This is a genomic window from Haladaptatus pallidirubidus (assembly GCF_020700235.1).
GTDB lineage: Archaea > Halobacteriota > Halobacteria > Halobacteriales > Haladaptataceae > Haladaptatus > Haladaptatus pallidirubidus.
Window position 1 is genome coordinate 1 of the sequence record NZ_CP085303.1, and the last position, 115,343, is coordinate 115,343.

A 115,343-nucleotide genomic window follows, 5' to 3' on the forward strand; every position below is an offset into this window, starting at 1 on the left:
AGCAATGTTGACGCCGATGGGCTTGGACGTCAGTAAGTTAATTTAGACTCATTGAGTTTGTCATACATCGGTGTAACTTTCTACCGTTCAAAACATTCCTTACTGTATCGACCGAACACATATATTGGTGTAGTTTTAACGATAAGCTGATAGCAATTGCACACATCACTAAGTATAATATGATAGAAAATCAATTGATTATGAAAGGTAAAGAAGCCTTCCAAGCAGCATTTGATGACGATCCTAAGTGTGTTTCTGCAGCCCCTGGACGTGTGAATCTCATCGGTGGGCATACAGATTATAACAGAGGATATGTCCTTCCTGTTGCAATTGACCGACATACTGTTGTCGCTGGGCGCCGCCGAACAGATCAGGAAATCGTCGTTCACTCACAGACATTAGCAGAAACAATACGGGTCGATCTCTCTACCGTTGAGCAACAACAAAACACTTCGTGGATCGAGTATGTTATCGGCGTTGTTAGCGCTCTCGTCGGTGAAACTCTCCCTAGTGGCATGGAGCTAGTGATTACAGGTGACATTCCATTGGGTGCGGGGTTGTCTTCATCAGCGTCGCTTGAACTCGCTGTCGGTGCCACCGTCCGAGACCTCTTTGACCTTCAATTAGATGACCGTTCATTAGCCAGTCGGTGTTGGACAGCCGAAACAGAATTCGTCGGGGTTGAATGTGGTATCATGGATCAGTACGCCGCAACATTTGGAGAAGAAAACCATGCGCTGTTTCTCGACTGCCATAACAAAACACATGAGACTATTAAATTGACAGATGATCTTCGCATTATCGTAGTTGACACTAATGTGAAACATGAACTCGCTGCGTCAGCATACAACGATCGAGTTTCGGAGTGTCAAGAAGGCGTTGAAGAGTTCAATAAATTGCTTTCACATGAGGTGAGTTCGCTTCGAGATGTTTCAGTCGAGGAGTTCGAGAGCTATGCCGAGTCTATTCGGCAGCCTGTTCGAGATCGATGTGAACATGTAATCAGAGAAAACAGGCGTGTCCAGGTGGCTGCTCAGGCTCTTAAGAGCAATGATCTTGAGCAGTGTGGCAATCTCATGTTCTCTTCTCATGAGAGTCTAAGAGATCTGTACGAGGTAAGTTGTCCTGAATTAGATATGGTTGTTGATTGGGCACACGAGACTGAAGGTCTCATGGGGGCTCGGATGATAGGAGGTGGCTTTGGAGGATCCGTTATCGCACTCGCTACTTCTGATATGTTGAATTCATTTAAAAAAGTGGTTGAGAAATCATATTTCACAGAAACTGGTATCGAACCGGAAATCTATACCAGTCAAACGTCAGATGGTGTTACATCTATAAAATATAAAGATATTCGTTAAATCGTACGAGATAACCTAAGTCAACCACTCTAGTTCGGCTCGGAGCATGAGCCAGATAATAAAGTTGACTCACACATGGATAGTTTCGCTGGCATGCTTCGAGTACTTGATGAACTTCCTGATAATACGTCGAGAGTAGCCCATATTTCGTTGGCTGTGAGTCACGAAGGATCCGGATACGTTTACTGAGAAGATCTGGCATGGCACACCAATACTATTCATGAGATTATATCTTATTTTTTCTATATGAAATAAAATATGATGGAATGGTACACGATTGTATCGGTGAATATTTTGTTTCTTAACCTCACCACAAAGCTTATGTTCTTCACTCCGAAGATTCTTGATGTGGCGAGAAAACCTCTGACAGTAGTGTGATAAGCCGTCTGAGGGTCTGGCGCCATCACTCCAGATCCATTGTCCCCACCCCGCCACATCCCCATCCTCCCCACTCACACGTATGCTATAGCGAAATCGATGTATCTTTTGTTCACACCCGTAGAGAGCTAATCGGAGATTAAGTGGGATAAACGTGAGCAAACACGACTCTCCTCAGATTTATATGATAGAGTGTTATCACTACATCTACAATTACACACCTACCATTGTAACAGGGGTTGTAATTTACTTCACCCCCTGAAACTCTTGCAGGGGTTGTTCATCTACGAACACTCTAAGATTGGAGTTATTGTTTTCTGAAACAGCGGCATTCTTACTGGATTAGAAACACATTACAAAATCTGAGAAATTTTTGATATCTTTCTGCGAGAGCAAGAAAGAAGTCAGATATCAAGACCGCCAGCTATCCGGATTCAGGCAGCACCACATTTGGGATGAAATCGGTGAAGTATCTACCTTTTATGAGAAAGCAATACATCTTGCCGGTTATGACTCCCCGTAAATACGTGAACTTTCTCGCAAACTCCCCTGTACGATACCAAATACTGCAAGAAGTGGCAGAGCGTCCAACTGATCCAGGAACATTGGCATGCGAGTGTTCGTGTTCGCGACCGACAATCCATCGATCACTTACAACGTTCCAGGAATATGACTGGGTTGATGAAATAGAAGGAAAATATAAAATTACACCGGTTGGAAAGCAGATTATTCACCAATACGACTTATTTCTTGAAACGCTTTCAACTGTAATGGAGTACCCACAGTTTTTCAATCATCTAGGAGAGGAAGAAATGGACATCCCGCTTGACGCAGTCAATAACAGCACAGTTATCGCAGCAACTCCACGGAACCCGCATGCACCACTCACGTATTTCACGACAGCGGTTCGGGAGATCTCAAGTGAGCAGTGTTTAGTGGTTGCACCAATTATCAGTCCAGAATTTATTGAGGCGAGTCAACCACTTCTTGAAGCAGGAACTACACTTGAACTCATCTATGATAAGGCTGTTTTTGAAATGGTCCGAACCAAGTACGAAGACGAGTTGATGAGTGCGTTTGATATGAAAAAGATAGCACTCTACATCTATCCAGAAGAGCTCTCCTTTGGGCTTGTGATTTTCGATGAGCAGGTCTTCGTTCACGCTTACGAAACGAGTGGGCAGTTTTCTGCCTGCCTCAAAAGTACTGACCCAATGTTATATGAGTGGGCGAAGGACAAATATGCGGAATATCGAGATTCTGCACGACAGATTAAGGATCCCTCAGAACTCCCCTAAATAGAACTGACGCCCATTTATTCAAGGCTTCATGATGCATATACAACCGAATTATTTATCATAGTTACCTCTGTGATCAGTGATAACACAGGATATGAACACGGGCTAACACAGCCAGTACAATCAAGAGTTACCATGACAGAGTATTCCACCCCCGACTCAACGCATAGTAATAACATCTCATCGCGACCACCCACACATCAATCAGATTCACTAAGTAAGCGAGTTGTTGAGGCAGTTGCCCATGTAGTTAATTGCTCAAGTAGTGAGCTTGAACCGCTTTACAACGTTGTCGACCCAGATGCATTAGATTCCCTATTCGCACCCATGGACGGGAAGATGCGAACTGATGTAAAACTCGAGTTTGAGTACGCTGGGTGTGACGTCGTTGTTTATAGTTCCGGTGCCATCGATGTTGTCGAGTTAAACGTCTCAGAGGAACCAAGGACTGAGTGAGTAGGTACGAGTACAGTTGGATACTCGTATTTCAGTTCACATTCGATGCACAAAGCACATTCCTATAGACTGCTCAAGATTCCAGTGTAGCGGTACATTCGTGCTTCTCCGTGTCTCAGACATCTCGAATTAACACATCAATTCTGGTTTCTCAGTTATGTCTCAATGGCCACCAGCTATCCAAGTCCAACACATCATTGTATTCAGGACGAAAGATGGGAATATACTGATTAAAATCTAAAAGGGGCAAGAATGCACCACGACGGTTGGAAGATTCCAGATTATAGGCGACGATCAATAGCCGAACTCGGCTCGGTACTTCCACAAGCGACCTTGGTTTTGAAGAAGCTAATAAATGGAAGAAACGCTCTACCGCTGCGACGCTACTAAAGAGCTTATCGACAACTTTCACAATATGGTGGCCGTCGATATCAAACGCGGTCAGCAATCTCATAGTTTGGGTTTTGGCTCTGCCGCCTACCTTTGCTGGGACGTCCACCATGACCAGTTTCGAGCGCTAAAAGACACTGTTCAACGTCGAGGACACGCTCGAACTGAGCCTCAGCCAGCAAATTTATAAGTTTCTCGACTTTATCAGACCCCATACGCATTCCAGCGTGCCGCCGAACTTGTCTTCACGGAGCAGCCCGCATGCTTCGGGGCTTGACCTCTCGGCGGTTCACCTCGAAGAGTGGTTTATGCTAGTCGCACTCTGTGCATGGCTCAACATCCCCTTTGTGCTCAGCTGCCTGTCGTTCGACCATACATACCCTGGATGAGCGTGGTGTCGTTTGTCAGGGTAATTTTAAACGGATGAAACATCAATTGGAGGTTATGGCCGCTATCCAAACGAAGTCTCTGACCAAGCGATTCGGTGATGTTGTTGCCGTCTCTGACCTCGACCTGACCGTCGAGGAAGGGGAAATCTTCGGTTTCCTCGGCCCGAACGGGTCAGGTAAGTCGACGACTATCAATATGCTGTTGGACTACGTCCGACCGACCGACGGGAGTGCGACGGTTCTCGGCTACAACGCCCAAATGGAAACGCAGGCGGTTCATGAGCGCATTGGCATCCTCCCCGACGCATTCGACCTCTATGGACGTCTTTCCGGGCGTAAACACGTCCAGTTCGCCATCGACTCAAAAGGCGCCGATGAGGACGCAGACGACATCTTGGAGCGAGTCGGCCTCTCCTCCGAGGACGCAGACCGTCCTGCAGGCGACTACTCGAAAGGAATGCGTCAGCGAGTTACCCTTGGAATGGCGCTGGTCGGCGATCCTGACCTGCTCATTCTGGACGAGCCCTCCTCGGGACTTGACCCGCATGGCGTCCGCGAGATGCGCGAAATCATCATCGCGGAAGCGAACCGCGGTACAGCCGTGTTCTTCTCCAGTCATATCCTCTCACAGGTCGAGGCGGTCTGCGACCGCGTCGCCATCATGAACAAGGGCGAACTCGTCACCGTGGACACCATCGCTGGGCTTCGAGAGGCGACCGGTTCAGGCGCGACGATGGAGCTCACCGTCGATTCCGTACCTGACGTGTCGTTCGCCGATATCAACGGCGTGACGAACGTTGCCATCGACGGCGACAGAATCTCCGTATCATATACGGAGTCAAGCGTGAAAGCGAAGGTCATTAACCGCGTCGAGGAGACAGGGACGACTGTCACCGACATCACGATGAAAGAGTCGTCACTCGAGGATCTTTTTGAAACCTACACCACCCACTCCGACAGTCAGCGCACCGAAACGGAGGTGCGAACATGAGCTGGGCGGTGGTCGCGCGCAAGGACTTCGAGGACGCCGCACGATCGAAGATGCTCTGGGCGATCACGGCGCTGTTCGTGTTGGCGACTGCCGGTGGGATGTACGCCGTGAGTATGGTGAACGATAATTACACCGCGAAACAAACGGTCGGATTCCTCAGTTCCCCAGCGACACTCATCGTCCCGCTTGCAGCGCTTGTCGTCGCGTACCTCGCTATTGCGGGTGAGCGAGAGTCGGGAAGTATCAAATTGCTACTCGGTCTGCCACACACTCGCCGCGACGTGGTTCTCGGCAAACTCATTGGTCGGTCGGCTGTCGTCGGGGTTGCAACCATTATCGCATTCGTCGCGGGTGCAATCGTTCTTCTCGTTCGGTACGGTTCGTTCCCGGTAACGGAGCTCCTCGTTCAGGGAATTGTTACGCTCCTGTTTGGACTCGTGTTCGTCGGCATCGCAATCGGTTTTTCGTCGATGACCGCCACCCGTTCGCGGGCGATGGCGGGTGCCATTGGCCTGTATTTTCTCTTCCAACTCGGCTGGAGCATAATTCCGATGGGTGCCTATTACCTGCTCGAAGGGGGTATTCCGAATCCGATGGACGGATTCCCCCCATGGTATCTCTTGCTTCAAATACTCAATCCAGCCAACGCGTACGTGGTCGTAGCGAATTTCTTGACGAACCCGGGCGGTCAGAACATGTATCAGTCCCTCGTCACTGGGGATGCACCATTCTATCTCGAAGGGTGGTTCGCGCTAGTCATCCTCTTCGTCTGGCTCCTTCTCCCAGTCTCGTTGGGCTACTTGCGGTTCCGTAGTGTCGATCTGAGCTAAAATCCTCGATTCTCTTTATCACTGGCCAAGATTTGGACGTAAGGTGACCCCGTCCGCCCCGCCGCTTCATGATTATGGTGAAGTCTGCAAACCGAACTTTCAGGATGACCGCAGCACACGTGAGCGCAGTGAGATACGGCTTAATCGCATCATAGCTCGACCAGCAGAGGTTGGAGCCGGCGCTCTCGAAAATTTGAATCGTGCGATTTCGATCGGTTCACAGGTTGTAGGCTATTCTGGTTGCACGTTTATTGATAAACATACAAAACAAGGACCGCCGTGTAGGTTCGATTTTTCACGTATCAAGCTTTGATGATGGAGAGCGAAGGTGGGATATGAGTATTTCACCCGACGCAGAAGAATTCATCAGGGATGCGAAGCTCATGGCCCACTTGGCAACCTCGATCCATGATCGTCCACATGTTGCTCCCGTCTGGTACACCTACGACGATGGAGCACTCTTCGTCCTTACTGGTGGGAAGAAGTTAGCGAATATCGAGCAGAACCCTCGAGTTGCAATCTCAATTGAGAAGAACACCGATGGAGACGCAGAGTGGATGATAACGCTGTTAGGAAGGGCAACAATACATACTGAATCTGAACGCATCAATGACGCAGCACGCAAGATATTCGTGAAATATCTGGGCTCGGATAAGGAGGCATGGCCGGAGTACTATCGCCAATCGCTCACCGATGAACCGCCAAATACACTGATCGAAATTGAGATTGCATCGGCGACCACAATGCAGTTCTAGAGGATCATCACCCCCCCTACGCAAAGTAATCGGCATAATATGCTCTTGGTCATTTCAAGTGGAGTGCCCCCCACTATGAGGGTATGGAGCAGAGATAGGGATCCTGCTGATTAGAGAGCGTAGATTGAGCGGTACAGAGACAGACATAGCAAATATTACAATCGCTTTACCATCTCAACGACCTGTTCTTCCACGCTAACACTGTTCAACGCCTTTGATGAGCGCCGTCACGTGGGTGTTCGCAGGGACAGCGATGTCTGCGGTCTCTGCCATATCGATAATTGCTCCGTTCAGCTCGTCAATCTCTGTTCGCCGTCCATGCTCAATGTCCTGCGCCATACTCACGCGGTGATCTGCGTGTGAGTCGGCCATCGACGTAATCGTTTGCTGTATTGTCGTTACGTCAATGTCGATCCCTTGGCTGCTGGCGACGCAGGCTGCTTCCCTCAGGAGTTGTGTTACAATCCTATCCAGCGAGTCGGTTGTCAACTGTGTGACTGGACAACCTGTCAGTGTCAGAACTGGTGCCGTTGCCACCACGAGGGAACCTTTCTCCCAGATAACCGACCGAGGATTGGTGACTGACTCAACATTGAATCCAGCCTCCGCAAGCGTCTCCTCAATCGTCGCGCAGGCACCTGCGTTGCCACCGCCGAACGTCGTCAGTCCGGTGGATGTCTGGGTAATGGTACCCGGTTCCTCCACAATTGCTGCTTCGTAGGTGACCCCACAAAATGCCCGGTCACGACCGACCTGATCAAGTAAATAGTCGTAATTGCGGAGACCATTCTGCAACGACAGCACCCACGTTTCTGGCCCAATACACGCTGCATGCTCGGTCAGTGCCGTTTGTGTTTGGTGCGCCCGAACGAGGACGAGTACCAAGTCAGCGGTCCCCACGTCACTGGCAGTCGTCGTTGCGTTAATACCGACCGTCAGCGGTGAATTTCCGTTTTGGTGGATCGAAATCCCCGCTGTTGAGAGAATATTGGCAGTCTGTTCCCGCCGATGGAGAAGCCACACATCGTGATTGGCGGCAGCGAGGTATCCGCCGAACAGACATCCGAGCGCACCGGCGCCGATGACCGCGATCTTCATGCAGTCTCTTTTCCGCCACTATGGAAATACGTTTGCACTACAGATTTCACAGAGATTAGTTCGGAGATCTCGGGGGCGGATGCACTTTCGCTTGACATTTTAGGACATGTTCGCTTCAGGGTACCTGTACTCCTAGTCGATGATATCGATCGAGGAACCCGACTCGCGGCAACCTCAAATAGCCATACCCTGTCACTGGCATTCTGAGCAAGCGATTTTACGATTCAAAAAGATCGATTCAACTATTACTCGTCCCGAAAGTATACGTTGATATGCTGATTCCGTTAGAGGTTCGAGCATGGAGTATTACGCTCGGACTCCTAACAATCACGCTGTTCGCGATTACAGCCATCGTTCGGACAGGGGCCCCACTTCCTGTCGTCAGTATTGCTCTATTCGTATTTGGCGTTATCGCGTATGCATCCTATCGAGCAGGCGGTCGCTATGCATTCGACCATAGACATGCCAGACCATTCGAACCCGGAGAATTACCAGAGGTTCACCGAACAGTCCTCGAAATTTGTGAAACTGCCAACCGACCCACTCCCACAATAGTCCTAATGGAGATGGATGCACCGGGTGCAGTCGTCGGCTACGACGACGGATCACCGATTGTAGCTCTCGATCCGCTCCTCCCACAAATTGTTGGTCGTGAGGGAGTAGGTGCTCTCTTTGCGCACGAACTCGGGCATCTGGGGACGGATCTTCATACTGACGCACTTCGTGCATATCTCCCACAAATTCTCGGATTTTGCGTGTTCTGGCTTCTCTTTCTCGTTGGCCGCGGGCCTGAAGTCGCCGGTATCGGATCACTCTTGTTTGGCGCACTTGCGTTCGCTGATGATAGACGGATTCACGTTGTTCGATATGTGCTCAGTCTCGGTATCGAACCACTTGCACTCGCAGTGAGTCGGTATGCAAATCGATTGGAGGAATACCGGGCGGATGCGTATGCTGCTTGCGTTGTTGACCCTGAGACGATTGCTGAGGCACTGTACCGAGTGGCTGCGGTTGCGACCGGTGAGAATATCGAGGATATTACAGGGCCGATTCCGTGGAACGAAGATCGATCGCTCCGCTTTGCGCTGTTTGCCACTCATCCATCGATCGAAAATCGTGTCGCACGATTGGGCTGTGACATTCCCCTGTGGGCTAGACCATACCACCCTCAGTCAAATAGAAAGCACCAATTAAAATATATTTCTGACCCTCGACGCCATGGAGATGGTATCAAAGATGAAGAATCTGAGGTAGAGTACTCACGATAGTACTCACAGACAGAAATGAGGGAGTCCGGCCTGTGGAAAGCGGTGGGATGGAAGAGCTACGAATTTTGATTGTTCCTATTGTCCTCCTTATTCCCATCACCAGCGATCGGTTCTGATTGTAGCAGTGCCTCAACACGTGACTCTTCAATATACGAAATAAGTTGGAGTGAGGTATTGTACTCAATGAGGCCATAGTCCGCTAGCTTTGGAAGTTGGAGATGATGAAGCTGAATCAAGAGGCGGTCTCGATCAGTGGCTTGCATTGTTTCAGATGTCACATTACAGGCAGATATGTAAATATGCTCCATGAGTGCTTCAATCGGAACAGGCTGGTCAGCATTCGCGATAAGATACCGGAGAATTTGTCGTCGTTGTGTATCAGCGAGAAGCACAAATAACCAGCACCTGATTTCCAAACTATAACAAATCGCCACCGTGCTGAATCTCATCGAGCCCGCGTTCGTCGGGATCGACCATAAGGAGAAAAGCGAGGCGAAATGTATAATCAGAATGACTACAAGCGAAGCTCTTCTAACACTGAATCCGCCCATTGGGTAGCGTATTCAGCATATTCCTCTTTATCCGGTGACGCCAAAACGAGGTCCATAACCGTCACAGGCCACGACGTCGTTTGAGATCGAGGAAGTGGATCGCACGGTTGTCGTTGTACTCGCGTTTCACCATCGAACTTCTGTCGCATCCGACGGCGGCAGTCCGAAATTGGGACATCGTTGTGAAGGTTATCGGATAAAGCTGATCGGAGCGCCGCGAATGCCTCTTGTGAATACCCCATTGATTCCGGATGCTGAAGAATGTAGGCCGAAACGGCACGATAGTGCACCGTCTCTCCGACGCCGTCTGGAAAGCTCCATTCAATCGCTTGCAACGTGTCGAAATTGTCACGACATGTTCCGGTAGGAGGAATGGAGGCACCACATTCAGGACATTCGTCATCCATCCCATTCGCCCTCCAGCACCGCATACATGAGCAGATTCATGTACATTCTTTGATGGTAGGCGGCCTCCTTCAATCTGCCTTCTTGTCGAAAGCCGAGTTTCTTCCAGAAGCGACACGAACCGATATTCTTATCGACAGCCATTTTTCCATCGGTGAATCCGGCATTCTTCGAATGCGTACGTCGTGAGCAACCGACTCGCCTCGGTACCGTATCCTTCCTCCCAAAATTCGGTGCAAGTACATTACCGATTTCCGTCAATTCATCGACGGGGGTAGCCTGATCCAATCCAATAGTTCCTGCCGGCTTTTTCCCGTTAATGTTCTATTTTCTATAGTTATGTGGGTGCCCAATCTAAACACGAGTCAATGGCACTCAATCATTAAGCTTGTCTAGACTGATAACACAATCATGCGTGAATACGTTTTTCTGCTCAAATACGATCGTGGTGTCCATCCAATTCGAGATGTATTTATCGATCACCCTACGGTTGTAGCAACAGCACTCGACATTTCTACGGCACTGGACGGCGGCTGGCGAATTGAGCACCTCTCTGGCCCGGAAGACGCTCTCAACGCAATCGAATCCGTCTATTTCAATGAACAATGTAATGACTGTCTCTATCCGACTTCGAACTGTGATACAGTGTTCGAATATCAAGTTCTTGAGCACGAACCTACTGCCCGGACGATTTACCGATTCGAAACAGACCAGAGTTATTGTCACGCTATCTCCTATCTCGCACTGAAAACGCTCGGTAACGGGTTGGTCTTCGACGCGGTTCAACGTGGACCCTTCTACGAGTGGCGGCTACTCGTCCCTACTGAGAAAAATATCGAAGTCTTTCACGAAGTACTTCGTGAAGATATTCCAGATGGCATCTCGCTCGAAGTGCGTCGGGTCAGTGCACCCGAACACTGGCTCCATACACGACGACCGCAATGGGAAACTGATCTTCCGTACAAACAGCGGGAAGCACTAGAAACGGCAATGGTAATGGGGTACTATGACTATCCGCGCGAAGCAACGCTCAAGGACATCGCCATCGAACTCGATCTTCCACTAACAACACTCCGATACCGCCTTCGTCGGGCCGAAGCGTGGGCGACTACAACCGCTCTCAAAGGGATTCCACCTAACACTATCGATACCAGCGAGATGGTTGGTTTCCCTACCAACGGAAAACGGTCGTGAGCTCCCCCACTTAACGCGCAAAATGCGTTGAGGATTGGGACTTTCTGTTTCTACAGGCGGAGCAGGCCGAGTGCCTCGGGGCTTGACCCCGAGGCGGTTCACGACGTGCGTTGCAGACACAAGCAGTACTCGGTTGGCCGAGATTTGCATTATTACAAACACGGTGCTATCGACCTTCGGCTCATACCTATAGAAATGACATCGCGATCAAACCTGCTAACATCGACCGATGAGAGGGGACGATGAGCGCTCAAAAGGATGCATTCGCAGGTGCACGTGCTATGGTTCCTATTCTTCTGGGAATTATCCCATGGGCACTCATTACTGGTGTAACTGCTGTGAATGCAGGACTGTCACCGTTGCAAGCAATTAGTATGTCGCTTATTGTCTTCTCAGGAACCGCTCAGCTCGTTATGATCGATTTAATTGGGCAAACAGCATCAGTTATAGTAATTGTTGGGACAGCGTTCATCATTCTCCTCCGATTTTTGATGTATAGTGCGTCGATCGCACCTCACTTTCGACACTTCAGCCTTTTTTGGAAGGTGATTTGCGCACATGTTCTTTCTGATGAAGGATATGTGATCTCACTTGCGGAATTCCGAGCAAGAAATCCCAAAGAGTGCAATCAAAAGTGGTTCTATCTCGGAAGTTCAGTCACGCTCTGGGCTACATGGCAAATAGGAACGATTATTGGGGTTATCGTTGGTGTACAGATTCCCGCTGGTCTCTCACTGGATTTCGTGATTCCACTTACGTTCACGGCTCTATTGTTCTCATTTCTTGATGACCAGCCAGCGATACTCACAGCAATTGTCGCTGGTGGAGTTGGAATCACTACGAGTGTTATCCCAAACAATCTTGGGCTAGTGATCGCCACATTTGTTGGTGTTACTACTGGTGTCTTTGTCGAATACCGACAAGGGGTATTCCCGACCATGAGTGATCCAAAGGCTGAGCTGGATAGTGAGGTTGATTCTGTCGATGAGAGAGAGAGTCTATGACGACAGAATATAGTTCAACTACAATTTGGATGGTGTTCTTTGCCACTGGAATCGGAGCATTCGTGCTCCGGTCGTCGTTTATTTTCCTCATTGGAAAGTTGGATGACATCCCTCCATGGGTCGAGGGTGCATTGCGGTTTGTTCCACCAGCTGTATTAGCCGCTATCGTTATCCCAGCAGTGTTATTACTTTCTCTGGAGCCATCACTCAGGTTGGTATTCGAGACTGAGAAACTGCTTGCATTAGCGCTTGCAGGGGTCGTTGCATGGCAAACCGATAACTTTCTCGCAACTATTGGGATTGGGATGGTTATACTGTGGGGATTCCAAACTATAATGTGAATTATGTATATTTGGTATTTGATTTGATATACACCAAATAAGAGTAAGTACCCTGACTAAGAACAGTTTTGAGAGCAAAATACTGTGTCTACAAAACAGGGTACGATAGGACGGAGCGGTTGACGTAGTGTGAACCGCATCGAGGTCAAGCCCCGGGGCACTCGGCCTGCCTGTAGACTCGTGCAGACCATTGTCTCTTCGGTCACGTCGTCGAGTGAGTAACAGTGTTTTCGTGCATTCACAAATGAAATGTGTGAGTTAACCAGCTCTTCGTCTTCAAGTCCGTTTAATGCGGAGAGAACCGAGCGTAGTGGAAGATCCGTGGCAAGCCCGATTGGATAGTTACGTCTCGATTAGTTCGATGAGGTTTCCATCGGGATCCCGGAAGAACAGGATCCGCGAGCCGCTTTCTGTTGTTTGTGGTTTACTCAGCGTTTCAACATCCCTTGGAAGAGTCTCGAAAAATGTGTCAATGTCGTCGACTTCCAGACCAAGATGCTTCGCTCCTGGCTCGTTGATCGTACTTTCTGTCCTCTTTTCTCCTGCTGGCTCATATTCTATTAGTTCGATTCGTGCGCCTCCAGTGCCTAAATGCACAAATCTCCCAGTTGCTCCCTCGACATCAACGGCTGTTGAGAACGACGTTCCAGAGACGGTAAATTGGTCAAGAACGGTTAGATCGAGGACATTACAATAGAACTCCACAGCACGGTCGAGCTCTGTCACAGTCAGACCAATGTGATGTGTCCTTAAATTTGCCATATATTGATATCAGGTAGAACACGGGTAAAACCGCTTCGGCCAGATGCTAAGTGGATAATTGTTACGATGTTGAAACTACATATCGGTGGCGATATCAATTAAGGTCGTTAGAGTCGTGGCCATCAAACTCATCATCGGGTTTCGTCTGTGTCCGAAGCGAAGGCCTTAACGTCGCGTTTTCGACAGCAGCCATATGCTTGCAGAAAGCGATGCACTGGATGTGGTACGGACACGTGTAAGGGATTGCATCGATTGCAAGCTACGGTGAGAAAATACTTTTGAAGTCAGCTCTCGGCTAAATAAGGGCGTATTCACTGAATACAGGTGCTAAGTCCTCTTTCTCAAAGAGCGAGCAACGCGAGCGAGCAGGGTAGGGTAGTTCACGTTCGCCGGAACTTTCGCCCCCCGGATGAGCAGGAGACGCGGTTTATGACGGCGACGTCAGCGACCGCTGATAGGAGTCACTCATCGTTTTCCTTCTCAAGGACACGGGCGTAGAGTCCTTCATTTTCCCATATTTTGAGCATTGCCCCGTCGATTTCAAGCACAACGGAATGGATTGTGTCCGGTCGGTGGGTGAACAGATTGTCGAGGGCATCGGGGTCGACGTAATCATAGAGTCTGAATTCTGGCGAGCTCAGATCAGTGCCGTCGTGATCGGCCAGTGCCTTGAGTGCGATTTTACATGCTTTGACGTTGCCCTGACCGCCTGCTACCCCGGGACTGTCGTCCGAATTTGAAGGTTTCATGCTTTTTCACTGGGTCCCAACTCAAGCGATACGACTCTGTAAGCAATAATAAAAACACTGGCTAAAATGATGACTGTCGTGAATACCAGATTCCATCGATATAGATTATGATCTAGATCCCGGACATAATAATTTGTATCTTAAGAGTAGTCACCAACCACAATCGCAATCAGGACAATAGCTTGTGCGGCACTGATGTCACCGTTTGTGGTGGGGACGACGAGATATAATTACTACCCGTCACCCTCCTCAACACGGAGCGACCCACCGCACTTGCTATATCTGTACCGTTCGGGATTGCGAACGATCTTCGAGCGCCGATACCGGACAATCCGACCGCTGCAATCCTCGCACAGCAGCTACGTTGGCGCAGTGAATCATTCAATGCAGTGTCTGTGACATCCAGAAAAAGCTGTACTAATCAACTGGCTGCAGGAACATCACATTCACACGGCCAACAGCGTCAAAATCACGCAACTGATAAACAAGTTCTCGAATCCGGTGAGTTGACCCACCACAGAATACTGTCTCCAAACACCATTCACCGTGATGAAGGTGTTGTGTTGTATGGATAACATCCTCAAACTCATGTTGCAATGTATGCAATTCCCCAATCACGAGCGTGTGTTCATAATCGAACGCAATTGCGGCAATGGCTTCACCTTCGATCGTTTCTAACTGGGTATGTCGTTCGATATATTCCTGAATGGCTTCCCGAGCAGCTCGAGAGCGCGATTCTAGTCCTTCTGCTTGCCAGGTATCGTCAAATGCGTCGAGTATTTCTTGAGGGATATTGAGGCTGGTTCGCATACTGCTAGCGAGGTGACCGTCTTATTTATTCACTCGTTATTACGATTTCTCCGAATTGATCATAACAACTGCTAAACACGCCACCTGCTACTGATTCAATTATAATGGCCCCAACTGACGCGATTGGCCTCTTCGCTGGTGCAATTGCTCTCGGAGCAGTGCACGGGATAGAACCAGGACACGGGTGGCCGATTGCAGCCTCCTATGCACTGGATAAGGCGAATAAGTGGGTTTATGGATTTGCAGCGAGTTTTATCCTGGGTGTCGGCCATCTCATTAGTAGTATTGCGATGGTTGGCGTGTTTTTCTTCGCAAAATCGTATTTCGAGTTGGCAGAGGTGAACCAGCCAATTCAGGTCGATGTGTTCTCTCAGACCCTTGTCTTGGGTGGGCCAGTAAGTCTCGTCGCTGGGGTATTCTTGATCCTGCTTGGCATTCGCGAGTATACGCACGGGGGACACTCACATGTTGATCACGAACACAGCCATGCCGATCACGATCATTCACAGGGCTATACTCACGGCCACCACGTCCATGAGGAACATCACGGTCACTCTGACCACTCACATACCCATGATGAGGGGCATACCCATTCCAAGCATGAGCACAGCCACTTTGACGATGCGGGAATTCTTGTTCGAGTACGAGGATATCTCCCGTTCGTAGGTGAGCATTCGCATTCACATTCTCATTCGCAGGAGTCAGTCGATCGAAGCCTATTCGGAATCGCGTGGTTTGCATTTCTTCTTGGGTTTGCTCACGAAGAGGAGTTTGAAATCATTGCACTCTGTGCGGGGTCGAACTACTGCCTTGAGCTTATGAGCGTGTATGCAATCACTGTTATTGTTGGAATTGTTGGACTGACGCTCCTGCTCATCGCCGGGTATCATTATTTTGAGGAGAAAGTCGAGCAGTACACACCTTACCTGCCAGCCTTTTCCGCCGCTGTTCTCATCATCATGGGCATCGGATTCATTGCGCATCTCTTCTGACCACCAGCCCACTCTAAGTATGCAGGAGTCACAAAGTAGGACTCTACGACGTACGCGGTTACACCCACGCTTAATCGAACGAATTGTAACCAAAGCGTATCCTGGCGGGTTGCTCGAATTTGAGGACGTGTTCTAGTTTTCAAATCAGATCAATGTCTCGGTGAACATCTATGACTTAGCATACTTCTCTTTGTATTTCTCCTATATGAATAAATGCTGACCATCTTCAAATTATTTTCAATATTTTATTAATTATCCACTTATTTTGCCTATAGATGTAATTCGAAACGTTAAAAATGGGCATTCATCAATAAGGAGTACTCTGGAATGTCGAATTCGCTCCGCAATCAAATTCAAGTTCTCTATGAGACTTCTCCATCACAGTATGGAATGCTACGGTCATACGCTGAAGAACTCGAAGCACTTCTAACTGGATCTTCGCATAATTACCCGACAGTCAAACAATTATTAGCATCATCTGATACGCCAGCCATTCCACCACAAGTAGTGGGAAATCTCCTTACACTTTGTGACCAATTCGGTATTCTTGTAACCCACAGCAAGCGAAATACGAGCAATCGATATGATCTCACCCAGTTCAACCAGAAGCGAATGCAGAAGTTAATTCATCTGCTGGATCAGGAGCCCTTCGACTGAACTCCTTGTCGATCTTGCATTCGCGCTCAAAATGGGCAATCTGTGACACCATCGCAGACGCAGTTTCACCACATTGCGAGCTGCTCCCTACCACGCTCGTGTACTCCCTTGTTTGGAGTAAACTTATGCGATAACGAGGCGTACTATAGCCTATGTCCGATGTGACAATTGTCGGTGGCGGTCCAGCTGGACTCAGTGCAGCACTCTTCACGGCAAAGAATGGACTTGAGACTACTGTGTTCGATACCGATAAGACGTGGATGCACAAAGCACACCTTTTCAACTACCTGGGGATCGAGAGTATCGATGGAACTGAGTACATGGAGAAGGCACGTGACCAAGCTGACGAGTATGATGTGACCCAACACATGAACACAGCAGTAACGGGCATCGAAACAGACAATGATGGGTTCCAGATCACAACTGACGACGGAGAGCATCACACAACGTACGTTGTCTTAGCGACCGGAACAAATCGTGATATAGCCGAGCAACTCGGTTGTGAGCTTACTGATTCGGGGACAGTCTCGGTGAATTTGAGTATGGAGACTAGTATCAATGACGCTTACGCAACTGGTGCAATGGTTCGTGACCAGGAATGGCAAGCAGTCATCTCCGCTGGTGATGGTGGTGCAGCAGCACTCGACATTTTGAGCAAAGAGAAGGGAGAACACTTCCACGACTTCGATACGCCGGCAGACGCAGAATAAGTGAGCAATATCGGAGGTTACAGTGCCTATTTCACGTCAGATTTATGGATGATATGCCGTTTCGGTGGCCAACTTTCTTGTTTTAGTTGTTGAAATCCAATCAAACATAGGGCTTGACCAAGAAACAGCATGCCCAATAAATCAGTTGGCACGTTATACTTTGTCTGCATATGAGTAACAGACATTGCTATGAATATACTACCAATTATAATCCAGGCACCTTTTTTCAGCATTGGTCCGGAAGATATAAATTCAGTAAATCGAATCGCATTTGAGCGAACAACTGAATCCTCCCAGTCCTGTTGATCAACATTTTGGGCTGGCATACCATCTTTGCTAGAGGATAGCACAATATATGTATTCCCTTGATCATTCATTTGATAATATTTTTGTACTAATTATTTCCTTCGCCAAATTAGTTGATACAGAAGACCATTTTGACATCCTCTCCGCGCTAAAGCGCGAGGATTCCTCCGTTGGGGGTTCGGCTACCGACCCACGGGGGCAACTTGCGGGTTCGTGCGCACTTCTTTGGGACTGTCGTGAGGGTGTGGTTTCCCCTGTTGACTGTGCGTGAAGACAAGTCAAAAGGAACTGCCGAACGAACCACCGTTTCAGCCCTTTTTTATTCGGGACATACCAAGTGACGGCTTGAGACCCGAGGAAACGCGCAACCTGAATATCCACTTCGTGGATTCCCGCATCTTTAGGCGCGGGAGGATGTAACCACCCATGGAAAGCCGCTTGTTATTCCAATATCTATGAGTACGGACCCCAATGCGACTGTCGCTTGGAGCAGTAATGTGTCACCCACCTCGAAGCAAGACCTCAATCTCAAGAGTTTCTTTGGACGCTCCTCCGGAGAAACGTATCAGCTTCACTTCGCCGAGGAAGGTGAATTCGTTATCATTCAGCCGTAAGAAGAACTGCAGCCTCAGCAGTAAGACGGATGACGGCGCTGTATCCCCGCCATAAACGACGGGGTTTTAACGCCTCCCATTCAGATAATTTCGGTACACTCTTGTGACGTCACTGTCTTCAAATGTGACGCATGGCACGCATTGTAGAATTATCACATCAGACCGGGATATACCGCCCTAATAGCACCTCCCAACACCGATCCATTAGAAGTGATTGCTGATGGTTCTTGCATCGCTTCTCCAGTGGATCGTTAATCAATTCCCGGGTTCGGAAGGCCAATTTTTCCTATCTCTTATTGTTGGTATTGGCCTCATCCTTTCTGAATGGACACTTTGGAAACTCTCGCGGGTTGCAAAGCGTGACTATCCATCTCGCGTGGTAAATGTTGGTCTGCTCGTTGCCAGCTTGATCCTCATTGGGTTGAGTGGTAGTCTCTTAGTCGTTATCTGGGACCAGACGCAACAAGCAGTAGAGAGTGCAAAAGCACTTAGTGCAGTCAGAAGGATCAGTTTCCAGCTCGTGCTGACACTTGGCGTGTGTGCAGCAGCGTATGTGAGTGCTGGAATGGCTGATCGGGTCATTGACCGACTCTTGCAACAGACCAAAGAGATCACACGCCACCAGGGAAAGGTCGTCTCGCGATTGTCTATTATCGGAGTCTATGTTGTTGGTCTTCTCGCTATATTGAGTGTTTGGAAAATAAACCTCCAAGGATTATTTGTAGGTGCTGGACTGCTTGGCGCCGTAATTGGGTTGGCAGCGAATGAAACGCTTGGTTCGCTTCTTGCGGGCTTTCAACTCATGTTCTCTCGACCGTTCGAGATCGGAGATTGGGTCCAAATTGATGAGCATGAAGGGATCGTGACTGACATCACGATTTTCACGACTCGTATCGAGACGTTTGAAGGAAAATACATCATGCTCCCAAATGACGTCGTAAGTAGTAACACAATCATCAATATCGGGCGGAAGGGACGACTTCGACTCGGTGTTGAGGTAGGGGTGGACTATGAAGCCGACCCCGATCATGCAATGGCTGTTGCAAAAGAAGCCATGAAAGACATCGACAAAATTTTGACAGTGCCTAGTCCCGACGTCGTTTTAAAGCAATTAGGTGATTCTGCAGTACTCCTCGAGCTGCGGTTCTGGATTGAGAAACCAAGCAGCCGACGGAAGTGGCGTGCAGTGACAGCTGTTGTCCGAGCAGTGAAACTCGCCTACGATCGCGAAGGAATCAAAATCCCATATCCACAGCAAGAAGTATCTGCCCGCGAGGAGACTGGTGGATTTCGGGTGGTCGATGGCGAATCAACTGTTACACTCCCCGAACAAGATTGAGGGTTAAGAGCAATGACGTCCTCGCCCGCCGTAAACAGTTGCATTTCCTTGCTGTTTAAAGATAGACAAATACTGTCCCATTGTTGAGTTTGCGCAGACATCCTCAATCTAGGAGAGAGGTATCTGATGACAAATACACTATTGTCCAACAAAGTGCTCTCTGACAACTCCATAACGGTGGGAACGCTTACTGTTGCACGTGTTACTGAGGAGATAGTTTAAGTCATAAAATCTTCCCTTCGGAGAAGGCGACAGAATTAAGGCGGTTATAATTCTTTTATTATATATGCCGCGTATCGATTGGAAGCAGTATATACTACTTCATAAAGAGCAGCTTCTCGTTCTTTTTGCTGCCTTGCAGGTTGTTGCTGCAATGTTCGTCGTTCCAGTAGCAGCAGAGTCACCGTCAGAAGATAGAAATAGTACATGCGATTTGATCAAACTATTAGATTGGATTGTGACGGAAGATACTCTACGAATAGTCTCAATTTCGAGTTCAAGAAATACGACAGTCAATGAGTCTTCTCGAGATGAAGATGGACTTTCGATCGACGAAGAACAACAGCTTGGAACGGATCCAAATAGTGTCGACACGGACTGTGATGGCATTACGGATTATGAAGAGACAAATGGTGGCCAGCCAGTTGATACGGATCAAGATGGGACCATCGATGCCCTTGATAGCGATTCAGATAATGATGGTAGATCGGATACAGTAGAACGCGCTAACGGAACTAACCCACTGGAGAAAGATAGCTCTTCAGATACCATAACAGATCCAAATAATACTAGTAGACCTGATTCCCCTGAGGCTCCTTCTAACGGTTCGAACACGGGCAAGGACGACAATCATACCAGCTCTTCTGGCGAGCACGGCGGTTCTACACCTACCACCAACGAAAATCCTACAAATACACCCACTACTACGTCGGTTACTGATAGTTCTGAGACTACACGTACGTCTGTCGAGACAACTGAAACGAGTGCTCACTCTACGACTGGAACAACTAGCTCCACTTCTACTGAAACTAGCAAAGTAACAGCAAAACGCACCAGTTCACAGGACGTCCCTGGATCAGACACGCTTCCTGATATCAATTCACCATTCATCGCACTCATTGGATTGCTCTGTGTGCTTAGCGGTTTGGTAGCTATTACTCGTCGTAGAAACTGAGTATTAATTATCTGAGCACAGGCGCTAAAACCCCGTTGTTTACGGCGGGGAGGTTGTCATGCCTCGATGAATTTCGAAAACCAGGTTTCCAGAAGACCGATCAAAACACTAGTAAACCCAGTGCCATCGCTCCAGAAGGCGACTTCGTTCTGGATCCCGTTTTGCTGGGCAGGGACAAGGACGCTCATAAGGACAACATCTGAATCGATCGCCAGAACCCGGCCACTCCGATCGTCAGTATCATCTTCTGGCGTGATCGAGGTGTGATGCGCTTCAAGACTTCGGTCTTCAAAAAGCTCACAAACAGATGGGTTTTCACTCGTAATGAGAATGTCAACATCTGCAGCTTTCGCGCTTACAAACGCGTCAATCACATTCTCAGTCACCATTGATGGATCGCGAGCGGCAAAAATAACTCGCTGATTCGCGTTGCTAATGAGTTGGGCGACACGATCGCTGATCGTCTTCTGACCTTTGATCGTCCAAATGTCTTCCTGAGTTTCAGTTTCATCGATCGGCTGTTGTTGCAGGGAACTAAGTGCATTAAACGCACGATCTTGCTCGCGTTCGAGTTGGGCCTGTAAATGTGCACGTGCCTCATCAAGTCCAACCGCCCGGAACTGCTGTGGGCTGGATTGCTGAACATCCACGAGCCCCAATTCTTCCAATCCCTCAGCAGCACCATAGACTTGTGAGCGAGGCACATCACTATTATTCGCGATTTCACTTGCGGTCGCCTTTTCGATCGGCTGCAAGGCACAGAAGACCAATGCCTCATACTTTGAGAGTCCGAGCTGCTGGAGTGCGGCAGCCGCATCAGCCCGAGTTGCCTTAGTCATTTGTTGTACCTACATCATCGATGGTGGATTTATCTGCCGATTCAGAAGTCGTTGTCCCACCAGGACCCAAATACCGTGTCCAGAGGGCAAGGAGACTGGGAAGCACAAAGACACTCGCAAGGAACGAGTAGATGATTGTGAGCCCCGTAATGATGCCAAACTGCTGGAGCGGTGGGAGGATGGCGAACACAAGGACACCAAAGCCACCCACAGTTGTCGCCGCACTCCCGAGGAGTGCCCCACCAGTTCCAGTCACACTTTGACGCATCGCAATCCACACGGACGCTTGCTCGTCGAGCTCGTGGATGTAGCGCTCACTGAGGTGAATACTGTAGGCAATGCCCAGTCCCACCGTCAAACTGGTAATTAGTCCAGTAATCACGTTGAACGGAATCCCAAGGATATACATCGTGCCAAGGATCCAGGACACACTGAATGCCACTGGGAGCAGCGTAATGAACCCAAGCGTCGCACTCCCGTGCAAGAAGTAGTACGTGAGCATTAGGAAGATAAACGTTGCACCAAGCGTGATTAGGAGACTCTCGATAACGGAGTTGAGCAGCTGATCCTGGACGATTTTGAAGACGATCGGTTGACCAGTTGCGACCGCGCTAAGACTATTGTTCTGTTCGATAGTCCCTGCAACGGCTTTCATCTGCTTGCTAACCGCATCATCGCTTGCACCTCCTTTGACCGAGATCGTCATACGGATGGCTTTGTACTGTCCCTCGTCTGTTCGGTAGAGAACACCTTTCGCTTGGTCTGGTGCAACCGTGTATAGTTTGTCATAGACCGCTTTCAGATTGCGATCGGGGACGCCATCGCCGTTGGAATCTGCATTTTCAAACGTTGTTTTGAATGAGTCATTCTCCTTTGCGACCGACTGCATGACCGAAAGCGGACTATCGATATCCGGCTCATCACTCGACAAGATGACTGTCGAGTCTTTCTTCGCCGCTTCGCTCTCTGTTTTTTCTATTGTTTCGAGTGTAGTTGACTGTGTTATATCCCCACGTATCAGTATTTCTGCATTGGAATCCTGACGCAGGAAATTGTTATTCACGTACTCCAGCGAGGATTTCATTGTATACTCACCAGGAGCGAAGGGCTCTGGTAACTCGGTCATGAGACCGGACGGATCGCTTGCCAGGAAATCCTCTTGAGAGAAGCTTGTGTCGACCTGAGATGCACCAACTCCGCCGAGCAAGGTGAGTATCACAGCGATGGCAAGGACGATACGTGGCGCCTTGCGGGCTGCCGTTGCACCGCTAGCAAGTACTGCGCCAAGCCGTCCACCACCAGTTCCAAAGGCCCGCTTTTGCCGATCCCAACCACGAGTTTCTAAGAGTGAATCGAGCTCGGTCTTGATAGCCGGAATCAGCACGCCGAAGATGATCAGTGCAGCCGTAATCCCGACCGAGCTGACGATACCGAACTGCCGAATGGGGGGTACGTCACTAACAAGATTCGAGAGGAACCCGATCACCGCAGTAACCGTCACGAGAATCAACGCGATACCAAGACTCGATAGTGTGACTTTCATCGACGTTTCGACGCCCTCGGTGCGATTCCGCTCTTCGCGGTGACGCATAAAGACGTGAATCGCATAGTCAATTGAGAGCCCGATGAGCAATACCGGGACTGCGATGAAAATCTGATTGAAGTTGATGTCAGCCCAGCCCATGAACCCGAACGTCCACATAAGGACCAGGGCAATACCGAAGAGTCCTAAAATAATATCGAGAAGATCCCGATAGGCGAATATCAGCACACCAAGAACGAAGATAATCGCCAGGGGCCCGACGATAAGGACACTGTCACTCATCGAGCGTTGGGTTTCATCTGCGATGATACCGCTTCCGAAGACAAGTACGCTCGATTGCTTTGTATCAATATTTTTGTGTGCGATCGTCTGCATGGCCTTCTGCGAGTTCATGATTCGATCGCTCGCCGTCTGACTACTGGTAGCGTCTCCTTTCGTCTGTTGGGCGACGATGATCATCGTCGCATTCGCATCCGTGCTCCCAGCTTCATAGCTGGTTGGCATGAATGAAAATGCACCATTCCCATCAGCACTGGAACCATCCTGGCTAGCGTTTTCGCCGAGAACTGTCGTGGTTGCATTGTCGATTTCCGACTGATTGTGTGACTCCAGAATCGACAGTTGTTCAGAAAGTGTAAAATTAGTCCCATTCTGAAGAGTTTGCTGGCTGTTCTCTAGCTCCTCACCATCCTCTTTGAGCGTTTCTTGTGCGTTTTCGAATTCCTCAAATTGTTTTTGAAGCTGTTTGCCCTCTTCTTCGAGCTGTTCGGAATCGTTCTCCAATTCCTTCTGTGCCGCTTGTAGTTCTTCAGAATCCGCTTGGAGCTGCTGTGAATCTTTCTTGAGTTGTTCGCCACGCTCTTTGAGCTGTTGAGAATCTGCTTCGAGATTAGCCTGTTTTTTCTGCAGTTCCTTTTTGTCCTGTTGGAGCTCGCCAAAGGCTTCCTGTAGTTCTTTTCCTTCTTGTTTCAGTTCTGCAGATTGCTCTTTGAGCTCAGCCTGGTCTGCTTGCAGTTGTTTACCCTTCTCATTGAGTTGCTCGGATTGCTTTTTGAGTTCCGCCTGGTCTGATTTGAGGTCGGCTGCCTCCTGTTCGAGCTGTTGAGCATCTTCGATGAGTTCTTGTCGATCCTGTTGGAGAGCAGCTGATTCATTCTTGAGCTGAGCTTGGTCAGCTTCTAATTGAGATTGTTCCTCGCGAAGGGAAGCAAGCTGTTGCTGGTATTCCGTATCGTTGAGGGTTCCATTTTGATAGGCTTCCTCGATTGCCGCTTGCCGTCCTTGCAACTCTTGGCCTCGTGCGACCAATTCTTGCTGTGTCTGGTTCAGTTCGTCGGCACGCTCTTCCAACTCTACTCTGCGTTGTTTGAGTTCAGTCTGGCTTTGATTGAGTTCTTGTGCGCGCTGTTGGAGTTCTTGGCCACGTTCCTGAAGCTCTGCTTTGCTCTCGTTGAGCTGTTGGGCTTGTTCTTGGAGCTGCTGACCCTTTGTTTGCAGCTGTGCTTTGCTCTCGTTGAGATCATCAGATCGCTGCTGGAGCTGTTGTGCACGCTGTTGGAGATCTTCACCTGCTGCTTCGAGTTTCTCACCGCGCTGTTGGAGCTCCTGCTTACTCTCGTTGAGTTCGTCAGACCGTTGTTGGATCTTCTCGCTACGCGCGTTCAACTCGTTACCGCGTTCTTCCAGGCGTTCGCCCCGTTGCTGGAGTTCTTTCTTGCTCTCATTGAGTTGTTCAGACCGATTCTGAAGTTGCTTGCCCCATTCTGTGATGTTTTCTCGCCGTTGCTGGAGATCGTTACCTCTCGATTTGAGTTCTTCGGCTTTATCTAGCTGGAAGACCGTTGTTGCGAGAATATTCGCGATACCAACTGTTGGTGACTCATCTGTGAGCGTTTCGTTGATTGTACTGTTATTCCTCAGTTTTTGTTGTAACTTGATCTGATTTTGGAGGGATGTTTTAGAAAGTGTATTGTTATCTCGAACGATTACTTGGACACTTGTTGTGTTGTTTGAATATGTTGAAAAATTTTCATTAATATAATTCTGGGCCTTCGCTGCTTGACTACTTTCGCTTTGAAACGAATCCAGAGAAGATGATTGTCCAACCATCGATGCACCCGATCCGAGAATCAACGAAAAGATAAGCAGCACTACGATGAGTAGGCGACTGTGTTTGATGATTCCCGCACCCAGGCGCTCAGAGAACGACATCTCTGACACCTCTGTTAAGCCATACCAATTGTGTTTGTAGTAGACTACTCACGATTATGTTGTTATTTGACTACTCACAGCCATCCAGATATACTTTCCGATACTTGCATGCCTAACCTTCCCGTCAGATGTGGACAAATATCTATTGAATCAAACACACTAAAAACAGCAAAAGGAATGAAGAACAGAGAATTATTATCTATTAACATGATATCTTGATAGGGCAATGAGTAAGCTAGTGCTTTCCCTCACACCAGAGTAGCAGCCCAACGAGGGAAAGAGTAATACAGATGATATATTGGCGGAGAAGATCCATTATATGACATTGAAAGAATAAGTCCACACTTATTACAAACTATCTTTAATCAGCGAGAGAATCCCGCCGTTTACGGCGGGCGAGGACGTCACCGATAATACTGACTTTGAACTTCGATCTCATTTTTTGCGTACTCTAACGTTTTCAGCATTTTACTAACGTACGACGATTGAAACCTGGTCCGTGGGCCAGTAATTCCTATTGAAGAAACGACATTCTGGTCACTATCGAAAATTGGAACTGCAACCCCCCTTACGCCGCGTAAATGTTCTTCATCGTCAGTTGCATACCCTTGTTGGCGAATTAGTTCGAGCTCATCTTCGAGTTCATTACGATTTGTAAGAGTCCGTTTAGTTCCACGCGGAAGGCCATGTTGATCAATGATCTCTGACCGCCTCGCACTGGATAGATGGGCGAGGATAGCTTTTCCAAGAGATGTCCAATGCATATATGTATGATTGCCAATGGGAATGTCATCGCCAGCAGCCATTTCACCCGCACTGCGATACAAGATGATTCGATATCCCCTTTCCTCAACTGCAACACCGACTATTTCACCTGTTGTTGAAGCTAACTCATTGACTTTGCTCTTGAGCAATTGTACAGACTCATAGTGTTGTCTGATGATACCACCATCTTCTAAGAATTGAAGTGACCGTTGGTACGTCGTACCCGTTTTTACTAAATATCCCTGTTGGAGCAGCGTGTTCAGATGAGTAAATACAGTACTTGTAGACATATCGAACTTTTCAGAGATTTCCGAAACACCCACAGGTTCTGTTTCACTAAGGACGTTGAGAATATCGAATGTGGTTTCAACAGCACCAATGGTCTTTCGTTTGTGAGTGTCTGCCATATCTCCGTATAGCGTCGGTGTTAGTAAAAAGCTATCCTACTCTTTAGAAACTATTTTCGACGCTATCGAAAATACGCTATCCGATAGAAACCAGGATACAATGGACATTCTGTTTCGTTTATCTACGAATAACAGATGTGATGACTTCCGATTATGGTGGTTTCAGGGACTCTCCAAAAGAAACTAGAGCTTTTGAGAAAGAATTCGGTTAGAGAGGAAAGCCAGATTAATACACACATTAATAATCGCAATTAAGATCGGATTTCTACCTTGTCGAAAGTAGAAATCCGGATAATTAGCAAGTCTTTTCAAGCAACCCATCGCCCCCACTTGATTTTGAAAATTTGTATCTAATCCCGTCTTTTACCATTATCGAAACTATATTTAGCAGATTTCTTTGGAAATAGTATTATTTTAGCAGATAAATTTATAATGGTTCGATTTATGTGGGTAGTTATGGCATACCCACATGCCCCGTTAGTAGCGTTCGTAGTTGGTTTAGCAGCAACCGTACTACTCCTTGTTCGATTCAAATTGCCCGCTTTCATCGGACTTGTAATTTCAACATTTCTTGTTGGACTGGTAGCGCCCGGTGTACCACTCACAGATGTTGCAGGAGAAACTGCTACTGCGTTTGGTGACACACTCGCTAGTGTAGGTATCCCTATTCTGATGGCTGCAGTGATAGGAAAAACGATGTTGGAAAGTGGTGCTGCAGAACGTATTATTCGTGCTTTTACCTCGGTTACCGGTGAGAGCAATGGAGAATATGCGTTATTCGGGAGTGGATTCGTATTAGCAATTCCTGTCTTCTTCGGAAACGTATTCTATCTACTTGCACCCCTTGCACGATCAATGCGTGCTCGTGTTGGACACAGTTATTCTTTATTTATTGTCGCGATTTGTGCTGCTGCTGCGACTACACACGTCTTCGTTCCACCAACCCCTGGTCCTCTAGCAGTTGCAGGTGAAATAAATGCAAACCTGGGGATGACAATCCTTATCGGATTATTAATTGGGATCCCGACAGCAATACTCTCTGGACTCGTTTATGGCAAGTTCATTTCCAATAGAATGAATATACCGCTTCGAGATACGATGGGAACGACAACTGAAGAACTAAGGATTATCTCACAGAAATCAACTTCAAAATTACCCGGTGTTCTAGAGTCTGCCCTGCCTATCCTACTCGCTATTGTACTGGTTGGAACTCAAACGATCACCGACACGTTTTTTCCATCCAATGCCTGGTTTGTTCCAGTGGTTTCTTTCGTAGGGGATCCAAATTTCGCACTGACCATTGCCGCGTTGGCCTCCGCTCTCACGTTTTATCGGATTAATTCACAGGATATTGAGACGTGGGCAGACGAACTCACGGAGGCACTTAAAGAGGGTGGGAATATCGCCGCAATTGTCGGTGCGGGTGGTGCATTCGGTGGAATGCTTGCCGCGGCTGGCGTCGGTGGTTACATATCGAATACGCTGCAGGGAATTGGGCTTGGACTTCTCGTTACTGCCTGGATTATTGCGGCTGCAGTTCGCATAGCCCAAGGTTCTGCAACCGTCGCTATGCTGACCACCGCTGGAATCGTTGCACCTTTAGTTGGGCAATTAACGGTTAATCCAGCATATCTCGTTATGGCGATCGGTGCCGGAGGGAACATTTTCTCGTGGTATAACGACGGCGGATTCTGGATTATTACCGAAATCGGCGGATTGACCCAAACAGAGGCATTGAAAACGTGGACCGTTGTCACCACATTGATCGCCATATTCGGTCTTGTGTTTACCCTTACGTTCTCAACGGTGATGCCTCTCACATGATCTGGCCCCATTCAGCATTGGTAGGAGCTGGTAACGCGATAACCAGTAGTCGTTCTGCCTGTAGAACTGAATCGAACCAACAAACAACACAAACCAAACAAAAATGAAAATAACAGACATCGAAGCGTTCGCAGTCAACATTCCGCTTGTTCCGTTTGACGAAGGTGGCATTGGACCGTATGTAACTAACCATAACTCCCTAACGAGCATGGACCGCGTCCTTGTTCGTGTTGATACAGACGAAGGTGTCTCTGGCTGGGGAGAAGTACGGGTATTCCTTACCCCAGAAGCGACCGTGTCGATCATCGAAGATGGTATTCGTCCCCTTGTTACTGGTCAATCACCATTTGAGTTAGAAAAACTCCGACGGCAGGTGTTCATCGAATATGCCAACGCCGATTTATTCTTTGCACCAGTCGAAGTTGCATGTTGGGATATTGTCGGCAAGGCACTTGATAAACCGCTCTACGAACTCCTTGGTGGTTGGACGACACCCAGCCAAACGGATATGAAACATCGAGCTCATCAAGATGATTATACAGATATTCATGAAGTTGAAGTCGCGTACTGTCTTGGTATCTGTTCCCCCGATCAATCCCGACAACGGGCTGCCGAGGTGCTCGACAAGGGATATTCTGTATTAAAGACAAAAGCCGGTCGTGACTGGAAAGAAGATATAGCTCGCATCAAAGCGATGCACGAAGAAACCGATGGTGAACTAGAGTTCCGTCTCGATCCTAATCAGGGTTGGACGATCGACCAAGCAATACGTGTTGGCTCTAAATTGGCAGACGCTGGCATCTACTTGCAGTATATGGAGCAACCAATTCGAGTTGATGCCCACAAATCATTGGCTAGCCTCAAAAATCAAACTGGGCAGCCGATCGGCCCAAATGAAGATACGTATATTCCACATAATCTCCGTCGACTTATCGAGGTAGGAGCCATTGACATCGCGGTATTGGATCTAACGCCTGCAGGCGGAATTACCGGATTACGCCAACAAGCAGCCATTGCAGAGGATGCAGGGATACCAATTGCCCATCATTGCGCATTTGATCTCGGAATCAGAACGGCAGCAATTCTCCATTCAGTACATGGTATTCCAGGGTTTTCGCTACCTCCAGATTCAGTCTACTATGGCTGGGAATCCGATGTAATTCGTGATCCCTTTGAGATCAAAGACGGGATGTTAACCGTACCGCAAGAGGCCGGTCTCGGTATCGAAGTCGATTACGACAGTGTCGAGGAGTACCGCATAGCATGATGTTTGAACCCACTCGCCTAAATAAAAAAGTCTCACTTGGTGCACAGTCTGCAAACTCAGTTGCCGATACGGCCGATAAGGATGGGTCAATACTCGCCCTACCAGTAGGGAGTATCGAGCAACATGGGGAACATCTCCCAGTTATGACTGATACTCTATTAGCAAATAGTGTAACGACAAAGAGTGCCGAACGTGTCGCGAGTAAGATACCTGTGACAGTTGCTCCTCCCTTCTGGTCTGGATACTCGCCGCATCATCTATCTCTCGGTGGAACTCTCACAGGGGAGTTCAGTACTCTGCTTGATCTCCTGTGTGACATAGCTGAGACTGGCCTTGAGAACGGGTTTGATGCGTTGCTGCTCGTCAACGGCCATGGCGGTAATACACCTCTGATTAATGCGGCCGTTTCGGAGATTGGTAGTGCTCACCCAGATGTAGAGATTCTTGGATTGACCTACTTCGAGTTGATCGCTGACTTAGTGGAGACGGTTCGTAAGAGTGGTGTGGGTGGAATGGCTCATGGAGGCGAGTTTGAAACATCGTTGATGATGTATCTCTATCCGAAGTTAGTAGATACCGATAACATGGCAGCAACGTATTGGAATGAACACTATGAACAGAGTGGAGATGATCTCGTTGTCAGCGGTCCAGTGTCGGTCTACAGACCGTTTGAGCAATATTCAGAAACTGGTGCGATCGGAGCTCCAGAAGTAGCGAACGCTGATACAGGCGAACAGTTGTTTGACGGCGTCACCGAAACGCTTGGAAATCTCCTCGTAGAGGTGCATCAGAAGAATGCATGAGCTCCCAATAGTGACGAAGAGCGGGAACACGATGCGGATCGTGAAATCGGTCACGAATGCAATTGAGAGCGATGAAATAGATCACTACCGTGCTGTAACCAACAACTTCCCAATCAGCTTCAATCCGCAGACCAATGACGAATAACAAACAATATACAGGCGTCACAGTTGAGAATAAAAGCGCTGTCGTTATCGGTGGAACCAGTGGTATCGGACGAGGAATTGTTCGAGCATTTGCTAACGACGGAGCAAACGTCATTGCGACTAGTCGCTCGCAGGAAGCAGTAGACGAAATAACTGCTGAGTTGCAAACAGAGGATACAGAAACCACAGCAGTCACGTGTGACATTACAGACCGTAATTCGATCGAAGAGCTACGGGATGTTGCCATAGATACCTTCGGGCAGATCGACATTCTCGTCAATTCAGTCTCGACAACTGCAAATACCTCAATTCTAGAGATGACTGACAGTCAGTGGGACAAAAGCATGGATGTCTTTCTTAAGGGAACATTCAGATCATGCCAGATATTCGCTCAAGCGATGGACAGTGGCAGTATTATAAATATCTCTTCAATGTCTGCTGACCAAATTCGCGAATGTCGACCTGCGTATTGCGCCGCAAAAAGTGGAGTAAATGGCCTTACACGTGCTGCTTCAGCCGATCTAGCACCTGAAATTCGTGTCAATGCAATCTCACCGGGATTCGTACGAACAAGAGCAACTGAGGAGCGACTCTCGGATGGGTCCTCTATCCGTGAGCCAATTGACGACCGAACTCCAATGAATCGTGTCGCTAACCCTCAAGAGATCGCCGGTGCGGCTATTTATCTTGCAAGTGATGCAGCGTCATTCACGACAGGTGAGATTGTAACCGTCGATGGAGGATACGATCGTAGCGCTCTCTGATTCATGCCCCATGAAACTCAGAAACGGGAATCAGACACAATTGGCCGTGTCAAAACTTTCTTAGAAGACGGACAAGAGCACTCGATGCCCGTAACTGTTACAAGAGATTTCAATCAACACTGACATTCCCACGGCAATAGACGAGTCGGAGTTCTCGGCGGTGACCGTTTGGTGGTGTATACGAGTGAGTGATCTGTCGTTGGTTGCATTCTCAACGGTAGCCATGTACTTGCTGAGGATGAAAGAATATGTGCAGAAGATGATCTTGATTACGCAAAATCAAGGAGAAAGCCCCGTCCTTGAGGGCAGGGAAGATGTCAACGGGTGGCGTCAAGGCTGTATGCGCCTGGATGGTCGGGATCGTTCCACCCGTTTTTGCCACTCCAAGATTCTACGTCAAGACGGTAGACGGCCGTTCGGTCGATGGACTCCTGGGCTATTCGCTCATAATCCTCACCTTCGGTGAGTTGTGGTGCAAATTTCCCCATAAACTGCTCAAGAACGTCTCGTTTCTTCTCCCGGTCGGTAAGAAAATCAATGGCTCCGTAAGCAACCACGCTTGAGTATTCGACAGTGAAGTTCACCGGTTCGTCAGCCGGGATGTACCGTCCCTTTTCACTCGTTGTGAAGGAGGCACGCGGCTGATCGCCGTTCTTGACGAGATCGTGAGCACGTCCCGCCTGTGCGCCGTGTAGGAAAATCGCACCCTCGTCAGGACTGTAGACGAAGAGTTGTGTTACGAGGTGAGGAGTGTCATCGTCTATGAGACCGAGCACACCAGTTTCCTGCTCGGCGAGGAATTTAGGAATCCATGCCGGATCATCGATCGCCTTTCCCTGATAACGGATGGAATCGGTGATGTTTTTGGGCATATTTTCAGTCATCTCTACTGTAGCAGATGGCTGCGGTAAAAATGATTTTGAAAGTTCTTCGATATAAGTTGGGCAACGAAGGTGATCGATACATCCCACTGCTTCGACACTCCTTGAGGAATAGACGGAGCTGCAAAACCACTACTAGCAAAACCTTCTGTCTACCCCTTGTTCGCATTCGATTAGATCACCTGAGAGTAACGAAAAAATCGGCGCCAAGCGGCTAATCCTACCATTGGTTACCACTCATCGCAAGAAAGTTCGGGTGATTTACTATTACCATACCAAATCACAGTGAAACCAAGAAACGATGACGTCATTTCCAGTCAAACGCAAGCGAATAGCATTGTTTCCGCGCATCAAAAGGTGAGGGGTGTGACTCAACTAGATCGCGGCCTTTCAATTGGTTTACGGCAGATCGAACTGTCCGCCCTGGAAGCAGAGTTTTATCTTCGAGTTGCGATTGTGTTAGCCGATGATTATCATCGAGAACCTTTGCAACCAATTTCGCACTGGGTGGTAGTGCTGAAAGTTCCTCAATAGCAGAATCGATGTCCGAGCTGCGAGTATTGCTTGAGGGCGGGATACTGTATTGCACTATCTCCTTCTTATAATCGAGAATTAAATACGTCTTTGGCTTGGCCGTAGGGTTAGCATTGGCGAACTAGCAGTACTGAATGAGAGTTTGGAGAGCTAGTTCTTCCCAGGAGACATATCGAGAGCATCGTCAAGGCCAGATTCTATCGACTCTCGAATGGAATGACTCTCGTCCGACTCATCGAGAACCGTCTCAAATCGTTGTTGATATCGATACTCATTCTCTTGGGCTGTTTGCTCTGCGTCGAGTATCCGGCGATAGCGGCGGATCGTACTAGTACTTACACCAACTGTTTCTGCAATTTCCGAAGGGGAAGTATCAGACTGGAGTTGATTGCGAAGTTGGTCAAGATCAAACGGCGCTTCAAAATCTGTCTCACGGAAGAGATGGAGATGAATACGCGCCCGTGTTACGGTTTTATCTCGACTTGGATTTCCTAATTCACGTGCGATTGCGGTGTCTGAGTAGTCCTCATAATAGAGCTGCACAAGTTGTACCAATTCGTCTGTCGAAAGAGAGGTCTGAAATCCATAATCGGCCTGCATCTCTCGAATGATGTCCGCAAGCGTATCGGTGCTAGCGGATGAGTGGTGAAGCGTTCCGTGTGATTCGTGCTGTGATTCCGTAACGGTAGGATCGTCAGCGACTTCCATGAAAATCTTGCGCAAGCGGTCAGTTTTCTCGGATTCAATATCTGTTTCAGCCATTCTCAGCTAGAGAATCTAATAACTGCCAACGTATCACCCTATCGATTCACGATAATAATGCACATTTGGAAAATAGACGAGTGAACCGCTTCGGGGTCCAGCCCCGAGGCGCTCGGCCTGCTCCACCTGTAGATATTGCTCGTCTGCATGTATAGCGACAGCGTTCGACTAGCCATACCGTCAATGATATCCTCCCCGGCGTTTCCTCACGCTGGGGGTCTCGGCTATGCCGAACCCACGGAGGCAACTTGCGGGTTTGTGCGCTCCTCGTTGAAACAAACGCGTGGTGACGATGACCATAATGGTCGGTCCACTTGCGTACGGGCCGTGCCATCGGCCATACTACGTCGTTGTGCCGTCTCAGGAACGTTTCGCTCGCTACGAGATCCGCGTTGCCGTCGAAACCACAGGACAAGTGAGCGTGTCGCGGTGGCGCGTGAAAAACGAACATGGTCTGACATAGCGTGGGATGTTAATCCACGCTACTGATGACTTAGAGACCCCAGATCAGCAGTGACCGGCGGTTGCGGAACAGAACGTACGCGATTCACGTCCGCCGTAAACGACGGGACTCTCTCGCTGAATTAAGTAGCTCTCAATTGAGCCATCACCGAGATTCATGCACACGTTTATGCTGGTGTACCAGCGAAACAAATTATGGAAATCCCTGATAAGTTACTTTGCTTGTTCAGTGAATGCATCGAGGAACAGGAAGAGACCTACACTATCACAGTCCCAAAAGAGGAGCTAACAGACGGTGCCATCCAAGAAAATGGCACATACCGCGTGGCTCTGATCAGACCTGCATCAAATGCAACAGATAGTGTAGAGTCGACCCAACTCCACGACAATCCTGCACCGCCTGTCGAAGAAGGAGAGCATCGGAGTGTTGAAATTGAAGGAATTGGCGACCAAGGTGATGGGATCGCGCGGGTTGAACGGGGTTACATTGTTATTGTTCCCGATACGGAACAACACGAACAGGTGGGTATCGAAATTACGGATGTAACACCGACTGTCGCTTTTGCCGAAGTCGTCGATCGGGAATTAGAGAACGAATAATCGGTAGGATTGCTTAGTGGTCGAGTTCGTGTTGCTATACTGCAGCCGTTGACAACGCAGAAAGGAGAGAGCGACTCTCTCGACATGAGTGAGATCACTTGCCGGGTGTTATCCTCGACGAGGGCACCACATTTCCAGTGTATCACGCGTTTGAAGCAGTCAGAAACTCTTGCAGGACAGTTGTGTGAATTACAGAAAACCTCGCGCGTTAACGTGTCGAGGATGGTAAAGAAAATGTGATGGCAGCGCTCGTTGCTCATTAAATCAATGGTTCCCCTCTTGTCGTTCTCATCGAGGAAATCCGACGTGTGAGCCGAAGAGAAGGCCGGGGACGCGATGGAATCAAACACAATTACCGTGGATACAGGTCAGATTGTGAGTTCGTCGATGACTGTAATCCGGTCATCCAGTTCGGGTACTCTCTTCGTTCGGTTCCTTCAAATGAGGAGTTTCCTGACATTGCTGTAATCGCTCGAGCGTCATTCAGACTCCAGACTGCACCATCTTCATGGAAAAGCCCGTTTACCATTCCTTGCTGACGGAAGTGTAACTCGGAGGCCGGTCGCACCATAAGTGACCAAAAGAAGTTGCCGATATTTGTGGCATGGATAAGTGGGGCGAGAGATGAATAGTTCGGAAACCGTGCTTCGCCATTGAGATCGGTAAAAAACGAATCACCCGATCGAATTCGTTGCCACTCGGATAGCCACACTGGCGTTCCGGATTTGGTCTGTATGAATTTCGCTTGTCGAAGTGTTCGTCGAAAATCGGAAGGTGACTGAGCAAAATTATAATGAAACTGCAAAATGTCCATTCCCCACTCCAGATAGTCGGTAGTGTTCGCGAGACTCGTGGATCCTATCGTCAGCGGAATCGACCCACGATAGTGGGTCAAGAGCTCCGACATTGCTTTGACAAAGCGTCTCCTTTCGGGTCTCCAACCGGGTTCATTTGAGAGTTCAATAGCAAGCAAGCGGTTATCATCACTGTATCGGGTCATAAACCACTGGATAAAATCGCGAGGGTTGTCCCAGAGATCCGGATTCCGCATCGTCCGTGTCGATGGGGAAAACGTTTGCACGCCAGAATGTAGATCAGAGCCGACCAAATTATCGAGAGTTGGTTCCTCACCAATACTATCGAAAAGTCCGAGGAGAACACGAATCCCGTGCGTCTCCGCCGTCTGCAGAAAGTGCTTTAATTTTTCGCCATGTGCATCGCGGTCTTCAAACCAATACTCGTAGCTAAGCCAGGTTCGAATCGAATTCAGGTTCAGGCGTGCTGCGTAGCCGAGGTCACGCTCGATGACCTCGGGATCATACTCTCGCCACATCTGATATCGATTGAACGCTCGTGTAGGAACGTAGATGGCACCGCGGACATCTACAGGAGCAGTGTTTGAGACCTGAGAGCGGAGGTTCGAACCATCGGATTGCAGTTGTGGAGATGCCTGTTTCGAACCCTCATCGTCCGGAGTATGACGAGCCACACTCGCGGTAGAACCGGTGACGCACGTCGTAGCACTTACTCCGAGAAACCGACGGCGACTAAGCCAATTATCCATTCGTAGAGAAGCGATAGGAGAGTCAAATAATAAAGACTGTTGCCAAAAAACGCACGAGATGAATGTCTCCGTAAATCTCATTTTGTGCCGTGATTTCAAATAATTAATATTTCTCCGATCTCGTGTCTAATCTGATATCAATTGCTCTGCCCGAGCGACAGGTGCAGCCCATCAGTTTATTCAGGAGACGGTCATCAAACCGTCCACCGACCAGTCGGGATCAAGAGATAGTCCGGTTATAAGCGTACTGTCAGCGTTGTAGGTAACAAAATTAATTGATTAAATTTCAATATCTTCACATAAATATGATTTGAACCCCATCTCTGTCCACCTTAAACCATTTTTGTACATAATCACGATATACAGATGAAATTTTGTAACTTGAGAAGTATTTCCAAATATTGATTGCTCAATTTCCCACACTATTATAAGTGAATATGGTTATATTCAAATAGTGGTAGTGAATAGCAGTCGCGCATGGTTAAGTTAACGCTTGAACCACGGACATACGAAGATCTGGAGCCAGATCGGCGACCTACGCTTGGTCAGGCATTAGCTCCTGTTGCCGGCATGATTCTGTTTTTAGGGGTGGGAGCGATCGCTCTTGGTCTTGATCCCCAGATGCCGTTGATCTGGAGTATTGCGCTTACTGGCCTTGTTGGCCGATATTGGTTAAACATCTCTTGGGCAGAAATGTACGAAGGAATTGTAGACGGACTTCGCATGGGGATGCAAGCGATTTTAATTCTCTTTGTAATCTACATGCTCATTGCCACGCTAACGGCAGCTGGAACAATTCCAGCGATCATCTACTACGGCCTGGAGGTACTCACGCCAGGGGTATTCCTTCCGCTCACAGCTCTTTTCGCCGTTATAATCGCATTTACGGTTGGATCATCATGGACAACGGCTGGAACGATTGGAGTTGCCTTTATGGGTATTGGTGCAGGGCTGGGCGTTCCTGCACCGATGACGGCAGGAGCAATTCTCACAGGAGCATACACAGGAGATAAAATTTCGCCCCTCTCAGATACAACAAATCTTGCAGCTGCTGTAACAAATACTGATTTGATGACTCATGTCAGTACTATGCGCGTCGGCACTGGAATCGCGTTCCTACTCTCTCTCTCTCGCAGGATATGTTGCACTCGGACTCCAGTTTACTGGCACGATTCCAGTTGAACAAGTCGAGACGATTCGAACAGCAATTGTACAAAATTACTCAGTAACACCACTTGTATTCCTTCCTCTTGTTGTTACCTTTGCATTTGCGTTGTATGGCTACCCAGCACTTCCATCGCTCGGAGCGGGTGTCTTTGCGAGCGTTGGGACAATGATACTGACACAGGGCTACTCATTCACGAAGGCGTGGGATATCGCACAGAACGGAACGGCCCCACAAACAGGCGCGAAAGTTGTCAATGAACTATTAGCGACGAGCGGCCTGATCGGATCATCGTGGACGATTACGATTGTTGCTGCCGCTCTTGCACTCGGTGGCTTGTTAGAACGAACCGGCATACTTGCAGCACTTGCCCATCACATGCGTCGGATTATTACTGGTACGACGAGTCTCACAATCGGAACTGGCCTGTCGTCAATCACGATGAACATATTGACCGCCGAACAGTACATGAGTATCGTCATTCCAGGAATGACCCTTCGAGGGCTTTATGACGAATATAATCTCGAAAACAGAAATCTATCACGGGCTATCGAAGCTACCGGTACGACGACAAGTGCGCTGATTCCCTGGAACGCTGGCGGTGTGTATATGGCTGGCGTCCTTGGTGTACCGACACTCGCATATGCACCATACTATTTTCTAGGATTTCTTTCACCAGCGATTCTCTTTTTCATGGGGCTGACCGGCTGGCGCATAACGCATCGAGAATCAGCGACTGAAGGTCCAACGAAAACGACCTCAAGTGTATCGACCGACGATTGATTATTACACTGCAAGAAATTGCTGTCTGTATTCCCGGCTGTCTACTAGCGCTACTCCTTGCAACACCAGAGCTTGCTCAAACGATGATTTCGATCCTCGTTGGGACGTTACCCGGAATTTTGTTGAAGTTGCTTGCTACTGTTGGATTGGAACCATTATCTGGGATGGCGCAGTCGCACATTCAACAGCCGATCCAGCGACTTGTCCGCTATGACGATGAAATGCTCGCACCGATGACCAACCGCAAGCCCGTCGAACTTGCAGAGAAGGTATGGCGTGAACACGACGATGCAAGCCGGTATTCGTTGTGGTTGTCGAGTAGTAGCGAGATTTGCGCCTATCTCGCTGCCTCAGACCTCGCTGATTGGATTCGTCCAAAAAAGTCCTGTGTGAGTAAAGTGGAAAACCTTTTCCGAGATTTTGTCGAACTGCCTTAGAACGAAGTGATCATCATATATCATATACTCAAACGCCTCTATACAATCTCTTATCCCATGTCCCACCGGGTATGAAGATGATTATAATTAATCAGAATATATATCACACCTGATGGAAAGTAGACGATATCTATATATTCTCACATAACGTATTAGATAGGTGATTATGCCGATTAACATCACCAGCATGCTCAAGCAAGGCTACAGCCGCAGTATCAAACGAAATGGGCTCATGCTCATGGGTATTATCTTCGTCATCTCCGTCCTCAACGGCGTATTAGGAGTCGGTGTTGACCGTTGGGTCGCCAGGCAACAGCTTACTACCGGTAGTGTCCAGGCGGATCCAACGTTGCTCGTTCCACCTCTTGGTGCAAGCATCGTCTCACTCGTGCTGGGCATCGCGTTGCTCGTTGTGAGCATCGCAGCCATCCGCGTGTTCGTCAGCGATGAAACCGAACGCCTTCCCCGAGAGTATTTCACCCGAAACATGGTGTGGGCCACGATCAACCTCTTCATTGGTGCGATCGTCTTCGGGATCATTGTCGCGTTAGGCTTGGTCGCGTTAATCGTTCCGGGTATCTTCCTGCTCGTGACCTTAGCATTCTGGACGGTCTACGTGGCTGTCGAAGACCAGTACTTCATCGAAGCGTTCCGCAGCAGTTGGGGATTGACGCGTGGGTACCGTATTAACCTCTTCGTGCTGGGCGTGGCCGTAGTGCTCCTCACCGCACTCATCAACCTCGTCTTTGGTCTTGGTGACCTCACGAGCGGCAGTTTCGCTGGCGACATCGTTGCCTTGGTGTTTGCGCAGGCTGCTAGCGCTATCACAACGGTCTTCTCGACCGCTGTGCTCGCAACGGCCTACACTGAACTCACCACGCGTGATGATGAGGAATTTGGTGAGACGATCAGTGAGGACACTACCGCTGGACGGCCCGCTGCCTAACACAACTGATTTTTCTCTCAAGTGTCTGAATTTAGCTCTAAGGGATTGTTACTCAACTATTTGGAGAGACAACAGAAAATATCGCGAAAGAACCACTGGCGACACAAACAGGCGAATAAACTAATTTTGGCTCCACGACCGAACAGTCTGGCCCGGGGTTACCCGCTAATACAGATTGAGCGTTGCCGAGACGATCAACCTCGAAGCATCGAATTTAGAGCTCATTACTGGTATGATCAACACACTCGGTAATGTAGTAGGGCCGGCCAAACGACACGCTCAGTGTACGAATACCTGAACCCAGATGCGCTTGAAGACATCGTTGAAGCAAGTGTATCGAAAAAGTAACGCCGAAGTCCGATTTACGGTTGAAGATTATCTTGTCATCCTCCGGAGTGGCCACACTGGTTTCAACTACGAGCCAATTGAAGTCCTATAAAAACGGGGCAATCTCGGTTCGCACCGTCAGAGTAGTATTCCATCAACAAGCCATTAGTAGTATATGAATATCATTTCGAAACCGACAAATGATAATTACTATATATCCACTCTCAAGTCTTAATTGTAAGGAAGGAGAATATCCATGCTCAAGAAGTTCATTAAGCGGTACCGTTCATCAGAAGTGGAAGACCAACTTTATGAATGTATTTTATGTGGTGAAACTGCCTCCGCGGCAACAACATACATCATCTGTCCAAAGTGCGGGGGAAAGCTCGAACGAATTGACATTTCGAGTTAAACACATATCCTAATCATGATCACGTTGGAGCGGGGTTAGGAGACATTAAACGTCGCGATTTCGGTTGAATTACAGTTTGGACATCGCTGTTGGTCGGACGAAAGAGTCGTCCCACACTGTCTGCATTCGTAAATGATAGTCTCATTCTCATCGTCAGAGAACCACCGCCCAACCCTGGCGGAAAATAACATAACATTTGTCCTTTTTTCATCCAACGCAATAAGAATTGGCACGTTATCGAATTCCTTCTTAAAAAGTGATTTTTTGTTGATCAGAATACTATCCAAACAGTTGGCGCTCTAATTCAGTGCACTATATTCGAGGTAAACCCATTGGCAGTCAATGGGTTTTGATGTCATTGGTAACAACGAGTTATCCAACGAACTCTACGCTTTTACCCTAATCAAAGAATTTGAATGACTTGTCGAATAGGTATTGATCAGGGGAAAATACGTATCACGTTTTTCGCTCTGCTTGAGAGATCTGGGTGAATTGGTGATTATTTTTATAATTATTTTTGGAATATTGCATACCAGTCTGTTTTACGCATACTTTAGGGTATAGAAGATACAAATATGAATAGGGACATCACTAGGTCACTACAGCAATGTAAAAGGTAGTCCTATAATCGAGAGCGGATCGGTTTTATGTGTATTTCTTGTGACGCAATAGATAATAATTGATGGGATGAATATTGAATTACTACTGCTATTGGAAGCGCCAGTGATAACCACGTCCAGGGGAATAACAAGACCGTCACTGATTTCGCCAGTAGACTTGTGCCTAACAACGTTGCACTTGATACAACAACCGCTGTCGCAATGATGCTCTCTTGTCTATTGCGTCGGGCAATCCTGAGACACCCAACTATTGAGGAGATATATGCCGACAAGAATAGTAAAAGACCAGTTAGACCTGTTTCTGCGGTCAGCGTTCCCAACAGGGATGCACCATACTGTGAACCAACTCCAATACCAAGAAACGGACGCTTTGTTACAATTTCAATTGCCATTTGAATATACGTCATACGAAGTGTTCCAGATCCAGCGTTAAATTGGAGTTTTGAAATCGTATAAAACAGAATATTGAGAATTCCTGTTGAGAGGAGTGCCCCAACAAGAACAACAATGGTACCGAAGGCTAACCCAATAGCATAGAGTCTGCCAATACGTTCGTGGTCAAGCGACGGAGAGAGAAGGCTAACAATTCCAAGGACAAAGAAGAATATGAGAAGACCACCAATCCCCGTTGTAGAAGTCGAGAGGATAATTCCTGCTAGGAAAATCGAGGAAAATACCCTCCCCCCGAATTTCGTAAATATAGACGTTGACTGTTCTGAAACAACAGCAAATGGTGCAGTTAATGACAGTGCAAATAGCAGATAGTGGGCAGCAAAACCAGGTTCACCGGCAGTAGTCCACATACGAGGAATAAGGCCAAGAAATCCACCTGCACGGGTTTGAATGCGAAATCCAAGCCATTCTAAAAATTGAGCAAACGCATAGAAATTGAAAAATTGAGTAACTTGATACACAATCCCAACAGATAAAATAACACATCCACCGAAAATTACTGCCTTAATTGCATTGTTGATCCCTTCTCTATCGATGTTTATCGTCAATACAATGACTGCCCAAACAAAAAATGTTCGAAGGATAAGCTGGGAAATGTTGTTTAGCGTGAAAGACAGATCTCGGAGAACAAGTTCGTCAAGTGAACCTGTATTATACGGATGCACTGTTATCGAGGGCGTATTGAGTACAAGGTATAGAACCGATAATAGACAGGTAATCCAAAATCCAAAGAGAGCATATAACGGAATTGTAGCTGGGATTTTGATTTCCCGAGAGCGATACCATCGCTGAATCTGATTAACACCGAACGCCATAAGCGCAAGTTCGGGGAAAGTAAACGCGTGGCCAACGAGTCTGAAGACATGAAGGCCATAGAACGGCAAACTTGCAAAGAAAAACATTAGGGAATAGTCTTTTTGTCTTGATGCAAGTATCAACAGTGGAATAAAGATGAAGCCGAGAGGGGTTATAGCTGGCACAAATGAATATCCAACTCACCCAGGTTAGTATTTTCTGTCTTTAATAGAGAATCGAGGGGCACTGATATTAGATTTTTCAAATTAATACATTCTCAAACATACATTCAGTATATACTATGTAGAAAAGATTCATATCTTAAATAATATTATGATAATTTTTAACGTGTAAGTTAGCTACCGTGGCAATGTCAAACTCTGAAACACGTGCTTCAGCATTTTTAGCATATTTTTCTCTCGTATTATCGTTACTAATTTGATGTATTGCCGAGTTTAATTCTTGTTGAGACAAGGGATCATCAACTAAAATACCACCATCCCCAACAGCTTCTGGAATTCCTCCATTATTAGATCCAATAACCGGGGTACCACTTGCCTGAGCTTCGATATAGACAATACCAAATCCTTCAACATCATATCCAATTTTTCGAGGAGTAAGGACAAAAGCGTCAGATTCACTCAATCTTTTTCGTTTTTGCTCTTCACTGACCCAGCCTAATACATCAACATAAGGAAGGTCACTGGCAATCTTCTCTATTGTACTACGATTAGGGCCATCACCAATAATTGTTAATGTACAGTCTAATCCCTGTTTATACACAGATTGTACCGATCGTACCACGGTTTCCAAATTTTTGCGATCGACCATTCGAGCAATCGAAATTAACGACAAAGAGTCTCCTGAAGTCGTATTATTCCCATTACCATAAGAACTTACATCAATAGAGGGTGGTGCTTTATACACTCCCTGTGTAGAGGGGAGTTTTGAAAGAGTTATTGTGAAATCACTTACAGAATGGACTAACGAGGTATATTCATACGCCTTTTGTGCGAGCGATTTATTTTCCAATTCTAATGCATGAATTGAGGTTACAGTTGGGATATTCAGTCGTTTTGCAGCTGCTAAAACAGGTAGATTTTTTATATGGAGACAATGAATGAGGTCGGGTTTAAATTCTTTTATTTTTGATATACTTTTTTTAAATTCACTCCTAAAGAATAAATTATCTCGACTAAATAAGTCATGAACTAATTGGAATTTTGGAATCCGTATATCTGCCCAACTCCGATCGCTTGGGTTCAGTTCAAATACTTCAACATCATGACCTAACTCCTCAAGCCCTGTTTCAAGATTAGTCGTAACTGTTTGAATACCACCTGGTGGTGGTGGATAATCAGGGGTTGCTAGTAAGATGCGCATAAAAAGGGACTCGAGTCTCATCGATAAAGTAGATTGTGGATCAGATGCATAGTTTCATGAACAAGCTTAAAAATAAGCAACGACCATACCAAGTCAGGAGTTTAGATATGCATGTACACTACTAACCAAATAATTTCCGGGCTAAAAAATCCTGAGAAAATTGCCAAAGAACTCAGAAAGCAGTCTGGTACATTGCAAAATAAGATGCTTGGGTGTGAGGTGATGTCTGAAGATTGGGATAATTTGATAATATTGGACGCCTGTCGTTTTGATCTTTTTGAGAGTGTTTCAAATTTGGAAGGGGATTTAACATCAAAGCGTTCGAAAGGGTCAGCAACCCAAGAGTTTGTCCTTAACAATTTTACGGGGAATGAGTTCTATGATACCTGTTATATAAACTCGAATCCGTACGTTAGTATCCATGCCCCAGAGTCTTTTTATAGGCTAGTTAATGTGTGGAAAGATGGGTGGGATGAGGATACTGGAACTGTTCTCCCCCAAACAATGGTAGACTTTGCTCTTGAAGAATACCAGGAAAGTAAGGATAAAAGGCTAGTAGTCCACTTTATGCAGCCTCACCACCCATTTTTAGGCCCAACAGCTGAAGAAAAATTCTCCTCGTTTAATGGGAACGTAGAATCCAGGAAAAGTGCACTGGGGAAATCAGCCAATCAAAATGAGTCACTACACGTTTGGGAAGCCCTTCAGAACAACAACATTTCAATTGGAACAGTAGCTAGAGCGTATCGAGAAAGTTTAGAAGAAGTGTTACCGCATGTTAAGAGATTAGTTGACCAAATTGAAGGAAAAACGGTAGTCACTTCAGATCATGGAAATCTCTTAGGGGAAAAACCTCACTGGATTAATTTCCCGAAAAAATCTCGATATGGGCACCCAGACTTTTCAACATCAGAACCATTAGTAAAGGTTCCGTGGTTAGAAATGCCGTTTGAAAATAGGAGAAAAATCAAAAAAGATCAACCAAAGCACGACTCTCTATCAGATACAGAATTGGCAGATGAAGATAATGATGTGAGCGAAAGGCTTGAAGCATTAGGGTATAAAGAATAACATAGCGAATCTGCAAATAGACACCCGTTACCCACTATATTCGATCTATTTTGATTTAGCTGGAAGGTAGACGGGACGCCTCTTTCCTCAACGAGCGACCGAAAGGAGTGAGGAGGAAGGGATACACCCGCTATCTTTGGTTACTGTGCGGCATAACCGACTTCCTCCGCGTTGAACGATGTAGTAAGACACTCACTACAATGCGTCTAGTGTTTAAACGCGACAAGAAGCGTGCATGGGTCGTGGTAGTCGAGTGTCCATCCGGACAGAGTGGACATTCTGAACCGCCTGTAGTGGGAAATCACCTGCGAAGTCTGGAACCGCTGTGTCTTCCGGTGCAAGTTCCAATACAGAAACAGGAACCTCCGTCCACAATAACTGAAGGCCGAGGAAGCCCGAGCGCAAGAGGGCGGAGGAGTTCAAAATCGTGTTCGCTTTAATTCCAAAGTTCCCAATGCACCTGTCGTAATCAGGAACTCTATTCCAGCAGTGATTTTTTCACCAATGTCTGTTTCTTGATGTTGAATATTAACAAGTGATTGTTGTACTCTCTCTTGGAATCGATTCACAGACATCGCTGTATATTCCTGTAGTATTTTCTCATTGTTAAGGATGTTATCGTATGCAATCGATAAATCAGCGCGGGTTATCCCAGCATCAATGGTGAGATACATATCCTGTTTATAACCAAGACGCTTCAATACAGATTCTACCTTAGGTTTATATGATATTCCAAGAACCAACTTATTCGCAGCAGCAGCCATGATTACACTATGTAAGCGCATTCCGATAACAAAATCCATCCTATCGATCATACCCATGATTACCGTTGGATCATATATCTCATCGATCACATGTGCATCAGATTCCATCATCGAGTTAACTTGCTTCGATACTTCGTAATCTGTTGCTTCCCCACCCCCACCTTCCCCAAATGGAATGAAAACAATCTCGTGATCAGGGGAGAGCGTATCCAAAAATGACGCGATTTCTGCTTTATCATCATCTTCTAATTCGTAATCTCGTAATGAGACTCCAAGACATTGCGATTGATCAGAATCAATTATTTCGTCAATGATTTGATGCCCGCTCTCATCTTTCTCTAAAGAAAATACTGGATCCGCAGAGATTTCTATGGCAGATTTAACACCTGCATCTTGTAGAACCTGTTTTGAATATTCATCTCTCGTAGTTATATTGTTAGAACGTCCCACGACCGATTCAATCTGCTTTTTCACTATTCGACTTTTAATAGGACCAGCACCTATCGAAAATATTATTGTAGGAGTATTCAACATCTGAGCCAAAAAGGCAGTTTGAAGATAGCGAGGAACAGTCAAAAAAGAATGGTTATCTTGGAACAATCCTCCTCCCCCTACAATAACAGCATCAGCATCGTTAACTGCAACAATCATTGATTTCCAATCAATATTGAGACTTTCTCTTCCAATATTTGGTCGCCAAATTGTATTTACACCATATTTATTAGCGGTTTCTTCAGGCCGATATGTGAGGGCAGTAATTTCACAATTATCATGGTTCGCTCTTAAAATATTAATTATAGATTGGAGAATTGCTTCATCTCCTGTGTTTCCAGCTCCATAGAATCCAGTTATTACAAATTTCTTGCCCATTCGTATGTGCTATGAAAACGCAGAAGTTAATAAGACTCCCGGTAGATGAGTGGTTGAATGACTAAGTCTAAGCGAAACACTCTTTTTGAGTCTGCTGGTTTCGTAATTATCTCAAAGCTTGTTTTATTGGGATCTGGTTTTATTGTCACTCCACTGCTTACCCGAACCTTAGGACAAGGTGCTTTTGGTGTCTTTACTTTTGTTGTCGCAATATTTGGTATAATTCGTTTAGTGAGCATGATTGGGTTCTTTGATTCATTGCGTAAACATATCGCAGAAACAAATGATATAGATATAATAAGTGATTATTTCTCTATTGGACTTATATTCACAGTGATAAGTGGAGTAATTGTGTCAACAGGCGGGATCATAATTATGGTATATACAGGTGCGGATATTGGAGCACCTGCAGCAAGTATAGCGCTTATTATCGTATTTGGAGTCATATCTGGAAATGTGTATCAAATATCAAGGTCGTTATTTCATGGAATTCAACGGGAGCAAATATCTACCAAAATTGAAATTGTGAGGAATATATTATATTTGGTTCTAACGGTTATAGGTGGTGTTATTGGGGGGAGTACAGGGGCACTAGTAGGATTTGCTTTTTCATTTTTTGTTGCCTCATTGTATGGGATATTACTTTCTAATAAGATCGGTGGTATTTCGTCAATAAATATTAATATAAACCGACAACACATGGATAAGCTTTTGAGATATGGGTCGCTTCAAGCTGTAGGTGGTATCGCAGCGATGCTTCTTTATAAAACAGATATTATCTTAATGGGTACTTTTACGAATTCCGAGTCAGTTGCTGTTTACAAATCTGCTCTTCTCTCTGCTGAATTAGTGTGGGTGATTCCATCTGCAATTCAAGTAGTCTTGTTACAAAATATCTCGTTCAACTATTCATCCAATAACCTCCAACGAATAAATGAATCGTTGACGAAGTCAATTAGATATGTTTCTATTTTTGTCTTTCTTACTGGCGTCGGCATCTTTTTTCTCAGCAACGAATTTCTACACCTCTATTTTGGTCCAAATTACGTGTCCGCTTCAATGCCAATGAGAATCCTACTATTGGGGACAATTTTATTAGGAATAACACGAGTGATCTCTCCTGCACTTCAGGCTACAGGGTGGATTAAACATTCTCAGGTAGGTTCTGTGCTTGCCTTGGTCGTTAATATAGTGCTTAATATTCTCTTGATACCTGAGTATGGTGCAACTGGAGCTGCAATTGGAACCTCAATCTCCTACTTAGTCATATTTGTTTCTAACACAACAATATTTTACTTCACAGACATGAATCTTAGTGATCGTAAATTAGTACCCAAACTTATCGTTGCATTCTTGTTGTTCTTTATGTTACTTGGTGGACTTAATTCGGCTCTCCAGCTTCCTCCTTTCTATAAAATAATAGCTATTGCATCAAGCGGGTTCCTCCTGTTTATGGCTATTTTAATACCATTAGGACTAATAAAGAGATCTGAAATTGAATCTGCTTACAGTAAAGCCATGATCTATATAACTAATGTGGTTGATTCCTCAAATGTTGTAACTCGATAGTGGGCTCTAACCGCTTTTAAGATCCGATAAGCTATAAAATCGATCCTTACGCTAACAACCTAAAAGAGATTATGAGTAGCTATATAATATCCTGTCTAAATTTCATTGATTCACGTATAGCCAAGTGCTTCTAATTGATCTTGTACCATTTCACTAGCGTTTGTACCTTCTTTTGAGTCCCATGAATCTGGTAATCTTTTTGCTAAATTATTGATTTCCTCTTGATCAAATGGAACAAAGGTGTCACCTGGTACATCAGGGTCAACCGTTGCAGTTAGAGTTGTATTATGTTCAGCCGACCGAATCAATTTTCGTTGGTCTGAATATACTGCCTTTCTTTCAGCTCCATAGCGCACTCCTTCGCAAAGAACAGCTCTCTTTTGAGGGATTTCTTCACTCCAGTTTCGGCCTGGTAACTCTTTAGGATGTGATGACAAGACATCTGCTAAAATAGTATGTGGGAGATCCCGGAGACTTGGCCATCCACCACGGGGAAGTAATCGAGAAGTATTCGTCCCGAATGGAACTCGTGCAACCATATCGAATGGAGTTCCACCATGACCAACACCATAATTTGGTTGTGAGCTTGCAAAATCAAGATCAACATCACAGTGTTCCCAAAATGCTTCTCCATGATCTCCGGTGAGGACGACGGTAGTGTTGGGGAATGTGGCGAGAATATCTCGAATTTGATCGCTCACATAATCAAGAGCAGCTCGTGAGAGACGAAGTCTTTGAGTACGGAATTTCTCGAAATCTTTTCCCCGGTTACCGGTTCCATCATAGCCTCCAAAGCCCTGAATATCCTCCAAATTCATGTCTATATCTCTCTCATCGATATATTTCGTCGGTGGTCGAACAGGAATATGGAGATCACCTAAGTGTAAATACGAAAATGTTTCATTTCGTCCTGTCCTCCATTTTTTGTAATCAGATAATACTTGTTCCGCACAAGCATCACCATAGACTCGATGCGATTGATACCATCCTTGTAGTGCAAGGAAGGGCATCATGAAGGCACATCCAGCATATGTTTCATAGCCCGTAGCTTCTAGATATTGGGGGAGAATAGGTGTAGCATTAGTTTGTTCTGGGACCGCCAAATGCCTTTTTTCTTCGTTCATAGTGTGAGCTATTGCTCCATGTTCATGCGGATAGAGACCCGTTTGTAAGCTTGTTACAGAAGGAAAGGTCCATGTAGCGGGAGAGATAGCACTAGTAAATTCGAGAGGAAGGTTAGGGATATGATCTGGTCGCAGTGCATCAATAACAATACACAGAATATGATCAGGGGCAGTAGAAGAGCGCTCGTATGTTTTTTCTGGAGGCTGGTGAGATTTGGTAGCTTGATAGCCTTGATATCGATAATAAAACGGTTCAGCGAGACTCCGTAGTTGAGATGGACGCTTTAGCTTTTGTTTCATCGCTTTTTGACCTGCAGCCATCGATTCTCTTAGCATTGTATAGTCGTTCTGTGTAACCCAGGAGTATAATTGTTTAGTGATGAGTATCAAATATTCAGGCCAGATTAAAGATTATGCAGGTTAAGAGGGATTAGAGCATGACCAGACTTAATCAGGAAGATAATAAGGAATAAGTTTCTACTCATCATATGGATCTGCTCGTAATAACACGTGAATTTCCTCCGCACGTATTGGGTGGAATTTCCTACCACTTATCATATCTTTATGAAGAAGTGAATAAATTAGGCCACGATATTACGGTGATCACTGGCAAATGTCCAGAAAGCGAAAAGGTCTCATCTGATTTGATTCCAGATGACACTACAATTCATACAGTCCCTTTTGGAAGCCGTCAAGGATATCATATTCGATTCTCAGTGGCTTTATGGCGATTTCTGGCCGGATTCGATACCTCGGCTTACGACGTCGCTCTGGTACATACACCAATACCATTCTCGCTACAGATACCGACTATTACTAAATACCATGACAGTGAACGCGAAGAGAGAAAATATCGACCCCCACGAGAACTAAGCAACAAAATACTCGATACACTAGTTGATCCAACCCGGCGATGGAATGATCAGCGGTCACTGACCATTACAGATCAAGCAATTTTCGTAAGCCATCTTTGCCGTACAGCATGGCAAAACCACTACAATGTATCGTGTGAAACAAATGTCATCCATAACGGAGTAGATCTAAGTATCTTCTATCCACGAGAAGAGAGAGATCACCAACAAAAGTATATCCTCTTTGTTGGTAGCGAAGAGCGAAAAGGAATTTCGAGAGTACTTGAATATGCTAAAACTGCCCCATATGAAGTTTGGATGGTTGGACCTTCACAAACCAACCAGCCAAATACAAAGGCACTAGGACGCGTTTCCCCTGAGGAGTTAGCACAATTATACAGTGACGCGGTCACTACTATTCATCCTGCTCACTTTGAGGCATTCGGAAATATAATTTTAGAATCATTAGCATGTGGTACCCCAGTTGTAGCCACTGACGAATGTGGTGCAGCCGAAGTTATTGATCAAGATTGTGGTGTCGTGACAGACAGCCTTCAAGAAGGGGTGTGTGAAGCAGAAAATTTGAATTCTGAGGCATGCCTCGAAACAGCAAGAAAATATACGTGGCAGAATGTAGCTAAAAGAACTATTGAAGTCATTTCCCAGACGATAGATAAGTAACAGATGAACTGGACTGAATATCTATCTGTTTAAAATTTCATCGATAACCGAGGTCTTCGAGGAGTTCCTCAGTATCTGCACTTAACTCTCCACTTAACTGGGGCAACTTCTCCTGGAGGTTTATTTGTTCAATAGCTTTCACAAGCTTTGGTGATGGTTCTTCCTCAAGCGGATATTGTTCTCGCCGATCAAATTTTGGGGCATACACCTTTGCCGCATCAAGATCAAGGACACCGTTATCTATTTTTTGTGTTATTATCTTTCGTTCATCATCGCGAACCGCGATTGTTTGGCTCTCTCCAGAGATCACATCTGATTGTATAATTTCATCCGTACCCTCATTAAGATGAGATTCGCGATCAGTTGATAGCGGCATATCCACGGGGGTTATATCGAGTAAATCTGCGATCAACTCATGAAGCCAACCAAGTGAGAAGAGATGATTTAGACGCTTCGGGTTATCCTGAGTGGATTTCGCCAGAAGTGGAACATGTAAAAGTTCGTCATACATATAATGACGATCACTCTCAAATTCGAATTTGTCTCTTCCTGCAGCATGACCGTAAATACCACGGTCATGGAGAGCTTCGCCGTGGTCGCTCGTTACGATAATAATCGTATTGTCCCACTCGTTGTTAGCCTTTAACCATTTAATTAATTGACCAATTTGTTGGTCAATGTATCGTAACGTGCTATCGTACATATCCCGATAGTGTGGTTCGTACTCATTTACGAGACGATTAGCATCCCAGACAAATTGGCGTATTGTAGAATCTGAAGAGAGGAGACCGCCTTCAGAAGCTCGCTCAGGATGAATAGGGGCATGAAGATCCATTAAATGTGCCCACGCAAAAAACGGTTGATCTGTTGAATCTAAAGCCGTTATGAGTTCTCCAATAACATCTTCTGCTGCAATAGTTGGCCATTGTCCCGACAGTTGATTTAATCGGTACGCAACAACGGGCATCGTATGAGATAGAGGGATATCATATTTTTTGAGATGACGCATTGTCGATCTAAGTGATGCGATAATCTTGGTTTTCGAACTGGGTGAATCCCCTGCTGCTCTATCAGCAGTAAATTTCTCGCCTAATCTGTTAATACGGAGATTTTCAAATGAATCAAATCCACGATCAAAATTTCGATATTTAGAAAGATGAGGATTAGATACGCGAGCCATTGTATTATAGTCATTTTCGTGGAGCCATGATGCAAGCGTCGGTGCATCGTTCGGAATCGCTTTCCACGAGATTTGCTCATAATAGGCGGTATCTCTCGATAGGCGTCCAGACATGATACCCGGGAATGACTCAGCTGTCCATGGACCCGTTGCATAAGCATTATCAAAGATTGTAGCAGTATTCGCAAGCCGATCAAGATTTGGAGTTGTTGGTCGGTCGTAGCCATTAAATCCGCAACTATCGTAACGCAGGCAGTCAATGGTTAGTAAAAGCAGGTTTGGTCGAGTCATTGTCGGCAGTGTCTCTCAGTACTACTAAAAATTATCTAATGCATATCGAAATCACAATCCTCTAAAAGGAAGTGGGTAGATTACAACCACATTATTGTGAAAATATTTATTGAAGTAGTCAATCGCCAATAATGTAGATTTGGTAATACCCTGATTAAGCCGAAATTTTATGGGGTCAACTACATGATAAATTACCATATATAATACATGGACGGAGATTTCGATGGGACTATTAGGCTGATTCGGTGAGTGATTAAGGATGAAAAAGTATGGAACGACAGTAGATCTATTCTTAAGATATTATCATGGCGTTCGGGGTGTTGGAACAAATATTAATAATTGTCCCAACCATAGTAGAATATTGTAATCACAGGCGATGAAATAATGATTAAAATAGGAATCAATGCGAGAGTACTAACAAAACCAAACCCAACCGGCGTTAGCCGTTATACACATAAACTTCTTGAGGCTCTCGCACAGCGGGAGGACGATTTCGAATACATTCTTTTCGGTACCCAATCGATTCCAAAACCATTTGACGAATTTTCGTCGATTAAAAGTGCAGGTGTTTCAAGTCCCACTCACAGCGGTCATCAAGCCCATATTTGGGAACAAACAACACTCCCACGAGCGATCGACCGCCACGATCTGGATGTATTCCATACACCAGCAGGACAACCACCAATAGCTGCACGAACTCCACTCGTCACGACAATTCACGACATTTCTCCAGTTAGCCATCCCGAATGGTTTTCACACGGATATGCCGCTCTTTATCGGATCCTTACACCACTTGCAGTGCGAGTGTCGGATCGGTTACTCACTGTCTCTGAATTCGCTAGAGATGAGATCGTAGAGTGTTATCCCCGCGCAGCAGGTAAAACGCTCGTAACATACAACGGTGTTACACCACCAACCAAGCCAGGAGAACCGATAGATGACCTTACAAAGGATCACTTTATCCTCTCCGTTGGAGCGACGAATCCTCGGAAAAACTTGGAAACGCTAGTACAAGCCTATCAACGCTATCGAGAGAGTGAAAACGACCCCATCGATCTAGTCCTTGCAGGACCAGATCGAAACGTGTTTGCATCAAATGACCTGCCTGACGTCTCCGGCGTCCGTGCACTTGGATTCGTGTCAGATGAGGAGTTGGCATGGCTATATCGCAACGCAACTGCATTGGCATATCCATCGCTGTATGAGGGATTCGGGCTGCCGATTATCGAAGCGATGCATGTCGAAACACCAGTCATTACGTCGAACCGAGGCGCGATGGCAGAAGTTGCTGGCAACGCTGCACTGTTGGCTGATCCAAACAATCCCAATGAAATCGCAGAGTGCATCATGCAAGCCAACAGAGATGAATCGGTCACCCAACAACTCATTCAACAAGGGAGTTCTCGGGCTGCCGAATTCACGTGGGATCGCACGGCGCGTGAGACAGTTACAGCATACCGAGAGGTGATCAACAATGTCTAATGATTCGCCAACGGTACTTCAAGTGAGCAAATTTTACTATCCGGATGTTGGTGGTGTCGAACGCGTCGTCCAGCAACTCGCAGAAGGATTACATTCCAAGTACGACATGCGCGTACTCGCATCGGCAACAGAGGGAATTGGAGAACAGACGATAGTCAACGATGTTCCCGTAACCCGAACTAGCAGCTTTGGAACTGTTTTATCTGTGTCCGCATCGCCAACATTCCCCGCTCAACTCGCTCGATTACAGAGAAACGCAGATATCATACATTATCATCTACCAAATCCACTCTGTGTAGGGTCACATTTCATCACACCGTCGACGGACGCAAAGATTGTTGTAACATATCACAGTGACATTGTTCGACAGAAGGCCGCATTAAAGTATTATCGACCGTTTTTACAGCGGTTCCTCAACCAGGCAGATCGAATCATAGTAACCTCACCAAACCTCCTTAACTCTTCAGAGCACCTTACTCCACATGAGCAAAAATGTACTGTGATACCGTTATCGATCGATCTCGATGATTACACAGACCCAATTGGAGAGCCACCTGAACTACCGGTCGATCCGGATCGACCGACGTTATTGTTTGTCGGTCGCCTAATCTACTACAAGGGTGTTGAATATTTAGTCGATGCGATGACCGAAATCGACGCAACCCTCATGATCGCTGGAGATGGTGAATTACGGGAATCGCTCCAAGAGCGAGCTGCTATGCGTGGCGTTGATGATAAGGTCCATTTCTTAGGGTATGTCCCGGATGAGCATCTGCCACACTATTATGAAGCAGCAGATTTGTTCGTCCTTCCATCTGTAGAACCAAGCGAAGCATTCGGTATCGTGCAGCTAGAAGCAATGGCCTATGGTACTCCAATCGTAAACACGAACCTCAGAACAGGAGTTCCCTGGGTAAGTAAAGACAGTGAGACCGGACGGACGACAGCACCCCGTGATTCAGACGCATTGGCAAGCGAAATCAATGAAGTACTGGCAGATGAAGACTTATTGCAGAAATACAGTGAAAATGCGTATAAGCGTGTTCAACACCAATTCAATGAAGAGACGATGCTCGGTCAAGTAGATCAACTTTATCAAGAAATTTTAACCGAGGAATATTGATATTCCCCTGCGCTGAAGCGTGAGAATTCCACTGTGGGGATCGGCTACGCCGATTCTCCGGCAGTAATTTGGGAGTACGTGAGCTCCTTGTTGGGACGGTGAGCACATGGTGACGCCGACCATCGGTGGTTGTCACACTGAGGCACACGGGCCATGCCATCGGCCACGATACGTTCGATTCGTAGCGTCGAAGAACATCCCCGACACCGTGAGATCCGCGTGGCCATCGAAGCCGCACGGACACGTCAGTGTGTCCTAATGCCGTGTCGTATCTGCCGTGAACCCACAATTTGAACACTCACGGGAGGTCCACGCTTCGGGACGCACTTCAACGATGATACCGTATTCAGCAGCGGCACACATCAAGACTTGCGCTCAAATTCACATCACTGTGTTCTGTTGACCTCTAGAATTCAAATGAAATGATAATAGATATACATATGAAGTTTTTCGCGTACTTATGTGGACGGTTCAACTACACCCTTTTCTTCTTTGAGTCTCTGTTCTGCTTTATCGCGGTCTTCAGGATATCCGACGTCGATGCGCCACCCATCCATTCGGATTGCATCAATAGTTCGACCGCTTTGAATGAGTAGGTCGATCGCTTCACTGATTTCGTACTCACCACGGTTCGACGGTTGGACAAGATGACAGGCGTGGAATATCGCTGGAGTAAACGTATAAAATCCAGTCATAACGAGATTTGATGGTGGATCTTCGGGTTTTTCTACGACGTCTGTAATCTCGCCGTAGCTATTCGTATCACAGACACCAAACCGGCTGGCATCTTCATATGGTACTTCTTCGGTGAGGAAGGCAGCGTCGGCACGCTCTTCCTGCTGGCGACGAACTACGTCCTCGAGATTTGCTCGGAAGATGTTGTCTCCTAATATTAGCATGAAGTCGTCATCGATGTGTTCTTCGACAGTTAGGAGGGCGTGTGCGAGTCCCTTCTGTTCACGCTGGTGGGCGTAAGTGATGGGTATCCCATTGAACTCGTCGTCATAGTAGCTGATGATGTCCTCTTTGCGATAGCCGACAACAAGAATAAATTCATCTGCACCGAGTTCTGCGAGTTGCTCTAAGCAGTGAGTGATAATGGGTTTATCATTTACTTCGACCAAACCTTTTGGTTTGTCTTCCGTCAGTGGCCGAAGACGAGTGCCCTTCCCAGCTGCCAAGACTACAGCTTTCATACTTTTTCCACATGAACGCCAGTCCTAAATACTTTTAGACCCGGTTACATCCGAAGGCTAAAGGAATATGCCCCAAACTAATCAAATAATGAAACTTAGCATCATTGGAAGCGGTTATGTCGGAACAACTGTCGCCGCTTGCTTCGCTAAGCTGGGTCATTCGGTCACTAATATCGACATTGATGAAGAAATCGTCAAACAAATCAACAGCGGTACCGCACCTATTCATGAACCTGGACTAGACGATCTCGTCGCGGAGTACGGCGGAAACCAACTTCGAGCAACGACTGTTTACAGTGCTATCCAGGACACGGACACAACGTTTCTTGCACTACCGACTCCATCCCGTGAGGACGGAAGTATCGATACGTCCATTATTGAGGCCGGTGCTCGTTCGCTTGGTGAAACATTAGGAACAAAAGACGACTACCATCTCGTTGTCGTCAAAAGCACGGTCATCCCCGGAACAACCGAGGATGTGTTGGCATCGATCATCGAAGAGACATCTGGAAAGACAAGAGGGAAACACTTTGATATAGCAATGAATCCTGAATTTCTGCGTGAGGGAAGTGCAGTCAAAGATTTTCTGAATCCAGACAAAGTGGTCTTCGGTGCCGAAACCAAGCGCGCAAATGAACAGCTTACAGAAATATTTGATCCACTCGTTGCAAAATCTAATCCGGCAGTCGTCGAAACTGGTATTCGTGAAGCAGAGATGATCAAGTACGCGAACAATACCTTCCTTGCTACGAAAGTCAGCCTTGTCAATGAACTTGGAAATATTTGCAAAGAGTACGAAGTAGATGCCTACGAAGTTATGAACGCGATTGGTCTTGACGAGCGTATCGGTGAGCGATTCCTCCGTAGCGGTGTAGGGTGGGGTGGCAGTTGTTTCCCTAAGGATACAGCCGCATTGGTCTCTGCCGCGCGTGACAAAGGATACGAACCGTCGCTTGTGGAGGCGGCTATCGAAGTGAACGACAAGCAACCTAAGCGTCTGCTCGAGTTGCTCGAAAGCCACATTGCTCTTCCAGATAAACGGATTGCGATACTCGGTCTCGCGTTCAAACCAGGTACTGACGATATTCGAAACTCACGTTCAATTCCAATTATTGAAGGACTACAAAACAAGGGCGCACAAATCGTCGCCTATGATCCTGTTGCCGCCGAGAACATGCGTGAACAATTTCCCAATATTGAATACGCTGATACGGCATTAATGGCGCTTAGAGGCGCGGATGGTGCTCTCGTCGTTACTGATTGGGACGAATTCAGTGCGCTTGATGATGAATTCGAACAGATGAGAAATCCCGTCGTTGTGGATGGCCGTCGTATTATAACTCACAACGACAATATCACTTATGATGGTTTGACCTGGTGATGAGAACTTGAATTTCTGATTACAATGAGACTTCGGAACACACAAATCAAAACGCTATGAGAGAAAATTCTCAGAGTGTGCTCTACCCAAGTTAAGCTGTTCATTCACTAGTTTAAGCGCTCACTTGCCAATTAGTAACGGGATCAGAACAAAAGATGTCTATCCCCTCAGACGAGAGTATGTCCTTAGAAGCTACCGTCCTTGATCAGGAATTCGCCGAGGTGACCCACTCACTCTTTGAAGATGCAGATTCACTCCTTGTGGTGAACCCTGCATCGGATGTATTTCGAACAGTGATTCTGACGGCAACCGAGTTTGACAATGAACTTCCTGACATCAAGGTGCTTGCAACCCCCGATTTGTTGAAAGCAGCTGTCGAAGATTTCATCCTGGCGAGTCAAATCGCAGATTTAATCGATCAAGGAACTCTCTCACTTCGGACGACGACTGATATTGCACGAAGTTCCCTTCTCATCAGTGATAATCGAGTTGTCTCAATAGTAATATCAGGTGATGAACTGACCGGACTCCATTCCACGGATGATTCGTTTGTCGAGAACGTGCGAACAACATTCATGGACGAGTGGGAAACGGGCGACGAGTTCACCGTGCGAACGCCACCACTGTCACGTATACAAGAAACACTCAGCGATGAATTCGGGAATGATGTCAGAGACGACTTTATGATGATGCTTGAATCGGTTGAGACGGTACCGGGAGACGACGACGATCTCGATGCAGTAACAATCACGTTGTTAGTCGCGGCGAACAACAATGAGTTGCTCTATGACATCGGTAAATGGGGCGAGGACACGGGGGTTGCAAGCAAAGCAACATTTTCTCGGACAAAAACACGACTCGAGGATCGTGGCCTGATCGACACAGAGAAAGTCCCAATTGATGTTGGCCGTCCTCGACTCCGGTTGGTTTTAATGGCCGATGATCTCGAGGATGTCGATAGCCTCGCTGACCAAGTGACTGCGTGATATTCTCCCCCGTCGTAAACAGCAGGGTTTCCCTTTCAAGGAGATTCCAGCAGTAGTACCTGTCTACGATTGGTGTGGTACAGAATAACAAATACCCACTGAGTGATGTTTATTGATGTCATGGGTCCAAGTCAATCAGCATTCAAGATCCGGCTGTTTCTGCTGTTCCAGTTACTCTTTTGGGGAGCTATTCTCCTGCTTACCTGGATGGTTGCAAGTATCGTAATGTAAGTCGGCTCAACGTTCTTTCATATTCAGTTATCTCATTAATCTTTTTGACCTACAGCTTCGAGACGGACTAAGTATCGATGTTCGCCATGTGATTTTTATCGAATCGTGTGCGCTGACCGCAAATGACTGTACTAGCGACTGATGGATGCGTGTTTCAACTGCTACAAAGCTGACTGCGACAGGGTACAGACGGCAAAACGGACAAATTGGACAACGGGTAGACAAGTTTTTTATAACCCCCTAAAGGGTGCAGGGCGTTCATTAGAAGCGTCCATAGTCGAAAACCAATGACTTCGAGTACCAACTCTGTGGTGTCGTTTGAGGACTCTGACACCCGACGTGACGAGATGCACAGTACAATCAACCAATGGATCGACGATCTCACTACTCTAACCGATGAGGCGAAAGCGGGTCAGCAATTCCAAGACTGGCTGAATGTTCAACCGACGTTTCATGACTACTCCTATCGGAACACGCTCTTGATCACTCTTCAGTGTCCGAATGCGACAACAGTTGCAGGGTACAACACTTGGCAGAATGAGTTCGATCGTCACGTCCAGGAAGGAGAGAACGGAATCTGGATCTGGGCACCGATCATTACAAAGCGATGCCCCGAATGCGAAAATTCACCGAGCTACCACGAGCAAAGTAAATGTACATACGACGAAGTGCCGCCTGAAGCGTGGTCGAACGGATTGGTCGGATTCAGACCTACTGCTGTCTTCGATATTTCCCAGACGGAGGGTGAACCGCTTCCCGAGTTGGAGACCGCGGCTACGGGAGATGCTAAAAATTTCGTTCCTACCCTTCAGAAGGCAGCCGATGATCTGGGTGTGACGGTTCATATCGTCGACACTGACAACTGGGAATATGGCGAGGCGAAGGGTGTCTGTAAATCTGAAGCCGTCGAATTCGAATATCGAATAGGGCTTTGCCACCAATCCCATTCCCGCTATTCAGGTCGGTAATCAGTCAGTCGAAGCTTTCCTTCAACTTCGTAGATGTGGCCCCGCATGTAGAGTCGTTCGATGATAGCTTCGGCAGCGGGCTGCTCAAGCCCCTCCTGTTCTTCGAGGATCGCGTACGCTTGCTCGTACGTGAGCTCTCCCTCGTCCGGGAGTGCGCGCGCGAGTGCATCGAGCGATTCTTGCGCAAGTGGCGTGAGTGGCGATCGTCGATTCGAGATCATCGATATGACCAAATACAAGCACTACTGATGTAAATCCTCGGTCCAGAACGCATCTCGTACTGATGATTTCTTTATATAGTCTAAGTGTGATTTCAAAAGGTCGCATGGAGATGATCCTCCAACATCTCCACGAGGTCGGGATTGTTGGCCAATGGATCAGAGATACTACCCCGACAGATATGCGATTGACATACAGAAGTTTAGTTATGCACTGCTTGAATCCGGTTCTGTAAAACGTGGGTATCGGTTGGTGTCGTTCGCAATTGACCCACGTGTCGGGTATCACATGGGATACAAAAACCCGACACTCTATATCATGGTATAGTTTGACTACATTCTTTCGGCCGTTTTATTTGCAAATTATATATGTATTAATATATTAGATATAAATACTAACTTTTTAAGTAGTTTGTTCGGAATAGAAATGGGATAGGTATAGTAAACCATAGTCCACGTGTCAGTCTGTGCTTATGGAAGACTCATCGAAGTTGACAACCAAGTCTCGACATCCAACGAGAGGCAGTGATTACTGACCACTTGTAAATATTATGGTTGACTAATCGTATGAATCCTCGTGCAATCACAAGTGGTGAACCGCCGCGGGGTCACACCTCGAGGCCCTCGCCTTGTTCAATACGCGAACACCCACTCCAGATCAGGGTAACCTCGGAATTCCGATGCGATAGCCAAAACGATCGAATGCCTTTATTTTCTCGATCATTCGACGTCCTCCTCCATTTTTAGTCACTAATATTAATATTTAGGAATAATAAATATTTGCTTCTCGGTTAGCTAGCACGGGTTTGTTCAGCATTAAGGAAATATAAATTCATAATAAATCTCGCGTGAGGGAGAAATTCACACGCAGATTAGTGACTATGAGTAGCGACCGACAACACAACCAGACTGAATCGGACGACGAAACGAATCGATACACCGCTGAAAATGCAGCAAAACTCGAACAGAGCGCATTCGACGGCAGCTCAATCGGCCGACGCACATTCCTAAGCGTCGCAGCTGCAACCGGTGCCGCGCTTGCCTTACCCAGTACGGTAACAGCTGAGGTCTCTGATGAGGCGATGACCGACCTCGCGGAATTTGCCGTCAACGCCGCACCAGATGACCACCAAGTAACACTGGTCATCGAATTCGAGGATACAGACGCGCTCAACGTGTTTTACGATGAGTATGGCGAACCAGACTGGGACATCGAGGAAGACGATTTACCCCCGAAAGCCGTAACCCGTGAGAAGCCAACTCCTGCAGCCCACGCCTATCTCACTGCTGACGAGCTCGCAGACGCTCTCGATCGCGGTGGTATCGAGTTCGTCGACTTCTCACCAGGTGCAAATCCGTTTTGGAAACTCGGCGATGCCTATGCCGATCGTGTTTTCCCCAAGGTTGAGGATGCACGTGACTTCGTTTCCCACAGCGAGCTGAACCAGGGACTCCAATATCTGTCGGAAGAGTACACAGATCGCCTCCGCGTGCACGCGATCGGCCAGAGTCCGGGTTGGGAGAATCTGTATACGGGCGACGACCCCGATCCCAAGGACGTCTATGTTGCAGAAGTCACAGAGAATATCCAAGATGAGACATCATTTGCAGAGAAAGACAAAGTTGTGTTCTCACTTAGCATCCATGGTGACGAACCAGCAGGCCGCGTGGCTGGCACTCGGATTATCGAAGAGGCTGCAAAGGGCATAGCCGGCGATTTCGAGGATGTTCTCTCCGATATCGTCATCGTGTTTGTCTTTATCAATCCGGACGGCTGGGTCGTCCGAAAGCCGCAGTATGAATTCGAGACATGGTGGGGCGACACGGAGCGATTCCGATATGACCGCGGAAACGCAGCCATCGGAGATACGAATCGACAGTACCCGACGATGGGATGGGTCTCCCCCGAGTACTGGCCCGCCGAACCTGAAGATACACCTGAGGTACGTCCCGACGACCCAGAAGGTCGGGGATACGAAGAGATGGTTCCGGACGCACTGGCAGTTGTCGAGCATCTGCGTGGATACGACAACGTCGAGTACCTCTGTGACTACCACATGATGGATCTCTCGGAATCAATGGTGCTGAATCTCGAATCCAATGCACCCTACAATCACAGTGGGACGCACAACCTAGACGAGGTCAATATCCGTATTGACAATGGGATGCAAGCGCACTGGGGCAGCCCTGAAACGATTGCCGATGATACGTCTCGCGCCAGTGAAGCTATTCACGGCGTCGAAGGATACGTCCCGGAACGACTGCTAGACTATGGGACGATTTACGACTCGCTAAGTTACCAGATCACTGGCGGGTTGCTTGGCTGGGCGGGCCAACCCGAAGAGTTCGGTGGCCTTGGTGCGGTTACGGTCGCCCCTGAACTGGTGCTCCGGGACGGCTATGATTGGAAGCCATTTATCGAGCGACGCCTGGAGATGGCATATCGCATCTCGATGCGCGAGTACGCTGAAATGACGGCTGCAAAGACAAACGCAACTGTAGCGACCGGTGGACAGGATACCGCCTACGTCAGCTCTGATGTCTTGACGCGTCGATCGGCGGATCTCCCGTATACTGACGAAAAGCCTGGTAACGGAAAGGGCAAGGGTCGGGGGCGCGCGACACGGATTCAACGCCGTCATGAGACCGTCCAGCCGGGCCCCGGCGGGAGAGCGCGTGCGACATCGGGAAGCACTACACACTCACTGGCTGTCCAGTTCACCGCCCACGGTATCGACGAGGGTGTCGTCAAGCTCGTCAATCCTGGTGGCCAAACCGTCCGTGAAATTGATCTTGCTAACCCGCTGTCAGAAGATCAGGGTCACTTCTACGTCCCTGATCCGGACAACGGTGACTGGTCAATCGAATACGACGGTGAGGCCGAAATTAATGTTGAGACGGTTCTCCTCGAGACCGAGGATGAATACCCGAATCCCAAGGAAGTTCTCGGGTACTCCCAGCGCGAATACGTCGTTAACCCGATGCAGTTTTTCGAGGATCTCGAGCCGTTCCTCGAAGAGGGATCGATCGATGGCCTGCGCGTCCACGACGTGCGTATCGGTCGGCTGATGCGGGGCAACTCCGGCAAGCGCCGGTATGACAATCTTGTCATTTCGCATGACGATGGTGTCGACGATCAGCGATACGTTTCGGCTATCGAGGAATTTGTCGAGGCTGGCGGTGATCTCGTACTTACTGACGCGGGAATCAACCTTCTCGGACCGCTCAACGTCGGTCAAGCTGCAGCTATCGAGGCTGATGACATCGAACATGGGACGACGGACTTTCCAAATCTCAGGGATCGAGACCTCGATCATCCGCTATTGATGGATATCAGACCAATCCAGCAGGAGATCTGGAAAATATCCCAGCTCGGCTATACAACAGGCGATGACTCACCAATTTGGACCGTCAACACAAATGCCTTTGCGGACGCTGGCGGCACTGTCGCCGGTAGCCTCGGCGGAGATGGTAACGTCGGTACCGGAATGCTGTCAGCCGACGACGCAGAGATCAACGTAATCGGCTCTGTCCTGCCGCCGGCAAATCAGCGGGAACTCCACCCCTTTGGCATGGCTGACTATACACTGTCGTTCATGGGACACACGCTCATCTGCAATGCGCTTGGCTTCGAGCAGCACCGGTACGTAAATGGCGAACTCGTTGGGACGTGGGGTGAACTTCGGTAGAGGGAATCGAGAAGTACCGTTCTCCTTGTTTTTGGATTGTCTTCGAATCTTATTCGTGTTATGGTAATTTGCTTTCAGCACGTATTCAGAGCATCGCAATTGTTCTTATTAGCAAAATCGTGTGTTGTGTCGACAACAAGCAAACTATTAACTTTCTGGACGAGCGTATGTCTGTTGGAGGCAATATCAATGGCGCCGATTCCACACTATCCGTCGGATGAACCAAGTGACGAGGACGCGCCCGGCCTTAACGACTTAGTCGATCAAATATTGAATGGTGGAGATGACCCAACGCCAACGGTTACTGATTGTAGGTGAGAAAGCCGCGCCCTTCAGGGTGGAAAGGATTTCAGGCTGGTGGTTGGATTTCCGTACCGTTGGTGATTGCGAGGGTGAGAGCACCTTTTAATACAACTTGCGACCCCTGTTCACTCAGATTAATTTCTGGGGGCTCGACGAGAACAGCCTCATCAAGCCGCGATTTGATAGGTTCTACCACGTGTTCTGGATTGTTGAGCGCAACAGCACCACCAATACTGATGGCAGCGGGGTCGTATGCATGGACGATGTTCGCTACGCCGACAGTGTTGAAGTGTGCAAGCCGGTCGATGACGTGATCTGCAAATGCATCCGTTCCACTGCGTTCAAACAGGTGTTTCGCGGAAAACTCCAGACTGTCAATGGGGAGGGCAGTTTCGACCGGATTCTCCTGATGAAGAGCACGAACGAACTGAGGAATATTGTTTCCTGAACAGTATGCCTCCCAATGTCCGTCCTGTCCACACCCGCACTCCATGAAGCCGTGGACATCGATAGTCATGTGACCCATCTCACCGGCATTCCCGTCCCGTCCTGAAATCACATCTCCATCGGCAATTATCCCTACGCCAATACCGGAGGAAATCGTGATATACACGAGATTCTCAGCGCGTGGATACGTGTAAAATCGCTCGCCGATAACACCTGCGACGGTATCATTGCGAAGATGGACGTTATCGGTGTCTAAGGTCTCCGAGAGTGGATCAACAAGCGGAATTGATCCGATTTCAGTGGACACATTCGCTGGTACTGTAATAACGCGAGCGGTTGGGTCCATCGTCCCCATAGATGCGATCCCAGCCCCATCAATGTCCGTCGGTCGTACTCCCACATGATCACACGCCTCTCGAACAACGCGGAGAACCGTCTCTGTGACCGTTTTCCCTGTTGGTCCGTGAGGGGTCTCGTCTTGTGCCCTGCCGAGGATCGTGGCTGTCTCGTCGCTGACGACCGTACGGATGTTAGTTGCGCCGAGGTCGACGCCCACGTAGTACATTATTCCGATCCAGCCATCCACACCACTTAATAATGACTATAGGAGCTTTTATTATACCGTCTTCTGGAATCAGTTCTTATGGGTCAGATTTCTTTCGGCACTGGGGGTTGGCGGACAACACTAGACAACTTTACTGATGATCGAATCCAGATGGTCGGGCAAGCTGTTGCTACGTATCTCCGTGAAACGCAGGGTAGAACAGATAGACCAGTTGCGATTGGTTATGATGCTCGTAAACGATCGAACGCAGCCGCAAAGAGTCTTGCAGACGTGCTTTCTGCTAACGGGTTCGATGTGCTTCTCACTGCTCGGGATGTGCCGACTCCAACGGTAGCATACGCGATCGCCGATCGAAATCTTGCGGGTGCCCTTGTTGTCACCGCATCCCATAACCCACCCGAATATAACGGCGTGAAGTTCGTCCCCGAAGATACTGCATCACCGTTGCCTAGCGTCACCGAGGCAATCGAGTCTCACCTTGAACCTCCTACTTCCCTCCCGGAGGCGAAACATGGTTCGATCGAACGATTCGATCCAGTACCGGCACATCTGTCCAGAGCTATCGATCTCACTGAACTGTATTTTGAGGCTGACCTCTCAGGGCTGACGATCGTCTACGATGCAATGCATGGAAGCGGTCGTGGAATTACTGACTCCCTTTTGGAGTCAACTGGTGCGGAGGTCATTCGTCGCCGCTGTGAACGCGATCCAACGTTTGGTGATGTGGCCCCTGAGCCTAATCCGGACACCCTCCAGGATCTTACCACCGCAGTCGAGGCAAACAATGCAGATTTGGGAATCGCGAACGACGGAGACGGTGACCGAATTACAATTTGTACTCCCCGGAGGGGCGTCCTCTCCGGCCATCTACTGTTTGCAGGGTTGTATGAGGCCTTCCTCACGAACAGTGAGATGAGTGGACCGGCGGTACGAACCGTCTCAACAACCTTCCTTATCGATAGAATTGCCGAGGCGTACGAGACAACCGTATATGAGGTTCCGGTGGGATTCAAATGGGTTGCTCAGGGACTTGATGAACACGATGCGCTCCTCGCTGGCGAGGAATCCGGTGGGTTCACTGTCAAAAACCACATTGGAGAGAAAGACGGGGTTTTCGTGGCGCTTCTTGCTGCTGCAGCAACAGCACTTGAACCGTTTGATGATCGAATTGACCGTCTTTTTGAGACCTATGGCCGGATCTATGCTGATAAAATCAATATTGACTGTCCAGAGGAGAAGAAAACAAGTGTCTTATTAGCACTCGAGGATTCGATCCCCGAGACGATCAGTGGCCAACCGGTTGCCGAGACAGTCACCCTTGATGGATTCAAACTGCTATTGGCAGATGGTTCGTGGATTCTTATTCGACCAAGCGGAACTGAACCGAAGCTCCGGATATATGCTGAAACGACCGACGCCGAACGACTCACGTCGCTCCTCACTGCAGGCCGTGAACTTATCGAGCCCATTATTAACCGAGATTCAAAGCGCTAACTTGCACGACAAACGATCTTAGATGACGCGTTTTGCCGTTACAGCTGCAACGACACTTCCACCAATCATCGTCGGCACCCAGTAGACAAGACCACGGAAAATCAGAACTGCTGCAACCACAATCGCAGACTCAACACTAGTGACGGAAACAAGCAGAGCAATAAGTACTGATTCGATGCCTCCAGCACCACCTGGAAGCGGAGTAACGCCGGCAATTGCACTAATCGGAATTGCAAACAGCACAACTGAAAACGGGATTGTTGTTCCAATTGCATAAAATGCTAGCCAAAGTGCACTTGCTTGGAACAGCCAGCCGGCGCCCGAATAACCGAGTGCAAACACCAGCTGTAACGGACTCGTCGCAATTTGTTCAATCGTTTGAATAAAGTGGCGAATCCGCTTTCTAATTGTGTCTCGATTTGGGGCAGAAACTCGCGGCACGATGCTGGCAATTCGATGGGCAACCATGGCAAGACCGGCAGAAAGATGGTGTTCAACGGCTCTACGAGAAACCCAAAGATAATAGCCACCACCAAAAATGAGTATTCCAAGACCACTAAGAAAAATTGCAGCAGATTTCATATGAGAGGTAAGGGTGAGTACTGTTGCATAGTACCCAATGCCGACCACGGCGAATACAAACGAGGGTACAAAATTGAGTGTATCAACGCTTGCAATCGCTGCTAATCCAGTTTCATATTTTGTTTTTGAGGCTTGCGAGATAAGATAGGCGGTAATCGGCTCACCACCTGCTTGACCGAACGGTGTCACGTTATTCGAGAAGGTGGCACCTGAAAAGAGAAAGAAAGATCGTGGGATAGACAGTGGAACATCTAACACGCGAAGAACCGTTCTGAGCGACAAACTCCACGCAAGTAACCATCCAAGCACTGCAACCACTACGAATCCAATAATTGTCTGCTCTGCCTGCTGTAAGGCAGTAAGAACAGGCTTGATATCGATAAACAGGAATAAAACGCCGAAGACGGGAATCGTCAAGAGCAATCCAAAAAACGATTTCTGGATAAGAGAGCGATCCATACTGGCGGTAGCGTAAACGATGAATATGTCTTTTTTGGATTCTGTCCCATCTCGTATTTTGCATTACAGGAAGGAAATTAGCAATTCACACGTTTGAGTCAATACGGAGTGGCATCCTCCCTGCCCTTCAGGGCAAGGCTTGCTCGCCTGCAATCCCGTAATAGGTAGCAGGTCGGGACATCTCACCACTCGCTATCGGCTAGACCAAATGTGCAGGGTCTTCCTACCGATTATATGGTGTCATTATTCCATTGTCAAATATACAGGAATAACCTCAGGTACATCATATATTAGTGATAATGAATGTACCATAAACGAAGAGAACGATTGCCTTACTCGATATTTGTTACAAGCTCACGATAGCGCCCTTGACGGACATGGTTTGTATAGGTTAACCTCCTAGATATTATTCAATGGGATCATCCACGTGAAAATAAAAGCGAGCTTGAAAATCGAAACAGTCAGCGGCCATTATCAAGAGCGAGAGCCAGCGGTTTAGTGCAATGAAATGGAAACAACTCGCGGTTTGCATACTCGTTGGCGCAGTGCTTATGATGCCTGCAACGATGAGTGCAACAGCAACCAGTGGTGACCCAGCAACAAGCGTAAGCAACGAGGGAGATGGGAAACACCACATCGAAATAAGCGATGGAACGATTCGAATTCAAGATACACACCTTTCAGGACCAGGATTACCAACGACATCGATTGACCATCAAACATTCACGGTTGATTCATCGACAATCACGTTTGACGGAATAACGTTCACAATTGACGGTCATACGCAGACGGTCGGTCAGGTATCCATCACGATAAGCGATATTGGCGTTGTTCTTGAAAATGTGTCGACAAGTTCCACCTGATACAGACCGACAGCGCAGACCTCCGTCTTCAGGCGAACTCAAGCGGTAGACACAGTCCGTCCTCACTTCTATAGTGGGGTCGAATAACAAACCTCTTTGTTTGTGGAAGGTTTATTAACTAGCTATGGCAGCGATCCGTGACCAACTCTCACACCAGGGCTGGACTTCCTCCCGAATCGGCAGTCACCTGTGTCTCAGTAGGACTCCTGCATTTGAGTGATGGCATCTTCCACGACCATCCTCAATTCCTCGGTCTTACTTGTCGGGGCAAGTAACTGGATCAAGGAATTTGCGGATATACTCGACGTTCGTACCGAAGCGACGATACAAACCGTTGAAACAGGAACAACAGCACTCGATGTATTCCATAGTGGGATACTGGATTGTATTATTACAGAGTATACACTCGACGGAATGACGGGTATAGAACTCCTCAAGGAGATTCGGACAGAGACCACTGCCCTACCCGTGATACTTGGGACTGCTTCCGGGAGCGAAGCAATTGCCAGTGAGGCTATCAAGGCCGGCGTTACCGATTATGTCACGCTCACCGAATCAACTGACCAGATTCAAGAGGAGCTGCTCGACCGAACGGAACACGCTGTTCGGTCTGCACAGCGATCGGCTACCCAACGAGAACGCGCTCGACAGTTTGATGCGATCTTTAATGATTCACGGACGGCAACGTGGGTACTCGATCCAGATGGTTTGCTCACCCGTGTAAACCAGACAGCACGTGAAATGATCGATGCCGATGTCGAAACGGTCGTTGGCGAACCATTCTGGGCACTTCCATGGTGGTCACAATCAGCGGGAACGAAATCGGATGTACAACAGATTGTAGCGAAAGCGCTCAATGGGTCGTTCGGTAACGCGGTTGTTGCACAGCCATCACACGTCGAGGATTCACGCGTTATCGATCTCTCTGTTCGCCCCGTCGAAAACGAACGTGGCGACCTCGTCTCGATTGTCGTTGAGGGCGTCGACATTACCGAACGGGTTGATCTTGAACGAAATCTCCGTCAATCTGAGAAACTCCATCGTGTCACACTCAACAATATGACTGACACCGTCCTTATTACGGACGAAGCTGGCGAGTATACCTATGTTTGTCCCAATGTGCACTTTATTTTCGGCTATACGGCCGAGGAGATCCGAGAACTCGGGACAATCACGAACCTCCTCGGTGAGGATCTCTTCGATCGTGATGAACTCGCGAAAAATGGTGTTCTCAAGAATATCGAGTGTACAGCAACCGACAAGGCCGGTCGCGAACACACGCTTTTGATTAACGTTCGTGAAGTCGCGATTCAGGATGGAACACTTCTCTACAGCTGCCGTGACATCACAAAACGCAAACAACGCGAAGATGCGCTTGCCACACTACAAGGGACTGCCCGTGATTTCCTCTATGCCGAAACCCATCAGGAGATTGCCCAACACATCGTCACCGACACACCCGGAGTTCTCAATCTGAATGCAAGTGCGGTGTATCTCTTTGACGCCGACTCCAATAATCTTCGACCCGCAGCCCACTCGTCGACGATGAAAGCAATGAACGGACCGCTTCCAACCGTTCACGCCGATGGAGAAACCCTCCCAAGTTACAGTTTCGTCGAGGACAATGCACTGTTCTTCGATGATGTCCATCAGGCAGAGAAGCTCGAAAACCGGGCAACTGACCTTCGGAGTGCGACCTACATTCCACTTGGAAACCACGGCGTGTTTATCGCTGGATCAGACCACGTTGGTGCGTTCGACAGCGTAACTCGAGAACTAGCTGACCTGCTTGCCGCAACTGCAGAGGCAGCGCTAGACCGCGTCACACGAGAGTCACGACTCCGTGAACAGGATCGCACCCTTCAACAGCAAAACGAGCAGCTTACCTCCCTCAATCGCATCAACGAGACGATTCGGGAGATCGACCAAGCACTCGTTCAGGCAGAAACCCGCGAAGAGATCGAACATACCGTTTGTGATCTATTGACCGATGACGACCGGTTTAAGTTTGCTTGGATTGGGACGGTCAATCCAACAACCGATACTGTCGACCCACGAGCCTGGGCAGGAAGCGAACAGGGGTATCTAGATAGCCAGTCGTTCACCGTTGCAACGTCAGGTGTAGAACCAGTGGGACAAACAGCAGCGAGTAATGAAGTAACGATGGTGACTAACGTCGCCGCTGGCCTCCGCGATGAACTGTGGCGAAAGGACGCCCTTGCTCGAGACTTTCTCTCCGTGTTGAGTATTCCACTTCTGTATAACGACCTCACCTACGGCGTGCTAACAGTGTATGCAACGACCCAAGATGCGTTTGTCGAAACAGCGAACACCGTTTTGGCAGAGCTCGGTGAAACCATCGCGTCCGCACTTAGTGCTATTGAACGGAAAAACGCATTACTCACGACATCTGTAACCCGCGTCGAGTTCGCAATTGATGACCCGACATTCGTCCTCTCACAACTTGCTCAGGACGCCGCATGTACACTCTCATATCAAGGTGGTGTCCAGCAATCCACAGAGGGGAGTTATGTATTCGTCACCGTCGAAGATGCGCCTGTAGAGGATGTCGCAAAAACGGCTTCACAGCTAATCGCGATCGACGATGTACACCAGATTAGCGCAAATGGTGAAGACGGAGTCTTACGATTACGGCTCACACAGCCGTTTTTCGCATTAGAATTAGCCGATCATGGCGCCATCTTCCGAGAAGCGACCGCTGATCCGACCTCTACGACGCTCGTGATTGAGATTCCAGATAGCATTGATGTCCGAACAATTACACAGCTCGTCCGTGAGACGTTCTCTACTGTCGAACTACGCGGCAAGCAAACGCTTGATCAGGCGATGGAACACGATCTCTACTCGAAGTTCCTCGATAAACTCACAGACCGACAACTGGAGGTGATCCAGACAGCATACTATAGTGGGTTCTTCGAGTCACCACGTGAAAGTACAGGAGAAGATGTTGCGGAGACACTTGGAATCTCTCCCCCTGCGTTCTATAAACACTCTCGGACTGTCCAGCGGAAACTGTTTGCAACGCTCTTTGATGAGGAGAGTCGTTCTTTCTGAGATGGTTAAATAACTAACCCCCTGATCAGGAGTGGGTTTAGTAGTTAACGACCACATATTCCCTAATACACTTATTATACCTTAGTGAGTGCCCGGGTTGCCTGCCAGCGCACCAGGTCACCTGCCGGCACTCGTTAACTAACTATGAGAGATGTTCAAACGGATCCCAACGAAGAACGTCCATACGAATGCTTTGCGTGTGGAAATATCATCATAAACGATACCAATCCAGGCGCATGTCCGGATTGCAGTAATCCGATGCGAAATCGGCAAATGCCGATTGAATAAACATGGCATCGACACCCAATAGCACCATCGATAAGTCCGGAGACGAGATAGCAGAGTCGACCGAATCGGAATCAGCGCTCGAAACGGCCCGTCGACAGCTGTATCATGCTGCGACCCATCTCAATATCGACCCGAATATCGTCGAGCGGCTCAAGTATCCCAAAAAGGTCAACGAGGTAACAGTTCCGATTAAGCGAGACGATGGCACAGTTGAAGTGTTCACAGGCTACCGAGCGCAACATGACAGTGTTAGAGGGCCATACAAGGGCGGTCTTCGATATCACCCTGAAGTAACCAGAGATGAATGTGTCGGCCTTGGCATGTGGATGACATGGAAGTGTGCCGTGATGGATCTTCCATTTGGCGGTGCCAAAGGAGGTATTGCTGTCAACCCAAAGGAACTGAGTTCGGCAGAAAAAGAGCGGCTCACGCGTCGATTTGCGCAGGAACTTCGCACTGTTATTGGCCCGACTGAGGATATTCCCGCTCCAGACATGGGAACAGATCCACAGACAATGGCGTGGCTGATGGATGCATATTCGATGCAGGAAGGCGAAACAACACCGGGCGTCGTCACAGGCAAGCCACCGGTCATTGGTGGCAGTGAAGGCCGTGAAGAGGCTCCCGGGCGAAGCGTTGCGATCATCACACAGCTTGTCTGTGAGTACTATGACCGCCCGCTTGAGGAAACAACAGTCGCGATCCAGGGCTATGGAAGTGTTGGTTCGAACGCCGCTCGACTCCTCAATGACTGGGGAGCAACAATCGTTGCAATTAGCGACGTGAACGGTGCAATGTACAATCCAGAGGGAATCGATACAGCGTCTGTTCCCTCACATGATGAAGAACCAGAAGCTGTCACGAAATATGCAGATACCGTCATCTCGAACGACGAACTGCTCACGCTCGATGTTGACGTACTCATCCCTGCTGCCCTTGGAAACGTAATCACGAAAGAGAATGCGGAGTCGATCGCCGCAGATCTGGTTGTTGAAGGCGCGAACGGGCCGACAACCTCAACAGCAGATTCAATTTTGGCAGAGCGAGATATTGCCGTGATTCCCGATATACTTGCCAATGCTGGCGGTGTCACGGTAAGTTATTTCGAATGGCTTCAAGATATCAATCGCCGTGCATGGTCGCTCGACCGGGTGAACGACGAATTGGAAGCAGAGATGCAAGCCGCCTGGCGTGCTGTCAAAACGGAATTCGAACAGCGTGACGTTACGTGGCGTGATGCAGCCTATATTGTTGCACTCTCACGGATCGCAGAGGCCCATGAAGCACGTGGACTTTGGCCGTGACCCGATTTGAGTATGCCGTGTGAACTCGCAGTAGAGCCGGTCAGTACGATTCACTGTGACAAACAGGTGCGGGACTACGACCAGCTCAACCCAACAGCAAAACAGACGCTTGCTGAGCTCACTGCTGAAGAATCCGAAATAGTAGTCTCATCACAAATCGCAGCAGGCTTCACTCGAAATGAGATAATCAACTATACTGATTATCTCCGTATCAAGATGTAGTATACGTGTACAACGATACAACTTTTTAGCGGATTGGTATAATTAACTGAATCCGAGGGATTTATTGTTGGGTGATCGAACCATAATGGATGGAAGCAGACGAGCTTCATCCACAGGCAAAGACTGCCCTCAAACGCCACCAACGGTTTTCACTCCCTCATAGTGAGCGTGGTCTACATCTCTTCCGACTGTTCAGCCGTGCCGCCAGCTGGATTGTGAACCGGAATCCTCCAGCAGTCGGAGCAACCGTCGAGCGAACGATTCCTGGTCCAGATGGATCACTCTCGACGAAATTGTATCTGCCACAGGAATCTGGATCGTTCCCGACTATCGTATTCTTCCACGGCGGTGGATTTGTCCTTGGGAATTTAAAGACACACGATGTGCTTTGTCGACAGTTGACTCGCCAAAGCAGGTGTGCTGTACTGTCGGTCGCATACCGTCTTGCTCCAGAGCATCCATTTCCAGCCGCTGTCGAAGACGCATACGCAGCAGTACAGTGGGCAGCAGCAAATCCGTCAGCGATCAATTCAACAGGACAACTCGCGGTGGCTGGCGACAGTGCGGGAGGAAATCTAGCGGCTGTGAGTTCCCTCATGGCAGCCGAACGTAACGGTCCCGATATTGCGTATCAAGCATTGTTGTATCCGGCTATCGGAGTTAAAGCTGATCAACCATCAATTGAAAAGCATTCTGGACTTGTGTTAGACGAGAGTGACCTGCAGTGGTTTCGGGACTGTTATTATGGTAATGAAATTCATGAGCGAAACCCATACGCAGACCCAATCAATGCAGGCGATCTTTCTACTGTGGCGCCGGCAACGATTATCACTGCTGGATTTGATCCACTTCGAGACGGTGGCAAAGCGTATGCATCGCAACTGGTTAATGATGGAATCTCAGTTCGGTATCTTAACTACGAGGACATGATTCACGGATTTATGACGAATAGAAATATTGACCGTGCTCATGAAGCAACTGCAGCTGTCGGAGACGATCTCGCAGACGCGCTATTGTCCCATTGACTCCACGATAGGATGGTTTGTACACATGTATTTCCGGTTCTCACTGCTGTTGTCGACATACACTTGGGACAGCCAAACACTTCGTCGTTATCAATATTCTCTTGTATCGCTTGTTGTGACTGGGTTCTGGTCTAAGAAACGCATTCAGGCGTTGTTCATCCGCTGCTGGGTTTCACTCCCACACTGAGTGCATTTCGTGATTCGGTACGGTTCCCGCGAGTACGAAACATTCTTCTCTTTATCGCTTTCCGTAATGATGTCGACTGATACCTTGTGAGTTGTTTTCGCTGCACAATCTTCGCATTGTTCGACTATTTCGTTTGAGTTAGACTGTGATACAGACATTGTAGTGTATTGTTCTGGAGGATTTGATAGCTTCAGTATACCTGAGATGGTATTGAAGCTACGTCCCACCATCTCGATTCATAGTAGTTACTGACGGCCGGTCGGTCTATTCGCTGCAAATGCAAGGTACTCATCCATGCCTTCACTACTCAACAGAATTTCCCTCTATATGGAACCCAGCATTTGAACGCTATGGTCATCACTAGTGAACCAGTAGTCGTCCCTTATTCGGATCGAAACGAAATTAAGAGACGTCGAATGACACAGTTTCAGTTGATCCGCAGGTAGGGCATGGCTGTTCGGTAGTTTCGATCGATGTCCCACACTTGCGACACTCACGAATAACGCTCTCATTTACAGAGAGCCATCGCCGCACGATGACTGGGAGCGGCATACTATCTGTCCTCTCTGACCCAACGCAATAAAAAATTCGGCCTCATTTCAATTTTATATTAAATTTGCTGCTTCACATTATGCCAGAGATTAGCATTAAATATTAATGTATGAGAAAACATAGTTTGTATTCGTGTGAACTACCCCTGCTCGGCCGTGTGGCCACATTGATGACGGGGGTTTTATGCCGACGATCGCTTTACAGATACAACGGTGTCCGAGGGAACGCAGTCTCCACAGACGACAATATGTACGTGACATCCTCCCCGTCCTAAACGACGGGGCTTCCCCGCACAGGAGGAAACCCGGCTCGGTGCCGAGCAGGTTTCAGGACCGTCTCTTTCGGCGTCAAAGGCACGGGTTTCACGCCACCGCTCTTCCGAAAGCGTCCTGTGGCACGGCCACGGGTGCTCCCATCGCCAAGCGTGTCATCGTCAACGGTTTTCAACCGTTGTCTCTCACCCATGGCGTCAACCTCGCGGTCGAAGGCGGTTCGATCACACTTAGCCGCCCAGTGGGTCGGTTTACCGTGCTTGCGAACGACGCGAACCCCGCAACCGGTTACAGAACCGGCCCGTGGGAACCGACGCCCCGAAATATTCAGGACGATGGTTTCAGCGCGTCTCGTACTTCCGTGCAAGTGCCGGAAGCCGACGTAACCCTTGATATTAGGCACGTCATGGTGTGTACTAAGCGTTTGGGTTTCGGCCAGCCACCGACGCCGATTGCGCAATCGAGTGACGCGATTCACGCCCGCCGTAAACGGCGGGATTCTCCCGCTGATTAAAGATAGAGTAGGAGAGACAGCTCATCGAAGTGAGGAAGGGTTGGAAAAAGACGCAGTAGGATGCGCGCCTTTGGAACCAGGTGATTCCATTGAATAGTAAATTACTTATCGGACAAAAAGTTTCCGTTACCGAGTGGCCATGGAATTGAAAAAGAAACAATATGTTCATAGTATTCTTACTCGAAGGCTACCGCGCCCTCGACGCCGACGAGACGACCGAGTAGGACAGACAATGAAACTCGTGTAAATGTCCAGCTAACTGAACGCGATTCCTCCCCCCGTTTACGGCGGAGTTTCCTCGCTACCGCAAAGATGAGGATCTGGTGTCGGAGTTTGAGTCTCTCATGGCCCTTTTCTTGCGTTTTGGACAGAAGTACTAGCATTTCGAAGTCCAAAAACTCGGAAGGAACTAACCAACGTTCCAATGTTGAATATTAATATTAAAATATTCCCAGTACTGCAATATAGTATGTCCTATCATTCACAGTTAATTCCCGTTTCGGCAACGGAATGTGAACAGATCCAGCACTTCGATAACAAGGGCTTCTCTCCAGCTGAAATCGCTGACAAGGTTGGCCGCTCAACAAGCGCAGTGTGGTATCATGCTCGTGGGCGATGCAAGCACGGTGAGAAAACCACTACTGTTTGTCCGTTCTGTGATTCCGATATTGCCTCGCTTGGTAACCATCTCCCTTGTTCGGGGCTAATCGATAGGCGGCAAATAAAACAAAATAGTCGCTGACAAAGCCCGCTCTGAAAGCGTCTGTGTGTCAACGTAGGATGCCAGTGCACAGCAGGTGCATCTCTTTGAGCATTAGGCTGTATCGGAGAGCATACGCGATTCCCGCCCGGCCTTTAGATGGATTTCTCAGTTACTCCTTTCCACGTGCATATCGAAGCCTCAAATCGCTTCGACTGTGCCGTGAGTATAGCGTTGTTCCCGATGATCCCGAGGTTTCAAAGCCCAACGTGGCGATGGTTCGTGTTGAGCTTGTATCGTCCTGAGAGGAAATAGACGAGCGTATCGTTGTCGATGACTTGCTCGAGGACGTCATCAATCGGTTCTTTCCCCGTGTTGTTCGCGCCTTCCTTGACGATGTCCACTTAGTTGTCGAAGTACTTCGCGTACTTGCTTGGGTTGACGCCAGTCAGCATGCCACTTGTCGAGCTGGTGCTATTGATAGCGTTCGTACTGTTGGTGTCGGTCGCTGCATCGAACTGCCGCCGAGCAGCGGACGAATGCAACTAGAAAGCGTGGCTGCGCCGATACTTGCACTACTAGCAATAATGTCCGTCTATTTGTCGAGACGCCACTACGTTTTTGAGGACTGCTTTCATCGTCTGTCATGGGATTCCTCCCAGCTAAGACCCCAGCGCTGGGTTCTTCTCCATCCAGCGTTCCTTCATGCTGTTCGCAATCGTCTCGAACAGTGGGTCACTTGCACTAGAATACTATCTCCACTAGGATAAATTTTTGAAGCTAAGCTAATATATGATAAAGTTATAAATAAAATTTTAATTATTAATATAATATTCAGAATGGAATTTTGGCAATTCTGTAGAGATACATATCCCTGGGTAAGCCAAATATAAAGAAAGTCATATGGACGGCTCCTCAATCTATTCGCCCTTCCGCGGGAGGGCGCTAATCAGGTTCAATAGGTTCGACCTGGTTTCCATACCCTCTGACACTGCTCATTCCACGGCTCTCAGTGGGATCCCCTGACTCCCCACCCTCCTCCAAAAATCCCGAATAGCTGGACATAATTTCACATGTATACACCGACAAATGCAGGGTAGGGGAAAGTGTGAGGGTTGAAGAGTTGGATGAGCCGGTTCGATGATCGAAGATCAACGGACAGGAGCCCCCTCACGAATTTGCATCTGGACTCTGGGCTCATGAATGTAGAGGATACCGGTAGTCTGTGGCAGCTCCGAAAAGCTGCGTGGTCTCATACGACCTTCGCGACAACCTACTGCCGCGCTGCGGTTATCGTGAATCGACGAAGTGCACTACGAATTGGGCACAAATTGATTCGGGGGTCCCGTTGGTGTTGCACTGCCGCTTATGAGGTCATGGAGCAGAAAGTCGACTTCGTGCTGACCAGAGAGCGTTAACTGGTCATTCGGTGCTTAGTCTTCGTATTCTATCGGTTGCCAGTTCTGCCGTAAAAGCCCATACCAGAGCATATCGTGGTACTCACCTCGGAACCACGCAGCTTCCCGCAAGGTGCCCTCGTGTTCAAATCCAAGTGACTCGAGCAAACCAATCGAACCTTTATTGAAACTGCCAACCTGGGTACTCACTCGCCGGAGATTCCGATCTTCAAAGGTATACTGTACCATCCGTGTAGCCGCATCAGAGCCGTACCCTTGTCCATAGGTCGGGTCGATGCAAATTCTTAGGCTGTTACCTGGAAGATGCTAAACTCCTGGTTCGACCTCCACCGCTAGTTCGAGCACTCGACTCAATGTCCGTCGAACCACCGGTGATGTCACTCTCCTTGGCTACGATCCACAAGAGAATCAAGCTGCGTTACTGTCAGTTAAGTATCATCTGCCATAGTGAGTAATGAAAAATGAGGGCAAATATGGAAAGATTCTCTTGAGAATGATTCGCAGTTTTTGTAAAAATGTCCTAAACTGTTCTCTGGATTGAATACGGGATAGGTAGTCATACGTTCGCAACGGCGCTGATTATCAGCAAATCAGTCGTCGGGAGAAGTAACAAACATGACAAGAATAAAACAGTCGGAGAATGACTCAAATATTGAATCAAGGAAGTCTCAACAGAGGTCTTTAAAGAGAAGAACCATTCTTTCAGGGCTCATCGCTACAGTAGGCGTATCAAGTTTCGCCAGTGCACAACAAACAACAACCCAAGAACAAGGAACAACGACTCAGGGTGGTGGGGGTGGAAACCAACAATCGTTAGTCCAAGCAGCGGAGCAGGGCGCTCAACAAGGTGCGGATAGTGTTGAGGATTCGTTATCAGAGGACGAGCAGCAAGCGATCGTTGAGGGTGCCACTCAAGGTGCAGTCCAAGGGGCTGTTAATCAGAACGTCAACGTCAATGTCGTCCAGAATGCTGCGTTCGGCGCGGCACAAGGAGCAGCTCAAGGGACAGTCAACCAGAATGCGAATGTCAACGTTCTCCAAAATGCCGCATTCGGTGCAGCTCAAGGCGCAATCAATCAGAACGCCAATGTCAATGTCGTCCAGAATGCTGCATCCGGCGGTGCTCAAGGGGCAGTGCAAGGGGCGATAGCAAATCAAAATGCAAATGTCAATGTCGTCCAGAATGCCGCCCTTGGTGCCGCGCAAGGATGTGTTCAAGCAGGAGTAACAAATCAGAACGTCAACGTCAACGTCCTTCAGAATGCGGCATTAGGTGCAGCTCAGGGCGCAGTCAACCAAAACGCCAACGTCAATGTTGTACAAAACGCGGCGTCGAGTGCGGCCCAAGGCGCGGTGCAGGGAGCTGCAACGAACCAGAATGTCAACGTTAACGTCATTCAAAATGCTGCACTTGGTGCAGCCCAAGGTGGCGTCCAGGCTGGTGCAGCGAATCAGAACGTCAATATCAACGTTCTCCAAAATGCTGTGACCGGCGCAGCGCAGGGTGCGTTGCAGATAAACCAGAACGTCAATATTAATGTCATCCAGAATGCTGCACTCGGTGCGGCACAGGGTTCGATTCAGGGCGCTGTGAATCAGAATGTCAATATCAATGTCATTCTCAATGCAGCAGCTGGTGCGGCCCAGGGCGCAGTGCAGGCTGGCGCTGTGAACCAGAACGTGAACATCAACGTCATTCTCAATGCAGCAGCTGGTGCGGCCCAGGGTGCTGTGAGCCAGAACGTGAACATTAATGTCATTCTCAATGCCGCGTCTGGTGCAGCACAGGGTGCAATCGTAGGCGCTGTAAACCAGAATGTGAACATCAACGTCGTTCTTAACGCCGCCCAAGGTGCCGCACTAGGCGCCTTACGAGCTGGTGCCATCAACCAGAACGTGAATATCAACGTCATCCTCAACGCTGCACTTGGTGCGGCCCAGGGATGTGTCCAATCTGGTGCCGTCAACCAGAACGTGAATATCAACGTCATCCTCAACGCTGCACTTGGTGCAGCGGAGGGGGCAATCAACGCAGCAGCGGGTGCTCCAGACGTATCGCCACAAGAAGTGCAAGCTGCAGCACTAGGTGGGGCAACAGGCGCTGTCGAATTCGCCTCAGTGAATCAGAACGTTAATATTAACGTTATTCAGAATGCCGCAGCAGACGGTGCTCAGCAGGGGGTACAAGCAGCAACAACAGGCGCCTCTCTTGAAGAGATCCAACAAGCGGCCGAGCAGGAAGGTCAAGTCGACGGTACCCAACAACCCGACGAAGAAACCCAAGAACCAACGGCAGAACCTGAACCGACTCCAGAACCGACAGCAGAACCGGAACCGACAGCAGCGCCAGAACCAACTGCAGAACCAGAACCAACAGCAGCGCCAGAACCAACTGCAGCACCGGACAATTCAAGCGCATAACTGGATTAAAGCGGCATACGCCCAAAGAGGGACTTCTAGGACCAATGGACGTCGGGACTTTGACCCATCACTGTCGCTCATTGTGATCTCTCTCTCTTAATCCAGTTTCACGGTACCGTTCGCTTGTACTCCGGATTTGACGCTGGTTTCCACCAGTTTGTTTGTGTTTACTGTATTCCATAATTGAACCAGTTATATGTTAAGTCGACATTCGCGAGGGTCGCCTGCACGCACAAGGAATGCAAGGAGAAGAATGATACCGCCGACCCGGAGTAAATCACCATGGAACGGCATTGCGGCCAGTGCACCAGCAAATCCAAGGAACCCAAGTAATCCAGCACCACAACTGGCACAGCCCGATGCAACGAGACCTGGTAATACACCGAGCAAATCCGACAGACTGGACACCCCGGTTGCACTTACTTGGGCCACAACGTTGACGATGGATACACCGGTTAGTACTGCGTACGAAATAATGAGCGCAAGACCAAACCAGCCATTCGTTGCCAGCACATTTTCGGTCAGAAGTATCATTGAGTCGTCAAACCATTGTACTCCTGCCCCAAGCATCTGTATCGACATCTCGGGAAACGTCGAAAGGATGAGTAGGACATAGGTTACAATCGCAATGAAAATTGCACTGAGAACTCGGGGTGCTGAACTCATTGGATAGGCAAGTGCACTCTGTAGATCCGTCCCCCATCGACGGACTCGTGTTTGTCCGCTCATTTTCTTACCTCTTCAATCGTCGCTTCAAAGCGGGGATACGGTTGGGCACCCTGAATCGTCGCCGTTGAATTGCCCGAAGTTGGGTTGTGGAAAATGAATGTTGGTGTTACACCCACTCCTTTGTTGTTTCCCGTCTTTTTGTCATTGGCAACACTCGCTGCCAAGGACTGTTCGTTTTCTTGGAGGCACGACGCGACTGCACTGGCGTCAACGCCCTCTACACTTTCTGTGATATCGAGCAGATTCTGTTTTTTCGCCCAGCCCGAGTTCGGTTTCTTTTGTGCGTCGAATATCGACGCATGCCAGCGTTTGAATGCGTTTGGATCGCTCTCCTTGACTTGGCGCCAAACGCATTTTGCCATTCGAGCTGCTGTCTTTGAAGCGTCTCCGATGGTTACGTATTCAAGGACGACGAGTCGCACTGTCCCTGGTTTAATATAGTTTTCGAGGAGTTTTGGGAAAGTATTTTGCTCGAATCGATTACAAAATGGGCACTGATAGTCACTCCAATAGTAGAGATCCACCGGTGCCTCAGGCGATCCCATCAAGGGATTATCTTCTAGGTTGATCCCAAATTCGGTCGTTTCAGAACTCGCATACACCAACGATTGTGGCTTAGAGGTCGACGTGGTGGTTGTACCTTGGTTTGTGCTGGTTTCGGTTGCCGATTGTGTTTCAGACGTTTTGGAATGCGTAGTACTGGTCTTACTAGACGGCGTCCTTTTCGTAGTAGTGCTTTGTTCTGTTGTAGACTGCTTGTTAGATCCAGCATTAGTATCTGTACATCCAGCTAACCCAGTAAGCAGTATCCCGGCCGTTCCGAGGAACGCTCGTCGGCCATTTCTATCGGTGCTATCAGACATAATCGGTACCTCAAGCGAGACACGGGGAGATGATAATCCACCCGCTCGTTTTCAGGATTAGAAGTACCTCGGCACCTTTTAAATGGAGCTCATTCCTATTCCAAGTGTGAGTGAGGAACCGAGTCCAGCCGACTTGTTCAGTTTGCTGGATGATGAGTATGCCCGTGCGATCCTCACGAAAACAAGTAAACAACCGATGTCAGCTCAGACTCTTAGTACTGAATGCAATGCGTCGCTCCCGACCATCTACCGTCGGTTAAATGATCTAGAGAAGGAAAATTTAGTCGAAAAACGAACGCAATTGGAGGCAGATGGTAATCACCGAGCAGTTTACGAGGCTACTGTGGAGCACGTCGAAGTTGACATCGTTGATGGTGATCTTACTGTACGCGTCACCGAACGCGATACTGCCGACCGATTTACACAGGTGTGGGAAGACATGAGAGGGGACCGATAATGCGTATTGAGCTGTTTGTTGGAAAACTACTTGTAATGGGACTCGGACTCCTCATTGCATACCAAGGATTTCGTGGTTACCGTCGCAACCAGAGTGAGCCAATGCTCTTTGTCGCAATCGGCTTTGTTTTCCTTACCATCGGAGGGACGATGGGATGTTCGCTTATACAGTCACTACATATCTCGGCCGCTACGTTTGGCGTTGCCCAAACTGTCTTAGTTGCGGCCGGGATGGGTTGTGTCCTCTACTCATTATACGGATGACAGGGGTCGCACAATCAACTTAAACGTATAGGTAACCCAGTTTGAGAAGCAAACAGGTCGTTGGTGAACCTAAACATAACCAAACGATCGGAGCGAATACCACGTTACGTAGAGACCGATAAGCACGAACGCTGCACTACCGAGCGTTTGGGCACGAGCGGCGTACTGGCCGAGAGAAAGTGATCCTTTCGAGAGCCCTGCGACAACACTCAGTCCGATCATCAGAGTTCCCATCCCCGCAGAGAATGCCACAAAGACGGTTAATCCGGAGAGGAAACCCGCTGTGAAGAACGACGACAATACAATGCCGAGAAAGACAGGGAGGTTGCAGGCGAGACTTCCAACGCCATAGAACATCCCGAATGTGAAAAACTCCGAGTTCGATACTTCCCCACGTTTCGGGAGTGCTACCGGTCGCAGCGGCGATGTTCCACGATAATATCCGACCCCGAGTATAATGATGATCGGCCCAACGAGTAACTCAAGCGACGAGATATATGGCTGGATCCACTGTCCAACGGCAAGAACGACACCACCGACGAGCAAATATAACAAAACGATACCGAAAGTGGCGATAGTTCCAATACGAAACCCTCTCAGTGCGCCAGTTCGTCCACATCCGACAACTGACAGTGTCGTACCGACCAATACGGCGGCAACCGGCGGGAGGTAGCTTCCTGTCCCAAGTTTTGCAAGCGAGACGATAAATTGATAACCCGGTAACAGTAGCCGGATGCCAGCGGTCGCCATATAAAATAGCGGAACGGCACCTAGTAAAAAGACAAGAACTCCGTTCACGAGGAGCACTTGGCGAGCGAGACCCCGTGATTCGTCGTTTAGTATCGCCTCTGATATGGATCCCGTCGTGGTGGAAACAGCGGTCCCATCACCGGCCTGAGTCAAATCGTGGGTAAAATAGTAGTTCAAATACGCGGGCAGCAAGCCGACACTACATGGAGCGAAAAACATCAATACACCCGCGGCATAGGCCGCTATCAGCAATGGTGGCTGGTTGATCGCAATCATCATTCATCTCCCTGATAATTGGGTGGGACACCCAGACAAGTGAGTAAGAATGAATCACACGTACTGGTCATTAAGGAAATAGTCTGTAGCGTCATCAACGTCTTCACATTCCGAATTATGATGAGAGGCCCTCTAAATACACAGGTGCGTTTGCAGGACCAGCAAATCGTCACTTGGTTTTATGCTCATTTTGTGTGTCGTTTGAGCCAATGCCGCTACGGACAGCAATTGTGAAAGGACTGGCGGCCAGCGTCGGATCGTTTCTCCTGTTCGGTGTTGTAACAGGACTTCTTCCGAACCCACTATACATTCGGATGGTTCCACGAACTCTATTCGATTACACATTTCTCGTTCTTACGTCACTATTTGCTGGGATATATATCGCCCAACAATCCATAGCCGGTCGCGCTGGTGATGGCCGTTTAGCTATCGGTAGTACTATTGTTGGCTTCCTTGCCTTCAGCTGTCCGATCTGTAATGTGTTCTTACTCGCGCTGTTCAGCAACTCCATGCTGATGACGTATCTTGATCCGTATCGTCCCCTCTTAGGCGTAGTATCAGTGTTACTCTTCACTGGACTACTTTACTACCGCTACCAGCAAAGTTGTGAATCATGTGGAAGTACAGCTGAGTCAGGAAGTACCTAGAATCGCACTACAGAGTATTAATAAAGACAGTTACTATTCGTTCTCGTAGTCACCACTCGTTGGATCAAAAACTATGATAGGTGATCTTGAGACAGCATGTATGCATATGAGTGGTTAACAATACACGAGCAAGGAACCGCTGTGATCACAAACGTAATTTTGGCCTATGATGCACTTGTTCGACGAACGTATGCTTCATCGCAACACTTCCTGCTATCGCTGGACAACCATAGTAGAAAAACAATATCCTATCTCAGTGAATTGCTTACCGATCCCTACGGAAATCCACTGTCCGCAATTCTTCGTATGCGTGCCACGTTCGAGGTCGATAAGCGATTATTATTAGAACGAGCGAATATATGATTACTACACTAGTTACGAGTTCCCCAGGGATTTGACCGATAGATGCACTCGCTGGCCATGATTGTTCAACGAACGCAGTAACGCGAATAGTCCATGCTGCAAGCAAAACGGCAAATAATGGCAAGTAGATCCGACGAAGTCGATGTGCAATCGCTTCTTCCATCGTAATTTTGAGTGTCGGTTGATCATAGTCTTCAGCCAATTTCTGTCGCCAGGTTGGGTCAGCGAGCTCCCGTGATGGATCAAGGCCTGGAGCAAAGACATTCCGTTGGAGTTCTCGAACACGTGATCGCCAGATGTCGTACCCGCGATAACGCCGTGCTTCGATGATTAGGAATACAGATAACGTTGCCCAACCGACAAGAATTACATAGTGTGGGTGAGTCTGACTCGAAAAGGCCCACGTCAAAATTGCTGCCATCATGAGAACAGCCCAGTTCGTAGTTTGGTCAAGCCGCTCTCGCCAAAATTTCATTCGGTGAATTTCCCCTCGGTAGAGATGTGCGAGAGAAGAACTAGGCCCCATTTCCTCATCTAAGAGTCCCTTTCCGACATCACGGAAGGAACGACTGTCCGTATCGAAGTCATCTGAATGATTTGTCATTGATATCTAGGAGTGATGTGATGGCAACGGAACTGAGTTTTGATCTTCATTGATCTTCTTCTCCATCATTCTTGTTGTCATTCGGTCCATCCTAGGGAGCGCACCAACAATGTTTGACATCGACATATTAGGATTCCCACCAGAACTTAACTGCAGACTAGTTGAACGCCCTCAAATAATATACCACTTCAATAGAATGTATGGGAGACACTCGTGCACGCCATCCGCCATCAGCGAACAACTAGCTTTGGGACGTGCGTCGGGAATGTAATCCCTCGTGGGGTTAAGTCGATCTGTTGCCGGCACAGTTGCGAAAGAACCGAGGAAAGATACTGCGGTGTGGGTTTCGGAATCAGGCGGCACAGTTGTTTGCACCAGTCTCAAGCTTTGTGGCGTCACGGCTACTCTCGATAGTTTCCTTCCCGCGGTTAATGCCGATAATCGTCTCGTAGTTGTCCGGCTTCTCTGGGACGTTCTTAACCATTCGTTCTACGAACGCTTCCTCGTCAAGGCCGACGAGATCGAGTTGCGTACGAACATCACCGAGAGGTGTTCCAACCAAGTTACCTGGAGATGCGTTCTCGTAGGTGCCATTGTTATTCACCGTAACATGGCCTGGAAGGACGGTTTGTTCGTCCGGAAGTTCCAGCAGTGTTTCGTGCAGCGTCTTATACTGCATCCGTGCTCCCTCCTCGGCTGCATCCTCGCCGAACTCAAGCTCTGTGCGTCCAACTGAATCGAGGAATAAGCTATCCCCCGTAAGTACCGCTTCGTCGCCGATCCGGTAGATGACCATCTCTGTGGTGTGACCTGGTGCAAACAGCACTTCAATCTCGACATCACCGACTGCGATCGTTTCGCCATCTGCAAACGCATCAAACTCGTAATCGATATCGCGTTCGGTCGCTTTCTCGCCCAGATAATAGGGAACATCAAGTCTGGTAGCAAGGTCATGACCACCAGAGATGTGATCTGCATGCACGTGTGTGTCGAGGACGGCCGTAATTGTCATTCCTTTCTTAGCAGCGGTGGTTATGTATTGGTCAGTGTGCCGAGTTGGATCGACCACAATGGCCTCGCCTGTGCGCTTTGATCCAATGAGGTAACTCAAACAGCCTTTCGCTCGGCGCTGAAATTGAACAATGCAGAGGGCGTCATTTTCGGTGTCGACGTGAGCGGTTTCGTACAGCGAGTTCCAGTTGCGCATCCCTCCATTTACGACCGCTACATCTTCGAACCCATTAGCGTCTAACTCGGATGCGAGCCGTGTCGATGTCGCCGCTTTTCCACAAATCGTGATGATCTTGTTATCGTTTGCTAACTCCTCGATTTTTTCGTGCTGGTCCTCACTCAGGGTCTCCCCAGGTCCGAATGGAACGTTCTCTGCACCCTCGATACGCCATGCTTCATAGCTGTCTTCTGGACGTGTATCGATGAGCGTGTAATCGCTCGTGCCCGAATCCTGTCTTTCCGCTAGTTCTCTGGCAGTGATTTTCTCGAACATTGTCGTATTCTCTGTACAATATTGGGATAGTTAAACATTCTTGCTCTTAATAGGCAATACCGTCATAGAAGGCCGATGGATATCGTGTTCCGTTCGATTGCTTCTGAAGCCGTCTCAAGGTCGCCGACCGGACGGAGGGCAAACCCGGTGCCCGAAGCGTCTGATCGGCGTGGAGATCGCTAGATATGGGAACAACTATACATCAATAGACGGAGCAGAGCGAGTGCTTCGGGCTTGATCCCGAGACGGTTCGCAATGATGTCTTCGGTTGAGAGGTGCATCCACAATCAAGCGTGGTTCACGAAAACGTCGATAGTTGTCTCCTTACCAACAGCACGTGCATTTTATCTCTGAGAATGACCTCGACGGGTAGTAAACGAAATACTGCTCTCGTCTGGAAATCTGGTTTCTCCTAGTGAAAGTAAAGTACGAATCAAGACTGATTCAAGGATATTCGTGGAGATTCAGATCGAGAGTTCCTTGTTATGGGGTCTGGATTCTAAATTCGTTCGTCACTACTATTACTATTCGACAACAGCTACCTGCTGAGATTGGTTGTACTTGTCTTCGAATTCTTGGACGAGCTGGCCCATCTTCGCATACCAATCGTTGAGCATTCGCTGCATATCAGCTGCAATTTCGTCCGGACTCGTTGGGGAGTAGACGTGGTAGTATCCGCCCTGCTCGTAGTTCACCTGCTCTTTTTGGACGAAGCCCGCCTGCATTAATCGTTGGATGGAGCGGTAGGCGGTCGACCGCTCCCGATCGATACGGTCGGCGATTTCGTCGATTGTCAGCTGTTCGGAGCTCTCCGCAAGGAGTTTGAAGGTCTCTTTGTCGAGATTCTTCAGGCCGTGCATACACTCCAAGAGTCCTTCACACTCCATGTCTGTCTTGAGATACTCGCTCATCGAATCTGCCATTGTATCGAATTATAGGGACTCAATAGATAAAAATGGTTTGCAAGGTTTATACAATACCAAGATCGTCTATGACGTCGTTAGGCGACACAATGATCCAACGCGCTTCTCACGGATTCGACAGACGGCCGCAAGTACCACGGCGCCACTGACAAGAATTGCCGCCCCGAAGATGAGCACGATACTTACCGTGTTGAGCAGCTCGATCCCGTAGGCGGTACCGAGTTCCTTTGCAGCGACCGCAATACTCCCGGCGAGCAGCATCGCTGCGAAATAGCCCTTGATCTCGTCATCGTCGACGAGTTTCGTAGCTCCCGCACCGATACGCGCTCCGAGTGCGCTCCCAATGAGCAATGAAGCCACGACTGGCAAGGCAACTGCATCGGCCTGCGCGTAGGCGAATGCGCCGTACGCGCCGGAGATCGTGATCTGAAGAATGTCAGTTCCCACGGCGACCGCAGCGGGGACACCGAACCCGTACACCATCGCGGGCATCAAGAGGAATCCACCGCCAACGCCAAGGAATCCAGACAAGACACCGATTATGAGTCCAACTGCAAAGATGATGACGCCCGACACACGGACATCGCCTCGCAGGGACACCATCGGCCACAATTCGATCGATTGAACCGTCTTGGAGAGGTCGAATTTCGCCGAATCGCTCGTAGAGCGAGCGTCACGTAGCGTGAGCACCCCAACCGTGGCCAACAATCCAACATACGCGATACTGATGATTAGATCGGCCATGCCCGTCTCCTCGAGAAAGAGGACAACTCCTTTTCCGCCCTCAATACCGAGCGTTATGGCGACCGTCATGATCGCTGCGAGCTTGTAGTCGACTTGGCCGTGATCATGGTGTCTTAGCGCGCCGATGACGCTCGTCCCAAACACGAATGCGAGTCCGCTCCCAACGGCGACTTTCGCGGGGTAGCCCATGACCAACAGCGCTGGCGTTACGAGGAACGACCCACCCATCCCGAAGAACCCGAAGAGGGTTCCAATGAGCAGGCCGAATCCGACGAAGATGGAAACCGTCAGAAGACCCATTCCAAGTACCTCCATGATTACTCACCTTCGAGTGTTTCGAGGACAGTCGAGCCAACGACGCCTGTCAGCGCACCGTATCCAGCATACAGCATGATGGCCTCTGCGAAAACAATTCCTACTGTGGCCACCGCCTGTGCTGATCCACTGAACGATTCAATTCCGATCATATCAAATCACTGTCATCTTCATACGTGTGAGTGTAGAGTTCATACTATTCTCTCCAATAGTGTCTTCGCCGTCGGGGTTGAAAACGGTTTTGGACAAATCCCACAATACTATATCCGAGTAAGGAATTGATGGCGTCGCATATGCTATCGATAGGTTATGACATCGGGGAAAAGCGATCGACAGGTAGCACTTTCGAAAGAGTCAGGTCTCCTTCACAAAACCAACGAATCAGAAAATATCAGTCGTCCGCGGACGTTGTGTCCGCGGAGGCAGGGGTTCGAACGTTCCGCCAGTACCCCTGTGCGTATGCACCGAGGAACATTCCTGCGATGGCCCACAGAATCGGATAGTTGCCGATACCTACGCTTGCATAGGCAGCACCCGGGCAAATACCGGAGAGACCCCAGCCAACGCCGAAGATCGTCCCTCCGATGATAACGTTGCGATCGAACTTTTTGATCCGACGTGTGTATTCACGTGCGGTCAGCGGCGCGCGGTCGAGATAACGTGTCGCAATAGCGAACATAATCCCCGTCACAACTGCCGCACCGCCCATCACGAACAGGAGCCCGAAGTCCTCGAATTGGAGGAAGTCCAGAACGACTTCGGGACGAGCCATTCCACTGATAGCCAATCCGAAGCCGAAGATCAGCCCCCCGACGTAGATAATGGGCAGGAACCACGGACTGCGTTCAGCATCGCTCACGGTACCACCCCGAGTGCTTGGACGAGTTGGGCAGTTCCAATGGCAAATACGAGGAACGTCGCGACGTTCACGAGGGACGTGTTCGAGAGCGAGCCAACACCACAGACGCCGTGGCCGGACGTACACCCTTTCCCAAGGCGAGTGCCAACTCCGACAAGGAACCCACCACCAAGCAGTCGCCACCACTGCACGTCGGTCGTCCAGACACCAGGATTCAACACGAGTCCGTAAACAGCGGCACCGCTGACGATGCCCGCGGTGAACACGAGCCGCCAGTCGCGTGACCGGATGTATTTGAAGCGATTGAGCCGCGGAACGTCGGAGACGTAGGACAACGTTGACTCGAGGAACGTGCTCGCACCCGCGATGATCCCCGTCGCGAGGTAGATGGTTGCGGCACCGAGGCCGACGAGCACTCCACCGAGGAGGTATGGCAGGATTCCTCGCGGAAAGAGCTCACTGACCGTAAACAGTGGAATAGGCATATTCATCTTAGTTCGTTAGCGCCTCCTCACTGGCTGCGCAATTGTTCGGCCCGAGTTCCAGTTCGAATGCTTCTTCATCGTCGGGCGACTGCTGGCCGAGATTGGTTGCAATGATTTCTTCGTAGTTCGCAGGACGAGGTGGCATGTCCGAGACGATGAAGTCGACGAACTCGTCTTCGTTCATCGAGAGTGCGTCCATCAACACCTTCAGCTCGCCAAGCGTGGCCGTGTACGTGCCATCGTCGTTCGGCGTCGCGGCGTTGCTGAAGTGTGCAGGGGCAACAATCGTGTCGTCCGGGAGGGCCAGAATCTTCTCCCGAAGTGTCTCGTAGAGTGTCCGTGCCGCGTTCTTCGCGGCTTCGGGGTCTTCGAGATCTGGTCGGGCGACACTTTCTGTAAAGAGCCCATCGCCGGTGAACAGCACGTTTCCGACTTTGTAGGCTGTCATCCCCGTCGTGTGACCGGGCGTGTGGATGACCTCAATCTCCACGTCACCGACGGTGAGGGTGTCACCGTTTGCGACGGTCTCGTACGGCAGATCGTACTCGACACCACGGTTAGCGGCTGGCGTTGGGAGGACTGCCGTCGCGTCGGGCTGTTCTGTAAGCGTCCGGATGCCGGAGACGTGATCCGCGTGAATGTGTGTATCCAGTGCGTATCGGAGGTCAGCACCGAGGGTCCGCACATCCTGCATGTACTCTGCTGTGAACGCACGGAGTGGATCGATGACAGCTGCTTCATCACCGGAAACGATGAGGTATGCCAGACACCCACTTGATGGCCGCTGGTACTGCGCGATCGTCGCGTCGAAACCGATGTCGAGTTCGGTGTACTCGTATACGCGCGCCCAGCCTTTCATTCCGCTATCCAGATGGTTGACATCGTAGCCCTCGTCTTCAAGGTTCTCAGCAACCATCTCGCTCGAGCCACCCTTCGCACAGAGCGCCGTAATCTTTTGACCTTCGGGGAGTTCTGCAAGGAGTTCATCAGGAATTCCGTCCAGCAACTTGAAGTAGGGATAGTTCACGATGTCGACGTTCTCGCCGTCGATGTGCCACTCTTCGAACTCACTTTCAGCGCGTGCGTCAAGGAGGAATACATCCTCACCGCTGTCGATGCGCTCTTTCAGTTCCTCGGCCGTAATCGATTCAACCGAATCGTCGGTGTCTGTTGCGATCCCGTCGTTCATCTTCACTCGTACGTATTCACGCGTTCCAGATAAGGCTTTGCATAGAATTCCAAATTATATGCAATACAGTATCTCATATTTGTGCCTTTTAACCATCTATACGCCGTTTTACTTCGATTCGGCGTAGTAGTTGTGTGGTTTAGGTGATTTACTAACGACACACTTTTACACACGGCGCCAATATTGGGTGGTGAAGCCAATACCATGACCGAATACGAAATCTCCGAAACACTCGACGTCAAAGGGCAGAACTGCCCGATGCCGGTCGTCAAAACCAAGCAAAATATCGACCAACTCACAGCAGATAGCGTCCTCGAAGTGCTCGCAACGGACCCTGGAAGTATGAGTGACATTGCTGGCTGGGCCGAGACTACTGACGGTGTTGAACTCGTCGACCAAAGAGAGGGCGACGACGTGTACAAGCATTACGTCCGAAAAACGGAGTAAGAACAATGGACAAAATCGGAATCATCGTTTCCAACGAGAACCCGAAAAGCCTTGCAATGGCCATGAATCTTGGACACACTGCGTTAGCGTCCAACATTGAGGTGATCACCTACTTCACCTTCGATGGGTTGACGCACCTGATGGAAGGTGAAAAAGATCTGTCGGCAATTGAACCGCTCCTTGACGCAGGGATGCCGAATCCATACGATTTGCTCGATCAATTCGTTGCTGACGGTAGCGACCTGGTTTCGACGGTCGCCTGTACAACGACACTCGATATGCTCGAGTGGGAACAGGAAGCGATGGACGATTCGGTGACGACTAAGTTCGCAGGCGCGGCAACCTTCCTCAACGAAGTCGACGACGCCGATCAGGTGTTCACCTTCTAACCATGAGTACGGATACACCACCGACGTCCGGCACTGATGTAGCCGCGCTAGAAACCCGTATCGAGGAACTCGAGTCAGAACTCGCTGACCTCCGTGACGAAAGCGACGACTCGAAGAAAATGTCGATCATCGCGACGAAAGGGACGCTTGATATGGCGTACCCGCCCCTCATCCTCGCGAGTACGGCCGCCGCGTTCGGTTGGGAAGTAACGGTCTTTCACACTTTCTGGGGACTCGATATCCTGCACGAAAAGCGCTCGAAGAACCTCAAGCTGAGTTCGGTCGGGAATCCCAGTATGCCTGTGCCAAACGCGATCGGCGCACTTCCCGGCATGGATCGCGTGACGACGAAGATGATGGAACGGCGGATCCGAGAGAACAACACCGCCACCATCGAAGAACTCCTCGAAACATCACTGGAGATGGGCGTTGAGCTCCAGGCCTGCCAAATGACGATCGACTTGATGGAGTACGACGAAGACGACTTCTACACCGGGGTTACTACTGGGGTCGGTGCCGCGACGGCACTCCGGGACATGGCCGATGCCGACATTCAATTGCTCATCTAAAATTTCGTGGTTTCGCTATCGAGCTGGCAGATCGATCAGCGAATCCTATTTCTGGTCTGGTTCCCTCGCCAATACGTGCCCAAAGAGCTAGTACATCAACCGTGAATATACGGATATGGGATCGGAATGGCAACAGACGCTCAAGGAGCAACGCACGAAGAAAAATCAGTACTTCCGCGAAAACCCCCATTCGCCCATCCCCGCCGAGGAGCGGGATTCGTTCGAGGGGCTCGACTACTACCCGATCGACGAAACGTACCGGTTCGAGATGCTGCTTCACGAACACGAGGAAAAAGAACAGCTCACTGTTGCGACGAGCACCGAAGGTGAACGTGAGTATCTTCGCTGGGGAGAGTTTCAGTTCACGCTTGACGGTGAGCAAGTGACCATTCAAGCGTACAAGTCCGACCCGAACGAGGATCGTCTGTGGGTGCCGTTCCGTGATGCAACAAGTGGTGACGAAACGTATGGGGCGGGACGGTATCTCGATCTCGAACGCGACGTCCACTACACCAAAGACGGAATGTGGATTCTCGATTTTAACGAAGCTTACAACCCGACCTGCGCGTACAACGACCGATACGAATGTCCGCTCCCACCCATGGAGAACTGGCTCGACGTACCGCTCGAAGCGGGGGAACAGAAGTATTCGTAATGACATCAACGGATAACGAGCGACGACTCTCTTGACCTCTGTTTCGGTTATATCGACGCATCATCAATCTGAGCCGTATACTCCGTTTCGTTGCCCATGCACGTGCTTTGATTCTGAGATCTGTATAATAGTATTGTATATTTTCTGCTGTTTTGTGTAGAGTCAGTATCAGCTGTCGAAACGATTTCAATGAATTAGAACCCGTATTATAGAGATATCACGCGTAACTATACCAGATAGATTGGCTACCGCCGACAAGCTTTTTAGTATCTATTGTATAGTATTGGGTGTAATGAGCAATACAGACTACTCGAAGCCGACTATGAGTCCCGACGAGGTAGCGGCGCGTCGCGACGACGAGGAATTGTTCATCCTCGACGTCCGTAACGAGGACGACTACGAGGAGTGGCACGTTGAGGGGAGCTATAACCTTCCGATCTACGACCAGCTACTCGACGAGAACTTCATTGGATTAGAGGCCTCGCTCGACGAAATACCGAACGATAAGGAAATCGTCGTCATCTGTGTCGCCGGTGTCACGTCCGCCCGTGCCGCGGAGTTCCTTCGCGACCAGGGCTACGATGCCACGTCGATGGATGATGGGATGAACGGTTGGGGACGTGTACATGTATCCTATGAAATCGAAGACATCGACGGCGTCACGCAGATCGTCCGCCCTGGGACGGGTTGTATCTCATATCTCGTCCACGACGATAATGAGGGTGTGATCGTCGATCCCAGCCTCTATCTCGATGAATACCGTGACGTTGCTGCTGACTACGGCATTGAAATCGTCGCTGCGATCGACACGCACGCCCACGCCGACCACGTGAGTGGCGGTCGACCCATGGCTGACGAGTTCGACGTGCCGTACTACCTAAACCCGATCGACGCTGCAGACCTCGACGAGTACGCCCCCATTGAAGACGGCGACACGATCACTGTTGGCGATCGCGAGCTTGAGGTCATCCACACGCCCGGGCATACGCCTGGTAGCATCTCCCTTACGTGGGGCGATGCCCTGCTCTCGGGCGATACGCTGTTCATCGATAGCGTTGGCCGCCCTGACCTCGAAGGAAGCGACGAGACCAACGTGCGCGAAGCGGCAACCGAGCTGTTTGATAGTCTCGACCAACTCGCTACTTTCCCTGACGACACGGTTGTCCTCCCGGGTCACTTCAGCGACGAGGAGATTCGCCCGCTCGCGACGTCGCTTGGAACACTCGAAAACGATAACCAGCTGTTCGGCATGGAGAGCCGCGATGAATTCGTCGACACTATCGTCGAAAGTCTCTCTGACGAACCCGCAAACTACAACGAGATCAAGGCTATCAACTGGGGGAAAGAACCGCTAACGGAAGGGGTCGGAGAACTCGAACTCGGCCCGAACAACTGCGCTGCGAACTAACGCCAGCAATTTGATTTTGTCCAGTTGGAATTGCGAGCAAGTGTTGGAGAAGAGACAAACAGGGATAACAGCGCACGATCTGCTGACGACAAGCTAACGATCGATAATAATGGCAATGGAAACCACAAACGAGTACGCCCAAGGCATTCGCGAGCATCTTCCACAGTTCTCGCTTCACGTGCTCTTGGTGTTCGCGACGGGATTGACAATCGGGTCCGAACGTGCTGTCGTGCCCGTCTTGGGCCGTGACGTGCTTGGCGTCACGTCGTTGTTCGTCATCGGCTCGTTCGTCGTTTCCTTTGGGATTGTAAAATCCCTGATCAACCTCTACGCTGGCAAATGGGGCGAAGAGTACGGCCGCAAACCCGTGCTCATCCTCGGATGGGCGACCGCGCTCCCGTTACCAATCATTTTGATTTTCGCTCCAAACTGGTGGTGGATCACCCTCGGCAACATCTTTCTTGGTATTAACCAAGGGCTCACCTGGAGCATGGCAGTGAATGCGAAGATCGACCTTGCTGGGCCGGAGCAACGTGGCATTGCCGTCGGAATTGATGAGGCGTTTGGCTATACCGGGCTTGCAGTCGGTGCCTGGATTACAGGTGTGATTGCTGCCCAAACAAGCCTTCGACCAGAGCCATTCTACTTTCTCGCTGCCGTGGTCGTGCTGGCGTTCCTTATTTCGATTTCGCTGATTAAGGAGACGGTCCAGTACGCGCGGGCAGAAGGAGATGATGAGCATCACGATGCAAATCTTCCGTTCGACGAAGTATTGAAGCGGGCGACGTATGGCGATCGAACACTGTTTGCGGCTGCACAGGCTGGTCACATTGAGAACTTCGTCGATGTGCTGTTCTGGATTGGGGTTCCGATCTATCTCACGAGTCAAGGGTTGGGTATCGCGGCTGTTGGTGTTGTCGTTGGTGTCCACAGTGCCATGTACTTCCTTCAGATCGGGACTGGGGGACTTGCCGATAGGATTGGGCGGCGACCGCCAGTGATCGCGGGCATGTTTGTGGCCGGTGTCGGTGTCTTAGGGATGACAGTCGTCACCGAATATCTTCTATGGGCTGTGATGGCTGGAGTCGCAGGAGTTGGGATGGCATTGCTCTATCCGAATCTGATGACGGTACCAGGAGATGCGGCGCATCCGACATGGCGTGCGTCCGGGATGGGTGTCTACCGAATGTGGCGTGACTCTGGCTATGCTGTTGGAGCGATTCTGATCGGACTCGCGATGCAGTTTATTAACATCAAGGCAGCCTTCTATATGACTGGTCTGTTAATGTTCGTCTCTGGCGGCCTCGTGCATCTGTGGATGGAAGAAACGCATCCCGACTTCGGCACTCACGAACCACCGGCGCCTGCTCCAGAGACACCCAACCGTACAACATCTGAAGATTAAATGCACCGTCATTTTAGCGGTGAACACTCTGGATCCTCTGAACCCCATGTTGCCACTCGAATATCGGTCTTCGCCACCAAAAATATAGCATCGAGAATGAGTTTGACGCGACTCGGTTCATGACGTGACATCCTTCCCGTCGTAAACGACGGGGCGTCCCCACACAGAAGGAAACCCGGCCCGGTGCTGGGCAGGTTTCAGGACCGTCTCTTCCGGTGTCAAAGGCGCGGGTTTCACGCCACCGCTCTTCTGAAAGCGTCCTGTGGCACTGCCACGGGTACTCCCATCACCAAGCGTGTCATCAACGACGGGTTTCAACCGTCACCTCTCACCCAAGCGATCGAACCTCGCGGTTCCTTGCCGACTCCGGTCACACCTTTTGACCGGGCTCGCGGAGCACCGCAGACATAGGTGGAATGTGGTCCACATCCTCCGGTGGTCAACCGTGTGGAAAACGGCGGAATCCGTGATATCACGCACATCACGGTGCGTACTAAGTGTTTGTACTCTGGGGAGGCCACCGATAGCGGTTGCGTTACGGAGCGTACGCGATTCACGCCCGCCGTGAATGGCAGAATTCTCTCGCTGATGAAAGATAGACATGCACTCACAGGTCAGCAGTGGGGTGCAGAAGTCGAGCGAGCGTCTACTTCCGTGAGAAAATTAGGGGCCAGAAAATCGACCGTGACCCGATACCGTCAGTGCGTCAGCCGTTTGGCTGGACTAATCAGTAACGAATGTACATTGAGTTTCCGCTCACGGGGTGAACGTGAACGCCAAAAAATACTCCGCTAAGTTGCTGATTTAGGCTGCTGAGTTAGTCTTCGTATTCGTTCTCGGCTTCGTTCTCGGCGTTAGCGATGCCGACCTGTGCGTTGTTGTTCGTTTGGTCGCTGTACTGTACAGCGAGCGCGTCACCGGATTTAGCTTCGCCACCCTTCCAGCCGAGTGCTGCCGAGACCGCCGTGTTGTCGTCCTGCACGTTCACGTTGGTCTGCTTAACGTCTTGGTCTTGCTCGACTTCCGCTTCGGCATCCTGCTCGACGCTCTGCTTGATCTCGTCACCTACTTTCTTTTTGTCATCTTTATGGTCATCGTACGGTGCTGCAACTGCGCTACCGGCGAACAGCGTGCCGACAAGCGCAACAACCATGAATAGGCTGAGTGCTTTTCTCATTGTTGGAATCTCCTGAGCATGACCCCCCACGCCACTCCAACTCAGCTGTTGGAGTCTGGTGGCATCAGTGCTCACTCACCACCGTCGGCGGAGTGCTATTTAGACCCCGAGAACCGTTGATGAGTTTGCGTTGTTCATGAATCATCGTAATCCAAAGGCATTATTTTTAAGCATGTGTGAGTTTCCCACCGTCGCTTGTGTTAATCTGGAATCAAGCTCAAAAACTCGCCAGTATTCGCTGTTATAGGCTTTGAACCGCTCGTCACTTCCGTGCGCTGCTCGCAGCAATGGCCGATTATCTTCTGTAATCCGCCGATATTCATTGTTGTGATATCCTCGCCCCCGTAAACGGCGGGATGCTCTCACTGATGAAAGATAGGTGCTCTCCTGAAGAATCCAGCAACCAAGGGGGGCTCTAATTGAGAGGCCCCCTTATTTCCGGTTGATCGTGTCGATCGCCGTGGCACTGACGACGAGCCATAGCTCTTCGAAAAAGCGTAGGAATCGATCTGAGCTGGTTTAATCGCTTATACGTTCATCAACGATTTTTAATTTATGTCTATTGGTATGTGATATCCCCTAACAATTAATTGGTCGAGCATCATATCGTGTTAGGGGGACAATCCCCCGAAGTGCAAAATTCATGGTTGATCTCTCCTGGGTAGGGAGTCAACCGCGATCAAGAGGTACTCACCTCTTGGTTGCTCTCCAATAGCATAACCACCCGTATTGTGGGCTTCTCGGGTGTTACTTCATTCACGACAGTATCGAAGGTGACAAACCATTTTCGAAGAGCATCGCGAAACGTTTGCACGATGGATTTGTGTATCGGTTAAACAACCGGTCTCGAGGTAGATGATAGAGTAGCGGTGAACACTCCGTATCCTCTTAACCCTCACGTCGCCACTCGAATATCGGTCAAATCCTCGAAGGTGATGTGAGAATAGTCGTGTATCAACGCCTCTTGAACGAGTGCTTTCGATATTCTGTGGAGGTAGTCTTCCGCCCACCGTCTTTCTCTTTCGCCGATTCAAGTGTCTAAGCAAAAACTGATCATCACATACTGTATATGAATACTTCAAATCCGTGTTATCAGCGATTGATCCAGCCGCTATATGGCGATTATTGCTCGATTAACAGTGCCAGATGGCTATATTTGTCAGGATCATTCTGGAACTGCTCTGCATCAGGGAGTAATTGTTCTATCGACTGAATATTTTCTTCTCGTTCGTTCCCAGAGACTTCTACACCACTAATCTCGATGTCCTTCGTCATCGCAAAACGTACCACACAAGATCTCATTACCTTATCGGGTAGATGTTGAAAAAATCCTTTGTTTATTCGTATACTGGTGGTGTTCAACTCGCACAACGAATTGTGCGCAGATCGATACAGGGATTCAAAAAATAGATTCCTATTGACGGAAATCGGTGTTATCATCCGACTATATCCCCCAGAATACTGCGATACCCAACGGCGTGACAACCGCGAACAATAACTGCAGCGGTGCACCAACGCGGAGGTAGTCACTGAACTTGTAGCCACCCGGTCCGTAGACAAAGAGGTTCGTTTGATAGCCGATTGGCGTCATAAAGGCAGTGCTGGCAGCGAATGTCACTGCCAGCACGAATGCATATGTGCTTGCGTTGATTCGCACAGCGGCCTCTGCGGCAACAGGAATCATGAGGACAACACTGGCGTTATTGCTGATGACGTTCGTCAATAGGGCCGTTATTAAGTAAAAAATTCCTAAGACGACAAGTGGAGGAAATATATCTGCACTGCCCACCACGAAATCTGCTAATAGGGTTGCCGTTCCAGTCTTCTCCATTGCGATGCCGAGCGGGATAACGCCCGCTAACAGGAAGATTACGTCCCACTGGACTGCATCGTACACTTCCGTCGGTTTGAGTACACCGGTCACAGCCATAGTTAGTGCTCCGGTGAGCGCCGAGACCATAATTGGGAGAATGTCGAGCGCCGCAATGGAAACAACACCCACGACGATGCCGATCGCGAGTGGAATCTTCGACTCGCGGAACTCCGTCTGTTCGACTTCTTGTGCAACAATGAGATCTGGGTTCGCAGCCAAACGGCTGATACTGTTTGTTGTTCCCTGAATCAGCAGTGTGTCACCGACCTGGAGATCAAGCCGTTCGAAACGCTCGTGAATGACTTCTGGACCGCGACGAAGTGCGAGTACCGTCGTGTTGTAGCGCTCGCGGAAACTCACACTCTTGAGTGTCTCGCCGACAAGTGATGAACCAGGGCTGATGACCACCTCGACCAGATTCTGTCCGCTGTTCGCTGCTTCTAGCGTTTCCTCGGTAACCTGCACTTCAGGAAGTAAGTTGAAGCCGTCGGTTCCCATTAGCTGAACAAGGGTGCGGCGGCTTGTTCGAATTGCGAACACATCCCCGGGGTAGATAGTCTTCCTGGCGAGTGGCTCGAGGAAGATTTGATCATCTCTGATCAGTTGAAGCACATCCATATCGAAGTCGGATTCTTCGATGGCCTCCTCGACTGTCTGGCCAACAATGGGTGAATCCTCCTGGACAACGACTTCGGTAAGGTACATAGCCATTTGGAACTCCTCGGTCAGATCTTTTTGAGGCTTGATTCGTGCTGGTATCAGTCGCGGTCCTACTGTTAGAAGATATACCGTCCCGAGTGCGAAGACGACGACACCAAGTTGAGTGAACTCGAACATCGAGAAAGCGTGAAGACGAGGATACTGGGTTGATAGTCGAGCAGCAATATTGCTGGCAAGGATATTTGTCGAGGTCCCAATAAGTGTGAGGGTACCACCAAACATCGAGGCATATGATAATGGTATCAACAGTTTCGACGGTGACGTTTTTCCCTCATTCGCGATATCTGTTACCATCGGAAGGAGGATAGCGACCGCTGCGGTGTTATTGATGAAACCTGAAATCGGCCCAACGACACCAATGGTTGCGCCCAGTTGCTTACGCTCGTTGGTACCTGTAACTGTGGTGATCCGCCGGCCGAGCAACTGAATGATACCCGTCCGGCGGACACCATCGCTCAAAATGAACATTGCCAACACAGTTATCGTTGCCGTGTTCGCAAACCCAGAGACACCCTCGGCGGGAGAAATCGTTGTCCATGGTTCCAGCAACATCAACGTCACCATCACGCCGATTGCCGTGATGTCGATTGGTATTGGCTCGGTCGCAAACAGGACGAGTGCTGCGACAATAATGGCAAAAATGATGACCATCCCTGCCGTCAACTCGGTGAGTACCACAGAAACTACAACTCGCTGAACAAACAAAAATCGTAAGGTGGATTCGTTGCCGATAGTGACTGCGACCGACTTTCACTGCGAATAACCCGAGATCGACTGTTCCGACTAGAGGTGTCGTTGGATCTGACCCACTGACGTGGGGTTATTCCGTCCACGAGCGTGGCCATACAGTACGCTGGTGCACGATCATGATTTAATATAGCAGAAACCCTGTTTATCCGTCCTCTCGACCGGTCAAAGCGTATCCTCATCCACGATTGGAACCGAAACAGTCATCACTGAACTAGCAACCGCTGCGAACTGGTGAATACATCACTTATCGGGTTGCATATTTCTATATAAACATGAAATAGGATCTACTAGATTGTCTCCGGTTCAGATCTGTGGTGTTGGTAGCCGCAGTCTTCGTTACTCGGTACCGACTAACAGATCAGTTTTATTATATTTGATAGTGTGTCACAGACTGTGACACGAGACGATCCGCTTGGTCACGCGATTCGGGACTACTACCATGGAGAACAAGACGAACCGCTCATCGACCACGACGGCACCGAAACCCGTGAGCAGCCAATCGAGCAATTCTATTTCGGCGAGTTCGATCCCGAAAGCGATGCTGGTGCGTGGGAAGAATCCTGGCTCGACGGCCCACTGCTTGACATCGGGGCAGGAGCGGGCCGAGATACACTCTACTTCCAAGAGCAATTCGAGACAGTTGCGATCGAGATCAGCGAATACCTTGTTGAAACCATGCGCGACCGCGGGGTCCGGGATGCACGCCACGTCGATATGTTCGAGCTGCGTGAGAACTTTGCTCGTGACCGCTTTCAGTCAGCATACGCGTTTGGGACACAAGTCGGCCTCACCAAATCGATGCACGGGCTTCGAAAGTTCTTGGGCGATCTCGCATTCGTGACGACGTCCGACGGAACCGCGTTGATACATGGCTACGATCCAGAACAAGCTGCCACCACAGAAATTATTGGATACCGGGATGACCCGACACCGGGTCTTGCGTACCGCGTCTACCATACAGAATATAAAAACGATAGTGAGACGCTCCTGTTCCGTCTGTTTAGTCCTGATCAGCTCCAAGAAGCAGCGGTCGGGACTGGGTGGGAAGTGGTAGAAGTACGACACGGATCTGAGCGCACATACACTGCAGCACTCGGAAAACGCTGAATACTGCAAACGAACCCACACATCGATACAATGGTAGATAAGAGTCAGCGTGACGATCTGAGACGGTTTACCGAGAAAGTGAGTGAGAACGATATTCTTGGTGTGATCTGGAAGTCAATATATCCGGATGTGACCGCTGGCTAGGCTACAGACACGATTGGGATGAAACAGCAGCAAGTTCAGTACCAACCTACGCAACTCGATGAGTATGGTGACTCCGGACGCGGAGAGCGTCGGCCCTGAATCGTTATCACGTAGGCCCTTGAAGGATTCGGGGGCTACGATGAGTACTGAACCAGCATTCGCCGATGTGCCGAGTTTTCGACGAGATTTGCTCGCTGTCATCGCTCGTGAGGAGCCGGTATACGGGCTTGCTGCGAAGCGAGCTCTTGAAACGGCGTACGATGACACGATCAACAATGGCCAGCTCTATCGCCATCTCGACGCACTCGTTGAAGAAAACTATGTACAGAAAAGCCAACTAGATCGGCGAACAAATGAGTATTCAGTGACAGATTCCGGTCGTGAAACGCTCAAAGCGCAGATCACATGGCTTGAATCGTGTCTCACTAATGGAGAGAACATTCACGAGTGAACAAATCGCCCTGTTTGCGCAGGCGATTCCGAGCGCCATCGCCAGTGGAATCGGCGGTTGAGTGAAGGCCGCCACACTACAAAACCAGTTGGTCGGGTCCCTCCCCCGCTGCCAGACAGGGGTGCAAGTGGTTCCGTCAGGCGTCGTGAGTGTCGGCAACCGCGAGTATGGCTTCGAGGAGTGGGTCATCCTGATACCGTATGGTCTCATCGTGCTGGTCATACTCGATGACAAATCGACGAAGTAGAGTGTGCGCATAGTTTCTGGTAGCGCTCCCGTGATGACATCCTCCCCGGCGTGAACGCCGGGGTTTCCTCACGCTGGGGGTCTCGGCTATGCCGAACCCACGGAGGCAACTTGCGGGTTTGTGCGCTCCTCGTTGGAACAAACGCGTGGTGACGCTGACCATGAATGGTCGTTCCACTTGAGGCGTACGGGCCGTGCCATCGGCCGTACTACGTCGTTGTGTCGTCTCAGGAACGTTTCGCTCGCTACGAGATCTGCGTGGCCGTCGAAACCACAGGGGCACGTCAGCGTGTCGCGGTGGCGCGTGGTTCGGTCAGTCGAACCGCAGTTCGGACACTCTTGGCTTGTCCACGCTTCCGACCGGACTTCGACCGTGATGCCGAACTCTTCGGCGGTACATGCGAGCCGGTTGATGAACGCGCGGAACGCCCAGAAGTTGTGCGTTTTCGCGTTCGTTCGCATCGACCACGACGTTTCCAACACGTCGGTTAAATCGCCGACGTACACTGTCGAAACCCCTTCGTCGTACAGCCGTTCGATGAGGTTGCGAGAAAGAGCGTCTCGGGCGTGGTCGCGTCGGCGCGTCCGTCGTCGGTACAGTGAGCGTATCTGCTTGCTGCTGTATCGCCCCGCCCGAAGCTTCGACTGAAGTTCGGCAATTCGGCGCGTCGTCTCTCGAAACCGCTCAAATAGGTTGCGTCCTTCATACAGATACTGCTGACCGGTCGTAGTCGTACAGGCGACAAGGTTGTTCGCACCGATGTCCAAAGCGGCTTCTTCCGAAGCCAGTGGTCGTGCCAGCCGAGAATTGTCGATTGTGACTGGCTGAAAGGCCCTGAACGTCTGTGCGGTCTCGTCGTAGTACAGTTCTAACCTGCCCTGTTTGTCGTACTCGTTCCAGTTCGGAGTGCCGCGAATTTCGAGGCGGAGGCGTTCCTGCCGTCCGAGACCGTATTCCTCTTTCAGGTCACTCCCGACGAGAATTTCGAGCCGAGAGTATTCGCCCCACTCGATTGAGTATGACGTGTTTCGGATGTACGTCCGAAGGTCGCGACCATTCTCGGCGTTGCCCCAGAATCCGGGTTTACCGTTGGCTGCTCCTTTCTTCTTGAGGGCGAAGAACGACCGCCATGCTTCGCGATTCTTTCGTCCGATTTGCTGAACGGTCGAAGCACCGAGAACACCGCCGTACCGGCCGCGATACTCGCCGATGTCCCACACGTCTCCGTCAGGGTCGACGTAGTTCTCGCATCGTTCGTAGTTGATTTCGTTCCAAAGTGCGGCTGAAGCGTCCAACAGTCGCCGAAGCAACTCCTCGTCCGCGTCGGACTGAGGCACGACTTCGAAGGTGTTGGAGCGCTTCATCGCTACTTCGAGGTACGGTCAGAACTAACATAAACCTACGGATTATCGTAGGTTGTGTGTCGAACCACGTTAACATCGAAGTGCCGGACGATGAACAGTACGAGCGCATCAAGCGCGTGAAAAACGAACATGGTCTGACATGGCGTGGAATGTTAATCCACGCTACTGATGACTTAGAGACCCCAGATCAGCAGTGACCGGCGGTTGCGGGACAGAGCGTACGCGATTCACACCCGCCGTAAACGACGGGACTCTCTCGCTGAATTAGGTAGCTACCTCATCGACACCTTGAGGGAGATGACGGAGCGCAAGCGTGGCTCGAAGCCAACGAAGACCAACCACTCTCAGCGAGCACGATTGCACTGTACGAAACATATCGTGGTGTCCTTTGGGCCGCCTCATCGATGACGATGGACGAAGTCTTTGAAACGTTCGACTGGGCGACTGTCATACCGTTCGACGAGGCAGCAACACGGGAAGCAGCATTGATTCAACGCGAGCTACGAGAGGACGGAACACCCGTAAAGACACCTGACGTGATGATTGGTGCTATTGCACGGTCGGTCGGTGGGACTGTCGTTACGCGGGATAGCGACTTCGACCACATCCGGAACCTACCCGTAGAGAACTACTGAGCGCTATTATCTGAATTGTAGGCGCTAAAACCCCGTTATTTACGGCGGAGATACAGTGCCGTCATCGAAACAGAACCACCCTTTAGGGCAGGGAGGAGTCACAGAGACAAGGATCCTTATCGATGAAAATCAATTCTTTTTCCGGAATTTTCTCGATACAATGTCGTCTCGGCAGGGTTTGTTTCGGCGATTGGTCGACCATCTTTGAGGACAAGTCTTCGCGGTGCGCGCGTCCGAAGCACATTGAATGGATCGTGACTGTCGAAGACGACAAGCGATCCCTCATTACCCTCTGTAAGGCCATACTCAGACACACCAAACACCTCGGCGTTTGCTTCTGTCAGCATCTCCCAGAGCGCTGGAACATCATCGCGGCCGCTCATCTGGGCATAATGAAGTAAGACGAACGCCGCATCCAGTTGGTCGCCAACACCGTAGTGATACCAGGGATCCATCACGGAATCATGACCGATGCCAACAGTTACGCCTGCGTCTCGAAGTTGATCAATTCGAGTATGACCGCGCCGTCGTGGATAGTCATCGTATCGACCCTGAAGGACGGCGTTGTCCGGTGGGTTCGTCACAACAGTTACGCCACTCTCTGCAAGCAGGTTGATCAGTTTGTTCGCGTAGGCGTTTGAATATGAATGCATTGCCGTTGCATGACTTGCAGTCGTTTGCGTTCCCATATCTCGCTTGAGTACCTCGCTAGCGAGCACTTCCGTGAATCGTGATTGTGGGTCATCGGTTTCGTCGATATGGAGATCAAGCTGGAGATCATGACGTTCAGCGATGTCGACTGCGGTCTGCACATCGTTGACGCCGTCTTCACGGGTATGCTCGTTATGGGGTATGCCCCCAATCACGTCCACACCCATCTCAACTGCTTCATGAAGTAGTTCAAGATGGGTTTCGTCCGTGAAAAGGCCGTCCTGTGGGAACGCAACGACCTGAAGCTCAACAAGATCAGTTACTTCTTCGCGAAGTTCGAGCAATGCTTCGACACCGGTGAGCGTCTGTTCTGTGGTGTCGGCGTGTGTTCGAACACGCGTGATGCCATGGGCAGCAAACCACTCAACCGTCCGTGTCGCTCGTTCTTTCAGCTCTTCTTTACCGAGCGTGGTTTTTCTGTCGGCCCATATTTTGATCCCTTCTGCAAGCGTGCCTGATTGATTCCACCGTGGATCGCCAGCCGTTCCAGTAGCATCGAGGTGAATATGTGGTTCGATAAGCGGTGGCGTCACAAGCCGACCCGCAGCATCGTATTGTTGGTCATCATCAAATGCCGCTGTGTCGCCTTCACCCGCGTCGGCGATGCGGGCGATTTTGCTGTCTTGTATTTCGATATCAACGCGCTCTCCGTCGAGCGTCACCCCGTTTGTCACGAGAAAGTTATTCATAGGATAGATGTACCGCCAGTCGCTAAAGTTGTGCCGCCTACTTCTCTCAACAGAGAGAAGTCCACCCTTCACGGCGAGCGTGACCCGCGTGCGACACGACACAGTCCATCGCAATCGATAGAAATGGATTCAATACATTCATCAACACATTCTCTCACAAGGTTTGAGAGGTTGATCAACCTGCAAACTGTGAATTTACTCGCTTCCCAAAGCTCACAGTGTACTGGATCCGAAAATCTCCAATCGTTGAAAACCAGCACAACGTTCCAATCCATACAAACAAGTTTTGCTATCCGATCCATCAAAATTAGTTCGGACAGATTGAATGGGAAAACACAAACCAGATTGGATGGTTTTTCCGTCAAAACCGCTATCCGATCCTTCCCGATTGAATAGTCACCTAAAATTTTTTACAAAATTTTTATATTGATTGCCGTCAGTCCTAATACTGCGGGAAAGGTAAAAGATCGATAGACAAGATCTATCCGAATTGCCACCTTTCCTGTCATGCTTTCCGTGGATTATTTGTGTAGAATATTTCTGGATAGTCGAGAGTATTTTCAACCATCCATTATTCGTATTCGATTCGGAAGTATAGTTATACAATATTGGATCGCACAGGAGCGTGGATAGCGAGAAGTCAGTCACTTTGAGCTGCGATTGTTTGCTCGCCATCCGGCAACGAGTCAGATGATTCCAAGACAAAGAAATTGGAATACTGCATATAGTGATGCTCGAATACTGAGCCAGCAGGATAGGTCGTCGTGTATATTTTCCCATCTCCAACAACGGGTGTTCCAGCAGCTAGTAATCCTTCAGGAGACGTTTTCAGATCACTTTGGTCTAATAGCTGAGACCATTTTCGCTCTCCAGACGTTATATCGAGAGCGTGGATCGCTGCTCGAACTGTTCCAGGGTTCGAAGGATCCATATACCGACTACCAAGATAGACGGTTTTGTTAGCGATTGTGAGATTGCTGAAATAGTCACCAACCAACTCTTTTGTCCAGACATGCGTTCCCGTCTTGGCATTCAGTGCTGTTATCGTATTATCGCTGCCTGGCTCGTAGAACAGAACATATCCATTCCCAACGGCAAATCGTCGCTCCATAACGTTGCTCGTACCAATATCATATGTCCAATCAATCCGTCCGCTATTCACTGATCGAGCTTCAACTTTGATGACGTCATCATCATCTTCGATGTATTTTGTTCGAAGATAGTATACTCGACCATTGGCTACGACATGGTTTCCAAATGCAGAATCAGCGTCTGTCACGCGCCACAGTACTCCTCCTCGTGCTGCGTCGAGTGCTGTTCCATCACTAAAGAAAATGGTTCCATTCGCGTAACTCAATGCCCCATCACTCCCATCTGTTAGCATCCCAATGTCGTCTGTTTTCCAAATTGTCTCACCAGTCATGCTATCGAGTGCATACGCACCGTCGGCATTTGACGTATAAATTTTCTGATCGATAGCGATTGGTGACGTCCATTGTAATGAGTCCGAACGACTCCATACGAGATCACCACTTTCACTGTCGACTGCATAGAGGCCGCCCCGGTTTTCCTCACTCGTCTCTGAAACCTGTGTAGAAAAATACAGCATTTGCTCGCCTATCGTCGGTGTTTTTGGTGTAGGAAGATCAGATTGCTTCCACTGTTGCTCACCGGTCTCGGTATCATACGCACCAATATATCCTTCACTGTCAGCCGAGCCATTGTTGGTCGTAACAGCAAGATACACAGTTCCATCTTTCACGACGGGCTCTTTCGAGTGCATACTACCGTCAAGATCCATTTTCCAGTTCGTTGCTGCATACGGAGTTGGACCGGTTCCAGAAACTGCACCAGTTCGTCGAGGATTTGACCGAGCTGTATCCCAATTAGTGGCTTTATCTGTACCACTATCATTACTTTTTGCAGCAACGGTTGTGGTTTCTAAACCTGCGGCTCCCACTGTGATACCAACTGTTTTAAGAAATGTCCGTCGGCTATTTCGGTGGCCATCTGGTTGGTTATCCTCGTGCATCTGTTGATCTGGTAAAGAGAGCACTATGATATTTATCTATTGGTTCATGACTACATCTATATGAGAAAGCATGGATACTGATTGTGTTATTTGTTACTAACGAAATATGGGATTGGGGGAATTGATTATTAATGGAGAGTATGGAACTTACGCGATTCACACCCGCCGTAAACGGTGGGATTCTCTCGTTGTTTAAACGTAGGAGTCAACGTCGACCGAGAGAGTGCTCGATAACTCGCTACGTCTGCTTACGACCGTTATCCACACAGCGTCTCCAGCAATGCTAATAATGGTACACGCTCCAACGTATGCAGTCACAACCAACCGCGTACTGTCGGCATGTTTTACCAACGGTAGGTCGATTACATCGTTATAATACCAGGAGACATCATCGTGTTCCGTCTATTCCTTGCAGAAACACGGCAGAAACAGCGATACTTATTCGTAGTCGAGTGTTGCGTACAGTGGCTGACTGTGCGGAAGTTTTGTTCCTGTGGTTTGTGGAATGGTGAACACGAGGGGTTCACCGAACCCCCCATATTATGAGATTATAATCACTCCGCTCGATGAGCGCGAACCCAACCACGGAGGTCGGGATGATTCCACTCGACGCGAATACGCTTGCCCTCGACTTTCGTGGTAGGGTCAATGTCTGGATTGGCGAGATACCCATCGACGTACTCAATACCCGGAACGCGTTCGGCTATTTCGTTCATCACGCGATATCCGTCGGTCAGATACGCACAGCCATAATGGGTAGCAACCTCGCGATAGTTCAGATAAACGGTTCGGGAATTGATTTCACGGGCTTTCTCTTCTGCCCGTCCAAGGATGTTGAGGTACTTTTCGTGGATGCCAGTGTTTTGTGGGCGTTTGGTTGTAAAATCGAGCAGACTTGCATTTTCGGTTGAACGTTGGATGGTGTCATGAAGTGTTTCACCGACAGTGGCAGCCTCAGCAACGATACTTGGGGAGGTGGCGTCCACGCTGCTGCCGTCTTCGCATGTGTACTCGCGCACGTCGTTAATGATACGGGAGACAGAAGCGCGAATGCGTTGGTTCTGTTCGCGTTCGTTACTGAGTTCCTCCTGAAGGAGAGTGTTTTCAGTTTTTAGTTCGTCAATGCGATCTTCGAGGGTAGCTGTTCGGTCGCGTTCGGTTGCAATGATCTCTTCGAGGGTCTCGATCCGATCAGTGGTGGCAGTGAGGTTAGCTGCGAACGTTTCGCAGTCGTCCTCTAAGTCTTGGATGCGTTGGTCTTTGGTCTCCAGCTCGGTTTCAAGATCGTCGACACGCTCGGTAAGGGCGTTCAGTTGCTTGACCAGGGTGGCATTGGCGGTAGGTGACTGGCTCATCAGTTGATCACCCCCAGGGGAGACACTGTAGTGGGCCGATGACGGGCAGTACCGTGGTTGTCACTTCTAGCGACGATGTTGACGTTGGTCTCGCTGCCAGGGAGGCAGAACCGACACGGGTCAAAAAACGCAAGCAAGCCGCCAGTGATGGGGATGATTCGCCATCTGGAGACTGGCTTCTGTATTGTGAGTAAACAGCCTGGGTAGGATGTCAAGGTAAGTGAGACGGAGGAATCGATCATTCGTCACACCGCTCCTGTGTATCGCTAGTATCGGTTGGTTGGCGGCTCGTGTGCTCATCAGTGGTCAGGGTATCGTCGGGTCGTGTGACAGATTCGATGGTAGCGTGTGTTCGAATCCAGGCGTACTTGCCTACCGGTGTGAGTTCGTAATGATCGAGTTGGTACTCTGTGTGATTGATTTCCTCATAATACGTGCAGATGAGTCGGTACAGGTTGTTACTCGGAATGGCGAACAACAACATATGGTAGCCGGGTTCCGGGCCACGATGAGTCAGTGTTGGGTTTGTGTGCTCGTGATCATAGATGACGCCTGTGAGCGTACGCTTAGTGGTCGTGACCTGGATGGGATCCGCATGCGCGAGTGAGAGAACAGTCTCGACGCGAGGGTTGGAGTCGGTCATTGGGTCTCACCTCTCAGTGGGAAGGAGAAATGTGGCGTCGGGTGGATGGTTAGCGAGTGATGCGTCTTTCCGACGGGACACTTTTGTCCCGTGTGCGTGTAGATGGACATGCTTCTGTGGGTGAACGCGGAAGCATCAGCGGATCTCGGTGGCTTCTACACCGATCCGTTTCCTACCGAAATTTGATTGGAGAGTGGATAGTCCGCGATATGCTTCCTGTTCTAAGGCATGAAGCGGGATCACTTAAGACTATAGCACTATATCGACTCATAGAAAGTACTTTATAGTGTTGTACTTGATACTATCGGTGTGGTTAAACCTACGATGGACGAGTTCCAGACGAAATGCGGCCACGAGTCTCATGGATGACTGGAAATGATGATACGATTCTGGAATACCTCCATGAGAAGCAAGTGGCTCTCTCACCAACAGGACTCCATATCAATCTAGATCGTGAGGGCTATAATATCTCATATTCGACGGTGAAGCGGCGGCTTGGACATCTCGAGGACGTTAATCTTGTCGAGAGAATTGATAGAAAAGGTGGGTACTATATTCTCACTGAAAAGGGTCAACGGTATCTCTCCGGAGATTTAGGCACGGAGGAACTTGAGAAGGCTGATGAATCTTGACTCGATGACTGAAACAGTATCAATTATAATGTCCGCCACCATACAACGGCCCTACCTCCGACTTCTTTTCGCTCAATCTTCCCCTCTTCTTTCAATTGTTTGAGTTTTCTAAGTACTGTACGTCGAGATACTCTAATTTGATCGGCGATTTCATTTGCGGTTAACACTGGATCATCAGTCGTTGCAAAGAGATCCAATATTTGTTCGAGTGCCTCGTCATTTCCGGTAGGCATACCGTGATATTCAAAGTCCATCATTCATATAAATTGTCCTTCAAGGGACAACATTAAGTGTTTGTCCTACGTGGGACAGAATGAGGAAGACGGTTCCCTCAGGGACATTGAATTGTCCGGGTGCTAGCACACCCAGAGCCGGTCTTTCTTACCAAGGTGAAAAACCAATGCAAGCTACGATATGCGCTAGTGAAAAGTGTTCCGACGCAAAGGAGGCTAACTAAACATGGGGTGCAAGCAATGTGGCTGCCCCACATCACGGTCGCGACTCTGCAAGCAGTGCGACCAATTCAAACACACAACACTACCGAGCGAGACGGATTTCAGTGACGAACCGAACTGTCCAAAGTGTAACGGTTTCACGAGTGGAGAAGGCGTCGTCTGCTACAAGTGTCGGTGATTCGATGACCGGCACTTCATTGCAGACAACACAGATGGTGCTAAGAGAGCTCACCAGCAAGAAGGAAGTATGCATCACGGCAGGATTCACCCCACGCAAGGCCAAACGCTTCTGGCTTGGTGACCACTCAGTGTTCGAAAAAACACAGGTCACCGCCCACGGGAAGGTGAATGAGTTTGAATTGAGATCCACTGAGAAGGCGTGGATTCGAACGGATACACCCGTTCGCATCCGACAGTAACATCCTCGCCCGCCCTACAGGGCGGGGCTTCCTACAAGGAAAGCCTCACTTTGGAGGTTTCAGTCCGAATACGTTGAAAGCGTCGTCTGTCCGAGTTTCGGACTCGGCGTGTAGTGTCCCAAGGCACTGTCACAAGTGCTCCCATCCTGCAGGGAGTCATCATCCGTCGGTTTCAACGACAGACTCTCTCTCCCCCATGGGTTGAGGCGACCAGCGATATTGGCTGTCGCGTTGATATCTGCTTGATATTCCGTAACCCAACAGTCGTCAGTTTTGCTTTCCATCCAATCCGTAATTCTATTTTTCTGTTTTACTAACAAATGAACAGACTTATTATTCGTTTACTAATAGATATCACTCTATATGAAAAGAATAAATACGAATATAGATATCATTACTAACGAATTTAGAATCAAAGCAGAAATTAGTTGATGGAAATATATTAATTTGGTTAGTAGAATATTAAAAGTATTCTCCATATCATTACCGATGATAAACTATAATAGAAATCAAATAGTAGTAGAGTGTAATTAGATGGCAACGTATAATATTGTAGACGAAGGGGCAGACAACAGTGGGAATTCAGCAATTGATCCAACTCTTCACGAGTTGGTTGGCGATAATACAACCATTATCTTCCCACCAGGAACATACCTGCTCAATGAGCTTGTTGTGTATTCTGGAATCGATAATCTCCAGTTGATCGCGCCAAATGGCGCTCGTCTTATTCCAGGCCAGTCGGGTGATAGCATCCGGTGGTTCGATGTGTACTCTAATGGGTTTGTGTTGGACGGGTTTGAACTTGATATGCGAGAGACGGAGATTCCGCCGTTCGTGCGGATGAATAATGAAGCTGGGAATTGGGAGCTCAAACGGTTAGTCACTCGGGGGAAGGTTCGAGCAGCCACCGATTCCAATATTGGCTCGGGGAATTCAAGCGATGCACGAACGTATTTCCGCTTGTCAGCAGCAGACGGAACTCGAGGGCTATTACAAGATTGTTACTTCCACGAAGGAGCCTGTGAACCAACTGAAGCAAGTAATCGGCGAGCGATTCTCGTCGAATCTGGAAAGGGTGAACTTGTCTTCAATCGGTGTTGGTTCGAACTGTGGGGAGAAAACACAATTTATGCAAAAAAGCCAGAAGGCCCGCTAAAGATCTATAATTGCTTTTGGCGAAACACACAGGTCGGAGTTCGTATTGGAGGGAATACCGAAGTTCGTAATTGTGTTTCCATCAAGGATGATGTCCATCCAGTTCAATCGTGGTCTGGTGGATCACTGCAGCGCGGTGTGAGCGTTGAAGCTGTTGTTCCTGCAGATCCTGAAAACGGGATCAACAGCTACGAGGGGACAGCTACGATCGCAGATAGTGATTTTTACCATCGCTATTCAGATTCGAGCTGTGGTGGCCCGATTACAGCATCAGCCCCATGTGAACAGATCAATATTAACAATGTCCGCATTAGCTACAATTCTGAGAAATATCACGATGCGATCTATACATTAAATGGACGGATGAACAATGGTGACGACGCTAACCTCAAATATTTTAAGATTGAAAACACTGAAGTTCATAACGATCACGATTATCAGTATGCCGTCTCAATCGGTCAGGAACCAAATGAATGGGGGAACGTATCCGGTGTGTTAGGTGGCAGTGGGCCACAAACAGACTCTTCGTATATTCAAAACCAAATGACGACGAACGGAGATCCCACCTCACCCGATACGCGGCCACCGCTTCCTTCTGCACCATCTCTTGGAGAAGTGCCACAGCAGTCAGCACAGCTTGTTCGTATTGATAACACAGGCAATAGCTCTCCATCCTCCTATCAGATCACCGCTGGTACGTACGTGCTTCCAGCAGGCGATGACGGTGCAACGGTAGCGATGGACTGGGGGCCGGATAACTCACCAGTGCGACCACCAGATTCAGAGCAAGCTGCCGGATCGGTACCAGCAGGAGAGGTGTATGCCTTCTATGTGACTGGCGGTATCGTCTCCACCAGTGCAAGTGGTCCTGCAACATGGAGCGTTGATGGCACACCGTATTCACCCGGTAATGTGCTTTCAACAAACACGCTGTCTTCGGACCAGACATCTCGAGATCAATGGCACCAAGTCGAGGCAAGCGACCACTCGACGGGTGTTGTTGTTGGGAAACCACTTTCGTACAATGGCGCTCAACCGGCACACAGTCGGATACGAAATGACATCACTAGTGGCTTCGATTACAAAATTGAAGAGTGGGATTATCTTGATGGGGCACACACTACTGAAACGTTTAACACCCTTGCTGTGCCACCGGCGGAATACACGTTACAACTTGACGATACGGTTCCGTATCAAGTAAAATCTGGAACGACATCTGCCAACCATGAGTTCGAAACAGTTTCCCTCGATGGCTTTTTTGAGTCAATACAACCGGTTATCCTCACACAGTCGGGAAGTTTCAATGGTCGTGACCCCATTGTCACACGAGTACGGGATGTTTCAAGTGATTCATTCGACGTGAAAGTCCAGGAGGAAGGGAACGGAACTCACCGGATAGAGTCGATTGGGTATATCGCACTTCAACCGGGGGTTGGGTATCTCGATGGCAAGCTGTTTGAAGTTCAACGAACTCCACAAGAGGTTACTAGCGAATGGACTCGTATTGACTTCCAACAACAGTATAAAAGACCACAATTTATCGCGGATCTGCAAACGTTCCATGGACTTGACACAGCAACTCTTCGCTATCGGAATCTCACAAGTACTAGTGTCGAAGTAAAGGTCGAAGAAGAACAAAGTGAAGACAGTGAAACAGAACATGCTACAGAGGCGGTCGGATATGCTGTGTTCGGAGAGCCAACGATCTTAACGGACACAATTTCCAGTAGTCAACCCGATAGTGATTATTGGCACCAAGTTGATTTAGGTGTGCAATCACCTCGTGTCATTATCGCAAAACCACTTTCGTATAATGGTGGTCATCCAGCTCACGTCCGCCTTCGAAATGTTACGGATGGTGGCTTTGAGTATAAGTTAGAAGAGTGGCAATATCTTGACGGATGGCATGGAGATGAAATTTTCCACATGATGGCTGTAGAACCATCAGAGCAGGAATTATTATTAGATGATGGTTCTTCTTGTCGGATTAAAAGCGGAAACACAACTATTACAGATGAGTTTAGTAAAGTTTCTCTAGAGAGTTTTTTCGGCGCAGAAAGACCAGTTGTTCTAGCGCAGGTTCAAACTTTCAACGGGTCTCACCCAATTGTTACACGAGTTGCCAATGTCTCAAACGATTCATTTACCGCAAAGATGCAAGAGGAAAAATATAATCAGCAGCATACAAAAGAAACACTTGGATATGTGGCAATTGAACAGACCTCAGGGCGAATCAATGGTGCTCCATTTGAGATTCAACGTACCGAGCAGATAATCACCCATCAATGGACACATATTTCTTTCCAAGAAGAATATAAATCACCCAAATTCATATCAGATATACAAACATTTAATGGAGGAGATACGTGCAACATAAGGTATAAAAATCTATCAAGTACAGGAGTATATATTAAGATAGAGGAAGGTGAAAACACAGATCGTGAAACAAGACATAAAAATGCTGAATCAATTGGGTATGCTGTCTTCGACTCCTCTATGTAATCAAATTTGTATTACTGAGAACGATTGTAGCAATAGCCAAGCAATTTTAAGGAATGTTAATATAAAATTACATTAAAGTTAATATATGTATGTGAAGTTCACGTTCTTATCACTAAGGAGGACCACATGTGAGAACTGCTCCTTCTCCTGCAGAATATACTTGACTCCGATGTCTATTAATAGGTGATATCTCAGGGTAAACACCTGCAATCCTAGGCATAAGAAAGTTATCAATCCGAGAATGAGTTTTGACACATCCCTCGGAATACGAGGATAACCATTCTATTTTTGAAATTTCATCCTGTTCAACATAGGTATCAACTGGAGAGATTGAGCCGTCAGTCAGCACTCGTGGAAGTGCCAATACAGATGAAATAAGTAGTACAACAAATATACTAGAAAGAAGGATCTTACATCTGTGTTCCGTGAGATGTTTTCGATAGCCATGTTGAGAGAAGTATACGACTGTATAAAGTACACCAAATAAGCCTGGAATTACGATGAGGCGTTTAAATGTTGCAATATCACCTGCTGCGAGAACAAACACTGCTGAAATTCC

Annotated in this window: 103 protein-coding genes and 7 pseudogenes (1 of these 110 running past the window's edge); 58 read left to right on the top strand and 52 right to left on the bottom strand. The window is 48.8% G+C overall.

The genetic code is table 11. The annotated features are described in order from the left end of the window. Positions 1-179 precede the first annotated feature (179 nt). The 3 genes from LIX15_RS23800 (at position 180) to ddfA (ending at position 3,493) form a co-directional block, all read left to right on the top strand. A complete protein-coding gene (locus LIX15_RS23800; RefSeq protein ID WP_227777683.1) occupies positions 180-1,361 on the top strand; it encodes a galactokinase in 1,182 nt (393 codons plus the stop codon). A gap of 887 nt (positions 1,362-2,248) precedes the next feature. Then, entirely contained in the window at positions 2,249-3,037 is a 789-nt protein-coding gene (locus LIX15_RS23805) for a helix-turn-helix transcriptional regulator (RefSeq protein WP_227777684.1), read from the top strand. 135 nt (positions 3,038-3,172) lie between these two features. Continuing rightward, on the top strand, positions 3,173-3,493 hold the full coding sequence (gene ddfA / locus LIX15_RS23810; RefSeq protein ID WP_227777685.1) for a DdfA family disk-determining factor: 321 nt from the start codon (positions 3,173-3,175) through the stop codon (positions 3,491-3,493). 151 nt (positions 3,494-3,644) lie between these two features. Here ddfA and LIX15_RS23815 read toward each other — a convergent pair whose 3' ends face one another. Further along, positions 3,645-3,995, bottom strand: a complete 351-nt coding sequence (locus tag LIX15_RS23815; protein ID WP_227777686.1) for a hypothetical protein — start codon at positions 3,993-3,995, stop codon at positions 3,645-3,647. Between the two features lie 332 nt (positions 3,996-4,327). Between LIX15_RS23815 and LIX15_RS23820 the strand changes: the two genes are divergently transcribed. The 3 genes from LIX15_RS23820 (at position 4,328) to LIX15_RS23830 (ending at position 6,848) form a co-directional block, all read left to right on the top strand. Then, positions 4,328-5,263, top strand: a complete 936-nt coding sequence (locus LIX15_RS23820) for an ABC transporter ATP-binding protein (RefSeq protein WP_227777687.1) — start codon at positions 4,328-4,330, stop codon at positions 5,261-5,263. Beyond that, positions 5,260-6,093: an ABC transporter permease gene (locus tag LIX15_RS23825; protein ID WP_227777688.1), complete on the top strand. Its 834-nt coding sequence runs from the start codon at positions 5,260-5,262 to the stop codon at positions 6,091-6,093. Before LIX15_RS23820 ends, LIX15_RS23825 begins: the two co-directional genes overlap by 4 nt. Before the next feature lie 335 nt (positions 6,094-6,428). After that, the gene (locus LIX15_RS23830; RefSeq protein WP_227777689.1) at positions 6,429-6,848 is read left to right on the top strand and encodes a pyridoxamine 5'-phosphate oxidase family protein; all 420 of its coding nucleotides are present in this window, start codon (positions 6,429-6,431) and stop codon (positions 6,846-6,848) included. Between the two features lie 195 nt (positions 6,849-7,043). Here LIX15_RS23830 and LIX15_RS23835 read toward each other — a convergent pair whose 3' ends face one another. Beyond that, a complete protein-coding gene (locus tag LIX15_RS23835) occupies positions 7,044-7,946 on the bottom strand; it encodes a ketopantoate reductase family protein (RefSeq protein WP_227777690.1) in 903 nt (300 codons plus the stop codon). Between the two features lie 272 nt (positions 7,947-8,218). Here LIX15_RS23835 and LIX15_RS23840 point away from each other — a divergent pair, with 272 nt between their 5' ends. Next, positions 8,219-9,214 (top strand): M48 family metallopeptidase, encoded by a 996-nt coding sequence (locus LIX15_RS23840; protein ID WP_227777691.1) that lies wholly within the window; start codon positions 8,219-8,221, stop codon positions 9,212-9,214. A gap of 56 nt (positions 9,215-9,270) precedes the next feature. On the opposite strand, the gene LIX15_RS33775 is transcribed toward LIX15_RS23840, so the two are convergent. Further along, complete coding sequence (locus LIX15_RS33775) at positions 9,271-9,765, bottom strand: DUF7344 domain-containing protein (protein WP_438267227.1); 495 nt, start codon at positions 9,763-9,765, stop codon at positions 9,271-9,273. Further along, positions 9,729-10,172: a DUF5946 family protein gene (locus LIX15_RS23845; protein ID WP_227777692.1), complete on the bottom strand. Its 444-nt coding sequence runs from the start codon at positions 10,170-10,172 to the stop codon at positions 9,729-9,731. The genes LIX15_RS33775 and LIX15_RS23845 overlap by 37 nt, the downstream gene beginning before the upstream one ends. A 409-nt stretch (positions 10,173-10,581) precedes the next feature. On the opposite strand from LIX15_RS23845, the gene LIX15_RS23850 reads away from it, so the two are divergent. The 3 genes from LIX15_RS23850 (at position 10,582) to LIX15_RS23860 (ending at position 12,709) form a co-directional block, all read left to right on the top strand. Further along, the gene (locus LIX15_RS23850) at positions 10,582-11,364 is read left to right on the top strand and encodes a helix-turn-helix domain-containing protein (RefSeq protein ID WP_227777693.1); all 783 of its coding nucleotides are present in this window, start codon (positions 10,582-10,584) and stop codon (positions 11,362-11,364) included. Between the two features lie 242 nt (positions 11,365-11,606). After that, positions 11,607-12,368, top strand: coding sequence for an AzlC family ABC transporter permease (locus LIX15_RS23855; protein WP_227777694.1), 762 nt, complete (start codon positions 11,607-11,609; stop codon positions 12,366-12,368). After that, on the top strand, positions 12,365-12,709 hold the full coding sequence (locus LIX15_RS23860) for an AzlD domain-containing protein (protein ID WP_227777695.1): 345 nt from the start codon (positions 12,365-12,367) through the stop codon (positions 12,707-12,709). The genes LIX15_RS23855 and LIX15_RS23860 overlap by 4 nt, the downstream gene beginning before the upstream one ends. Before the next feature lie 342 nt (positions 12,710-13,051). Here LIX15_RS23860 and LIX15_RS23865 read toward each other — a convergent pair whose 3' ends face one another. The 3 genes from LIX15_RS23865 to LIX15_RS23875 all read right to left on the bottom strand — a co-directional run bounded on the left by LIX15_RS23865 (position 13,052) and on the right by LIX15_RS23875 (position 15,030). Then, positions 13,052-13,471 carry a VOC family protein gene (locus tag LIX15_RS23865; RefSeq protein WP_227777696.1) on the bottom strand — a complete coding sequence of 140 codons (420 nt, stop codon included), beginning with the start codon at positions 13,469-13,471 and terminating at the stop codon, positions 13,052-13,054. Positions 13,472-13,932: 461 nt separating this feature from the next. Then, positions 13,933-14,220 carry a HalOD1 output domain-containing protein gene (locus LIX15_RS23870; protein ID WP_227777697.1) on the bottom strand — a complete coding sequence of 96 codons (288 nt, stop codon included), beginning with the start codon at positions 14,218-14,220 and terminating at the stop codon, positions 13,933-13,935. A gap of 417 nt (positions 14,221-14,637) precedes the next feature. Continuing rightward, positions 14,638-15,030, bottom strand: a complete 393-nt coding sequence (locus tag LIX15_RS23875) for a CopG family ribbon-helix-helix protein (RefSeq protein WP_227777698.1) — start codon at positions 15,028-15,030, stop codon at positions 14,638-14,640. 104 nt (positions 15,031-15,134) lie between these two features. On the opposite strand from LIX15_RS23875, the gene LIX15_RS23880 reads away from it, so the two are divergent. Then, the gene (locus tag LIX15_RS23880) at positions 15,135-16,022 is read left to right on the top strand and encodes a sulfite exporter TauE/SafE family protein (RefSeq protein WP_227777699.1); all 888 of its coding nucleotides are present in this window, start codon (positions 15,135-15,137) and stop codon (positions 16,020-16,022) included. Positions 16,023-16,831: 809 nt separating this feature from the next. Further along, positions 16,832-17,389, top strand: a complete 558-nt coding sequence (locus LIX15_RS23885; protein ID WP_227777700.1) for an NAD(P)/FAD-dependent oxidoreductase — start codon at positions 16,832-16,834, stop codon at positions 17,387-17,389. A 26-nt stretch (positions 17,390-17,415) separates the two neighbouring features. Here the strand turns inward: LIX15_RS23885 and LIX15_RS23890 are convergent, their stop codons facing one another. Beyond that, positions 17,416-17,715: a hypothetical protein gene (locus tag LIX15_RS23890; protein ID WP_227777701.1), complete on the bottom strand. Its 300-nt coding sequence runs from the start codon at positions 17,713-17,715 to the stop codon at positions 17,416-17,418. A 396-nt stretch (positions 17,716-18,111) separates the two neighbouring features. Here LIX15_RS23890 and LIX15_RS23895 point away from each other — a divergent pair. From LIX15_RS23895 to LIX15_RS23905, 3 genes and pseudogenes are all read left to right on the top strand, one after another. Continuing rightward, positions 18,112-18,309: pseudogene (locus LIX15_RS23895) on the top strand (AIM24 family protein); the annotation flags it as partial. Between the two features lie 220 nt (positions 18,310-18,529). Further along, a complete protein-coding gene (locus LIX15_RS23900; RefSeq protein ID WP_227777702.1) occupies positions 18,530-19,648 on the top strand; it encodes a mechanosensitive ion channel family protein in 1,119 nt (372 codons plus the stop codon). Positions 19,649-19,934: 286 nt separating this feature from the next. Further along, positions 19,935-20,822, top strand: a complete 888-nt coding sequence (locus tag LIX15_RS23905; protein WP_227777703.1) for an MSCRAMM family adhesin SdrC — start codon at positions 19,935-19,937, stop codon at positions 20,820-20,822. 56 nt (positions 20,823-20,878) lie between these two features. Here LIX15_RS23905 and LIX15_RS23910 read toward each other — a convergent pair whose 3' ends face one another. From LIX15_RS23910 to LIX15_RS23920, 3 genes are all read right to left on the bottom strand, one after another. Continuing rightward, the gene (locus LIX15_RS23910) at positions 20,879-21,661 is read right to left on the bottom strand and encodes a TrmB family transcriptional regulator (protein WP_227777704.1); all 783 of its coding nucleotides are present in this window, start codon (positions 21,659-21,661) and stop codon (positions 20,879-20,881) included. After that, positions 21,654-25,415: an MMPL family transporter gene (locus LIX15_RS23915; RefSeq protein ID WP_227777705.1), complete on the bottom strand. Its 3,762-nt coding sequence runs from the start codon at positions 25,413-25,415 to the stop codon at positions 21,654-21,656. The genes LIX15_RS23910 and LIX15_RS23915 overlap by 8 nt, the downstream gene beginning before the upstream one ends. Positions 25,416-25,819: 404 nt before the next feature. Continuing rightward, a complete protein-coding gene (locus tag LIX15_RS23920; protein ID WP_227777706.1) occupies positions 25,820-26,587 on the bottom strand; it encodes an IclR family transcriptional regulator in 768 nt (255 codons plus the stop codon). 456 nt (positions 26,588-27,043) lie between these two features. On the opposite strand from LIX15_RS23920, the gene LIX15_RS23925 reads away from it, so the two are divergent. The 4 genes from LIX15_RS23925 to LIX15_RS23940 all read left to right on the top strand — a co-directional run bounded on the left by LIX15_RS23925 (position 27,044) and on the right by LIX15_RS23940 (position 31,389). Beyond that, positions 27,044-28,411 (top strand): GntP family permease, encoded by a 1,368-nt coding sequence (locus tag LIX15_RS23925; protein ID WP_227777707.1) that lies wholly within the window; start codon positions 27,044-27,046, stop codon positions 28,409-28,411. Between the two features lie 103 nt (positions 28,412-28,514). Then, on the top strand, positions 28,515-29,678 hold the full coding sequence (locus tag LIX15_RS23930; protein ID WP_227777708.1) for a mandelate racemase/muconate lactonizing enzyme family protein: 1,164 nt from the start codon (positions 28,515-28,517) through the stop codon (positions 29,676-29,678). After that, positions 29,675-30,481 (top strand): creatininase family protein, encoded by an 807-nt coding sequence (locus LIX15_RS23935; RefSeq protein WP_227777709.1) that lies wholly within the window; start codon positions 29,675-29,677, stop codon positions 30,479-30,481. Before LIX15_RS23930 ends, LIX15_RS23935 begins: the two co-directional genes overlap by 4 nt. Before the next feature lie 134 nt (positions 30,482-30,615). Then, a complete protein-coding gene (locus tag LIX15_RS23940; protein WP_227777710.1) occupies positions 30,616-31,389 on the top strand; it encodes an SDR family NAD(P)-dependent oxidoreductase in 774 nt (257 codons plus the stop codon). A 317-nt stretch (positions 31,390-31,706) separates the two neighbouring features. On the opposite strand, the gene LIX15_RS23945 is transcribed toward LIX15_RS23940, so the two are convergent. The 4 genes and pseudogenes from LIX15_RS23945 to LIX15_RS23960 form a co-directional block, all read right to left on the bottom strand. Continuing rightward, complete coding sequence (locus tag LIX15_RS23945) at positions 31,707-32,273, bottom strand: pyridoxamine 5'-phosphate oxidase family protein (protein WP_227777711.1); 567 nt, start codon at positions 32,271-32,273, stop codon at positions 31,707-31,709. A gap of 304 nt (positions 32,274-32,577) precedes the next feature. After that, positions 32,578-32,859, bottom strand: coding sequence for a MarR family transcriptional regulator (locus LIX15_RS23950; RefSeq protein ID WP_438267228.1), 282 nt, complete (start codon positions 32,857-32,859; stop codon positions 32,578-32,580). 95 nt (positions 32,860-32,954) lie between these two features. Continuing rightward, positions 32,955-33,566 (bottom strand): helix-turn-helix domain-containing protein, encoded by a 612-nt coding sequence (locus tag LIX15_RS23955; RefSeq protein ID WP_227777712.1) that lies wholly within the window; start codon positions 33,564-33,566, stop codon positions 32,955-32,957. A 224-nt stretch (positions 33,567-33,790) separates the two neighbouring features. Next, positions 33,791-34,001 (bottom strand): annotated as a pseudogene (locus LIX15_RS23960) (IS200/IS605 family transposon protein TnpB); the annotation flags it as partial. A 222-nt stretch (positions 34,002-34,223) separates the two neighbouring features. On the opposite strand from LIX15_RS23960, the gene LIX15_RS23965 reads away from it, so the two are divergent. Further along, positions 34,224-34,628, top strand: coding sequence for a TRAM domain-containing protein (locus LIX15_RS23965; protein ID WP_227777713.1), 405 nt, complete (start codon positions 34,224-34,226; stop codon positions 34,626-34,628). A gap of 352 nt (positions 34,629-34,980) precedes the next feature. Here the strand turns inward: LIX15_RS23965 and LIX15_RS23970 are convergent, their stop codons facing one another. Then, entirely contained in the window at positions 34,981-36,291 is a 1,311-nt protein-coding gene (locus tag LIX15_RS23970) for a glycoside hydrolase 5 family protein (RefSeq protein WP_227777714.1), read from the bottom strand. A gap of 378 nt (positions 36,292-36,669) precedes the next feature. Here LIX15_RS23970 and arcD point away from each other — a divergent pair. The 3 genes and pseudogenes from arcD to LIX15_RS23985 all read left to right on the top strand — a co-directional run bounded on the left by arcD (position 36,670) and on the right by LIX15_RS23985 (position 39,523). Further along, a pseudogene (gene arcD / locus LIX15_RS23975) lies at positions 36,670-38,140 on the top strand (arginine/ornithine antiporter ArcD). Next, on the top strand, positions 38,137-38,577 hold the full coding sequence (locus tag LIX15_RS23980; protein ID WP_227777715.1) for a DUF8008 family protein: 441 nt from the start codon (positions 38,137-38,139) through the stop codon (positions 38,575-38,577). Before arcD ends, LIX15_RS23980 begins: the two are co-directional and overlap by 4 nt. A gap of 166 nt (positions 38,578-38,743) precedes the next feature. Beyond that, positions 38,744-39,523 (top strand): DUF7847 domain-containing protein, encoded by a 780-nt coding sequence (locus LIX15_RS23985; protein WP_227777716.1) that lies wholly within the window; start codon positions 38,744-38,746, stop codon positions 39,521-39,523. Positions 39,524-40,884: 1,361 nt separating this feature from the next. On the opposite strand, the gene LIX15_RS23990 is transcribed toward LIX15_RS23985, so the two are convergent. Continuing rightward, complete coding sequence (locus LIX15_RS23990) at positions 40,885-42,315, bottom strand: O-antigen ligase family protein (RefSeq protein ID WP_227777717.1); 1,431 nt, start codon at positions 42,313-42,315, stop codon at positions 40,885-40,887. 136 nt (positions 42,316-42,451) lie between these two features. Then, a complete protein-coding gene (locus tag LIX15_RS23995; RefSeq protein ID WP_227777718.1) occupies positions 42,452-43,513 on the bottom strand; it encodes a glycosyltransferase family 4 protein in 1,062 nt (353 codons plus the stop codon). A 111-nt stretch (positions 43,514-43,624) separates the two neighbouring features. Between LIX15_RS23995 and LIX15_RS24000 the strand changes: the two genes are divergently transcribed. Beyond that, positions 43,625-44,584 (top strand): sulfatase-like hydrolase/transferase, encoded by a 960-nt coding sequence (locus LIX15_RS24000; protein ID WP_227777719.1) that lies wholly within the window; start codon positions 43,625-43,627, stop codon positions 44,582-44,584. 419 nt (positions 44,585-45,003) lie between these two features. On the opposite strand, the gene csaB is transcribed toward LIX15_RS24000, so the two are convergent. Beyond that, positions 45,004-46,218 carry a polysaccharide pyruvyl transferase CsaB gene (csaB, locus tag LIX15_RS24005; protein WP_227777720.1) on the bottom strand — a complete coding sequence of 405 codons (1,215 nt, stop codon included), beginning with the start codon at positions 46,216-46,218 and terminating at the stop codon, positions 45,004-45,006. 57 nt (positions 46,219-46,275) lie between these two features. Here csaB and LIX15_RS24010 point away from each other — a divergent pair, with 57 nt between their 5' ends. Next, positions 46,276-47,787 carry a flippase gene (locus tag LIX15_RS24010; protein WP_227777721.1) on the top strand — a complete coding sequence of 504 codons (1,512 nt, stop codon included), beginning with the start codon at positions 46,276-46,278 and terminating at the stop codon, positions 47,785-47,787. 110 nt (positions 47,788-47,897) lie between these two features. Here the strand turns inward: LIX15_RS24010 and LIX15_RS24015 are convergent, their stop codons facing one another. Next, the gene (locus LIX15_RS24015) at positions 47,898-49,232 is read right to left on the bottom strand and encodes a sulfatase-like hydrolase/transferase (RefSeq protein WP_227777722.1); all 1,335 of its coding nucleotides are present in this window, start codon (positions 49,230-49,232) and stop codon (positions 47,898-47,900) included. 167 nt (positions 49,233-49,399) lie between these two features. Here LIX15_RS24015 and LIX15_RS24020 point away from each other — a divergent pair, with 167 nt between their 5' ends. After that, positions 49,400-50,443, top strand: a complete 1,044-nt coding sequence (locus LIX15_RS24020) for a glycosyltransferase family 4 protein (RefSeq protein WP_227777723.1) — start codon at positions 49,400-49,402, stop codon at positions 50,441-50,443. Between the two features lie 37 nt (positions 50,444-50,480). On the opposite strand, the gene LIX15_RS24025 is transcribed toward LIX15_RS24020, so the two are convergent. After that, positions 50,481-51,914: a sulfatase gene (locus LIX15_RS24025; protein WP_227777724.1), complete on the bottom strand. Its 1,434-nt coding sequence runs from the start codon at positions 51,912-51,914 to the stop codon at positions 50,481-50,483. 384 nt (positions 51,915-52,298) lie between these two features. Here LIX15_RS24025 and LIX15_RS24030 point away from each other — a divergent pair, with 384 nt between their 5' ends. Further along, on the top strand, positions 52,299-53,396 hold the full coding sequence (locus tag LIX15_RS24030; protein ID WP_227777725.1) for a glycosyltransferase family 4 protein: 1,098 nt from the start codon (positions 52,299-52,301) through the stop codon (positions 53,394-53,396). Next, entirely contained in the window at positions 53,389-54,519 is a 1,131-nt protein-coding gene (locus tag LIX15_RS24035) for a glycosyltransferase (RefSeq protein ID WP_227777726.1), read from the top strand. Before LIX15_RS24030 ends, LIX15_RS24035 begins: the two co-directional genes overlap by 8 nt. Before the next feature lie 255 nt (positions 54,520-54,774). Here LIX15_RS24035 and LIX15_RS33780 read toward each other — a convergent pair whose 3' ends face one another. Together LIX15_RS33780 and aglF are read right to left on the bottom strand one after the other, a co-directional pair. Then, positions 54,775-54,882: a zinc ribbon domain-containing protein gene (locus tag LIX15_RS33780; protein ID WP_390185279.1), complete on the bottom strand. Its 108-nt coding sequence runs from the start codon at positions 54,880-54,882 to the stop codon at positions 54,775-54,777. 95 nt (positions 54,883-54,977) lie between these two features. Further along, positions 54,978-55,715, bottom strand: a complete 738-nt coding sequence (gene aglF / locus LIX15_RS24045; RefSeq protein ID WP_227777727.1) for a UTP--glucose-1-phosphate uridylyltransferase AglF — start codon at positions 55,713-55,715, stop codon at positions 54,978-54,980. Between the two features lie 88 nt (positions 55,716-55,803). On the opposite strand from aglF, the gene aglM reads away from it, so the two are divergent. The 3 genes and pseudogenes from aglM to LIX15_RS24060 form a co-directional block, all read left to right on the top strand. Then, the gene (aglM, locus tag LIX15_RS24050) at positions 55,804-57,096 is read left to right on the top strand and encodes a UDP-glucose 6-dehydrogenase AglM (RefSeq protein ID WP_227777728.1); all 1,293 of its coding nucleotides are present in this window, start codon (positions 55,804-55,806) and stop codon (positions 57,094-57,096) included. Between the two features lie 179 nt (positions 57,097-57,275). Beyond that, entirely contained in the window at positions 57,276-58,082 is an 807-nt protein-coding gene (tbsP, locus tag LIX15_RS24055) for a transcriptional regulator TbsP (RefSeq protein ID WP_227777729.1), read from the top strand. 518 nt (positions 58,083-58,600) lie between these two features. Continuing rightward, positions 58,601-59,209 (top strand): annotated as a pseudogene (locus LIX15_RS24060) (ArdC-like ssDNA-binding domain-containing protein); the annotation flags it as partial. Positions 59,210-59,265: 56 nt separating this feature from the next. Here the strand turns inward: LIX15_RS24060 and LIX15_RS24065 are convergent. Further along, positions 59,266-59,502 (bottom strand): hypothetical protein, encoded by a 237-nt coding sequence (locus LIX15_RS24065; protein WP_227777730.1) that lies wholly within the window; start codon positions 59,500-59,502, stop codon positions 59,266-59,268. Positions 59,503-60,380: 878 nt separating this feature from the next. Here LIX15_RS24065 and LIX15_RS24070 point away from each other — a divergent pair. Further along, a complete protein-coding gene (locus LIX15_RS24070; RefSeq protein WP_227777731.1) occupies positions 60,381-63,188 on the top strand; it encodes a M14 family zinc carboxypeptidase in 2,808 nt (935 codons plus the stop codon). A gap of 349 nt (positions 63,189-63,537) precedes the next feature. Here LIX15_RS24070 and LIX15_RS24075 read toward each other — a convergent pair whose 3' ends face one another. Beyond that, a complete protein-coding gene (locus LIX15_RS24075) occupies positions 63,538-64,503 on the bottom strand; it encodes an ROK family protein (protein WP_227777732.1) in 966 nt (321 codons plus the stop codon). A 78-nt stretch (positions 64,504-64,581) separates the two neighbouring features. Here LIX15_RS24075 and LIX15_RS24080 point away from each other — a divergent pair, with 78 nt between their 5' ends. Then, positions 64,582-65,997, top strand: coding sequence for a phosphohexomutase domain-containing protein (locus LIX15_RS24080; RefSeq protein ID WP_227777733.1), 1,416 nt, complete (start codon positions 64,582-64,584; stop codon positions 65,995-65,997). Between the two features lie 18 nt (positions 65,998-66,015). Here the strand turns inward: LIX15_RS24080 and LIX15_RS24085 are convergent, their stop codons facing one another. Next, a complete protein-coding gene (locus tag LIX15_RS24085; protein WP_227777734.1) occupies positions 66,016-67,038 on the bottom strand; it encodes a lysylphosphatidylglycerol synthase transmembrane domain-containing protein in 1,023 nt (340 codons plus the stop codon). A gap of 503 nt (positions 67,039-67,541) precedes the next feature. On the opposite strand from LIX15_RS24085, the gene LIX15_RS24090 reads away from it, so the two are divergent. The 6 genes from LIX15_RS24090 (at position 67,542) to lipP1 (ending at position 73,815) form a co-directional block, all read left to right on the top strand. Beyond that, entirely contained in the window at positions 67,542-67,901 is a 360-nt protein-coding gene (locus LIX15_RS24090) for a hypothetical protein (RefSeq protein ID WP_227777735.1), read from the top strand. 219 nt (positions 67,902-68,120) lie between these two features. Continuing rightward, positions 68,121-70,976, top strand: a complete 2,856-nt coding sequence (locus LIX15_RS24095; RefSeq protein ID WP_227777736.1) for a bacterio-opsin activator domain-containing protein — start codon at positions 68,121-68,123, stop codon at positions 70,974-70,976. 144 nt (positions 70,977-71,120) lie between these two features. Next, positions 71,121-71,264 carry a rubrerythrin-like domain-containing protein gene (locus LIX15_RS24100; RefSeq protein WP_227777737.1) on the top strand — a complete coding sequence of 48 codons (144 nt, stop codon included), beginning with the start codon at positions 71,121-71,123 and terminating at the stop codon, positions 71,262-71,264. A 2-nt stretch (positions 71,265-71,266) separates the two neighbouring features. Continuing rightward, positions 71,267-72,568 carry a glutamate dehydrogenase GdhB gene (gene gdhB, locus LIX15_RS24105; protein WP_227777738.1) on the top strand — a complete coding sequence of 434 codons (1,302 nt, stop codon included), beginning with the start codon at positions 71,267-71,269 and terminating at the stop codon, positions 72,566-72,568. A gap of 12 nt (positions 72,569-72,580) precedes the next feature. Further along, positions 72,581-72,790: a hypothetical protein gene (locus LIX15_RS24110; RefSeq protein WP_227777739.1), complete on the top strand. Its 210-nt coding sequence runs from the start codon at positions 72,581-72,583 to the stop codon at positions 72,788-72,790. Positions 72,791-72,879: 89 nt separating this feature from the next. Then, positions 72,880-73,815: a LipP1 family hormone-sensitive lipase gene (gene lipP1 / locus LIX15_RS24115; RefSeq protein WP_227777740.1), complete on the top strand. Its 936-nt coding sequence runs from the start codon at positions 72,880-72,882 to the stop codon at positions 73,813-73,815. Positions 73,816-73,959: 144 nt separating this feature from the next. On the opposite strand, the gene LIX15_RS24120 is transcribed toward lipP1, so the two are convergent. After that, positions 73,960-74,232 carry a DUF7835 family putative zinc beta-ribbon protein gene (locus LIX15_RS24120; RefSeq protein ID WP_438267229.1) on the bottom strand — a complete coding sequence of 91 codons (273 nt, stop codon included), beginning with the start codon at positions 74,230-74,232 and terminating at the stop codon, positions 73,960-73,962. 634 nt (positions 74,233-74,866) lie between these two features. Between LIX15_RS24120 and LIX15_RS24125 the strand changes: the two genes are divergently transcribed. After that, on the top strand, positions 74,867-75,340 hold the full coding sequence (locus LIX15_RS24125) for a hypothetical protein (protein WP_227777742.1): 474 nt from the start codon (positions 74,867-74,869) through the stop codon (positions 75,338-75,340). 957 nt (positions 75,341-76,297) lie between these two features. Here LIX15_RS24125 and LIX15_RS24130 read toward each other — a convergent pair. Continuing rightward, complete coding sequence (locus LIX15_RS24130; protein WP_227777743.1) at positions 76,298-76,444, bottom strand: hypothetical protein; 147 nt, start codon at positions 76,442-76,444, stop codon at positions 76,298-76,300. 1,029 nt (positions 76,445-77,473) lie between these two features. Next, positions 77,474-77,740 (bottom strand): GNAT family N-acetyltransferase, encoded by a 267-nt coding sequence (locus LIX15_RS24135; RefSeq protein WP_227777824.1) that lies wholly within the window; start codon positions 77,738-77,740, stop codon positions 77,474-77,476. Positions 77,741-78,073: 333 nt separating this feature from the next. Here LIX15_RS24135 and LIX15_RS24140 point away from each other — a divergent pair, with 333 nt between their 5' ends. Further along, on the top strand, positions 78,074-79,879 hold the full coding sequence (locus tag LIX15_RS24140) for a procyclic acidic repetitive family protein (RefSeq protein ID WP_227777744.1): 1,806 nt from the start codon (positions 78,074-78,076) through the stop codon (positions 79,877-79,879). 192 nt (positions 79,880-80,071) lie between these two features. Here LIX15_RS24140 and LIX15_RS24145 read toward each other — a convergent pair whose 3' ends face one another. Together LIX15_RS24145 and LIX15_RS24150 are read right to left on the bottom strand one after the other, a co-directional pair. Beyond that, positions 80,072-80,608 carry a hypothetical protein gene (locus LIX15_RS24145; protein WP_227777745.1) on the bottom strand — a complete coding sequence of 179 codons (537 nt, stop codon included), beginning with the start codon at positions 80,606-80,608 and terminating at the stop codon, positions 80,072-80,074. Beyond that, positions 80,605-81,210, bottom strand: coding sequence for a DsbA family protein (locus LIX15_RS24150; protein WP_227777746.1), 606 nt, complete (start codon positions 81,208-81,210; stop codon positions 80,605-80,607). Before LIX15_RS24150 ends, LIX15_RS24145 begins: the two co-directional genes overlap by 4 nt. Before the next feature lie 367 nt (positions 81,211-81,577). Between LIX15_RS24150 and LIX15_RS24155 the strand changes: the two genes are divergently transcribed. Then, entirely contained in the window at positions 81,578-81,928 is a 351-nt protein-coding gene (locus LIX15_RS24155) for an ArsR/SmtB family transcription factor (protein ID WP_227777747.1), read from the top strand. 35 nt (positions 81,929-81,963) lie between these two features. Then, positions 81,964-82,191, top strand: a complete 228-nt coding sequence (locus tag LIX15_RS33785) for a DUF7521 family protein (protein WP_438267230.1) — start codon at positions 81,964-81,966, stop codon at positions 82,189-82,191. A gap of 69 nt (positions 82,192-82,260) precedes the next feature. On the opposite strand, the gene LIX15_RS24160 is transcribed toward LIX15_RS33785, so the two are convergent. Then, on the bottom strand, positions 82,261-82,941 hold the full coding sequence (locus LIX15_RS24160; protein WP_227777748.1) for a cytochrome c biogenesis CcdA family protein: 681 nt from the start codon (positions 82,939-82,941) through the stop codon (positions 82,261-82,263). Positions 82,942-83,426: 485 nt separating this feature from the next. Here LIX15_RS24160 and LIX15_RS24165 point away from each other — a divergent pair, with 485 nt between their 5' ends. Then, the gene (locus LIX15_RS24165; RefSeq protein WP_227777749.1) at positions 83,427-83,864 is read left to right on the top strand and encodes a hypothetical protein; all 438 of its coding nucleotides are present in this window, start codon (positions 83,427-83,429) and stop codon (positions 83,862-83,864) included. A gap of 265 nt (positions 83,865-84,129) precedes the next feature. Here the strand turns inward: LIX15_RS24165 and LIX15_RS24170 are convergent, their stop codons facing one another. The 8 genes from LIX15_RS24170 to LIX15_RS24205 form a co-directional block, all read right to left on the bottom strand. Beyond that, complete coding sequence (locus LIX15_RS24170) at positions 84,130-84,831, bottom strand: DUF2270 domain-containing protein (protein ID WP_227777750.1); 702 nt, start codon at positions 84,829-84,831, stop codon at positions 84,130-84,132. A gap of 352 nt (positions 84,832-85,183) precedes the next feature. After that, positions 85,184-86,335 carry an MBL fold metallo-hydrolase gene (locus tag LIX15_RS24175; RefSeq protein WP_227777751.1) on the bottom strand — a complete coding sequence of 384 codons (1,152 nt, stop codon included), beginning with the start codon at positions 86,333-86,335 and terminating at the stop codon, positions 85,184-85,186. Between the two features lie 524 nt (positions 86,336-86,859). Further along, complete coding sequence (locus tag LIX15_RS24180) at positions 86,860-87,258, bottom strand: helix-turn-helix domain-containing protein (protein ID WP_227777752.1); 399 nt, start codon at positions 87,256-87,258, stop codon at positions 86,860-86,862. A gap of 66 nt (positions 87,259-87,324) precedes the next feature. Further along, on the bottom strand, positions 87,325-88,302 hold the full coding sequence (locus tag LIX15_RS24185) for a sulfite exporter TauE/SafE family protein (RefSeq protein WP_227777753.1): 978 nt from the start codon (positions 88,300-88,302) through the stop codon (positions 87,325-87,327). A gap of 17 nt (positions 88,303-88,319) precedes the next feature. Beyond that, entirely contained in the window at positions 88,320-88,469 is a 150-nt protein-coding gene (locus LIX15_RS24190) for a DUF7512 family protein (RefSeq protein WP_227777754.1), read from the bottom strand. A gap of 239 nt (positions 88,470-88,708) precedes the next feature. Beyond that, positions 88,709-89,176, bottom strand: a complete 468-nt coding sequence (locus LIX15_RS24195; protein ID WP_227777755.1) for a YeeE/YedE family protein — start codon at positions 89,174-89,176, stop codon at positions 88,709-88,711. Beyond that, the gene (locus tag LIX15_RS24200) at positions 89,173-89,667 is read right to left on the bottom strand and encodes a YeeE/YedE family protein (RefSeq protein ID WP_227777756.1); all 495 of its coding nucleotides are present in this window, start codon (positions 89,665-89,667) and stop codon (positions 89,173-89,175) included. The genes LIX15_RS24195 and LIX15_RS24200 overlap by 4 nt, the downstream gene beginning before the upstream one ends. Position 89,668: 1 nt before the next feature. Further along, the gene (locus LIX15_RS24205; RefSeq protein WP_227777757.1) at positions 89,669-90,850 is read right to left on the bottom strand and encodes an MBL fold metallo-hydrolase; all 1,182 of its coding nucleotides are present in this window, start codon (positions 90,848-90,850) and stop codon (positions 89,669-89,671) included. Positions 90,851-91,054: 204 nt separating this feature from the next. On the opposite strand from LIX15_RS24205, the gene LIX15_RS24210 reads away from it, so the two are divergent. The 6 genes from LIX15_RS24210 to LIX15_RS24235 all read left to right on the top strand — a co-directional run bounded on the left by LIX15_RS24210 (position 91,055) and on the right by LIX15_RS24235 (position 95,723). Continuing rightward, a complete protein-coding gene (locus LIX15_RS24210) occupies positions 91,055-91,297 on the top strand; it encodes a sulfurtransferase TusA family protein (RefSeq protein WP_227777758.1) in 243 nt (80 codons plus the stop codon). 5 nt (positions 91,298-91,302) lie between these two features. Beyond that, on the top strand, positions 91,303-91,686 hold the full coding sequence (locus LIX15_RS24215; protein ID WP_227777759.1) for a DsrE family protein: 384 nt from the start codon (positions 91,303-91,305) through the stop codon (positions 91,684-91,686). Between the two features lie 2 nt (positions 91,687-91,688). Beyond that, positions 91,689-92,255, top strand: a complete 567-nt coding sequence (locus LIX15_RS24220; RefSeq protein ID WP_227777760.1) for a DsrE/DsrF/DrsH-like family protein — start codon at positions 91,689-91,691, stop codon at positions 92,253-92,255. 115 nt (positions 92,256-92,370) lie between these two features. Continuing rightward, on the top strand, positions 92,371-92,910 hold the full coding sequence (locus tag LIX15_RS24225; RefSeq protein ID WP_227777761.1) for a DUF1684 domain-containing protein: 540 nt from the start codon (positions 92,371-92,373) through the stop codon (positions 92,908-92,910). Between the two features lie 292 nt (positions 92,911-93,202). After that, entirely contained in the window at positions 93,203-94,318 is a 1,116-nt protein-coding gene (locus LIX15_RS24230; RefSeq protein ID WP_227777762.1) for an MBL fold metallo-hydrolase, read from the top strand. A gap of 115 nt (positions 94,319-94,433) precedes the next feature. Then, the gene (locus tag LIX15_RS24235; RefSeq protein ID WP_227777763.1) at positions 94,434-95,723 is read left to right on the top strand and encodes an MFS transporter; all 1,290 of its coding nucleotides are present in this window, start codon (positions 94,434-94,436) and stop codon (positions 95,721-95,723) included. A gap of 817 nt (positions 95,724-96,540) precedes the next feature. Here the strand turns inward: LIX15_RS24235 and LIX15_RS24240 are convergent. The 4 genes and pseudogenes from LIX15_RS24240 to LIX15_RS24255 form a co-directional block, all read right to left on the bottom strand. Next, on the bottom strand, positions 96,541-96,900 hold the full coding sequence (locus tag LIX15_RS24240; RefSeq protein ID WP_227777764.1) for a hypothetical protein: 360 nt from the start codon (positions 96,898-96,900) through the stop codon (positions 96,541-96,543). Positions 96,901-97,807: 907 nt separating this feature from the next. Next, a pseudogene (locus LIX15_RS24245) lies at positions 97,808-97,930 on the bottom strand (RNA-guided endonuclease TnpB family protein); the annotation flags it as partial. Positions 97,931-98,022: 92 nt separating this feature from the next. Beyond that, entirely contained in the window at positions 98,023-98,175 is a 153-nt protein-coding gene (locus LIX15_RS24250) for a hypothetical protein (protein WP_227777765.1), read from the bottom strand. A gap of 169 nt (positions 98,176-98,344) precedes the next feature. Then, complete coding sequence (locus tag LIX15_RS24255) at positions 98,345-100,144, bottom strand: SLC13 family permease (protein ID WP_227777825.1); 1,800 nt, start codon at positions 100,142-100,144, stop codon at positions 98,345-98,347. Between the two features lie 492 nt (positions 100,145-100,636). Between LIX15_RS24255 and LIX15_RS24260 the strand changes: the two genes are divergently transcribed. The 3 genes from LIX15_RS24260 (at position 100,637) to LIX15_RS24270 (ending at position 102,192) form a co-directional block, all read left to right on the top strand. Beyond that, complete coding sequence (locus tag LIX15_RS24260) at positions 100,637-101,350, top strand: class I SAM-dependent methyltransferase (RefSeq protein WP_227777766.1); 714 nt, start codon at positions 100,637-100,639, stop codon at positions 101,348-101,350. Between the two features lie 283 nt (positions 101,351-101,633). Beyond that, on the top strand, positions 101,634-101,945 hold the full coding sequence (locus LIX15_RS24265; protein WP_227777767.1) for a PadR family transcriptional regulator: 312 nt from the start codon (positions 101,634-101,636) through the stop codon (positions 101,943-101,945). A 61-nt stretch (positions 101,946-102,006) separates the two neighbouring features. Further along, entirely contained in the window at positions 102,007-102,192 is a 186-nt protein-coding gene (locus LIX15_RS24270; RefSeq protein ID WP_227777768.1) for a hypothetical protein, read from the top strand. Between the two features lie 86 nt (positions 102,193-102,278). On the opposite strand, the gene LIX15_RS24275 is transcribed toward LIX15_RS24270, so the two are convergent. After that, positions 102,279-103,556: an RNA-guided endonuclease InsQ/TnpB family protein gene (locus LIX15_RS24275; RefSeq protein ID WP_227777769.1), complete on the bottom strand. Its 1,278-nt coding sequence runs from the start codon at positions 103,554-103,556 to the stop codon at positions 102,279-102,281. A 56-nt stretch (positions 103,557-103,612) separates the two neighbouring features. Here LIX15_RS24275 and LIX15_RS24280 point away from each other — a divergent pair, with 56 nt between their 5' ends. Both LIX15_RS24280 and LIX15_RS24285 read left to right on the top strand, forming a co-directional pair. Further along, positions 103,613-103,753 (top strand): hypothetical protein, encoded by a 141-nt coding sequence (locus LIX15_RS24280; RefSeq protein WP_227777770.1) that lies wholly within the window; start codon positions 103,613-103,615, stop codon positions 103,751-103,753. 99 nt (positions 103,754-103,852) lie between these two features. Beyond that, positions 103,853-104,191: pseudogene (locus tag LIX15_RS24285) on the top strand (PIN domain-containing protein); the annotation flags it as partial. Positions 104,192-104,307: 116 nt separating this feature from the next. Here LIX15_RS24285 and LIX15_RS24290 read toward each other — a convergent pair. From LIX15_RS24290 to LIX15_RS24305, 4 genes are all read right to left on the bottom strand, one after another. Then, positions 104,308-105,591: a cytosine deaminase gene (locus LIX15_RS24290; protein WP_227777771.1), complete on the bottom strand. Its 1,284-nt coding sequence runs from the start codon at positions 105,589-105,591 to the stop codon at positions 104,308-104,310. A 640-nt stretch (positions 105,592-106,231) separates the two neighbouring features. Continuing rightward, complete coding sequence (locus LIX15_RS24295) at positions 106,232-107,623, bottom strand: outer membrane protein assembly factor BamB family protein (protein WP_227777772.1); 1,392 nt, start codon at positions 107,621-107,623, stop codon at positions 106,232-106,234. Positions 107,624-108,177: 554 nt separating this feature from the next. Continuing rightward, positions 108,178-108,978 carry a hypothetical protein gene (locus LIX15_RS24300; protein WP_227777773.1) on the bottom strand — a complete coding sequence of 267 codons (801 nt, stop codon included), beginning with the start codon at positions 108,976-108,978 and terminating at the stop codon, positions 108,178-108,180. Positions 108,979-109,216: 238 nt separating this feature from the next. Then, a complete protein-coding gene (locus LIX15_RS24305; protein ID WP_227777774.1) occupies positions 109,217-109,621 on the bottom strand; it encodes a hypothetical protein in 405 nt (134 codons plus the stop codon). A 344-nt stretch (positions 109,622-109,965) separates the two neighbouring features. Between LIX15_RS24305 and LIX15_RS24310 the strand changes: the two genes are divergently transcribed. After that, positions 109,966-110,253: a winged helix-turn-helix domain-containing protein gene (locus LIX15_RS24310; RefSeq protein ID WP_497007443.1), complete on the top strand. Its 288-nt coding sequence runs from the start codon at positions 109,966-109,968 to the stop codon at positions 110,251-110,253. A 23-nt stretch (positions 110,254-110,276) separates the two neighbouring features. On the opposite strand, the gene LIX15_RS24315 is transcribed toward LIX15_RS24310, so the two are convergent. Beyond that, a complete protein-coding gene (locus LIX15_RS24315) occupies positions 110,277-110,510 on the bottom strand; it encodes a helix-turn-helix domain-containing protein (RefSeq protein ID WP_227777776.1) in 234 nt (77 codons plus the stop codon). A 380-nt stretch (positions 110,511-110,890) separates the two neighbouring features. Between LIX15_RS24315 and LIX15_RS24320 the strand changes: the two genes are divergently transcribed. Beyond that, positions 110,891-111,127: a hypothetical protein gene (locus LIX15_RS24320; RefSeq protein ID WP_227777777.1), complete on the top strand. Its 237-nt coding sequence runs from the start codon at positions 110,891-110,893 to the stop codon at positions 111,125-111,127. 59 nt (positions 111,128-111,186) lie between these two features. Here LIX15_RS24320 and LIX15_RS24325 read toward each other — a convergent pair. Next, positions 111,187-111,396 (bottom strand): annotated as a pseudogene (locus LIX15_RS24325) (RNA-guided endonuclease TnpB family protein); the annotation flags it as partial. 265 nt (positions 111,397-111,661) lie between these two features. Here LIX15_RS24325 and LIX15_RS24330 point away from each other — a divergent pair. After that, entirely contained in the window at positions 111,662-114,784 is a 3,123-nt protein-coding gene (locus LIX15_RS24330; protein ID WP_227777778.1) for a hypothetical protein, read from the top strand. A gap of 112 nt (positions 114,785-114,896) precedes the next feature. On the opposite strand, the gene LIX15_RS24335 is transcribed toward LIX15_RS24330, so the two are convergent. Next, on the bottom strand, positions 114,897-115,343 hold the 3' portion of the coding sequence (locus tag LIX15_RS24335; RefSeq protein ID WP_227777779.1) for a hypothetical protein. It continues 969 nt past the right edge of the window; the window shows 447 of its 1,416 coding nt (coding positions 970-1,416); its start codon lies beyond the right edge, outside the window; the stop codon is at positions 114,897-114,899.

Bases quoted from the DNA above. Each gene is read 5' to 3' on its own strand.
- LIX15_RS23820 (WP_227777687.1), top strand. From the start codon at position 4,328: ATGGCCGCTATCCAAACGAAGTCTCTGACCAAGCGATTCGGTGATGTT.
- LIX15_RS24235 (WP_227777763.1), top strand. From the start codon at position 94,434: ATGGAAACCACAAACGAGTACGCCCAAGGCATTCGCGAGCATCTTCCA.
- LIX15_RS24165 (WP_227777749.1), top strand. From the start codon at position 83,427: ATGCCGCTACGGACAGCAATTGTGAAAGGACTGGCGGCCAGCGTCGGA.
- LIX15_RS23815 (WP_227777686.1), bottom strand. From the start codon at position 3,995: ATGGTGGACGTCCCAGCAAAGGTAGGCGGCAGAGCCAAAACCCAAACT.
- LIX15_RS24085 (WP_227777734.1), bottom strand. From the start codon at position 67,038: ATGGATCGCTCTCTTATCCAGAAATCGTTTTTTGGATTGCTCTTGACG.
- LIX15_RS23930 (WP_227777708.1), top strand. From the start codon at position 28,515: ATGAAAATAACAGACATCGAAGCGTTCGCAGTCAACATTCCGCTTGTT.
- LIX15_RS23935 (WP_227777709.1), top strand. From the start codon at position 29,675: ATGATGTTTGAACCCACTCGCCTAAATAAAAAAGTCTCACTTGGTGCA.
- LIX15_RS24275 (WP_227777769.1), bottom strand. From the start codon at position 103,556: ATGAAGCGCTCCAACACCTTCGAAGTCGTGCCTCAGTCCGACGCGGAC.
- LIX15_RS24205 (WP_227777757.1), bottom strand. From the start codon at position 90,850: ATGAACGACGGGATCGCAACAGACACCGACGATTCGGTTGAATCGATT.
- lipP1 (WP_227777740.1), top strand. From the start codon at position 72,880: ATGGAAGCAGACGAGCTTCATCCACAGGCAAAGACTGCCCTCAAACGC.
- LIX15_RS24210 (WP_227777758.1), top strand. From the start codon at position 91,055: ATGACCGAATACGAAATCTCCGAAACACTCGACGTCAAAGGGCAGAAC.
- LIX15_RS24305 (WP_227777774.1), bottom strand. From the start codon at position 109,621: ATGACCGACTCCAACCCTCGCGTCGAGACTGTTCTCTCACTCGCGCAT.
- LIX15_RS23910 (WP_227777704.1), bottom strand. From the start codon at position 21,661: ATGACTAAGGCAACTCGGGCTGATGCGGCTGCCGCACTCCAGCAGCTC.
- LIX15_RS23870 (WP_227777697.1), bottom strand. From the start codon at position 14,220: ATGAAACCTTCAAATTCGGACGACAGTCCCGGGGTAGCAGGCGGTCAG.
- LIX15_RS23825 (WP_227777688.1), top strand. From the start codon at position 5,260: ATGAGCTGGGCGGTGGTCGCGCGCAAGGACTTCGAGGACGCCGCACGA.
- LIX15_RS24110 (WP_227777739.1), top strand. From the start codon at position 72,581: ATGCCGTGTGAACTCGCAGTAGAGCCGGTCAGTACGATTCACTGTGAC.
- LIX15_RS24120 (WP_438267229.1), bottom strand. From the start codon at position 74,232: ATGGTGGGACGTAGCTTCAATACCATCTCAGGTATACTGAAGCTATCA.
- LIX15_RS24145 (WP_227777745.1), bottom strand. From the start codon at position 80,608: ATGAGCGGACAAACACGAGTCCGTCGATGGGGGACGGATCTACAGAGT.
- LIX15_RS24310 (WP_497007443.1), top strand. From the start codon at position 109,966: ATGCGGCCACGAGTCTCATGGATGACTGGAAATGATGATACGATTCTG.
- LIX15_RS23890 (WP_227777701.1), bottom strand. From the start codon at position 17,715: ATGCCAGCCCAAAATGTTGATCAACAGGACTGGGAGGATTCAGTTGTT.
- LIX15_RS23835 (WP_227777690.1), bottom strand. From the start codon at position 7,946: ATGAAGATCGCGGTCATCGGCGCCGGTGCGCTCGGATGTCTGTTCGGC.
- LIX15_RS23875 (WP_227777698.1), bottom strand. From the start codon at position 15,030: ATGCGAACCAGCCTCAATATCCCTCAAGAAATACTCGACGCATTTGAC.
- LIX15_RS24300 (WP_227777773.1), bottom strand. From the start codon at position 108,978: ATGAGCCAGTCACCTACCGCCAATGCCACCCTGGTCAAGCAACTGAAC.
- LIX15_RS23915 (WP_227777705.1), bottom strand. From the start codon at position 25,415: ATGTCGTTCTCTGAGCGCCTGGGTGCGGGAATCATCAAACACAGTCGC.
- LIX15_RS23885 (WP_227777700.1), top strand. From the start codon at position 16,832: ATGTCCGATGTGACAATTGTCGGTGGCGGTCCAGCTGGACTCAGTGCA.
- LIX15_RS23860 (WP_227777695.1), top strand. From the start codon at position 12,365: ATGACGACAGAATATAGTTCAACTACAATTTGGATGGTGTTCTTTGCC.
- LIX15_RS23965 (WP_227777713.1), top strand. From the start codon at position 34,224: ATGGAAATCCCTGATAAGTTACTTTGCTTGTTCAGTGAATGCATCGAG.
- LIX15_RS23920 (WP_227777706.1), bottom strand. From the start codon at position 26,587: ATGGCAGACACTCACAAACGAAAGACCATTGGTGCTGTTGAAACCACA.
- LIX15_RS24080 (WP_227777733.1), top strand. From the start codon at position 64,582: ATGGGTCAGATTTCTTTCGGCACTGGGGGTTGGCGGACAACACTAGAC.
- LIX15_RS24015 (WP_227777722.1), bottom strand. From the start codon at position 49,232: ATGGCTGCAGGTCAAAAAGCGATGAAACAAAAGCTAAAGCGTCCATCT.
- LIX15_RS23945 (WP_227777711.1), bottom strand. From the start codon at position 32,273: ATGACTGAAAATATGCCCAAAAACATCACCGATTCCATCCGTTATCAG.
- LIX15_RS23995 (WP_227777718.1), bottom strand. From the start codon at position 43,513: ATGCGCATCTTACTAGCAACCCCTGATTATCCACCACCACCAGGTGGT.
- LIX15_RS24295 (WP_227777772.1), bottom strand. From the start codon at position 107,623: ATGCACGAGGATAACCAACCAGATGGCCACCGAAATAGCCGACGGACA.
- LIX15_RS24065 (WP_227777730.1), bottom strand. From the start codon at position 59,502: ATGATCTCGAATCGACGATCGCCACTCACGCCACTTGCGCAAGAATCG.
- LIX15_RS24100 (WP_227777737.1), top strand. From the start codon at position 71,121: ATGAGAGATGTTCAAACGGATCCCAACGAAGAACGTCCATACGAATGC.
- LIX15_RS23900 (WP_227777702.1), top strand. From the start codon at position 18,530: ATGGTTCTTGCATCGCTTCTCCAGTGGATCGTTAATCAATTCCCGGGT.
- LIX15_RS24035 (WP_227777726.1), top strand. From the start codon at position 53,389: ATGTCTAATGATTCGCCAACGGTACTTCAAGTGAGCAAATTTTACTAT.
- aglM (WP_227777728.1), top strand. From the start codon at position 55,804: ATGAAACTTAGCATCATTGGAAGCGGTTATGTCGGAACAACTGTCGCC.
- LIX15_RS24190 (WP_227777754.1), bottom strand. From the start codon at position 88,469: ATGATCGGAATTGAATCGTTCAGTGGATCAGCACAGGCGGTGGCCACA.
- LIX15_RS33775 (WP_438267227.1), bottom strand. From the start codon at position 9,765: ATGGGCGGATTCAGTGTTAGAAGAGCTTCGCTTGTAGTCATTCTGATT.
- LIX15_RS33780 (WP_390185279.1), bottom strand. From the start codon at position 54,882: ATGTGTGCCGCTGCTGAATACGGTATCATCGTTGAAGTGCGTCCCGAA.
- LIX15_RS24315 (WP_227777776.1), bottom strand. From the start codon at position 110,510: ATGATGGACTTTGAATATCACGGTATGCCTACCGGAAATGACGAGGCA.
- LIX15_RS24265 (WP_227777767.1), top strand. From the start codon at position 101,634: ATGAGTACTGAACCAGCATTCGCCGATGTGCCGAGTTTTCGACGAGAT.
- LIX15_RS24025 (WP_227777724.1), bottom strand. From the start codon at position 51,914: ATGACTCGACCAAACCTGCTTTTACTAACCATTGACTGCCTGCGTTAC.
- LIX15_RS24075 (WP_227777732.1), bottom strand. From the start codon at position 64,503: ATGTACTACGTGGGCGTCGACCTCGGCGCAACTAACATCCGTACGGTC.
- LIX15_RS23925 (WP_227777707.1), top strand. From the start codon at position 27,044: ATGGCATACCCACATGCCCCGTTAGTAGCGTTCGTAGTTGGTTTAGCA.
- ddfA (WP_227777685.1), top strand. From the start codon at position 3,173: ATGACAGAGTATTCCACCCCCGACTCAACGCATAGTAATAACATCTCA.
- LIX15_RS24330 (WP_227777778.1), top strand. From the start codon at position 111,662: ATGGCAACGTATAATATTGTAGACGAAGGGGCAGACAACAGTGGGAAT.
- LIX15_RS24170 (WP_227777750.1), bottom strand. From the start codon at position 84,831: ATGACAAATCATTCAGATGACTTCGATACGGACAGTCGTTCCTTCCGT.
- LIX15_RS24320 (WP_227777777.1), top strand. From the start codon at position 110,891: ATGACCGGCACTTCATTGCAGACAACACAGATGGTGCTAAGAGAGCTC.
- LIX15_RS24220 (WP_227777760.1), top strand. From the start codon at position 91,689: ATGAGTACGGATACACCACCGACGTCCGGCACTGATGTAGCCGCGCTA.
- LIX15_RS23845 (WP_227777692.1), bottom strand. From the start codon at position 10,172: ATGGATGACGAATGTCCTGAATGTGGTGCCTCCATTCCTCCTACCGGA.
- LIX15_RS23850 (WP_227777693.1), top strand. From the start codon at position 10,582: ATGCGTGAATACGTTTTTCTGCTCAAATACGATCGTGGTGTCCATCCA.
- LIX15_RS24250 (WP_227777765.1), bottom strand. From the start codon at position 98,175: ATGACGAAGGACATCGAGATTAGTGGTGTAGAAGTCTCTGGGAACGAA.
- LIX15_RS24290 (WP_227777771.1), bottom strand. From the start codon at position 105,591: ATGAATAACTTTCTCGTGACAAACGGGGTGACGCTCGACGGAGAGCGC.
- LIX15_RS24070 (WP_227777731.1), top strand. From the start codon at position 60,381: ATGAGTAGCGACCGACAACACAACCAGACTGAATCGGACGACGAAACG.
- LIX15_RS23800 (WP_227777683.1), top strand. From the start codon at position 180: ATGATAGAAAATCAATTGATTATGAAAGGTAAAGAAGCCTTCCAAGCA.
- LIX15_RS24010 (WP_227777721.1), top strand. From the start codon at position 46,276: ATGACTAAGTCTAAGCGAAACACTCTTTTTGAGTCTGCTGGTTTCGTA.
- LIX15_RS24200 (WP_227777756.1), bottom strand. From the start codon at position 89,667: ATGAATATGCCTATTCCACTGTTTACGGTCAGTGAGCTCTTTCCGCGA.
- LIX15_RS24185 (WP_227777753.1), bottom strand. From the start codon at position 88,302: ATGGGTCTTCTGACGGTTTCCATCTTCGTCGGATTCGGCCTGCTCATT.
- LIX15_RS24215 (WP_227777759.1), top strand. From the start codon at position 91,303: ATGGACAAAATCGGAATCATCGTTTCCAACGAGAACCCGAAAAGCCTT.
- tbsP (WP_227777729.1), top strand. From the start codon at position 57,276: ATGTCCTTAGAAGCTACCGTCCTTGATCAGGAATTCGCCGAGGTGACC.
- LIX15_RS23805 (WP_227777684.1), top strand. From the start codon at position 2,249: ATGACTCCCCGTAAATACGTGAACTTTCTCGCAAACTCCCCTGTACGA.
- LIX15_RS24175 (WP_227777751.1), bottom strand. From the start codon at position 86,335: ATGTTCGAGAAAATCACTGCCAGAGAACTAGCGGAAAGACAGGATTCG.
- aglF (WP_227777727.1), bottom strand. From the start codon at position 55,715: ATGAAAGCTGTAGTCTTGGCAGCTGGGAAGGGCACTCGTCTTCGGCCA.
- LIX15_RS24230 (WP_227777762.1), top strand. From the start codon at position 93,203: ATGAGCAATACAGACTACTCGAAGCCGACTATGAGTCCCGACGAGGTA.
- LIX15_RS24255 (WP_227777825.1), bottom strand. From the start codon at position 100,144: ATGGTCATCATTTTTGCCATTATTGTCGCAGCACTCGTCCTGTTTGCG.
- gdhB (WP_227777738.1), top strand. From the start codon at position 71,267: ATGGCATCGACACCCAATAGCACCATCGATAAGTCCGGAGACGAGATA.
- LIX15_RS23855 (WP_227777694.1), top strand. From the start codon at position 11,607: ATGAGCGCTCAAAAGGATGCATTCGCAGGTGCACGTGCTATGGTTCCT.
- csaB (WP_227777720.1), bottom strand. From the start codon at position 46,218: ATGGGCAAGAAATTTGTAATAACTGGATTCTATGGAGCTGGAAACACA.
- LIX15_RS23905 (WP_227777703.1), top strand. From the start codon at position 19,935: ATGCCGCGTATCGATTGGAAGCAGTATATACTACTTCATAAAGAGCAG.
- LIX15_RS23880 (WP_227777699.1), top strand. From the start codon at position 15,135: ATGGCCCCAACTGACGCGATTGGCCTCTTCGCTGGTGCAATTGCTCTC.
- LIX15_RS24000 (WP_227777719.1), top strand. From the start codon at position 43,625: ATGTACACTACTAACCAAATAATTTCCGGGCTAAAAAATCCTGAGAAA.
- LIX15_RS23985 (WP_227777716.1), top strand. From the start codon at position 38,744: ATGCCGATTAACATCACCAGCATGCTCAAGCAAGGCTACAGCCGCAGT.
- LIX15_RS23940 (WP_227777710.1), top strand. From the start codon at position 30,616: ATGACGAATAACAAACAATATACAGGCGTCACAGTTGAGAATAAAAGC.
- LIX15_RS24160 (WP_227777748.1), bottom strand. From the start codon at position 82,941: ATGGCGACCGCTGGCATCCGGCTACTGTTACCGGGTTATCAATTTATC.
- LIX15_RS24180 (WP_227777752.1), bottom strand. From the start codon at position 87,258: ATGGCAGATTCGATGAGCGAGTATCTCAAGACAGACATGGAGTGTGAA.
- LIX15_RS24240 (WP_227777764.1), bottom strand. From the start codon at position 96,900: ATGAGAAAAGCACTCAGCCTATTCATGGTTGTTGCGCTTGTCGGCACG.
- LIX15_RS24095 (WP_227777736.1), top strand. From the start codon at position 68,121: ATGGCATCTTCCACGACCATCCTCAATTCCTCGGTCTTACTTGTCGGG.
- LIX15_RS24020 (WP_227777723.1), top strand. From the start codon at position 49,400: ATGGATCTGCTCGTAATAACACGTGAATTTCCTCCGCACGTATTGGGT.
- LIX15_RS23865 (WP_227777696.1), bottom strand. From the start codon at position 13,471: ATGGCAAATTTAAGGACACATCACATTGGTCTGACTGTGACAGAGCTC.
- LIX15_RS24030 (WP_227777725.1), top strand. From the start codon at position 52,299: ATGATTAAAATAGGAATCAATGCGAGAGTACTAACAAAACCAAACCCA.
- LIX15_RS33785 (WP_438267230.1), top strand. From the start codon at position 81,964: ATGGGACTCGGACTCCTCATTGCATACCAAGGATTTCGTGGTTACCGT.
- LIX15_RS24090 (WP_227777735.1), top strand. From the start codon at position 67,542: ATGAAATGGAAACAACTCGCGGTTTGCATACTCGTTGGCGCAGTGCTT.
- LIX15_RS23955 (WP_227777712.1), bottom strand. From the start codon at position 33,566: ATGGCTGAAACAGATATTGAATCCGAGAAAACTGACCGCTTGCGCAAG.
- LIX15_RS23840 (WP_227777691.1), top strand. From the start codon at position 8,219: ATGCTGATTCCGTTAGAGGTTCGAGCATGGAGTATTACGCTCGGACTC.
- LIX15_RS24140 (WP_227777744.1), top strand. From the start codon at position 78,074: ATGACAAGAATAAAACAGTCGGAGAATGACTCAAATATTGAATCAAGG.
- LIX15_RS24225 (WP_227777761.1), top strand. From the start codon at position 92,371: ATGGGATCGGAATGGCAACAGACGCTCAAGGAGCAACGCACGAAGAAA.
- LIX15_RS23830 (WP_227777689.1), top strand. From the start codon at position 6,429: ATGAGTATTTCACCCGACGCAGAAGAATTCATCAGGGATGCGAAGCTC.